At 71.3% G+C, this 115,343-nt stretch carries 91 protein-coding genes, 2 tRNA genes and 7 pseudogenes; 56 read left to right on the top strand and 44 right to left on the bottom strand.

The annotated features are described in order from the left end of the window. Positions 1 to 450: 450 nt before the first annotated feature. Positions 451 to 741, bottom strand: coding sequence for a hypothetical protein (locus ABZV31_RS18915; protein WP_355894927.1), 291 nt, complete (start codon positions 739 to 741; stop codon positions 451 to 453). 329 nt (positions 742 to 1,070) lie between these two features. Between ABZV31_RS18915 and ABZV31_RS18910 the strand changes: the two genes are divergently transcribed. Then, the gene (locus ABZV31_RS18910; RefSeq protein ID WP_355894924.1) at positions 1,071 to 1,676 is read left to right on the top strand and encodes a chorismate mutase; all 606 of its coding nucleotides are present in this window, start codon (positions 1,071 to 1,073) and stop codon (positions 1,674 to 1,676) included. 212 nt (positions 1,677 to 1,888) lie between these two features. On the opposite strand, the gene ABZV31_RS18905 is transcribed toward ABZV31_RS18910, so the two are convergent. After that, positions 1,889 to 2,761: an ABC transporter permease gene (locus tag ABZV31_RS18905; RefSeq protein ID WP_355894921.1), complete on the bottom strand. Its 873-nt coding sequence runs from the start codon at positions 2,759 to 2,761 to the stop codon at positions 1,889 to 1,891. Further along, on the bottom strand, positions 2,758 to 5,409 hold the full coding sequence (locus ABZV31_RS18900) for a CocE/NonD family hydrolase (RefSeq protein WP_355894918.1): 2,652 nt from the start codon (positions 5,407 to 5,409) through the stop codon (positions 2,758 to 2,760). Before ABZV31_RS18900 ends, ABZV31_RS18905 begins: the two co-directional genes overlap by 4 nt. 115 nt (positions 5,410 to 5,524) lie before the next feature. On the opposite strand from ABZV31_RS18900, the gene ABZV31_RS18895 reads away from it, so the two are divergent. After that, the gene (locus ABZV31_RS18895) at positions 5,525 to 5,941 is read left to right on the top strand and encodes a GNAT family N-acetyltransferase (protein ID WP_355894916.1); all 417 of its coding nucleotides are present in this window, start codon (positions 5,525 to 5,527) and stop codon (positions 5,939 to 5,941) included. Between the two features lie 48 nt (positions 5,942 to 5,989). Here the strand turns inward: ABZV31_RS18895 and ABZV31_RS18890 are convergent, their stop codons facing one another. From ABZV31_RS18890 to iolC, 6 genes and pseudogenes are all read right to left on the bottom strand, one after another. Further along, positions 5,990 to 7,396 carry an APC family permease gene (locus ABZV31_RS18890; RefSeq protein ID WP_355894913.1) on the bottom strand — a complete coding sequence of 469 codons (1,407 nt, stop codon included), beginning with the start codon at positions 7,394 to 7,396 and terminating at the stop codon, positions 5,990 to 5,992. A 378-nt stretch (positions 7,397 to 7,774) separates the two neighbouring features. Continuing rightward, a complete protein-coding gene (mmsA, locus tag ABZV31_RS18885) occupies positions 7,775 to 9,277 on the bottom strand; it encodes a CoA-acylating methylmalonate-semialdehyde dehydrogenase (protein ID WP_355894910.1) in 1,503 nt (500 codons plus the stop codon). 14 nt (positions 9,278 to 9,291) lie between these two features. Continuing rightward, positions 9,292 to 11,184 (bottom strand): 3D-(3,5/4)-trihydroxycyclohexane-1,2-dione acylhydrolase (decyclizing), encoded by a 1,893-nt coding sequence (gene iolD / locus ABZV31_RS18880; RefSeq protein WP_355894908.1) that lies wholly within the window; start codon positions 11,182 to 11,184, stop codon positions 9,292 to 9,294. Beyond that, positions 11,181 to 12,006 (bottom strand): annotated as a pseudogene (gene iolB, locus ABZV31_RS18875) (5-deoxy-glucuronate isomerase). Before iolB ends, iolD begins: the two are co-directional and overlap by 4 nt. A 20-nt stretch (positions 12,007 to 12,026) precedes the next feature. Further along, positions 12,027 to 12,259: pseudogene (locus ABZV31_RS18870) on the bottom strand (deoxyribose-phosphate aldolase); the annotation flags it as partial. 514 nt (positions 12,260 to 12,773) lie between these two features. Next, positions 12,774 to 13,748 (bottom strand): 5-dehydro-2-deoxygluconokinase, encoded by a 975-nt coding sequence (gene iolC / locus ABZV31_RS18865; protein WP_355894905.1) that lies wholly within the window; start codon positions 13,746 to 13,748, stop codon positions 12,774 to 12,776. Between the two features lie 230 nt (positions 13,749 to 13,978). Between iolC and ABZV31_RS18860 the strand changes: the two genes are divergently transcribed. Both ABZV31_RS18860 and ABZV31_RS18855 read left to right on the top strand, forming a co-directional pair. After that, on the top strand, positions 13,979 to 14,977 hold the full coding sequence (locus ABZV31_RS18860) for a helix-turn-helix domain-containing protein (protein ID WP_355894903.1): 999 nt from the start codon (positions 13,979 to 13,981) through the stop codon (positions 14,975 to 14,977). A gap of 354 nt (positions 14,978 to 15,331) precedes the next feature. Further along, entirely contained in the window at positions 15,332 to 15,532 is a 201-nt protein-coding gene (locus tag ABZV31_RS18855) for a MerR family transcriptional regulator (RefSeq protein ID WP_355894901.1), read from the top strand. 50 nt (positions 15,533 to 15,582) lie between these two features. On the opposite strand, the gene ABZV31_RS18850 is transcribed toward ABZV31_RS18855, so the two are convergent. Together ABZV31_RS18850 and ABZV31_RS18845 are read right to left on the bottom strand one after the other, a co-directional pair. Beyond that, on the bottom strand, positions 15,583 to 16,626 hold the full coding sequence (locus ABZV31_RS18850) for a zinc-dependent alcohol dehydrogenase family protein (RefSeq protein WP_355894898.1): 1,044 nt from the start codon (positions 16,624 to 16,626) through the stop codon (positions 15,583 to 15,585). A 181-nt stretch (positions 16,627 to 16,807) separates the two neighbouring features. Next, a complete protein-coding gene (locus tag ABZV31_RS18845) occupies positions 16,808 to 19,066 on the bottom strand; it encodes an MMPL family transporter (protein WP_355894896.1) in 2,259 nt (752 codons plus the stop codon). A gap of 413 nt (positions 19,067 to 19,479) precedes the next feature. On the opposite strand from ABZV31_RS18845, the gene ABZV31_RS18840 reads away from it, so the two are divergent. The 3 genes from ABZV31_RS18840 (at position 19,480) to ABZV31_RS18830 (ending at position 22,844) form a co-directional block, all read left to right on the top strand. After that, the gene (locus ABZV31_RS18840) at positions 19,480 to 20,169 is read left to right on the top strand and encodes a TetR/AcrR family transcriptional regulator (protein ID WP_355894893.1); all 690 of its coding nucleotides are present in this window, start codon (positions 19,480 to 19,482) and stop codon (positions 20,167 to 20,169) included. Between the two features lie 72 nt (positions 20,170 to 20,241). Beyond that, on the top strand, positions 20,242 to 20,481 hold the full coding sequence (locus ABZV31_RS18835) for a heavy-metal-associated domain-containing protein (protein ID WP_355894891.1): 240 nt from the start codon (positions 20,242 to 20,244) through the stop codon (positions 20,479 to 20,481). 32 nt (positions 20,482 to 20,513) lie between these two features. Beyond that, complete coding sequence (locus ABZV31_RS18830; protein WP_355894888.1) at positions 20,514 to 22,844, top strand: heavy metal translocating P-type ATPase; 2,331 nt, start codon at positions 20,514 to 20,516, stop codon at positions 22,842 to 22,844. 630 nt (positions 22,845 to 23,474) lie between these two features. Here ABZV31_RS18830 and ABZV31_RS18825 read toward each other — a convergent pair. Together ABZV31_RS18825 and ABZV31_RS18820 are read right to left on the bottom strand one after the other, a co-directional pair. Next, positions 23,475 to 24,764 (bottom strand): citrate synthase, encoded by a 1,290-nt coding sequence (locus tag ABZV31_RS18825; RefSeq protein ID WP_355894885.1) that lies wholly within the window; start codon positions 24,762 to 24,764, stop codon positions 23,475 to 23,477. A 231-nt stretch (positions 24,765 to 24,995) separates the two neighbouring features. After that, on the bottom strand, positions 24,996 to 27,260 hold the full coding sequence (locus ABZV31_RS18820) for an ATP-dependent RecD-like DNA helicase (protein ID WP_355894882.1): 2,265 nt from the start codon (positions 27,258 to 27,260) through the stop codon (positions 24,996 to 24,998). Positions 27,261 to 27,414: 154 nt separating this feature from the next. Between ABZV31_RS18820 and ABZV31_RS18815 the strand changes: the two genes are divergently transcribed. The 5 genes from ABZV31_RS18815 to rbsD all read left to right on the top strand — a co-directional run bounded on the left by ABZV31_RS18815 (position 27,415) and on the right by rbsD (position 33,370). Next, positions 27,415 to 28,461, top strand: coding sequence for a LacI family DNA-binding transcriptional regulator (locus tag ABZV31_RS18815; protein WP_355894881.1), 1,047 nt, complete (start codon positions 27,415 to 27,417; stop codon positions 28,459 to 28,461). Continuing rightward, a complete protein-coding gene (locus ABZV31_RS18810) occupies positions 28,458 to 29,966 on the top strand; it encodes a sugar ABC transporter ATP-binding protein (protein ID WP_355894879.1) in 1,509 nt (502 codons plus the stop codon). The genes ABZV31_RS18815 and ABZV31_RS18810 overlap by 4 nt, the downstream gene beginning before the upstream one ends. A 1-nt stretch (position 29,967) precedes the next feature. Beyond that, positions 29,968 to 31,917: a substrate-binding domain-containing protein gene (locus tag ABZV31_RS18805; protein ID WP_355894876.1), complete on the top strand. Its 1,950-nt coding sequence runs from the start codon at positions 29,968 to 29,970 to the stop codon at positions 31,915 to 31,917. Positions 31,918 to 31,994: 77 nt separating this feature from the next. Then, on the top strand, positions 31,995 to 32,984 hold the full coding sequence (locus ABZV31_RS18800) for a ribokinase (protein WP_355894874.1): 990 nt from the start codon (positions 31,995 to 31,997) through the stop codon (positions 32,982 to 32,984). Then, complete coding sequence (gene rbsD, locus ABZV31_RS18795; protein WP_355894872.1) at positions 32,981 to 33,370, top strand: D-ribose pyranase; 390 nt, start codon at positions 32,981 to 32,983, stop codon at positions 33,368 to 33,370. The genes ABZV31_RS18800 and rbsD overlap by 4 nt, the downstream gene beginning before the upstream one ends. A 190-nt stretch (positions 33,371 to 33,560) precedes the next feature. On the opposite strand, the gene ABZV31_RS18790 is transcribed toward rbsD, so the two are convergent. Genes ABZV31_RS18790 through ABZV31_RS18775 form a run of 4 tightly spaced genes read right to left on the bottom strand, consistent with a single transcriptional unit; the run spans position 33,561 to position 37,237 of the window. After that, positions 33,561 to 34,100, bottom strand: a complete 540-nt coding sequence (locus tag ABZV31_RS18790; protein ID WP_355894870.1) for a hypothetical protein — start codon at positions 34,098 to 34,100, stop codon at positions 33,561 to 33,563. A 4-nt stretch (positions 34,101 to 34,104) separates the two neighbouring features. Continuing rightward, a complete protein-coding gene (locus ABZV31_RS18785; protein ID WP_355894868.1) occupies positions 34,105 to 34,941 on the bottom strand; it encodes a sugar phosphate isomerase/epimerase family protein in 837 nt (278 codons plus the stop codon). Further along, the gene (locus ABZV31_RS18780) at positions 34,938 to 36,089 is read right to left on the bottom strand and encodes a dihydrodipicolinate synthase family protein (RefSeq protein ID WP_355894866.1); all 1,152 of its coding nucleotides are present in this window, start codon (positions 36,087 to 36,089) and stop codon (positions 34,938 to 34,940) included. Before ABZV31_RS18780 ends, ABZV31_RS18785 begins: the two co-directional genes overlap by 4 nt. Next, positions 36,086 to 37,237, bottom strand: a complete 1,152-nt coding sequence (locus tag ABZV31_RS18775) for a Gfo/Idh/MocA family oxidoreductase (RefSeq protein WP_355894863.1) — start codon at positions 37,235 to 37,237, stop codon at positions 36,086 to 36,088. Before ABZV31_RS18775 ends, ABZV31_RS18780 begins: the two co-directional genes overlap by 4 nt. 299 nt (positions 37,238 to 37,536) lie before the next feature. On the opposite strand from ABZV31_RS18775, the gene ABZV31_RS18770 reads away from it, so the two are divergent. From ABZV31_RS18770 to ABZV31_RS18760, 3 genes and pseudogenes are all read left to right on the top strand, one after another. Then, a complete protein-coding gene (locus tag ABZV31_RS18770) occupies positions 37,537 to 38,583 on the top strand; it encodes a LacI family DNA-binding transcriptional regulator (protein ID WP_355894860.1) in 1,047 nt (348 codons plus the stop codon). A gap of 137 nt (positions 38,584 to 38,720) precedes the next feature. Continuing rightward, positions 38,721 to 39,686: pseudogene (locus ABZV31_RS18765) on the top strand (helix-turn-helix domain-containing GNAT family N-acetyltransferase). A gap of 58 nt (positions 39,687 to 39,744) precedes the next feature. Next, positions 39,745 to 40,545 carry a sugar phosphate isomerase/epimerase family protein gene (locus tag ABZV31_RS18760; RefSeq protein WP_355894858.1) on the top strand — a complete coding sequence of 267 codons (801 nt, stop codon included), beginning with the start codon at positions 39,745 to 39,747 and terminating at the stop codon, positions 40,543 to 40,545. Positions 40,546 to 40,550: 5 nt separating this feature from the next. Here the strand turns inward: ABZV31_RS18760 and ABZV31_RS18755 are convergent, their stop codons facing one another. Together ABZV31_RS18755 and ABZV31_RS18750 are read right to left on the bottom strand one after the other, a co-directional pair. Next, positions 40,551 to 41,159: an alpha/beta hydrolase gene (locus ABZV31_RS18755; RefSeq protein WP_355894855.1), complete on the bottom strand. Its 609-nt coding sequence runs from the start codon at positions 41,157 to 41,159 to the stop codon at positions 40,551 to 40,553. 47 nt (positions 41,160 to 41,206) lie between these two features. Continuing rightward, the gene (locus ABZV31_RS18750) at positions 41,207 to 41,623 is read right to left on the bottom strand and encodes an ATP-binding protein (protein WP_355894853.1); all 417 of its coding nucleotides are present in this window, start codon (positions 41,621 to 41,623) and stop codon (positions 41,207 to 41,209) included. 123 nt (positions 41,624 to 41,746) lie between these two features. Here ABZV31_RS18750 and ABZV31_RS18745 point away from each other — a divergent pair, with 123 nt between their 5' ends. From ABZV31_RS18745 to ABZV31_RS18725, 5 genes and pseudogenes are all read left to right on the top strand, one after another. Continuing rightward, entirely contained in the window at positions 41,747 to 42,226 is a 480-nt protein-coding gene (locus tag ABZV31_RS18745; RefSeq protein ID WP_355894850.1) for a Scr1 family TA system antitoxin-like transcriptional regulator, read from the top strand. Beyond that, positions 42,175 to 42,477: pseudogene (locus ABZV31_RS18740) on the top strand (DUF5753 domain-containing protein); the annotation flags it as partial. The gene ABZV31_RS18745 and the pseudogene ABZV31_RS18740, both read left to right, overlap by 52 nt. Before the next feature lie 92 nt (positions 42,478 to 42,569). Continuing rightward, positions 42,570 to 42,785: pseudogene (locus ABZV31_RS18735) on the top strand (DUF397 domain-containing protein); the annotation flags it as partial. 510 nt (positions 42,786 to 43,295) lie between these two features. Beyond that, positions 43,296 to 45,128 carry a glycoside hydrolase family 3 protein gene (locus tag ABZV31_RS18730; RefSeq protein ID WP_355894848.1) on the top strand — a complete coding sequence of 611 codons (1,833 nt, stop codon included), beginning with the start codon at positions 43,296 to 43,298 and terminating at the stop codon, positions 45,126 to 45,128. Positions 45,129 to 45,267: 139 nt separating this feature from the next. Next, the gene (locus ABZV31_RS18725; protein WP_355895042.1) at positions 45,268 to 45,900 is read left to right on the top strand and encodes a hypothetical protein; all 633 of its coding nucleotides are present in this window, start codon (positions 45,268 to 45,270) and stop codon (positions 45,898 to 45,900) included. 22 nt (positions 45,901 to 45,922) lie between these two features. Here ABZV31_RS18725 and ABZV31_RS18720 read toward each other — a convergent pair. The 5 genes and pseudogenes from ABZV31_RS18720 to ABZV31_RS18700 all read right to left on the bottom strand — a co-directional run. Next, positions 45,923 to 46,170, bottom strand: a pseudogene (locus ABZV31_RS18720) (aminopeptidase); the annotation flags it as partial. 176 nt (positions 46,171 to 46,346) lie between these two features. Further along, entirely contained in the window at positions 46,347 to 46,733 is a 387-nt protein-coding gene (locus tag ABZV31_RS18715; protein WP_355894846.1) for a hypothetical protein, read from the bottom strand. Between the two features lie 82 nt (positions 46,734 to 46,815). After that, complete coding sequence (locus ABZV31_RS18710; RefSeq protein WP_355894843.1) at positions 46,816 to 50,556, bottom strand: ABC transporter ATP-binding protein; 3,741 nt, start codon at positions 50,554 to 50,556, stop codon at positions 46,816 to 46,818. 77 nt (positions 50,557 to 50,633) lie between these two features. Continuing rightward, a complete protein-coding gene (locus ABZV31_RS18705) occupies positions 50,634 to 51,668 on the bottom strand; it encodes an esterase-like activity of phytase family protein (RefSeq protein WP_355894841.1) in 1,035 nt (344 codons plus the stop codon). Between the two features lie 53 nt (positions 51,669 to 51,721). Then, on the bottom strand, positions 51,722 to 52,645 hold the full coding sequence (locus ABZV31_RS18700; protein ID WP_355894838.1) for a serine hydrolase: 924 nt from the start codon (positions 52,643 to 52,645) through the stop codon (positions 51,722 to 51,724). Positions 52,646 to 52,841: 196 nt separating this feature from the next. Here ABZV31_RS18700 and ABZV31_RS18695 point away from each other — a divergent pair, with 196 nt between their 5' ends. The 3 genes and pseudogenes from ABZV31_RS18695 (at position 52,842) to ABZV31_RS18685 (ending at position 53,782) form a co-directional block, all read left to right on the top strand. Further along, a complete protein-coding gene (locus tag ABZV31_RS18695; RefSeq protein WP_355894835.1) occupies positions 52,842 to 53,222 on the top strand; it encodes a hypothetical protein in 381 nt (126 codons plus the stop codon). A gap of 184 nt (positions 53,223 to 53,406) precedes the next feature. Further along, positions 53,407 to 53,568: pseudogene (locus ABZV31_RS18690) on the top strand (transcriptional regulator); the annotation flags it as partial. Further along, a complete protein-coding gene (locus tag ABZV31_RS18685; RefSeq protein ID WP_355894832.1) occupies positions 53,561 to 53,782 on the top strand; it encodes a DUF397 domain-containing protein in 222 nt (73 codons plus the stop codon). The pseudogene ABZV31_RS18690 and the gene ABZV31_RS18685, both read left to right, overlap by 8 nt. A 75-nt stretch (positions 53,783 to 53,857) precedes the next feature. Here the strand turns inward: ABZV31_RS18685 and ABZV31_RS18680 are convergent, their stop codons facing one another. From ABZV31_RS18680 to ABZV31_RS18670, 3 genes are read right to left on the bottom strand one after another with little or no spacing between them, the layout of a single operon-like run. After that, positions 53,858 to 55,543, bottom strand: coding sequence for a thiamine pyrophosphate-binding protein (locus ABZV31_RS18680; protein WP_355894829.1), 1,686 nt, complete (start codon positions 55,541 to 55,543; stop codon positions 53,858 to 53,860). A 36-nt stretch (positions 55,544 to 55,579) separates the two neighbouring features. Further along, complete coding sequence (gene speB, locus ABZV31_RS18675) at positions 55,580 to 56,548, bottom strand: agmatinase (RefSeq protein ID WP_355894827.1); 969 nt, start codon at positions 56,546 to 56,548, stop codon at positions 55,580 to 55,582. 56 nt (positions 56,549 to 56,604) lie between these two features. Beyond that, on the bottom strand, positions 56,605 to 58,065 hold the full coding sequence (locus ABZV31_RS18670) for a sodium:solute symporter (RefSeq protein WP_355894825.1): 1,461 nt from the start codon (positions 58,063 to 58,065) through the stop codon (positions 56,605 to 56,607). Between the two features lie 190 nt (positions 58,066 to 58,255). Here ABZV31_RS18670 and ABZV31_RS18665 point away from each other — a divergent pair, with 190 nt between their 5' ends. Then, entirely contained in the window at positions 58,256 to 60,046 is a 1,791-nt protein-coding gene (locus ABZV31_RS18665; protein ID WP_355894822.1) for a helix-turn-helix domain-containing protein, read from the top strand. A gap of 62 nt (positions 60,047 to 60,108) precedes the next feature. Then, on the top strand, positions 60,109 to 60,897 hold the full coding sequence (locus tag ABZV31_RS18660) for a phosphatase (protein WP_355894821.1): 789 nt from the start codon (positions 60,109 to 60,111) through the stop codon (positions 60,895 to 60,897). On the opposite strand, the gene ABZV31_RS18655 is transcribed toward ABZV31_RS18660, so the two are convergent. The 5 genes from ABZV31_RS18655 to ABZV31_RS18635 form a co-directional block, all read right to left on the bottom strand. Beyond that, a complete protein-coding gene (locus ABZV31_RS18655) occupies positions 60,849 to 61,505 on the bottom strand; it encodes a maleylpyruvate isomerase N-terminal domain-containing protein (protein WP_355895039.1) in 657 nt (218 codons plus the stop codon). The genes ABZV31_RS18660 and ABZV31_RS18655 overlap by 49 nt on opposite strands. Before the next feature lie 11 nt (positions 61,506 to 61,516). After that, the gene (locus ABZV31_RS18650; RefSeq protein ID WP_355895045.1) at positions 61,517 to 61,651 is read right to left on the bottom strand and encodes a hypothetical protein; all 135 of its coding nucleotides are present in this window, start codon (positions 61,649 to 61,651) and stop codon (positions 61,517 to 61,519) included. 60 nt (positions 61,652 to 61,711) lie between these two features. After that, positions 61,712 to 62,587 carry an acyl-CoA thioesterase II gene (locus ABZV31_RS18645; protein ID WP_355894818.1) on the bottom strand — a complete coding sequence of 292 codons (876 nt, stop codon included), beginning with the start codon at positions 62,585 to 62,587 and terminating at the stop codon, positions 61,712 to 61,714. Positions 62,588 to 62,621: 34 nt separating this feature from the next. Continuing rightward, on the bottom strand, positions 62,622 to 63,779 hold the full coding sequence (locus tag ABZV31_RS18640) for an acyl-CoA dehydrogenase family protein (RefSeq protein WP_355894815.1): 1,158 nt from the start codon (positions 63,777 to 63,779) through the stop codon (positions 62,622 to 62,624). 279 nt (positions 63,780 to 64,058) lie between these two features. Then, the gene (locus ABZV31_RS18635) at positions 64,059 to 64,655 is read right to left on the bottom strand and encodes a TetR/AcrR family transcriptional regulator (RefSeq protein WP_355894812.1); all 597 of its coding nucleotides are present in this window, start codon (positions 64,653 to 64,655) and stop codon (positions 64,059 to 64,061) included. A 115-nt stretch (positions 64,656 to 64,770) separates the two neighbouring features. Here ABZV31_RS18635 and ABZV31_RS18630 point away from each other — a divergent pair, with 115 nt between their 5' ends. The 10 genes from ABZV31_RS18630 (at position 64,771) to ABZV31_RS18585 (ending at position 77,711) form a co-directional block, all read left to right on the top strand. Continuing rightward, positions 64,771 to 66,387: a carboxyl transferase domain-containing protein gene (locus ABZV31_RS18630; RefSeq protein WP_355894809.1), complete on the top strand. Its 1,617-nt coding sequence runs from the start codon at positions 64,771 to 64,773 to the stop codon at positions 66,385 to 66,387. Positions 66,388 to 66,404: 17 nt separating this feature from the next. Next, positions 66,405 to 68,360, top strand: coding sequence for an acetyl/propionyl/methylcrotonyl-CoA carboxylase subunit alpha (locus tag ABZV31_RS18625; RefSeq protein ID WP_355894806.1), 1,956 nt, complete (start codon positions 66,405 to 66,407; stop codon positions 68,358 to 68,360). Then, positions 68,357 to 69,301: a hydroxymethylglutaryl-CoA lyase gene (locus ABZV31_RS18620; protein ID WP_355894804.1), complete on the top strand. Its 945-nt coding sequence runs from the start codon at positions 68,357 to 68,359 to the stop codon at positions 69,299 to 69,301. Before ABZV31_RS18625 ends, ABZV31_RS18620 begins: the two co-directional genes overlap by 4 nt. Positions 69,302 to 69,307: 6 nt before the next feature. Beyond that, positions 69,308 to 70,468, top strand: coding sequence for an acyl-CoA dehydrogenase family protein (locus ABZV31_RS18615; protein WP_355894801.1), 1,161 nt, complete (start codon positions 69,308 to 69,310; stop codon positions 70,466 to 70,468). Positions 70,469 to 70,603: 135 nt separating this feature from the next. Then, on the top strand, positions 70,604 to 71,653 hold the full coding sequence (locus ABZV31_RS18610; RefSeq protein ID WP_355894799.1) for an ABC transporter substrate-binding protein: 1,050 nt from the start codon (positions 70,604 to 70,606) through the stop codon (positions 71,651 to 71,653). Between the two features lie 56 nt (positions 71,654 to 71,709). Further along, positions 71,710 to 72,564, top strand: coding sequence for a siderophore-interacting protein (locus ABZV31_RS18605; RefSeq protein ID WP_355894797.1), 855 nt, complete (start codon positions 71,710 to 71,712; stop codon positions 72,562 to 72,564). Positions 72,565 to 72,678: 114 nt separating this feature from the next. Beyond that, complete coding sequence (gene desA / locus ABZV31_RS18600; protein WP_355894795.1) at positions 72,679 to 74,121, top strand: lysine decarboxylase DesA; 1,443 nt, start codon at positions 72,679 to 72,681, stop codon at positions 74,119 to 74,121. Then, positions 74,105 to 75,397: a lysine N(6)-hydroxylase/L-ornithine N(5)-oxygenase family protein gene (locus ABZV31_RS18595; protein ID WP_355894792.1), complete on the top strand. Its 1,293-nt coding sequence runs from the start codon at positions 74,105 to 74,107 to the stop codon at positions 75,395 to 75,397. Before desA ends, ABZV31_RS18595 begins: the two co-directional genes overlap by 17 nt. Continuing rightward, positions 75,394 to 75,942 carry a GNAT family N-acetyltransferase gene (locus ABZV31_RS18590; RefSeq protein ID WP_355894790.1) on the top strand — a complete coding sequence of 183 codons (549 nt, stop codon included), beginning with the start codon at positions 75,394 to 75,396 and terminating at the stop codon, positions 75,940 to 75,942. Before ABZV31_RS18595 ends, ABZV31_RS18590 begins: the two co-directional genes overlap by 4 nt. Next, positions 75,939 to 77,711: an IucA/IucC family siderophore biosynthesis protein gene (locus ABZV31_RS18585; RefSeq protein ID WP_355894788.1), complete on the top strand. Its 1,773-nt coding sequence runs from the start codon at positions 75,939 to 75,941 to the stop codon at positions 77,709 to 77,711. Before ABZV31_RS18590 ends, ABZV31_RS18585 begins: the two co-directional genes overlap by 4 nt. Positions 77,712 to 77,768: 57 nt before the next feature. Here the strand turns inward: ABZV31_RS18585 and ABZV31_RS18580 are convergent, their stop codons facing one another. Next, positions 77,769 to 79,340, bottom strand: coding sequence for a beta-N-acetylhexosaminidase (locus ABZV31_RS18580; RefSeq protein ID WP_355895036.1), 1,572 nt, complete (start codon positions 79,338 to 79,340; stop codon positions 77,769 to 77,771). Positions 79,341 to 79,522: 182 nt separating this feature from the next. Between ABZV31_RS18580 and ABZV31_RS18575 the strand changes: the two genes are divergently transcribed. Then, positions 79,523 to 80,425, top strand: coding sequence for a DUF4429 domain-containing protein (locus tag ABZV31_RS18575; RefSeq protein ID WP_355894785.1), 903 nt, complete (start codon positions 79,523 to 79,525; stop codon positions 80,423 to 80,425). Positions 80,426 to 80,473: 48 nt separating this feature from the next. Here ABZV31_RS18575 and ABZV31_RS18570 read toward each other — a convergent pair whose 3' ends face one another. Next, complete coding sequence (locus tag ABZV31_RS18570; RefSeq protein WP_355894783.1) at positions 80,474 to 82,042, bottom strand: metallophosphoesterase family protein; 1,569 nt, start codon at positions 82,040 to 82,042, stop codon at positions 80,474 to 80,476. Positions 82,043 to 82,207: 165 nt separating this feature from the next. Here ABZV31_RS18570 and ABZV31_RS18565 point away from each other — a divergent pair, with 165 nt between their 5' ends. Together ABZV31_RS18565 and glmS are read left to right on the top strand one after the other, a co-directional pair. Continuing rightward, positions 82,208 to 82,465: a hypothetical protein gene (locus ABZV31_RS18565; protein ID WP_355894781.1), complete on the top strand. Its 258-nt coding sequence runs from the start codon at positions 82,208 to 82,210 to the stop codon at positions 82,463 to 82,465. A 47-nt stretch (positions 82,466 to 82,512) separates the two neighbouring features. Then, the gene (gene glmS, locus ABZV31_RS18560) at positions 82,513 to 84,330 is read left to right on the top strand and encodes a glutamine--fructose-6-phosphate transaminase (isomerizing) (RefSeq protein ID WP_355894779.1); all 1,818 of its coding nucleotides are present in this window, start codon (positions 82,513 to 82,515) and stop codon (positions 84,328 to 84,330) included. A gap of 180 nt (positions 84,331 to 84,510) precedes the next feature. On the opposite strand, the gene ABZV31_RS18555 is transcribed toward glmS, so the two are convergent. After that, positions 84,511 to 85,074 (bottom strand): GPR1/FUN34/YaaH family transporter, encoded by a 564-nt coding sequence (locus ABZV31_RS18555; RefSeq protein ID WP_355894776.1) that lies wholly within the window; start codon positions 85,072 to 85,074, stop codon positions 84,511 to 84,513. 194 nt (positions 85,075 to 85,268) lie between these two features. Then, positions 85,269 to 85,796, bottom strand: coding sequence for a universal stress protein (locus ABZV31_RS18550; RefSeq protein WP_355894774.1), 528 nt, complete (start codon positions 85,794 to 85,796; stop codon positions 85,269 to 85,271). 393 nt (positions 85,797 to 86,189) lie between these two features. On the opposite strand from ABZV31_RS18550, the gene ABZV31_RS18545 reads away from it, so the two are divergent. The 4 genes from ABZV31_RS18545 to ABZV31_RS18530 all read left to right on the top strand — a co-directional run bounded on the left by ABZV31_RS18545 (position 86,190) and on the right by ABZV31_RS18530 (position 89,141). After that, positions 86,190 to 86,522, top strand: a complete 333-nt coding sequence (locus ABZV31_RS18545; RefSeq protein WP_355894772.1) for a hypothetical protein — start codon at positions 86,190 to 86,192, stop codon at positions 86,520 to 86,522. A gap of 378 nt (positions 86,523 to 86,900) precedes the next feature. Further along, complete coding sequence (locus ABZV31_RS18540; protein WP_355894769.1) at positions 86,901 to 88,211, top strand: helix-turn-helix domain-containing protein; 1,311 nt, start codon at positions 86,901 to 86,903, stop codon at positions 88,209 to 88,211. Positions 88,212 to 88,350: 139 nt separating this feature from the next. After that, positions 88,351 to 88,953, top strand: a complete 603-nt coding sequence (orn, locus tag ABZV31_RS18535) for an oligoribonuclease (protein WP_355894768.1) — start codon at positions 88,351 to 88,353, stop codon at positions 88,951 to 88,953. A 115-nt stretch (positions 88,954 to 89,068) separates the two neighbouring features. Further along, positions 89,069 to 89,141: transfer RNA gene (locus ABZV31_RS18530), tRNA-His, on the top strand. A gap of 330 nt (positions 89,142 to 89,471) precedes the next feature. Here ABZV31_RS18530 and ABZV31_RS18525 read toward each other — a convergent pair. Then, positions 89,472 to 90,527 carry a LacI family DNA-binding transcriptional regulator gene (locus ABZV31_RS18525; RefSeq protein ID WP_355894765.1) on the bottom strand — a complete coding sequence of 352 codons (1,056 nt, stop codon included), beginning with the start codon at positions 90,525 to 90,527 and terminating at the stop codon, positions 89,472 to 89,474. Positions 90,528 to 90,923: 396 nt separating this feature from the next. Between ABZV31_RS18525 and ABZV31_RS18520 the strand changes: the two genes are divergently transcribed. From ABZV31_RS18520 to ABZV31_RS18505, 4 genes are all read left to right on the top strand, one after another. Further along, on the top strand, positions 90,924 to 92,288 hold the full coding sequence (locus ABZV31_RS18520; protein ID WP_355894762.1) for an extracellular solute-binding protein: 1,365 nt from the start codon (positions 90,924 to 90,926) through the stop codon (positions 92,286 to 92,288). A 5-nt stretch (positions 92,289 to 92,293) separates the two neighbouring features. Beyond that, positions 92,294 to 93,310, top strand: coding sequence for a sugar ABC transporter permease (locus ABZV31_RS18515; protein ID WP_355895033.1), 1,017 nt, complete (start codon positions 92,294 to 92,296; stop codon positions 93,308 to 93,310). A 12-nt stretch (positions 93,311 to 93,322) separates the two neighbouring features. Continuing rightward, positions 93,323 to 94,225: a carbohydrate ABC transporter permease gene (locus ABZV31_RS18510; protein ID WP_355894760.1), complete on the top strand. Its 903-nt coding sequence runs from the start codon at positions 93,323 to 93,325 to the stop codon at positions 94,223 to 94,225. A 115-nt stretch (positions 94,226 to 94,340) separates the two neighbouring features. Then, positions 94,341 to 95,777: a GH1 family beta-glucosidase gene (locus ABZV31_RS18505; protein ID WP_355894757.1), complete on the top strand. Its 1,437-nt coding sequence runs from the start codon at positions 94,341 to 94,343 to the stop codon at positions 95,775 to 95,777. A gap of 340 nt (positions 95,778 to 96,117) precedes the next feature. Here the strand turns inward: ABZV31_RS18505 and ABZV31_RS18500 are convergent, their stop codons facing one another. The 3 genes from ABZV31_RS18500 to ABZV31_RS18490 all read right to left on the bottom strand — a co-directional run bounded on the left by ABZV31_RS18500 (position 96,118) and on the right by ABZV31_RS18490 (position 99,808). Continuing rightward, the gene (locus ABZV31_RS18500) at positions 96,118 to 97,596 is read right to left on the bottom strand and encodes a cellulose binding domain-containing protein (RefSeq protein WP_355894754.1); all 1,479 of its coding nucleotides are present in this window, start codon (positions 97,594 to 97,596) and stop codon (positions 96,118 to 96,120) included. 110 nt (positions 97,597 to 97,706) lie between these two features. Continuing rightward, positions 97,707 to 99,107, bottom strand: a complete 1,401-nt coding sequence (locus ABZV31_RS18495) for a HAMP domain-containing sensor histidine kinase (RefSeq protein WP_355894751.1) — start codon at positions 99,105 to 99,107, stop codon at positions 97,707 to 97,709. Further along, positions 99,104 to 99,808, bottom strand: a complete 705-nt coding sequence (locus ABZV31_RS18490) for a response regulator transcription factor (RefSeq protein WP_355894748.1) — start codon at positions 99,806 to 99,808, stop codon at positions 99,104 to 99,106. The genes ABZV31_RS18495 and ABZV31_RS18490 overlap by 4 nt, the downstream gene beginning before the upstream one ends. A 108-nt stretch (positions 99,809 to 99,916) precedes the next feature. Between ABZV31_RS18490 and ABZV31_RS18485 the strand changes: the two genes are divergently transcribed. Then, positions 99,917 to 100,438: a hypothetical protein gene (locus ABZV31_RS18485; protein WP_355894746.1), complete on the top strand. Its 522-nt coding sequence runs from the start codon at positions 99,917 to 99,919 to the stop codon at positions 100,436 to 100,438. A gap of 79 nt (positions 100,439 to 100,517) precedes the next feature. Here ABZV31_RS18485 and ABZV31_RS18480 read toward each other — a convergent pair whose 3' ends face one another. Together ABZV31_RS18480 and ABZV31_RS18475 are read right to left on the bottom strand one after the other, a co-directional pair. Beyond that, complete coding sequence (locus ABZV31_RS18480; RefSeq protein ID WP_355894743.1) at positions 100,518 to 101,387, bottom strand: fused MFS/spermidine synthase; 870 nt, start codon at positions 101,385 to 101,387, stop codon at positions 100,518 to 100,520. A gap of 119 nt (positions 101,388 to 101,506) precedes the next feature. Continuing rightward, positions 101,507 to 101,944: a hypothetical protein gene (locus tag ABZV31_RS18475; RefSeq protein WP_355895030.1), complete on the bottom strand. Its 438-nt coding sequence runs from the start codon at positions 101,942 to 101,944 to the stop codon at positions 101,507 to 101,509. Between the two features lie 288 nt (positions 101,945 to 102,232). On the opposite strand from ABZV31_RS18475, the gene ABZV31_RS18470 reads away from it, so the two are divergent. After that, positions 102,233 to 103,675, top strand: a complete 1,443-nt coding sequence (locus ABZV31_RS18470) for a hypothetical protein (protein WP_355894740.1) — start codon at positions 102,233 to 102,235, stop codon at positions 103,673 to 103,675. Positions 103,676 to 103,697: 22 nt separating this feature from the next. On the opposite strand, the gene ABZV31_RS18465 is transcribed toward ABZV31_RS18470, so the two are convergent. Continuing rightward, positions 103,698 to 104,294, bottom strand: a complete 597-nt coding sequence (locus tag ABZV31_RS18465) for a histidine phosphatase family protein (RefSeq protein ID WP_355894738.1) — start codon at positions 104,292 to 104,294, stop codon at positions 103,698 to 103,700. Positions 104,295 to 104,497: 203 nt separating this feature from the next. On the opposite strand from ABZV31_RS18465, the gene ABZV31_RS18460 reads away from it, so the two are divergent. The 7 genes from ABZV31_RS18460 to ABZV31_RS18430 all read left to right on the top strand — a co-directional run bounded on the left by ABZV31_RS18460 (position 104,498) and on the right by ABZV31_RS18430 (position 111,131). Next, positions 104,498 to 105,490 carry a phosphatase PAP2 family protein gene (locus ABZV31_RS18460; protein WP_355894735.1) on the top strand — a complete coding sequence of 331 codons (993 nt, stop codon included), beginning with the start codon at positions 104,498 to 104,500 and terminating at the stop codon, positions 105,488 to 105,490. A gap of 76 nt (positions 105,491 to 105,566) precedes the next feature. Beyond that, positions 105,567 to 106,646: a hypothetical protein gene (locus tag ABZV31_RS18455; protein ID WP_355894732.1), complete on the top strand. Its 1,080-nt coding sequence runs from the start codon at positions 105,567 to 105,569 to the stop codon at positions 106,644 to 106,646. Then, positions 106,637 to 108,295 (top strand): hypothetical protein, encoded by a 1,659-nt coding sequence (locus tag ABZV31_RS18450; protein WP_355894729.1) that lies wholly within the window; start codon positions 106,637 to 106,639, stop codon positions 108,293 to 108,295. Before ABZV31_RS18455 ends, ABZV31_RS18450 begins: the two co-directional genes overlap by 10 nt. Beyond that, on the top strand, positions 108,292 to 109,698 hold the full coding sequence (locus ABZV31_RS18445) for an AAA family ATPase (RefSeq protein ID WP_355894727.1): 1,407 nt from the start codon (positions 108,292 to 108,294) through the stop codon (positions 109,696 to 109,698). Before ABZV31_RS18450 ends, ABZV31_RS18445 begins: the two co-directional genes overlap by 4 nt. Positions 109,699 to 109,860: 162 nt before the next feature. Next, a complete protein-coding gene (locus ABZV31_RS18440) occupies positions 109,861 to 110,235 on the top strand; it encodes a hypothetical protein (RefSeq protein WP_355894725.1) in 375 nt (124 codons plus the stop codon). 199 nt (positions 110,236 to 110,434) lie between these two features. Then, positions 110,435 to 111,046, top strand: a complete 612-nt coding sequence (locus tag ABZV31_RS18435) for a bifunctional DNA primase/polymerase (protein WP_355894722.1) — start codon at positions 110,435 to 110,437, stop codon at positions 111,044 to 111,046. Between the two features lie 11 nt (positions 111,047 to 111,057). Next, positions 111,058 to 111,131 (top strand) — tRNA-Lys (locus ABZV31_RS18430). 204 nt (positions 111,132 to 111,335) lie between these two features. Here the strand turns inward: ABZV31_RS18430 and ABZV31_RS18425 are convergent. Beyond that, positions 111,336 to 112,658 carry a M6 family metalloprotease domain-containing protein gene (locus tag ABZV31_RS18425; RefSeq protein ID WP_355894720.1) on the bottom strand — a complete coding sequence of 441 codons (1,323 nt, stop codon included), beginning with the start codon at positions 112,656 to 112,658 and terminating at the stop codon, positions 111,336 to 111,338. A 506-nt stretch (positions 112,659 to 113,164) separates the two neighbouring features. On the opposite strand from ABZV31_RS18425, the gene ABZV31_RS18420 reads away from it, so the two are divergent. Continuing rightward, entirely contained in the window at positions 113,165 to 115,237 is a 2,073-nt protein-coding gene (locus ABZV31_RS18420; RefSeq protein ID WP_355894717.1) for an EAL domain-containing protein, read from the top strand. Positions 115,238 to 115,343 lie beyond the last annotated feature (106 nt).

Here is a 115,343-nt window from a genome sequence, read left to right as displayed (position 1 = left end):
ACCTGGTCGGCGATGAGGTGGGCTCCTCGGAATCGGTCTTGCCCTGGCCGCGGTAGCCGGCCGAGGCATGGTGGACGGCCATGCCGACGTTGTCCTACGAATGATTCGGTGCGAGCCCGCGCCGGGACGCCAGGGCAAGCTGAGTCTGAGGAACATGTCGTGCGGCACGTGGTCCCACCGGTGGCCATCGGTCGCCCGAAGACCCAAACCAGAGTGCCTCCGACAGGTACTGAACAAGGACCTCAAATGTCCTCATTCGCACCGGTCGGAGGCACTTTCTGTTCGCACCCCGGAGGTTCAACGCTCCCCCGGGGCACAGTCACCCTCAGGCTGCTCTGCCGCCCGCTGGGTCCGTCGGTTCCCCGTGATGGGGCGTCCGACACGGCAAGGACTGAGGAGCGGGTCTCGAAACTGGAGGTACGAGAGCCAACTCTCCACGGCGTCCTGGAATCAGTCGCCGATGGACCCGATCACCGTGCAGGAGTTGCCGATGTTCTGCTGGTTGTCGCCGATGACCACCCCGGTGATGGGCACGTAGGCGAAGCCGCCGTCGAACGACTGCTCGCACTCCACGGGCTGCAGGTTGTGAATGACGGCGTCATGCGGGAACGGGTCGTCGTGGTGGTGGCCTCCGTTGGCGCTGGCAACCCCGCCGCCGACAAGGCCAATGCCGCCGACCATGACTGCTACGGCCGCGGCCTTCTTGAGCTTGTGCATCGCGTCTCCGATTTCTTCACGCACACGACCCTCCTTACGGACCGTGCCCGACTCGTCACAGACGATAACACGCGCCTCTCTTAACCCCTCATTCCCGACACACCCGATTGAGTACCACTCATCCAGTTATCTACCTTTTAGGACAATCGGAGTCGGACCGCACTGCAGCAGTTGGCGACCGTTCCGGACAGGGCGGGGCCGGTCGCCGTGAGCAGACCAGCGCAGAAGAGGCCAGGCAGCGAGGACTCGAAACTGCCGCCGAAAGCTCCAGCAGTTCCATCCGGTCGATACGTTGCGGCACGGCGCGGGGCGACGGCCCGGCGCCGCTCGACCCCCACGGAAGGGAACCCCACGTGCGCCTCCCACGCCTCCGGTCCGCCCTCGTCGCCGTCTGCGCCACGGCGGCCGTCACCCTCGCCGGCGCCGCCCCGGCCACCGCGGTGCAGTCAACTCCCGTACGGGCGGCCACCCTCGCGCCCGGCCTCGCGCCGCTCACCGAACTGTTCGCCGAGCGGCTGCTGTTGGCCGACAAAATGGCCGCCGCCAAGTACGGCACCGACACGCCCATCGACGATCCGGTGCGCGAGCGGCAGATCCTGGACGACGTCGCCGCGCGGGCCGTCGGCCTCGGGCTCGACCCGGACGCCGTGACCGCGGTCTTCCGCGACCAGATCGAAGCCAACAAGTTGGTGCAGCGCGGCCTCTACGCCCGCTGGGACGCCCACCCGGAGAAGCGGCCGATCGAGCGCCCCGACCTCGTCAAGGAGGTGCGGCCTGCGCTCGACCGGATGACCACGGAGCTGCTGGCCGCGCTGCGGGACACGGAAGGGCTGCGGGCCGGGCCGTCGTGCGGGCCGCGCTTGGGGGTGGCCGCGGCACGGTCGGCGCACGGGCACCGGCTGGACGCGCTGCATGTGAAGGGACTGGTGTGGGCCTTGCCGTCGGTGTGCGGGGGCTGAGCCGGCAGCAGCTCCAAGGAGACCTGATGAGCGCGTGTGTCTCCGTCCGGTGCATCCGGGCCCCCTCGGTGGGTCACCTGCCGCCTGTGTGTGGGGCGGCGCCTGTGACCGTGACGTGGGAGGGGGCCGGGGATGCGCCACGGAGCGTTGCGGATGGAGCGAAGCGGCCACGGCCGGGGCCCGTCGAAACCGGTGGGTGATCCTCCGTTGGCCTAGGAGACCACGTCCTTCCGGGCGAAACCGCGGAAGGCCAGGGCGAAGAGGACGGGGGCGTAGGTGAGGGAGATCGCAGTGCCCTGGATCATGCCGGACCACTCGGGGTGCGGCTGCACGGCGTCGGCCCAGGCGAACTGCCAGTGCGCGGGCAGGAAGTCGCGCCAGTGGCCGAGGGCCGTGACGGCGTCCAGGACGTTGCCCACGATGGTCAGCCCGACCGCGCCGCCGACGGCGCCCAGGGGTGCGTCGGTCTTGGTGGACAGCCAGAACGCCAGGCCCGCGGTGACCAGTTGGGAGACGAAGACGTACGCCACGACCACCATCAGCCGCTGGGTCGCGGTGCCCGTGTCCAGCGCGCCGCCGGTGGGGATCTGCAGCGGGCCCCAGCCGTAGGCGGCCGTGCCGACGGCGAGCGCCACGACCGGCAGCAGCACCATCGCCGCCAGGCTCAGCCCGAGCCCGACGACCAGCTTGGACCACAGCAGGCGGGCCCGCGGCACGGGCGCGGCGAGGAGATAGCGCAGGGAGGACCAGCTCGCCTCCGAGGCGACCGTGTCGCCGCAGAACAGCGCCACGGGGATGACGAGCAGGAAGCCCGCCGACACGAACAGGTTGACCGCGGCGAAGTTGGCGCCGGACGCGGTGGCCGTGTCCATCAGCGTCACCCGGTCGTTGCGGCCGCCCGGGTCGCCGCCGATCGCGAAGGCTACGACCAGGACGAAGGGCAGCGCGGCCAGGATCCCGCCCATGACCAGGGTGCGGCGCCGCTTCAACTGCCGCACCAGCTCCACCCGCAGGGGCAGGGTGCGGCCCGCCCGGTAGCCGGGGGCGACCTCGACGGGCTCTTTGCGCTTGGCGAGCGTGCTCATGCGGAGCCTCCGATCAGGGTGAGGAAGGCGTCTTCCAGACGGCGGTGGGGGCCGACCGACGCGACGGGCACCTCGAGCCGCACCAGCTCCACGACCAGGCGCTCGGCCGTGCCGCCGGGGTCGAGCCGGACCAGGAGGCCGTCCTCGGTCCGTACCGCCGAGGCCACGCCCGGCAGGGCGGCCACCTTCTCCACCACGGGCGCGTCCACGGGCGCCGCGGTGCCGACGAGCAGGGTGTCCCCGGAGCCGACGATCTCGCCCACCGGGCCGGCCTGGACCAGACGGCCGCGGTCCATCACCACCAGGTGCGTGCAGGACTGCTCGACCTCCGCCAGCAGGTGGCTGGAGACGATCACCGTGCGGCCGCCGGCCGCGTACCGGATCATCACCTCGCGCATCTCGCGGATCTGGGGCGGGTCGAGGCCGTTGGTCGGCTCGTCGAGGATGAGCAGGTCGGGCAGGCCGAGCATGGCCTGGGCGATGGCGAGGCGCTGGCGCATGCCCTGGGAGTACGTGCGCACCGCGCGGGCCAGGGCGTCGCCGAGGCCCGCGATCTCCAGGGCCTCCTCCAGGTGCGCGTCCTCGGGCGGACGGCCGGTGGCCCGCCAGTACAGCTCCAGGTTCTCCCGGCCGGACAGGTGCGGCAGGAAGCCGGCGCCCTCGACGAAGGCACCGACCCTCGACAGCACCGGCGCACCGGGCCGGACGGCGTGGCCGAAGACGCGGATCTCGCCGCCGTCCGGGCGGATCAGGCCCATCAGCATGCGCAGGGTGGTCGTCTTGCCCGCGCCGTTCGGCCCCAGCAGGCCGAGCACCTGGCCCTTCTCCACGCGGAAGGACAGGTCCCGCACCGCGTACCGGTCCGCCGACTTCGCGTACCGCTTGCTCAGGTCGGTGATCTGGAGCGGAACTTCGGCCAGCTCCGGGTCGGGCGCGGGGGTCGCCGTGCGGCGGCGTGCCGTCAGCAGCAGCGCCAGCGCGATCACCGCGCCCGCGAGCGGCAGCCACCACACCCATGCCGGCAGCGGCGCCGCCGCGGTGGTCACGCCGGGTGCCGTCGGGACCTTCAGGTCGCTCTTCAGGGAGACGGTGTAGGTCGCCGGGGCCGCCGGGGAGGCGTAGCCGAGGTCCGTGGAGGCGAGGACCAGGCGGAGCCGGTGGCCCTTCTGCACCTCGTGGTCGATCGCCGGGAGCGTGAGCGTCACGTCCCTGCCCGCCTTGGCGCCCTCGACGCGGACCGGGGTCACCAGCTGTGAGGGCAGCACCGGCCGCGCGCTGCCCGGCCCGACGTCGTAGACCTTGGCGAAGAGCACCGCGTCGTCGCTCGTCGACGTCACATGGACGGTCGCCGTCGGCGATCCGGTGATCCGCAGGTCGCCGCTCACCGGTGCCGAGTCGAACCGCGCGTACTGCCCGGGGAAGTCCAGCGACACGCCGACGCCGAGCGACGACAGTTGGGCGAGGCCGCCGGAGCCGCCGAGGCCGGGCAGCGACGAGACGGCGGGCGGGCTGGCCCCCGCCGGGTTCTGGAAGCGCTGCTCGCCACCGGTCAGCGCCACCGACCGCTGTCCGCTCTCCAGCCCCGGATACGTCTGCCCGCTCGCGCCCCGCAGCAGGGCCGCCCCGTCGGTGGAGTCGATGCCTCCGGTGCGGGTGATGCGGAAGGCCGGGCCCGTGTCGGCGCCCTTGTCGCGCTTGAGGTACCGGTCGAACCAGGTCTTCACACGCGCCTGGATCCGGCTGGTCTCCAGGTCGCCGCCGTCGTGACCGCCCGCGATCCAGTCGACGTCGACCGGGGCGCCGCCGGCGCGGATCGCCTTCGCGGCCGCGTCGGCCTGGCCGAGCGGGAAGAGGGAGTCGGACTGGCCCTGCACCAGGAGCGTCGCAACCTTGATGCGGCCGGCGACGGCGGAGGGCGAGCGCTCCTCCAGGAGCTTGCGCCCCTCGGCGTCCGGCCTGCCCGACTCGGCGACGCGCTCGTACATCCGGCACAGCTCGGGCTCGAACTTCCCGCAGCCGCCGCCGGAGTTGATGAAGATGCCCGCCCAGAGCCTCTTGAAGACGCCGTTGGGAAACAGGGCGTCGGCGAGGTTCCAGTACGTGATCGCCGGGGCGATGGCGTCCACCCGGTGGTCGTACCCGGCGGCGAGCAGCGAGACCGCGCCGCCGTAGGAGGCGCCCGCCACGCCCACGCGCGGGTCGCCGGGCCTGTCGAGCTCGACCTCGGGCTGTCGCGCCAGCCAGTCGATCAGCTTCGAAACGTCGGCGACCTCGCCCTTGGGATCGTTCAGCCCGATCTTTCCCGTGGACGTGCCGAAGCCGCGCGCCGACCACGTCAGCACCGCGTACCCGTCTTTGGCGAGGTCCTCCGCCTGCTGCCGTACGTCGTCCTTGCTGCCGCCGAAGCCGTGCGCCAGCAGGACGGCCGGGCGGCGGCCGGCGGAGGGCGAGGTGAAGTACGAGGTGTCCAGGCGCACCCCGTCGACCGCCATGACCCGGTCGGTGCGGCGCACCGTGCGCGTGTCGTCGGAGGCGACGGCCGCCGTCCACGTCCCGGCACCGGCGAGCACGACGACGGCGGCCACGGCGGCGATCAGGCGTCGCGGCCTCCGCAGCAGCCCACGCGGTCCGGGCAGTCGAAGATCCATGCCTCCACGGTACGGGCCGCCGCCGACAACCGATGCAGCCGCCGGACCGAACTCCCGCCCCTCCTGTGGGAGTACGGCACTGACACGGCATACCGCAGCCGTGGTACGAAGACCCATGGAGATTCGCCGAGCCGCCACCGTCGCCGAAGTGGCCGCTGCCGAGCACCTGTTCGACAACCCGGTCCGCACCGAGTGGGCCGAGCGCTTCCTGACCGCCACCGGGCACCACCTCTTCCTCGCCCACGAGGACGACGCGGACGCGCCCGTCGGCTTCGTCAGCGGGATCGAGACCATCCATCCCGACAAGGGCACCGAGATGTTCCTGTACGAGCTCGCGGTCGCCGAGCCGTACCGGCGCCGGGGGATCGGCCGGGCGCTCGTCGAGCGCCTCGCCGCCCTCGGCCGCGAACTCGGCTGCTACGGGATGTGGGTGCTGGTCGACGCCGGAAACGACGTCGCCCTTGCCGCCTACCGCAGCACGGGGGGCAAGGACGACGGGACGTGCAATGTGGTGACCTGGGACTTCACCTGAGCCGGGCGGCCCGCCGGGACCTCACCCGAACCGGGCGGCCTGCCAGGACTACGCCTGCGCGTCCTCCGGGATCGACACCAGCCAGCGGGTGTCGCGGCGCGGGCGGAGGTAGAAGGCCCAGTACAGGGTGGCGACCGCGGTGATGCCGCCGGTCCACAGCAGGTAGCTCACCTCCTGCTGGCTGAGGATGTACGCCAGGACCGCGATCAGCAGGATCGGCATCGCGGGCCACAGCGGCATGCGCCAGGCGGGCGTGTGCTTGTGGGAGCCGCGGCGGGCGAGCAGGGCGGCGATCGCGACCAGCAGGTACATGCCGGTCACGGACACGCCCGTGACGCCGTACAGCGTGTCCAGGTTGACGAAGCACAGGACCGCGCCGGGGATGCCCACCGCGAGCGTGGCGACCCACGGGGAGCCGAAGCGGCCCAGCTTGGAGAAGACGTTGTTGACCGGCTCGGGCCAGGCCTTGTCGCGGGCGGAGGCGAACAGGACGCGGGAGTTCTGGATGACCATGACGATGCCCGCGTTGACGATGGCCAGGGCCACGCAGAGGCTGACGAAGGCGCCGACGGCGGAGTTGGACCAGGCGGTCACCATGCTGCTGAGGTCACCGCCGGTGAGCTCCTTGATGTCGGAGGCGCCCATGGTGATGGCGACGACCGGCACCAGGATGATCACGGAGGAGATGGCGAGGGTGGCGAGCACCGTGCGGGCGACGTTGCGGCGCGGGTGCTCCAGCTCCTCGGAGAGGTAGACGGCCGTCGAGAAGCCCTGGGTGACGAAGAGGGCGATGGCGAGGCCGGAGACGACCAGCATGGCCGTCACGGTGTCCGTGTGACCGTCCGTACCGGCCACCTGCATCGAGACCAGGCTGCCGACGCCGCGGTGGCTGTGCGCGAAGCCCAGCAGGGCCACGACCCCGGCCGCGACGACTTCGAGGACCAGGAAGATGCCGGTGATCCAGGCGTTGGCGCGCAGGTCCAGCAGACCGGCGAGGGTGGCCAGCAGCATCACGCCGGCGCCCGTCCAGGCCGGGTCGAGGTGCACGATCGGCGCCAGGTAGTCCGCCGTGCCCATCGCGATCACCGGCGGGACGACCATGACGACCAGCAGGGACAGCACGAAGACCAGCCAGCCCGCCAGCCGACCGGCCATCGTCGACACCATGGCGTACTCGCCGCCCGCGCTGGGGATGAGGGTGCCCAGCTCCGAGTAGCAGAACGCCACGGCGATACAGAGGAGGGAGCCGATGGCGATCGTCAGGGCCGTGGCGGTGCCGAGCGAGCCGAAGAGGTCCGGGACGACCACGAACAGCGTGGAGGCGGGCGTCACGCACGAGAGCGTGAGGAGCGTGCCGCCGACCACCCCGATGGAGCGCTTGAGCTTCTGCGGGCTCTGGGGGCTGTCCGGCGCCTCCATGACGGCGTTCTCGACAGGGCGGAGCGTGTCGGTCATACGGCGGTTCCGATCGACTCGTGCGACAGATGATGGGGCTCGGGAGCGATATCGCCTCCGGCGGCTTCGTCGTAGGTGCTGTCGTCCGCTCCCGGCGCTGCATGGAACCCCGACGAAAACCGCCGCGTCAATGGGTGTTTACCTTCGGAATCCGCAGCCGCAAAGTGAGGCAGGAGACATCAGTTTCCCAGGCTCTGAAGCCCCACTGAAGCATTCACCAACCCCCATCATCTGGTGACCTTGTTTTCAAAGGTCAACCAGTCATTCGACCTGCGCCACCCGTTTCATCCCCTGCGCACGACATTCGCAGTGCGCGCGGCAACAAAAATGTCAGGCCGTCCGATATTCGGACGGCCTGACGGGGAGGCGGAGCCACTCTCAGTGGTTGCGCGGGAACCCGAGGTCCACGCCCGCCGGGGCCTCGGACGGGTCCGGCCAGCGGGAGGTGATCACCTTGCCGCGGGTGTAGAAGTGGGTGCCGTCGTTGCCGTAGATGTGGTGGTCGCCGAAGAGGGAGTCCTTCCAGCCGCCGAAGGAGTGGTAGCCCACCGGGACCGGGATCGGCACGTTCACGCCGACCATGCCGGCCTCGACCTCCAGCTGGAAGCGGCGGGCCGCGCCGCCGTCCCGGGTGAAGATCGCGGTGCCGTTGCCGAACGGCGAGTTGTTGATGAGGGCCACGCCCTCCTCGTAGGTGTCGACGCGCAGCACGCACAGCACCGGGCCGAAGATCTCGTCCTGGTAGGCCTTCGCGCTGGTCGGCACCTTGTCGAGGAGCGAGATGCCGATCCAGTGGCCCTCCTCGTAGCCCTCGACCGTGTAGCCGGTGCCGTCGAGGACGACCTCGGCGCCCTCCGCGGCCGCGTTCTCCACGTAGGAGGCCACCTTGTCGCGGTGCGCCTTGGTGATGAGCGGGCCCATCTCGGAGGCCGGGTCGTTGCCGGGGCCGATCTTGATCTTCTCGGCGCGCTCGCGGATCTTCTCCACCAGCGTGTCGCCGATCGCGCCGACGGCGACGACGGCGGAGATGGCCATGCAGCGCTCGCCCGCGGACCCGTAGGCCGCGGAGACCGCCGCGTCGGCGGCCGCGTCCAGGTCGGCGTCCGGCAGGACCAGCATGTGGTTCTTGGCGCCGCCCAGGGCCTGGACGCGCTTGCCGTTGGCGGAGGCCGTGGTGTGGATGTAGCGGGCGATCGGGGTGGAACCGACGAAGGAGACCGCCTTGACGTCCGGGTGCTCCAGGAGCCGGTCGACGGCCACCTTGTCGCCGTGCACGACGTTGAAGACGCCGTCCGGCAGCCCGGCCTCCGCCAGCAGCTCCGCGAGACGGACCGACGCCGACGGGTCCTTCTCGCTCGGCTTCAGCACGAAGGTGTTGCCGCACGCGATGGCGATCGGGAACATCCACATCGGGACCATCGCCGGGAAGTTGAACGGCGTGATGCCCGCGACCACGCCCAGCGGCTGCCGGATCGCGGCCACGTCGACGCGGCTGGCGACCTGCGTGGACAGCTCGCCCTTCAACTGCACGTTGATGCCGCACGCCAGGTCGACGATCTCCAGGCCGCGGGCCACCTCGCCGAGGGCGTCGGAGTGCACCTTGCCGTGCTCGGCGGTGATCAGCTCGGCGATCTCGTCGCGGTGCGCGTCGAGCAGCGCGCGGAACCTGAACAGGATCGAGGTCCGCTGGGCCAGCGAGGACTGGCCCCAGGTCGCGAAGGCGTCCTTGGCGGCGGCGACCGCGGCGTCCACCTCGTCGACCGTCGCGAAGGCGACCTTCGTGGTGACCGCGCCGGTCGCCGGGTCCGTCACCGGCCCATACGTACCCGAGGCGCCCTCGACGGTCTTCCCGCCGATCCAGTGGTTGACGATCTTCGTCATGACCGAGTACTCCTTCACAGATGGCGGCGTCGGGTCGAGACGTGCCGTTCGTAGAGCTCACGTGCCTTGACCGCCGACGGTCGGGTCGCGGTCTCGGCCACGGGTACATCCCACCAGGCCTGCGCCGGAGGCGCGCCCGACACTGTGTCTGCGGTTTCGGTCTCCACGTAGACACATGTGGGAGTGTCCGCCGCCCGCGCCTCGGCGAGGGCCTCGCGCAGGTCGTGCACGGTCTTCGCGCGCAGCACCCGCATGCCGAGGCTGGCCGCGTTGGCGGCGAGGTCGACGGGGAGCGGGGCGCCGGTGTACGTGCCGTCGCGGGACGGGAAGCGGTACGCCGTGCCGAACCGCTCGCCGCCCACCGACTCGGACAGTCCGCCGATCGAGGCGTATCCGTGGTTCTGCAGGATCACGACCTTGATCGCGATCCCCTCCTGTACCGCGGTCACGATCTCCGTCGGCATCATCAGGTACGTCCCGTCGCCGACCAGCGCCCACACGGGCCGGTCGGGCGCCGCCAGCTTCACGCCGATCGCGGCCGGGATCTCGTAGCCCATGCACGAGTAGCCGTACTCCAGGTGGTATTGGTCCCGCGACCGCGCCCGCCACAGCTTGTGCAGATCGCCGGGGAGGGAGCCAGCCGCGTTGACGAGGATGTCCGTCTCGTCGGCCAGGGCGTCCAGGGCGCCCAGCACCTGCGGCTGCGTCGGCCGTACGTCCGGCTCGTCGGCCTCGTAGCAGGCGTCGACGCGCTGCTCCCAGCGCTCCTTGTCCTCGGTGTACTCGGTGACGTACGAGGCCGCGACCCGGTGGTCGTGCATCTGGAGCGCCTCGGTCAGCTCCTGCAGGCCGCTGCGCGCGTCCGCGATCAGCGGCAGACCGGCGAGCTTGTGGCCGTCGTAGGGGGCGATGTTGAGGTTGAGGAAGCGCACGTCCGGGTTCGCGAACAAGGTGCCGGAGGCGGTGGTGAAGTCGGTGTACCTCGTCCCCACTCCGATCACCAGGTCGGCGGTGCGGGCGAGTTCGTCCGCCGTGGCCGTGCCCGTGTGACCGACGCCGCCGACGTCCTGCGGATGGTCGAAGCGCAGGGAGCCCTTGCCGGCCTGGGTGGAGGCGACCGGGATGCGCGTGGTCTCGGCGAACTCGGCGAGGGCGTCCTCGGCGCGGCTGTGGCGGACACCGCCGCCCGCGATCACGAGGGGCCGACGGGCGGCGCGGACGGCCTGCACGGCCTCGGCGAGTTCGGTGGGGTCGGCACCCGGACGCCGTACGACCCAGGTGCGCTCGGCGAAGAACTGCTCGGGCCAGTCGTACGCCTCCGCCTGGACGTCCTGCGGGAGGGCCAGGGTGACGGCACCCGTCTCGACGGGGTCGGTGAGGACCCGCATCGCGTTCAGAGCGGAGGGGATCAGCGCCTCGGGCCGCGTGATCCGGTCGAAGTACTTCGACACCGGCCGCAGGCAGTCGTTGACCGACACGTCGCCCGCGTACGGGACTTCGAGCTGCTGCAGGACCGGGTCGGCGGGGCGGGAGGCGAAGACGTCGCCGGGCAGGAGCAGAACCGGGAGGTGGTTGATGGTCGCCAGGGCGGCGCCGGTGACCAGGTTGGTCGCGCCCGGACCGATGGACGTGGTGACCGCGTGCGTGGACAGGCGGTTCGACTGGCGGGCGTAGCCGACCGCCGCGTGCACCATGGCCTGCTCGTTGCGGCCCTGGTGGTACGGCATCACGCCGGCGTACTCGACGAGCGCCTGCCCGATCCCGGCGACGTTGCCGTGGCCGAAGATGCCCCAGGTGGCGCCGATCAGCCGCTGCCGTACGCCGTCCCGCTCCGTGTACTGGGCGGCCAGGAACCGCACCAGCGCCTGCGCGACCGTCAGCCTCGTCGTTGAGGGGGTCGAGGTCATCGGTAACCCTCCGTGTGGTCCGGATGGAAGCAGATCCGCCACTGACGCGTCTCGCCCGGACCGGCCATGACGTTCAGGTAGTACATGTCGTGGCCGGGCTGCGCGACGGACGGGCCGTGCCAGCCGTCGACCAGGACCACGTCGCCGGAGCGGACCTCCGCGAGGACGTCGGATCCGCCCTCACGCGACGGGAATACGCGCTGATAGCCGAAACCGTTCGGGCCGTCGATCTCGAAGTAGTAGATCTCCTCCAGCTCCGATTCCTCGCCCGGCCGGTGCTCGTCGTGCTTGTGCGGCGGGTACGACGACCAGTGGCCGCCGGGCGTGATCACCTCCACCGCGATCAGCCGGTCGCACTCGAAGGCGTCCGCCGAGGCGAAGTTGCGCACCTGGCGGGCGCAGATGCCGCTGCCGCGGTCTTCCACGGGGACCTCCGGCGCGGGGCCGTAGCGGGCGGGGAGTCGACGCTCGCACTTCGCTCCTGCCAGGGCGAAGCGGGCCTCCCGCACCGGAGGCGATCTGTACCCGGGCGTCACGGGGCGCGTAGACGAAGTCGGTGACTCCGCCGTACACGCCCCCGCGGCCCCGAATCTGGAACTCTTCGTCCTCTATGCCGTCTTGTACCTGCACCGTACAACCGCCGCTCAGCGGAAGCACGATCCACTCGCTGTCCCCGGTGGTGAAGGTGTGCGTGCCGCCCGGCGCCAGCTGCACGACCCGCAGGCTGCAGTGGGTCCAGCCGGCCCGCTTGGGGTCGATGTCGACAACGTACTGGGCGTTCGCGGTGGCGCCCCTGGGGATGTACAGCTCGTTGGTGGTCATGCGGCCCTCACAGCAGTCTGGATGTCGGCGGTGGCGAGGACGCCGTCGACACCGGGCCGGGACAGCGCAGGCAGAGCCGCTCCAGCAGGTCGGCCCGGTTGGCCATGGCGAGCCGGCGGTCGCCGACACCGAGGGCGCCCCGGGCCGGGTGGTCGGCGGCGACGATCATAAGCCGGCCGTTCTCGCCCAGCAGGGGCCTGCGGGCACGGCGGGCGGCGGCCTCGGCGATCGCCTCGGGGTGGTGGGTGCGGATTCGGACGAGTTCGCGGACGTCGACCTTCGGGGGGACGGCCGGTGCTTGCGCGGCGGGCGGGTGTGCGGTCGCTGTGTCTGGCGTGTCGGCTGTGTCTGGCGTGTCGGCCGTGTCTGGCGTGTCGGCTGTGTGGGCTGTGTCGGCCGCGTCCGCCGTGTCGGCCGTGCCGGCAGTGTCGGCAGTGTCGGCAGTGTCGCCAGTGTCGGCCGCGTCCGCCGTATCCGCCGTATCCGCCGTATCCGCCGTGTCCGCCCTGTCGGCCGTGCGCGAGGGTTCGCCTTGCGGATGCGCGACCTGGCCGGGGGCTCGGCCTGCGCGGCGGCCTGCGATGGGGCGGCATGCGAGGCGGCGGCATGCGATGGGGCGGCTTGCGATGGGGCGGCTTGCGATGGGGCGGCTTGCGAGGCGGAGTCGTGCGGGTACTCGGCACCGCGCGGGGTCTCGGGAGGCGCGCCCGTGTCCTGGGCCGCGCCGCCGCCGGCCTCGTGCAAGGCGCCTTTGACCCGCCCCGCTCTCACAGCACCGCTCCGGCTGCGAGGGCGGCTTCCACCTCGTCCGGCGTGGGCATCGCGGACGAGCACTCCAGGCGGGAGGCCACGATGGCGCCGGCGGCGTTGGCGTGCCGCATGATCCGCTCCAGGTCCCAGCCCGCGAGCAGGCCGTGGCACAGGGAGCCGCCGAAGGCGTCGCCGGCGCCGAGGCCGTTGAGGACGTTGACCGGAAGCGGCGGGACCTCGGCCGACTCGCCCTTGCTGTTGACGGCCAGCACACCCTTGGGGCCCTGCTTCACGACGGCGAGTTCGACGCCGGCGTCGAGGAGCGCGCGGGCGGCGGCGTGCGGCTCGCGCACTCCGGTGGCGACCTCCACCTCGTCCAGGTTGCCGACCGCGACGGTGGTGTGGCGCAGGGCCTCGGCGTACAAGGGGCGGGCGTTGTCCGGCCCGGGGCGGGAGCCGCTGATGTCACTGCGCCAGAACATGGGGCGCCAGTCGAGGTCGAAGACGGTCGTACCGGCCCTGGCCCGGTGGGCGAGGGCCGCGAGCGTCGCCGTACGGCTGGGCTCCTCGCTCAGACCGGTGCCGGTGACCCAGAAGACACGGGCGTCGCGGATGGCGTCCAGGTCCAGGTCGTGGACGTCGATCTCCAGGTCGGGGGCCTTGGGCTGCCGGTAGAAGTAGAGCGGGAAGTCGTCCGGCGGGAACACCTCGCAGAAGGTGACCGGGGTGGGCAGCCCGGGAACCGGCGTGACCCAGCGGTCGTCGACGCCGAAGCCGCGCAGCGCCTCGTGGAGGTAGGCGCCGAAGGGATCGTCGCCGGTGCGCGTGATCACCGCCGTACGGCGGCCGAGGCGGGCCGCGGCGACCGCGACGTTCGTCGCCGAGCCGCCCAGGAACTTCCCGAAGGTCGACACCTGGGCCAGCGGCACGCCCGTCTGCAGCGGATAGAGGTCCACTCCGATCCGCCCCATGGTGATCAGGTCGTACGCCATGGGCTCCCCTTCGCTCCTGCTCCTCCCGGTTGTAGTGCCGGGCACGGAACCCTGTCAATGTTTTGTCCGGACATTCGGACCAGACCGTGACCCGTGGGGAGTCCGCTTCCTCGAGGGCTCGCGGCAGGCCCGGTGGAAGCGCTTCCCGTTCTCTTTCTTCCACCTCTCCTCCGTTGCGTAGCACCATGGGGGCTTCCGTGAACGCGTCCGGCCGTGAACAGGGAGGGTGCATGGCCACTTCGGTGCTCACCCGGGCGGGACACGGGCCCGGCGGCTCCTGGGAGGCCGCCGTCGCGCTGCCCCATCCGCGGCTGCGGCCCGGTGTGATCAGCTACCGCTGGATCCGGCTCGCGATGAACCGGCCCCGGCGGCGGCTGGAGACGCCGATCGGCGCGGCGACGCTGTTGCTGGGCTTCGAGGAACCAGTGCGCATCGCCGGCCGGGGGCGCCCGCCGACGACCCTGGTGTCGGTGTACAACGGCCTGTCCACCACTCCAGTCGTCGGCGAGCACGGCGGACGGCTGTCGGGCATCGAGGTGCTGCTCATGCCATGGGCGGCGTTCACCCTGTTCGGCACGGCGCAGTACGAACTCGCCGACCGCACCGTCGACCCCGACGACCTTCCGGATGTCCTCGGCACCCGCCGGGCGGCCGGCGGCCGGCACAGCATCGGCGAACTGTCCGCCGCGCTGGCCGCGTTGCCGACGTGGGCGGACCGGTTCGGGCTGCTCGACGACGTGTTCGCCCGCTGGTCGGCGGCCGGGACGCCGAGTTCGGCGCGGGTGGTGCGGGCCTGGTCGGAGCTGGTGCGGACGGGCGGGGCGGTGCCGGTGCCGCGGCTGGCCGCCGAGGTCGGGTGGAGCGTGCGGCACCTGGAGAACCGTTTCCCGGAGCAGATCGGGCTGGGGCCGAAGGCGGCGGCGCGGGTGCTGCGGTTGCAGCGGGCTCGGCGGCTGCTGGCGGCGGGGCGGGGGCCGGCGGAGACGGCGGCGATCTGCGGGTTCTACGACCAGGCGCACCTCAGCGGGGAGTTCAAGGCGATGACAGGGTGTACGCCGAGGGAGTTCACGGTGGCGCGGGGGGCTCCGCCGGTGTCGGCGCCCCGGGTGCCGCTGGCGGACCGGATGACGGGCGAGGCGACGAGCCTCGTCCTCGCGGCCGGTGGCCATGCGGATTTTTCCAAGACCCGGCGCGTGCGCCGAGGGCAGGCTGATCGCCCAGCCGGTTGATCCGGGGGGATGGCGGGGAAGCCGGCGGGCCGGGCCCGGCGCAGCGGGTCCGGCCCGTCCTGCTCTTCGGCCCCGGCGGTTGGGCTGGTCCTGCGCGCCGGTAGGGGCCGGTGTAGGACCCCGAACGCGCTGCCGGGTCGTGTTTGCTTTGCCTCGCTTCTGTCACAAAGAACCCGCTCGTGTCACACATGTCACATGTTCGCGGGTCCTGGGTCACACTCCGCCGACAGGCACTTGCCCCTCCTTACTCCGTGTCGTTCACGGAGCACAGGCTTTGTGATCGCCAGCGCAGCGCCCGGCTCCCCCGACGGCCTCCCCGGCCGCCGCCGTGGCGCGCGCAGGGAGGTGCCACCCATGACCGACCGAAGGCTCTGGTCGTACAAGGAGATCGCGGCGCACATCCGGGTGCAGCCGGACACCGTGCGGTCCTATCGCAAGCACGGGCTGCTGCCCCCGCCCGACCACGTGGAGGGCGGCAAGCCCTACTGGTACGCCGACACCGTCCGCGCCTGGGTCGCCTCCAGGCCCAGCAACCGCAACCGCAGAGCCGACTGACTCCTCATCCCCTGACGGCGTGCCCCACCCGGGCGTGGGGCACCGTCATGTCAGCTCCACGGCTCGATGACCGTGACCCCGGCTCCCGGTGCCGTCCCCATCGCCGCCAACGCGTCCGGGACCGCCGTCAGGGGGATGGTCGACGTCACCAGCAGGTCGGGGCGCAGGACGCCGGCCTGTACCAGGCGCAGCATCTGCGGGTAGGCGTGCGCGGCCATGCCGTGGCTGCCGAGGAGTTCGAGCTCCAGGGCGATCGCGCGGGCCATGGGCACGGGCGTCGTGCCCGTCGGAGAGGGCAGCAGGCCGACCTGGACGTGGCGGCCCCGGCGGCGCAGACCGTTCACGGAGGCCGCGCAGGTGGCCGGCGAGCCCAGCGCGTCGAGGGAGAGATGGGCGCCGCCGCCGGTCACCTCACGCACCCGCTCCGCCGTGTCCCCCGTACCCGCCGCGTCCACGCACTCCGCCGCGCCGAACGTCCGTGCCAACTCAAGGGCCTGGGACGAGACGTCCACCGCCACGACCCTCGCCCCCGACGCGGCCGCGATCATCACGGCCGACAGGCCCACGCCCCCGCAGCCGTGCACGGCGACCCACTCGCCGGGCGCGACCCGGCCCTGCTGGACCACCGCCCGGAACGCCGTGGCGAACCGGCAGCCGAGCGAGGCCGCCGTCGCGAAGGACAGGCCCTCGGGTACGGCGACCAGGTTCACGTCGGCGTGGTCGAGCGCCACGTACTGGGCGAAGGAGCCCCAGTGCGTGAACCCGGGCTGCGTCTGCCGTTCGCACACCTGCTGGTCGCCCGCCGCGCAGGAGGGGCAGGTGCCGCAGGCACAGACGAAGGGCACGGTCACGCGGTCGCCGGGCCGCCAGCGGGTCACCCGGGGGCCCACCGCCTCGACCACACCGGCGAGTTCGTGACCGGGCACGTGCGGCAGCGTGATGTCGGGGTCGTGACCCTGCCAGCCGTGCCAGTCGCTGCGGCACAGGCCGGTCGCCTCGACCCGCACCACGACCCCGTGCTCCGCGGGCCTCGGATCCGCCACCTCCCGCACCTCGGCCGGCTCCCCGTACCGCTCGAACACCACAGCCCGCATCCGCCGCCCTCGCCTTCCGTCCAGGTCTGGGACCCCGGGGTGCCGGGAGTTCCCGAACCCCGGAGATCATCGCTTCCGGCGGAACGCTAGTGCCTGTCCGGCGCAGATTGCCGGGCAGCGCCCGCCTGATGTGCCGCTGGGCCTGCGGCGAGTGCCTGCCGAAGGGCTGAGCAGCGTGCACCTAGCCGTGCGCCGCAGCCTTGTCCGACTCCCGGTCCCCTTCGGTCTGCTCTCCCTGCTCTCCCTGCCCTCCCTGCTCTTGCTGTTCTCCCCGCTCGGCGTGCGCCGTCTCGCCGGACGCAGACGACTCCCCCTCGCTCAGCCCGAACCGTGCGTGGAAGCGGCGCAGCGGGGACGGGGCCCACCAGGTCGCGCGGCCGGTGAGCCGCATGACCGCGGGGACCAGGAGGCTACGGACGATCATCGCGTCCATCAGGACTGCCAGGGCGATGCCCAGGCCGAGCATCTTGGTGCTGGTCACCCGGGACGTACCGATCGCGACCATCACCACCGCGAGGATGACCGCGGCCGCGGTGATCAGTCCGCCCGTGCGCTGGAGCCCGTACCGCACCGCCCGGCTGTGGTCGCCGTCCCCCACTGCCTTGCCGGGGTGGGAGGTCCCCCCACGGTCGTACTCCTCCTTGATACGGGAGAGCAGGAACACGCCGTAGTCCATGGAGAGGCCGAAGGCCACGCAGAACATCAGGACCGGCAGGGTCGTCTCGATGGAACCGGTGCTGGTGAAGCCGAGCAGGCCGGACAGGTGGCCGTCCTGGAAGACCCAGACGACCGCGCCGAACATGGCCGTCAGGCTGAGCGCGTTGAGCAGGACCGCCTGCACCGGTATCAGCACGCTGCCGGTGAGCAGGAAGACCAGGAGCAGGGTGACGACCGCGATGAATACCACCGCCCAGGGCAGTCGCTCGCCGATCGCGTGCTTGGAGTCGACCAGGACGGCAGCCGTGCCGGTCACCTTGGTGTCGAACGGAGCTCCCGTCGACCGCAGTTCGCCGACCAGATGCTGGGCTGCGTCGTCGACGGCCTCGCCCCTGGGCAGCACCGTGAAGTACGCCGAGTCGCCCTTCACCAGCGGGCCGTCGACTCGCAGCACCTCCGGCAAAGCGGCGACACGCTCCTTGTAGGCGGCGTACTGCGCCTGGGTCGCCCGGCCCTCGGCGAACACCTCCAGGCCGCCGCCGGGGCTGCCCGGGAAGCCCTCGCGGATGTGCTGCTGCACCATGTGGGACTCGGCCGTGGACGGTAGCTGGCGGTCGTCGGCCGTGCCGAACTTCACGCCCAGGAAAGGCAGTCCGAGCAGGACCAGGACGGCCGTGGTGGCCAGCGCGAAAAACGGGGCGCGGCGCATCACCAGCGTCGCCGTGCGCGCCCAGGCCGTGCCCTCCGCACCGGGGTTTCCCGGCGACCGGCGGCGGAACAGGCGCCGCAGGTCCAGGGAGTTCACCCGGTGGCCGAGCAGCACCAGGGCCGCCGGGAGCAGGATGAGGGCCGCGCCCGCCGCCAGCAGCACCACCGCGATGCCCGCGTAGGCGAAGGACCGCAGGAAGTACTGCGGGAAGACCATCATCGCCGCCAGCGACACGGCGACCGTGAGGGCGGAGAAGAGCACGGTGCGACCGGCGGTGCGCAGGGTCGTGCCGACGGCGGTCAACGGCTCGGCACCCGTGGACAGTTCCTCGCGGAAGCGGCGCACGATGAACAGCGCGTAGTCGATGGCGAGGCCGAGGCCCAGGGCCGTGGTGAGGTTCATCGCGAAGACGGAGACGTCGGTGAACTCCGTCAGTCCGCGCAGCACCGCGTTCGTGCCGAGGATCGCGACGATGCCGATGCCGAGCGGCAGCAGGGCGGCGACGGCGCTGCCGAAGACCATCACCAGCAGCACGAGCGTCACCGGCAGGGCGATCAGCTCGGCCCGGGTCAGGTCCTCGCGGATGATGGTCTGCATCTCGTGCCGCACGGCGACCGGGCCGCCGACCGTCACCCTCACCGGTCCGTGCGTCCCCCGGTAGGAGGGCGCGATGCGGTCCAGGGTCTTCCCCATCGCGTTGTCGTCACCCGTGATGCGGGCGGCGATCAGCGCTTCGTGCCCGTCCCTGGCGCGCAGGGCCGGTGCGCCGGACTGCCAGTAGGAGCCGACGCCGGTGACCCCCTTCTCGGTGGCCAGGCGCGCGGCGAGCCGCCTGGCCTTCGCGGCGACCGCCGGGTCGTCCACCGAGGAGCGGCGCGAGTCGACCAGGAGCAGCAGGTTGGGCTGGGAGTCGGGGAACTCGCGCTCCAGCGCCTTCGTCGCGTACGTCGACTCGGCGGTCGGATCCTCCCAGCCCCCGCTGCCCAGCCGGTCGGCGACCCCGCTGCCCGCCAGTATGGCGAGCACGGTGAGCACGAGGGCCGCGAGCAGCGACAACCGGGGCCGCGCGGTCACGAACCGGGTCCAGCCCCCGACGCGTGACACCGCATCTCCGGAGCCCACCGGTGCGGCCCCGCTGCCCGCCGATCCGCCCTCGACGCGCCTGCTCCCCGTCTCCTTGCGCTCCCCGCTCTCCGCGCTCTCCCCGCGCTCTCCGCTTTCCTCGTTCTCCGTGCTCTCCCCGCTCTCTCCGCTTGGTGCCCCGCCTCCTCGGCTCGGCGCCCCGCGCCCGCTGTCTCCCGGCACATTGACCCCGGTCATCCTGCGGTGTCCCCTTCACCGTGACCCGTGCCGTTGCGCAGACAGGCAGGCAGCATGGGTCTGCCATTGCCAATAAACTGACAAACACGAGAGATCGCTCGCGTTTCTCCAGAATGCGAGCGTCCACTCGTGTTTGTCAATCGCGTGCGGAGAGCTGGGGATAACTCGTGCCCGACCAGACCGAGAAGCCCGGGAAGGACCAGGCGGCCGGCGACCGGCCCCGCCGCCGGCAGGCCCGCGGTGAGCGCCGGATCGCCCAACTGCTCGAGGCCGCCGCGTCCGTCTTCTGCACGACCGGCTACACCGCCGCCAGCACCAACGCGATCGCCCGCGAGGCGGGCGTCTCGCCGGGCACGCTGTACCAGTTCTTTCCGAACAAGGAGGCCATCGCGATCGAGCTGGGCGACCGGCTGGTGCACGAGATGCGCGAGACGTACGGCGAGGCGCTCGCGCCCGTCGCCCCGGAGACCCCGCTCGAGGAGGCCGTCGGCACCGCCGTCGACCGGTTCATCGACTTCAACTGCCGGCACCCGGTGTTCCTCACGCTGATGCACGGGCCCGACATCCCGGGCCGGATCACCGAGGAGCACGACGCCCTGCACGCGACGCTGCTCTCCCGGGTCGAGTCGCTGCTCTCCTCCTTCATGCCGGACGCCCCCGCGGCCGACATCACCCGGACGGCGCACGTGTGCCTGGGCGTGTACAAGGCGGGCCTGGACCTGGTCGTCGCCCACGAGGGCGCCGAGCGCGACGCCTACATCCAGGAGCTGAAGGACGTCCTGGTCCGCTATCTCCGCCCCCTGGTCGGCGACCGGACGGCCGGCGACACGGCCGCCTCTTTTGAAAATACCCCCTAGGGGTATAGTGTGGAGAGTGTGAGCCCCCCGTGGGCCACGTCGGCCCCACACGCCCCGACGAGGAGTAACGACATGATCACCCAGACCGACGCCCCAGGCACCGTCACCACCGTCTACAAGGTGAGCGGGATGAGCTGCGGACACTGCGAGGGGTCCGTCTCCGCGGAGATCTCCGCGCTCCCCGGCGTCAGCTCGGTGAAGGCCGTCGCCTCGACCGGCGAGGTCACCGTCGTCTCCGCCGCCCCGCTCGACGAAGAAGCGGTGCGCGCCGCCGTGGATGAGGCGGGCTTCGAACTCGTCGGCAAGGCCTGACCAGCGTCCGACCTGTCGCCTGGAGTCCGGACATGACCACCCGCACCACCGCGGAGACCCCCATAGCCGCCTCGCCGGACGTCTCCGAGGTCGAACTGCTCATCGGCGGGATGACCTGCGCCTCCTGCGCGGCCCGCGTCGAGAAGAAGCTCAACCGCATGGACGGTGTCACCGCGACGGTGAACTTCGCGACGGAGAAGGCCAAAGTGACCTACCCCGCGGGGATCGAGGTCGCGGATCTGATCGCCACCGTGGTGAAGACGGGCTACACCGCCGAGGAAGCCACGCCGCCGGAGCCGGAGCCGGAAGCCGAGCCCGCCGAGCGGCAGGCGGCCCAGGACCCCGAACTCGCCTCCCTCCGTCAGCGCCTGCTCGTCTCCGCGCTCCTCACCGCCCCCGTCGTCCTGCTGGCGATGGTCCCGGCCCTGCAGTTCGACAACTGGCAGTGGCTCTCGCTGACCCTCGCCGCGCCCGTGGTCGTCTGGGGCGGCCTGCCCTTCCACAGGGCGGCCCTGACCAACGCCCGGCACGGCGCCGCCACCATGGACACTCTCGTCTCGGTCGGCACGCTGGCCGCGTTCGGCTGGTCGCTGTGGGCGCTGTTCCTCGGCGACGCCGGCATGCCGGGCATGCACGACGAGTTCAGTTTCACCGTCTCCCGTATGGACGGAGCGTCGACGATCTACCTCGAGGTCGCCGCCGGAGTCGTCGCCTTCGTCCTCCTCGGCCGCTACCTGGAGGCCCGCTCCAAACGGCGGGCGGGCGCCGCTCTGCGGGCGCTGATGGAGCTGGGAGCCAAGGACGTCTCCGTCCTGCGATACGAGGAAGGCGAGCGCGAAGCGCTCTCGGTTGAAGGCGGTGGTGGACGACGGGTGGGCGGCCGGGAGGTCCGCATCCCCGTGACGGCGCTGGCCGTCGGCGACCGGTTCGTCGTACGGCCCGGCGAGAAGATCGCCACCGACGGCACGGTCGTCGAGGGCGCCTCCGCCGTCGACGCCTCGATGCTGACCGGCGAATCCGTGCCGGTGGACGTCGGTGTCGGCGACGCGGTCACCGGGGCCACCGTGAACGCCGGGGGCCGGCTCGTCGTCGAGGCCACCCGGGTCGGCGCGGACACGCAGCTCGCGCGGATGGCGAAGCTGGTCGAGGACGCGCAGAACGGCAAGGCGGAGGTGCAGCGGCTGGCCGACCGGATCTCGGCGGTCTTCGTGCCCGTCGTCCTCCTCATCACCCTCGGCACCCTGCTGACCTGGCTGTTCGTCACCGGGGACGCCACCGCGGCGTTCACCGCAGCCGTCGCGGTGCTGATCATCGCCTGCCCGTGCGCGCTGGGCCTGGCCACGCCCACCGCGCTGATGGTCGGCACGGGCCGGGGCGCCCAGCTCGGCATCCTCATCAAGGGTCCCGAGGTTCTGGAGTCCACCCGCCGCGTCGACACCGTCGTCCTGGACAAGACGGGAACGGTCACCACCGGCCGTATGACCCTTCAGGCGGTGTACGCGACCGAGGGAACCGACGAGAAGCAGGTGCTGCGGCTCGCGGGCGCCCTGGAGCACGCCTCCGAGCACCCGGTCGCCCGCGCGATCGCGGCCGGCGCCGAGGAGCAGCTCGGGCCGCTGCCGGCGGTCGAACACTTCGAGAACGTCCCCGGCCGGGGCGTACGCGGGCGCGTCGAGGGCCGGGAAGTGACCGTGGGACGTCTCGAGGAGCTCACCGCCGAGCTCCCGCAGGAGCTGGCCCGGGCCCGGCAGGAGGCCGAGAGAGACGGTCGTACGGCCGTCGTGGTCGGCTGGGACGGCGTGGCACGGGGTGTCCTGGCCGTGGCGGACACGGTCAAGGAGACCAGCGCGGAGGCGGTACGGCAGCTGCGGGCCCTGGGGCTGACGCCGGTGCTGCTGACCGGGGACAACCGGGCGGTCGCCGAGGCCGTGGCGCGGACCGTCGGGATCGACGCGGACGACGTGGTCGCCGAGGTGCTGCCGGAGGACAAGGCCGACGTCGTCCGGCGACTGCAGGCAGAGGGACGGACCGTGGCGATGGTCGGTGACGGGGTCAACGACGCGGCCGCGCTCGCCACCGCCGACCTGGGCCTGGCGATGGGGACCGGGGCGGACGCCGCGATCGAGGCGGGCGACCTGACGCTGGTGCGCGGGGACCTGCGGGTGGCTGCGGACGCCATCCGGCTGTCCCGGCGGACGCTGGCCACCATCAAGGGCAACCTCGTGTGGGCCTTCGGCTACAACGTGGCCGCGCTGCCGCTGGCCGCCGCCGGGCTGCTCAACCCGATGATCGCCGGCGCGGCGATGGCGTTCTCGTCGGTGTTCGTGGTGACGAACAGCCTCCGGCTCCGGACATTTCGCTGAGGCCGAAGTAAGAGACCCTCTAGAGTCCGACGCGCGCCTCACATAAGCTCTTCACAAGGCTCGCGCATCATCCTTACACTTGACCCCCGATCGCTACATCGGGGCTCTTGCGCATCTAACGGACATACGCAAGAGACGCAGATCACAGTGATGTGAACGTAACCATCGAAGGGGTTCGAAGGTCTAAGTTGGCGATGTCAGACAGCGTCTTGGGGGGCGCTGACTGGCATCTGAGGATGTCTTGGGGGACTTCCTCAGAGGTGCGTTGCCGGGGCAGGTACACCGGGAAGCTTTGAGCGGCCCTCCCGCGCGTGCGCTGTCCCGGCAGATCGCACAGTAGTACAGGAGTAGACGAGTTTCGCTCGTCAGTACAAGAGTGCGACGAGTTTTGCTCGTTCTGCTCACAGCGATTCAGGCGCTGTCCTCACAAGGCGCCCGGCCGGATCCCGTGGGGGAATCCGCACCGGGACATGGGAAGGCGCCCTGGTCGTCGGCCCGTGGGGGGACCGGCGTCTCAGGGCGCCTTCTGCTGTTCGTTTCCGCTTGTGTGTGCGTTTGCGGATGTGCCTACGCCGCCGCGTACGAGGCCCCGCACCCTCAATCGTGTACGGGGCCCGGTGACGCTACGGCTCAGCGCTCCTCGACCGGAACGAAGTCGCGCTGCACCACACCCGTGTAGATCTGGCGCGGGCGGCCGATGCGGGAGCCCGGCTCCTTGATCATCTCGTGCCACTGGGCGATCCAGCCCGGCAGGCGGCCGAGGGCGAACAGGACCGTGAACATCTCGGTCGGGAAGCCCATGGCGCGGTAGATGAGGCCGGTGTAGAAGTCGACGTTCGGGTAGAGCTTGCGCTCGACGAAGTAGTCGTCGGAGAGGGCGTGCTCCTCCAGCTTCAGGGCGATGTCGAGGAGCTCGTCCTCCTTGCCCAGGGCCGAGAGCACGTCGTGCGCGGCGGCCTTGATGATCTTGGCGCGCGGGTCGAAGTTCTTGTAGACCCGGTGGCCGAAGCCCATCAGACGGACGCCGTCCTCCTTGTTCTTCACCTTGCGGATGAAGGAGTCGACGTCGCCACCGGAGTCACGGATGCCCTCGAGCATCTCCAGGACGGACTGGTTGGCACCGCCGTGCAGCGGGCCCCACAGGGCGTTGATGCCGGCCGAGATGGAGGCGAACATGTTGGCCTGCGAGGAGCCGACGAGACGGACCGTGGAGGTCGAGCAGTTCTGCTCGTGGTCCGCGTGCAGGATCAGCAGCTTGTCCAACGCGGAGACGATGACCGGGTCCAGCTCGTACTCCTGCGCGGGGACCGAGAAGGTCATGCGCAGGAAGTTCTCGACGTAGCCGAGGTCGTTGCGCGGGTAGACGAACGGGTGACCGATCGACTTCTTGTACGCGTAGGCCGCGATCGTCGGGAGCTTGGCGAGCAGGCGGATGGTGGAGAGGTTGCGCTGCTTCTCGTCGAACGGGTTGTGGCTGTCCTGGTAGAAGGTCGACAGCGCCGAGACGACCGACGAGAGCATCGCCATCGGGTGGGCGTCGCGGGGGAAGCCCCTGTAGAAGTTCTTGACGTCCTCGTGCAGCAGGGTGTGCTGCGTGATGTCGTTCTTGAAGGAGGTGAGCTCGTCGATGGTCGGCAGCTCACCGTTGATCAGCAGGTAGGCCACCTCCAGGAAGGTGGAGCGCTCGGCCAGCTGCTCGATGGGGTAGCCGCGGTACCGGAGGATACCCGCCTCGCCGTCGAGGTAGGTGATGGCGGATTTATACGCGGCCGTGTTGCCGTACCCGCTGTCCAGAGTCACGAGACCGGTCTGGGCGCGGAGCTTGCCGATGTCGAAGCCCTTGTCGCCGACGGTGCTGTCGACCACCGGGTAGGTGTACTCGCTGCCGTCGTACCGCAGTACTACAGAGTTGTCGCTCACGTCTTCCCTCACCGACGTAGTGCCTCATCTTCGAGGTGCCCTGACTGTCTCTACCATCCCCCATTTGGCTCAGGAGAGTGCACTCGGGGTCGACCATTGGGCCTATTGGCGGCACTCAGTGCCGCCAACCTGCTCATCCTGCCCCCTCGATCCGGCCACGGGAAGTACTGTGTGACCTTTGCGACTCATTTGATCGATCATTTTTCCCGATGCCGGACCTGGACGGGGAGTTCAGGGGCCCTGGAGCCGGAAGTCGAGTGCCGTACAGCGCCGTCCCGCCGACACCGTGCGCACCGCCTGGCCGATCGCCTTGCGTGAACCGACGAGGACGACCAGCTTCTTGGCGCGCGTCACCGCCGTGTACAGCAGGTTCCGCTGGAGCATCATCCAGGCGCCGGTGGTGACCGGGATCACCACAGCCGGATACTCGCTGCCCTGCGAGCGGTGGATGGTCACCGCGTACGCGTGTGCCAGTTCGTCCAGTTCGTCGAATTCGTACGGAACCTCCTCGTCCTCGTCCGTCAGCACCGTCAGGCGCTGGTCGACCGGGTCGAGCGAGGTGACCACGCCCACAGTGCCATTGAAGACACCGTTCTTCCCCTTCTCGTAATTGTTGCGAATCTGGGTGACCTTGTCGCCGACACGGAAGACCCGGCCGCCGAACCGCTTCTCGGGCAGGTCGGGCCGGCCCGGGGTGATGGCCTGCTGGAGCAGGCCGTTCAGCGTGCCGGCGCCTGCTGGGCCGCGGTGCATGGGCGCGAGCACCTGGACGTCCCGGCGCGGGTCGAGCCCGAACCTGGCCGGAATCCGTCGGGCCGCCACGTCCACCGTGAGCCTGCCGGCCGCCTCGGTGTCCTCCTCGACGAAGAGGAAGAAGTCCTTCATGCCGTCGGTGACCGGATGCTGACCGGCGTTGATCCGGTGCGCGTTGGTCACCACACCCGACTGCTGGGCCTGGCGGAACACGCGCGTGAGACGGACGGCGGGGATCGGGCTGCCGTCGGACAGCAGGTCCCGCAGGACCTCGCCGGCGCCGACGCTGGGCAGCTGGTCCACGTCCCCGACGAAGAGCAGATGGGCGCCCGGAGGCACCGCCTTGACCAGCTTGTTGGCGAGCAGCAGATCCAGCATGGACGCCTCGTCCACGACCACCAGGTCGGCGTCCAGCGGGCGGTCCCTGTCATAGGCCGCGTCGCCGCCGGGTTTGAGCTCCAGCAGACGGTGGACGGTGGAGGCCTCGGCGCCGGTGAGCTCGGCGAGCCGCTTGGCGGCGCGGCCGGTGGGCGCAGCCAGCACGACCTTGGCCTTCTTGGCGCGGGCCAGCTCCACGATCGAGCGCACGGTGAAGGACTTGCCGCAGCCGGGACCACCGGTCAGGACGGCCACCTTCTCGGTGAGCGCCAGCTTCACGGCCGCCTCCTGCTCGGGAGCGAGGTCGGCCCCCGTGCGGCCCTTGAGCCAGGCCAGTGCCTTGTCCCAGGCCACCTGGCGGAAGGACGGCATCCGGTCCTTCTCCGTCCGCAGCAGGCGCAACAGCTGGGCGGACAGGGAGAGTTCGGCGCGGTGGAAGGGGACGAGGTAGACGGCGGTGACCGTCTCCCCGCCGTCCGGGCCGGGCACCTTCTCCCGTACGACACCGGGGTCCGCGCCGTCCTCCGGGGGCTCCGCGAGCTCGGCGAGGCACTCGATGACCAGCCCGGTGTCGACCTGGAGGAGCTTGACGGCGTCCGCGATCAGCCGTTCCTCGGGCAGGAAGCAGTGGCCCTGGTCGGTGGACTGCGACAGCGCGTACTGCAGGCCCGCCTTGACGCGCTCCGGGCTGTCGTGCGGGATGCCGACGGACTGCGCGATCCTGTCGGCGGTCAGGAAGCCGATGCCCCAGACGTCGGCCGCCAGCCGGTACGGCTGGTTCTTGACCACCGAGATCGACGCGTCGCCGTACTTCTTGTAGATGCGCACCGCGATCGACGTCGACACCTCGACGGTCTGGAGGAAGAGCATGACCTCCTTGATCGCCTTCTGCTCCTCCCAGGCGTCGGCGATCTTCTTGGTGCGCTTGGGGCCGAGGCCGGGGACCTCGATCAGCCGCTTCGGCTCCTCCTCGATGATCTTCAGGGTGTCCATGCCGAAGTGCTGGGTGATGCGGTCGGCGAAGACCGGGCCGATGCCCTTGACCAGGCCGGAGCCGAGGTAGCGGCGGATGCCCTGGACGGTGGCCGGCAGGACCGTCGTGTAGTTCTCCACCAGGAACTGCTTGCCGTACTGCGGGTGGGAGCCCCAGCGGCCCTCCATGCGCAGGGACTCGCCGACCTGGGCGCCGAGCAGCGCGCCGACCACCGTGAGCAGATCGCCGCTGCCTCTGCCGGTGTCGACCCGGGCGACCGTGTAGCCGTTCTCCTCGTTGGCGTATGTGATCCGCTCCAGGACGCCTTCGAGTACGGCCAGTCGTCGCTCACCGTTCCCCGCGCTAGGGGAACTCCCCGCCTGATTGGACATGATCCGACGCTACCGCCACGGTCCGACAGCGCCGGGACCCTGTGGACAACTGCATCACGATCCGGTCTCGGGGTCTTGCCCACTCCCCGTGGAATCGATTCCAATCCTCGGTAACACGTCGGTGTAATCGATTCCACAAGGAGGTGGAACGGCGATGGCGGGCATCAAGGACGTCGCCGCCGAGGCAGGCGTCTCCGTCGCCACGGTCTCGCGCGTCCTGAACGACCACCCGTCGGTCAGCGCCGACGCACGCACGCGCGTGCTGGCCGCCGTCGAGGCGCTGGGCTACCGCCCGAACGCCGTCGCCCGTTCCCTGCGCACCGACCAGACCCACACCCTCGGCCTGGTCATCAGCGACGTACTCAACCCGTACTTCACCGAACTGGCCCGCTCCGTCGAGGAGGAGGCCCGCGCCCTCGGCTACAGCGTGATCATCGGCAACGCCGACGAGCGGCCCGAACTGCAGGACCACCACGTCCGCACGCTGCTGGACCGGCGCATCGACGGGCTGCTGGTCTCCCCCACCGACGGCGGCTCCCCGCTGATGCTGGACGCCGCCCGCGCGGGGACGCCGATGGTGTTCGTCGACCGGTGGATCAAGGGCGTGGACGTGCCCGTGGTCCGGGCCGACGGGCGGGCGGCCGTACGGAACCTCGTCGCGCATCTGCACGGGGTGGGGCACCGGCGGCTCGCGATCATCGCGGGCCCCGCGGCCACCACCACCGGCCGCGAGCGCGTCGAGGCCTTCCGCGAGGCCCTGGCCGAGTGCGGCATCCCCCTCCCGGACGCCTATGTGGGCCAGGGCGACTTCCAGGCCGAGAGCGGCCGGCGGGTCACCGAGGGCTTCCTCGACCTGCCCGAGCCGCCGGAGGTCGTCTTCGCCGCCGACAACCTGATGGCGCTCGGCGCGCTGGACGCGATCCGCGCGCGCGGGCTGCGGGTGCCCGACGACATCGCGCTGGCCGCGTTCGACGACATCCCGTGGTTCCTGCACACCGACCCTCCGATCACCGCGATCGCCCAGCCCACGGGCGAGCTGGGACGCGCCGCCGTCCGCGCGCTGGTCGACCGCATCGAGGGACGGCCCCCCGCGTCCGTGACCCTCCCCGCCCGGCTCGTCGTACGCCGCTCGTGCGGCAAGCCGGCTGCTGCGCAGGCCCCCGCTGTGCAGCCCTCCCCCACGCAAAGGAGCAAGCCGTGAGCAACCCGGACGAGTTGCTGCGCATCGAAGGCATCCGCAAGACCTTCCCCGGCGTGGTCGCGCTGGACGGCGTCGACTTCGACCTGCGCCGCGGCGAGGTGCACGTGCTGCTCGGTGAGAACGGCGCGGGCAAGAGCACCCTCATCAAGATGCTCTCCGGCGCCTACACCCCCGACGCCGGGCGGATCATCGTCGGCGGCGAGGAGGTGCGCATCCATGGCGCACAGGACTCCGAGCGCCTCGGGATCGCCACCATCTACCAGGAGTTCAACCTGGTGCCCGACCTGACGGTCGCCGAGAACATCTTCCTGGGGCGCCAGCCGCGCCGCTTCGGGATGATCGACCGCAAGAGGATGGAGGCGGAGGCCGCCGAACTCCTCGACCGCGTCGGCGTGAACGTGTCCCCACGCGCGCGCGTGCGTGAACTCGGCATCGCGCGCCTGCAGATGGTCGAGATCGCCAAGGCCCTCAGCCTGAACGCGCGCGTGCTGATCATGGACGAGCCGACCGCCGTGCTCACCTCCGAAGAGGTCGACAAGCTGTTCGCCATCGTGCGTGCGCTGCGCGAGGACGGCGTCGGGATCGTGTTCATCACGCACCATCTGGAGGAGATTGCCGCCCTCGGCGACCGCGTCACGGTCCTCCGCGACGGCAGGAGCGTCGGCCAGGTGCCCGCCTCCACGCCCGAGGACGAGCTGGTACGGCTCATGGTGGGACGGTCGATCGCGCAGCAGTACCCGCGCGAACGGGCCAGGACGGGGCCGGTGCTGCTGACCGTCGAGGGGCTCACGCGGGACGGCATCTTCCACGACGTGAGCTTCCAGGTGCACGCCGGTGAGGTCGTCGGCATCGCGGGCCTCGTGGGAGCCGGTCGTACGGAGGTCGTCCGGGCCGTGTTCGGTGCCGATCCGTACGACAAGGGGGCCGTGAAGGTCGGCGGTTCGCCGTTGCGACGGCACGACGTCAACGCGGCCATGGCGGCCGGGATCGGCCTCGTGCCCGAGGACCGCAAGGGTCAGGGCCTGGTGCTGGACGCCTCCGTCGAGGAGAACCTCGGGCTCGTCACCCTGCGGGCGGCGACCCACGCGGGGCTCGTCGACCTCAAGGGGCAGCGCGAGGCGGCCGCCCGGATCGCCGGGCAGCTCGGGGTGCGGATGGCCGGACTCGGGCAGCAGGTGCGGACGCTGTCCGGCGGCAACCAGCAGAAGGTGGTGATCGGCAAGTGGCTGCTGGCCGACACCAAGGTGCTCATCCTCGACGAGCCGACGCGCGGCATCGACGTCGGCGCCAAGGTCGAGATCTACCAGCTCATCAACGAACTGACGGCCGCCGGCGCCGGCGTCCTGATGATCTCCAGCGACCTGCCCGAGGTGCTCGGCATGAGCGACCGGGTGCTGGTGATGGCCCAGGGCCGGATCGCGGGCGAACTCCCCGCCACCGAAGCGACCCAGGACGCCGTGATGGCGCTCGCCGTCAGCACTCCCACGACCGGAACGGAGGCCTGAAGTGGCCACTGACACGCTCAAGAGCACGACGGGCGCGCGTGGCGCCTCGGGCGGCCTGCGCCGCGTCCTGCTCGACAACGGCGCGCTCACCGCGCTCATCGTCCTCGTCTTCGCGCTGTCGGCGCTGTCCGGAGACTTCCTGACGACCGACAACCTGCTCAACATCGGCGTCCAGGCGGCCGTGACCGCGATCCTCGCCTTCGGCGTCACGTTCGTGATCGTCTCGGCCGGCATCGACCTGTCGGTCGGCTCGGTGGCGGCGCTGTCGGCCACCGTGCTCGCCTGGAGCGCCACGTCGGCCGGGATACCGGTGTTCCTGGCGGTCGTCCTTGCGATCGCCACCGGCATCGCGTGCGGCCTGGTCAACGGCTTCCTGATCGCGTACGGGAAGCTGCCGCCGTTCATCGCGACGCTGGCCATGCTGTCGGTGGGCCGCGGCCTGTCCCTGGTCATCTCGCAGGGCTCCCCGATCGCCTTCCCGAGCTCGGTCTCGCACCTCGGCGACACGCTCGGCGGCTGGCTGCCGGTGCCGGTGCTCGTCATGGTCGTCATGGGGCTGATCACGGCGTTCGTGCTGGGACGGACGTACATCGGCCGCTCCATGTACGCGATCGGCGGCAACGAGGAGGCCGCCCGCCTGTCGGGCCTCAGGGTGAAGAAGCAGAAGCTCGCGATCTACGCGCTGTCCGGGCTGTTCGCCGCGGCCGCGGGCATCGTGCTCGCCGCCCGGCTGTCGTCCGCGCAGCCGCAGGCCGCGCAGGGCTACGAGCTGGACGCGATCGCCGCGGTCGTCATCGGCGGCGCCTCCCTCGCGGGCGGCACCGGCAAGGCGTCGGGGACGCTGGTCGGCGCGCTGATCCTGGCGGTGCTGCGCAACGGGCTCAACCTCCTGTCGGTGTCCGCCTTCTGGCAGCAGGTCGTCATCGGCGTGGTGATCGCGCTGGCGGTGCTGCTGGACACCCTGCGGCGCAAGGCGGGGGTCACGCCGGTGGCTGCCGGTACCTCTCCCGGCGGGAAGGGCAAGCAGGCGGCGACGTACGCCCTCGCGGCGGTGGTCACCGTGGCCGTGGTGGCCGCGGCCTCCCTGCTGCACACCGGCTCCTCGTCCGCCGCGCCGAAGATGGGCCTGTCCCTGTCCACACTCAACAACCCCTTCTTCGTGCAGATCCGGGCGGGCGCGCAGGCCGAGGCGAAGAAGCTGGGCGTGGCCCTGACCGTCACCGATGCCCAGAACGACGCCTCCCAGCAGGCCAACCAGCTGCAGAACTTCACGAGCTCGGGCCTCGGCGCGATCATCGTCAACCCGGTGGACTCGGACGCGGCGGGCCCCGCCGTACGGGCCGCCGACAAGGCGAAGATCCCGGTGATCGCCGTCGACCGGGGCGTCAACAAGGCCACCACCGACACCCTGGTGGCGTCCGACAACGTCGCGGGCGGCGAGCTCGCCGCGAAGACGATCGCCGAGAAGCTCGGCGGCAAGGGCAAGATCGTGATCCTGCAGGGGCAGGCGGGCACCTCCGCCGCCCGGGAGCGCGCCGCGGGCTTCGCCAAGGGCCTCAAGGCCTACCCGGGCATCCAGGTCCTGGCCCAGCAGCCCGCCGACTTCGACCGCACCAAGGGCCTCGACGTGATGTCGAACCTGCTTCAGGCCCACCCCGACGTCCAGGGCGTCATCGCCGCCAACGACGAGATGGCGCTCGGCGCGATCAAGGCGCTGGGCTCGAAGGCCGGCACGTCGGTCCAGGTCGTCGGCTTCGACGGCACCCCCGACGGCCTGACGGCGGTCAAGGCGGGCACCCTGTACGCGTCCGTTGCGCAGCAGCCGACCCAGCTGGGCAGGATCGCCGTGGACAACGCGCTGCGGGCGGCCCAGGGCAAGAAGGTCGACCCGATGGTGAAGGTGCCGGTCAAGGTGGTCACGAAGGAGAACGTGGCCGGATTCAGCGGCTGACCTCGGCGAGCGGGCGGGCGGTCATGGCGACCGCCCGCCTCCAGTCATCTCTCAGGGGAGTCATGGGGAGTCATTCCATGTACGACTACGACCTCCTGGTCGTGGGGTCGGCCAACGCCGACCTGGTCATCGGCGTCGAGCGGCGGCCCGCGGCCGGCGAGACGGTGCTCGGCTCCGACCTGGCCGTCCACCCGGGCGGCAAGGGCGCCAACCAGGCGGTCGCGGCCGCCCGGCTCGGGGCCCGTACGGCCCTGCTGGCCCGGGTCGGCGACGACGCGCACGGCCGGCTGCTGCTCGACTCGCAGCGGGCGGCCGGCGTCGACACCGTGGGGGTGCTGGTCGGCGGCGCGCCGACCGGGGTCGCACTGATCACGGTGGACCCGTCCGGGGACAACAGCATCGTGGTCTCGCCGGGCGCCAACGGCCGGCTCACCCCCGAGGACGTGCGGGCGGCGACCGGCCTTCTCCAGGCCTCCCGGGTGGTCTCCACGCAGCTGGAGATCCCGCTGGAGACGGTCGTGGAGGTCGTACGGAACCTGGCGCCGGCCAGCCGCTTCGTGCTGAACCCGTCACCGCCGCGCCCGCTGCCGCGGGAGGTCCTCGAGGCCTGCGACCCGCTGATCGTGAACGAGCACGAGGCGAAGGTGATCCTGGGCGGCTCCGGCGTGAGCGACGGCCCCGAGGACTGGGCGCGGGCCCTGCTCGCGCACGGCCCGCGCTCGGTGGTCGTCACCCTGGGCGCCGAGGGCGCGCTGGTGGCGTCCGCCGAGCAGATCGCCAGGATCCCGTCCGTGAAGGTGGACGCCGTGGACACGACGGGCGCGGGCGACGCGTTCACCGCGGCGCTGGCCTGGCGGCTGGGGGCGGGCGCGTCCCTGGAGGAGGCGGCGGCGTACGCGGCCCGGGTCGGAGCGGCCGCCGTCACCCGGCGGGGAGCGCAGGAGTCCTTCCCGACGGCGGCGGAGGTCGCCGCGCTGTGCTGTGCCGTCCCGGGGGACAACCCTCGGGCACCCGGCCAGGGGTCGGGCAGCGCACCCGGCACTTCTGCGCGAGGCGGTTCCCAGTGAAGAAGGCGGGAATCCTCAACCGTCACCTCTCCGGCGCGCTGGCCGAGCTGGGCCACACGGACGGGGTGCTGGTCTGCGACGCCGGCATGCCGATCCCGGACGGCCCGCGGGTCGTGGACCTGGCGTTCCGGGCCGGGGTGCCGTCGTTCGCCGAGGTGCTGGACGGCCTGCTGGCCGAGCTGGTGGTGGAGGGCGCGACGGCGGCGGAGGAGGTCCGCGCGGCCAATCCGGCGGCGGCGGCGCTGCTGGACGGGCACTTCCCCGAACTGGCCCTCGTCCCGCACGAGCGGCTCAAGGAGCTGTCGACGGGCGCGCGCCTGGTCGTACGGACCGGGGAGGCACGGCCGTATGCGAACGTGCTGCTGCGGTGCGGGGTGTTCTTCTGACGACCCTAGAAGCTTCGAGGGGGCCGGTCCGTCGACCAGGCCCCCTCGGCTTTCCCCTCCAACATCAGAACCCCCCCCCGGATCCCCCTCCAGAAGTTCTGATGCCAGGTACGACCCAAGGGGTGCGGGAAGGGTTGCACGGCCCGGCGAAGATATTTCCGGCGGTTCTCCAGCGCTTTTCCAGCGCTTCTCAGGACCCGGCGGCCGATGCGACCTGCCGGGCCTGCGTCACCGCTTCGCGCAGGCGGCCGAACGTCCAGGGCGTCAGCGGTGTCAGGTGTCCGACCGCGCGTCCCAGCCACTCCGCGTCGCCGAGCCGCTGTGCCTCGCCCGCGGCGACGGTCTGCGTCAGAAGTTCCTCCAGCAACAAGAGCTCGGCGCCCCGGTACCGGCGGGTGTGGCGGTCGAAGTACACCGCCTGGTCCTCGTAGGGGTGGCGCAGGGTCATGTGCAGGTAACCGCCACCGCGTCCCCTGAGACCCAGCAGACCGGCGAGTAGGCCCACCAGCGTGTACATATCCTTCGAGGGATACCTGCCCCCGAGGGTCAGGCGCATCCCCAGCATGGTCCTGGACCAGGGGATCAACTCCCCCTCGGCCTCCCGCGCACACCGGCACAGCCCCTCCGCACGGAACTCCACCCAGGAGCCGCCCGGCCGCCGGGAGTCCCCCACCGCCCAGCGGCCGTCGGCCAGTTCCAGCGGTCCAAGAGGCGTATTCGTGTCCGTCACCTGCTCATTGGATCACGCGTTCGATGAACCGCGCCGCCGTTTCCGCCAGCACCTCCCGCCCGTCCCGCGCCCACAACTCCTCGTTGAACAGTTCGACTTCGATGGGCCCTGCGTACCCGGCCGCCTCCACGTACCCCTTCCACTCCCGCATCTCGATCGCACCGTCCCCGATCTGGCCCCGGCCGTTGAGGGCTCCCTCGGGCAGCGGCGTCGTCCAGTCGGCGAGCTGGAAGGTGTGAATGCGGCCCGAGGCGCCCGCGCGGGCGATCTGCTGCGGGGCCGTGTCGTCCCACCAGATGTGGTACGTGTCGACCGCCACGCCCACCTGGCGGGCGGGGAAGCGTTCCGCGAGGTCGAGGGCCTGGGCGAGGGTGGAGACCACGCAGCGGTCGGAGGCGTACATGGGGTGCAGGGCCTCGATCGCCAGGCGGACGCCCCGCTCCTCGGCGTAGGGACCGAGCTCCGCCAGTGCGTCGGCGATGCGCTCGCGCGCGCCGTGCAGGTCCTTCGAACCCGGCGGCAGCCCGCCGGAGACCAGGACGAGGGTGTCCGTGCCCAGCGTCGCCGCCTCGTCGACGGCCCGGCGGTTGTCGTCGAGGGCCCGGGCCCGCTCGTCCGGTTCGATCGCCGTGAAGAAGCCGCCCCGGCACAGGGTCGTCACTGTCAGGCCCGCGTCGCGGACCAGTTTCGCCGTCGCCTCGACACCGTACGACTGGACGGGTTCGCGCCACAGGCCGACGTTGCGGACCCCCAGCTCCGCGCAGGCGTCGGCCAGTTCGGGCAGCGACAGCTGCTTCACCGTCATCTGGTTGATGCTGAAGCGCTCGAGATCCGTGCTCATGGGGTCACCCCGTACAACGACAGCAGGTTCTTCATCCGCTCCTCCGCCAGCTTCGGATCGGGGAACAGGCCGAGGCCGTCGGCGAGTTCGTAGGCGCGGGCGAAGTGCGGCAGGGAGCGGGCCGACTGGTGGCCGCCGACCATCGTGAAGTGCGACTGGTGGCCGGCCAGCCAGGCCAGGAAGACCACACCCGTCTTGTAGAAGCGGGTGGGCGCCTGGAAGAGGTGGCGGGACAGCTCGACCGTCGGGTCGAGGAGGTCGCGGAAGCCCCGCACGTCGCCCGTGTCGAGGACGCGTACCGCCTCGGCCGCCAGCGGGCCCAGCGGGTCGAAGATGCCGAGCAGCGCGTGGCTGAAGCCCTGCTCGTCGCCCGCGATCAGTTCGGGGTAATTGAAGTCGTCGCCCGTGTAACAGCGCACGCCCTGCGGCAGACGGCGGCGCAGGGCGATCTCGCGCCGGGCGTCCAGCAGGGAGATCTTGACGCCGTCGACCTTGTCGGGGTGGGCGGCGACGACCTCCAGGAGGGTGCCGGTGGCCGTGTCCAGGTCGGCCGAGCCCCAGTAGCCCTCCAGCGCCGGGTCGAACATCGGGCCGAGCCAGTGCAGGATCACCGGGTCGGCGGCCTGGCGGAGCAGGTGGCCGTAGACGTCGAGGTAGTCCTCGGGGCCGCGGGCGGTGGCCGCGAGCGCGCGGGAGGCCATCAGGATCGCCTGGGCGCCCGCCTCCTCGACCACGGCGAGCTGCTCCTCGTAGGCCGCGCGGATCTCCGCCAGGGACCCGCCGGTGATCTGGTCGGTGCCGACGCCGCAGGCGATGCGGCCGCCCACTGCCTTCGCCTCGGCGGCGCTGCGGCGGATCAGCTCGGCCGCGCCCGCCCAGTCCAGGCCCATGCCGCGCTGGGCGGTGTCCATGGCCTCGGCGACACCCAGCCCGTGGGACCACAGGTGGCGGCGGAAGGCGAGGGTGGCGTCCCAGTCGACGGCGGCCGGGGAGTCGGGGTCGGTGTCGGCGAACGGGTCGGCGACGACGTGGGCCGCCGAGAAGACCGTACGGGAGGTGAAGGGGGCGCCCGGGGTGAGGGCGAGAGGCTCGGTGCGCGGCTCGTAGGTGCGCAGCCGGCCGCGCGCGTCCGGCAGGTGGATGGTCACAGGGAGATCTCCGGTACGTCGATACGGCGGCCCTCCGCCGAGGACTTCAGGCCCAGTTCGGCGAGCTGGACGCCGCGGGCGCCGGCGAGCAGGTCCCAGTGGTAGGGGGCGTCGGCGTGGACGTGCTTGAGGAACAGCTCCCACTGGGCCTTGAAGCCGTTGTCGAACTCGGCGTTGTCGGGGACCTCCTGCCACTGGTCGCGGAAGGCCTCGGTGGCGGGGATGTCGGGGTTCCAGACGGGCTTGGGGGTGGCGGAGCGGTGCTGGACGCGGCACTTGCGCAGCCCTGCGACGGCCGACCCTTCCGTCCCGTCCACCTGGAACTCGACCAGCTCGTCGCGGTTGACGCGCACGGCCCAGGAGGAGTTGATCTGGGCGATCGCGCCGCCTTCGATTTCGAAGATGCCGTAGGCGGCGTCGTCGGCCGTGGCGTCGTACGGCTTGCCGTTCTCGTCCCAGCGCTGCGGGATGTGGGTGGTGGCCAGGGCCTGGACGGACTTCACGCGGCCGAACAGCTCGTGGAGCACATATTCCCAGTGCGGGAACATGTCGACAACGATGCCACCGCCGTCCTCGGCGCGGTAGTTCCAGGAGGGGCGCTGGGCGGGCTGCCAGTCGCCTTCGAAGACCCAGTAGCCGAACTCGCCGCGGATGGAGAGGATCCGGCCGAAGAAGCCGCCGTCGATGAGGCGCTTCAGCTTGAGGAGCCCCGGCAGGAAGATTTTGTCCTGGACGACGCCGTGCTTGATGCCGGCCCCGGCGGCCAGCCGGGCGAGTTCCAGGGCGCCGTCGAGGCCGGTGGCCGTGGGCTTCTCGGTGTAGATGTGCTTGCCGGCGGCGATCGCCTTCTTGATGGCCTCCTCACGGGCCGAGGTGACCTGCGCGTCGAAGTAGATGTCGACGGTCGGGTCGGCGAGGACCGCGTCCACGTCCGTCGACCAGTGCTCCAGGCCGTGCCGCTCGGCGAGCGCCCTGAGCGCGTGCTCGCGGCGGCCGACCAGGACCGGTTCCGGCCACAGCACGGTGCCGTCGCCGAGGTCGAGTCCGCCCTGCTCGCGCAGGGCGAGGATCGACCGGACAAGGTGCTGGCGGTAGCCCATGCGCCCGGTCACACCGTTCATGGCGATCCGCACCGTCTTGCGCGTCACGTCAGTCCCTTCGTACGCGATCCACGCGCCGCGTACGCCCCGACGGTGTCACGAGCGCCCAGCGGTGTCCCTGGTGAGCGCGGTGTCACTGGTGAGCGATGCAGCAAGCGCTTTCTATTCAGAGTGAAGCTAGCCTCTCAGCAGCGGTCTGGACAAGACCGCGTCGAGGACGTGTTGTTCGAGGGGGCGAACAACGGGGGCGGGTGGCCGTAAGGTCTGCACGACACACGGCCGACGGTAGGTGGCTGCAGGCCGGGTGCGAGGACGGACGACGAGATGCGCGACCGGAGGACGACGAGATGACGGTGACCCTGGCGGACGTGGCGGCCCGTGCACAGGTCTCGCCCGCGACGGTGTCGCGCGTGCTGAACGGCAACTACCCGGTGGCCGCCTCCACCAGGGAGCGGGTGCTCAAAGCGGTCGACGAGCTGGACTACGTGCTCAACGGGCCCGCGAGCGCGCTCGCCGCCGCGACCTCCGACCTGGTCGGCATCCTGGTGAACGACATCGCCGACCCCTTCTTCGGGATCATGGCAAGCGCGATCCAGTCCGAGATCGGCGGCCCGGGCGGGCGCGCGGGCGGGGAGCGACTGGCGGTCGTCTGCAACACGGGGGGTTCACCGGAGCGCGAGCTGACGTACCTGACTTTGTTGCAACAGCAGCGGGCGGCGGCGGTGGTGCTGACCGGCGGGGCCGTGGAGGACGAGCCGCACGCGGCGGCGATGACGGCGAAACTGCGCAAGCTGACGGACGCCGGGACGCGGGTGGTGCTGTGCGGGCGACCGCCGGCGCCGGACACGCAGGCGATCGCGCTGGCCTTCGACAACCGCGGAGGCGCACGGCAACTGACGGAGCACCTGATCGGGCTGGGCCACCGGCGGCTCGGCTACATCGCCGGGCCGGAGGAGCGCACGACGACGCGGCACCGGCTGGAAGGGCACCGGGCGGCACTGGCGGCGGCGGGCATCGAGGAGGATCCGCGCTGGACGGTCCACGGCCGCTACGACCGCCGGTCCGGCTACGAGGCGACACTGGAACTCCTGCGCCGCGATCCGTCGTTGACGGCTGTCGTCGCCGCGAACGACTCCGTCGCGCTCGGAGCGTGCGCGGCGCTGCGCGAGTCCGGGCTGCGGATTCCGCAGGACGTGTCGGTGGCGGGCTTCGACGACCTCCCCTTCAGCATCGACGCGGTGCCTTCCCTTACGACGGTACGGCTGCCGTTGGCCGAGGCGGGGGCGCGGGCCGGACGCATCGCGATGGGGCGGGAAGAGCCGCCGCCCGGGGGGATCGCGACAGTGCGGGGGGAGCTGATGGTGCGGGCGTCTTCGGGGGTGCCGCGGGGTTAGGGGCGGGGCCGGGACGTGGACGGGCGGCGGCTGTCGGCCTACCCTCGAAGCAGGGGTATCTCTGACTGAGTCAACCATGAGTCCACCGTCGGAGCCGACCCGATCAGCCACCGCCGACCGTCGCCCGGGGGCCGACCATGACCGTCCAGGACGTCCGCGCCTTCAACCGCTTCTACACGAACGTCATCGGCGCCCTCGACTACGGCCGTCACCTCTACGCCCCCTACACCCTCACCGAGTCCCGCGTTCTGTACGAGCTCGCGCACTCCCCGCGTACGGACGCGGCCGACCTCCGAGCCGAACTCTCCCTGGACGCCGGATACCTGAGCCGCATCCTGAACAAGTTCGAGCGGGAGGGGCTCGTCGAGCGCAAGCCGTCCGACAAAGATCCGCGCCGGCGCCGTATCGCCCTCACCCAGCGCGGGAGGGACGCCGCCGACCTGCTCGAGGAGCGGGCGCGGGACCGTCGGTTCGCTGCTCGCCTCCGTGCCTGCCGCCGACCGGCCCCGCCTCACGGAGGCGATGCGGACCGTCCGCGAGATCCTGTCGGGCGGACGGGCGCCCCGGCGTGAGGACGTCGTGCTGCGCGATCCCCGACCGGGTGACCTGGGGTGGATCGTGCAGCGCAACGCCGCGGTGTACGCCGCCGAGTACGGCTGGAACACCGACTACGAGGGGCTGGTGGCGGGATCGTCGCGGACTTCGCCGAGGACCACGACCCGCACCTGGAGCGGGTGTGGATCGCCGAGCAGTGGGGGTCCCCCCGCTCGAGCGAAGCCGAGAGTGGGGGAGGGCGGCCGGTGGGGTGCGTGATGTGCGTACGGGACGAGGCCCCGGCCACCGCACGGCTGCGGCTGCTGCTCGTCGAGCCCGAGGCGCGCGGCCTCGGCATCGGCGACCGGCTGGTCGGGGCCGTCATCGACTTCGCGCGCGGTGTCGGCTACCGCGACCTCGTGCTGTGGACCAACTCCGTCCTCACCGCCGCCCGCCACATCTACCAGCGCCACGGCTTCGTCCTGGTCGCCGAAAAGCCCCACCGCTCCTTCGGCCAGGACCTCGTCGGCCAGGACTGGCGGCTGGACCTGCGCGCAACGCCCGAGTGACGAGGACGGGCGGGTGAGGACGGGCGGGACAGGCGTGCGACGAGTAGGGTCCCTGGGTATGAAGCTGGCGTTCTCCACCCTCGGCGTCCCCGGCCTGCCCGTAGCGGACGTGGTCCGGCTCGCGGCCGCGCACGGCTACCACGGTGTCGAGCTGCGCGCGCACCCGGAGGAGCCGGTGCATCCCGGCCTCGGCAGCGCCCAACGGAACGACGTGGCCGCCGAGTTCAAGGCTGGCGGCGTCGAAATCCTGGGCCTGGCGGGCTATGCGCGCGTGGCCGCGCCGGGCGATGACGCGGCCGTGCTGGCCGAGATCCGCGAACTCGTCGACCTGGCCCGCGACTTGGGCGCTCCCTTCGTCCGGGTCTTCCCCGGCGGCGGCCCGGACCAGCCGCGCGAGGAGGCCGACGCCACCGCTGCCCGGCGCCTGGCCACCGCCGCCGAGCACGCCGCCGACCTCGGGGTGCGCATCCTGCTGGAGACCCACGACTCGCACCGCACCGGCGCCGACGCGATCCGCGTCCTCGGCCTTGTCGGCCACCGCCAGGTCGGCGCCCTGTGGGACGTGATGCACACCTGGCTGGGCGGCGAGCAGCCGTCGGACACCTACGCGGCGCTCTCCCCGTACCTCGGATACGTCCAGGTCAAGGACATCGCCTCGGCCGACGACACGACCCCGCTGCCGCTGGGCTCCGGCGTCCTGCCCCTCGCCGAGTGCGTGGAGGTGCTCTCCCGCAACGGCTGGGACGGCTGGCTGTGCTGGGAGTACGAGAAGCGGTGGTACGAGCAGGCCGCGCCGCTGCCGGACCTGCTCGGCCCCGGACGGGACCACCTGGCCCGGCTGCTCAACGACTCGGCGTAACCCGGTCACTCTCCCCGGGCGGTAATCTTCGCGGAACCGTCGAGACACCACTCCAGCACGGCGGGCCAGGAGCCGTAGCCGGCGTCCAGGTCGAGGTGGGCCGCCCCGGGGATGATCTCGGTGGGAATGCCGAGGGGATCACCGAAGGCGGTCTTCGCGCCCTCCGGGCAGTACGGGTCGTCGTCGCCCGCGACCAGACGAGTGGGCGCGGGCAGCTTCAGGCCCTCGAGCGGCGGCGGGGCGAAGGCGGCCACCTCCGGATGCCGGACGAGGACGGAGGCGGACGGCGGGGCCACGAGCAGGACCCGGTCCACGTCCAGGCCCCGGGTTCCGCGCGCGACGGCATGCAGCCACAGCACGGTGGACAGGCTGTGGGCGACGACGACCCGCTCCGCGCCGTCCGGCAGCCCCTCCAGATGCCGGGCCAGCTCCCCCAGCCACACCTCGAGGTCCGGGTCGTCGGGATCGGGCAACTGCGGGTAGGTGACATGGTGGCCCAGCTCGGTCAGGCGGTCGGCCAGCCAGTGCTCCCAGTGGTCCTTGGGGCGGTGGTTCTGCCAGCCGTGGAGGATGAGGTAGGCGCGCGGGGCTTGCGGGGTGTCGTTGGTGCTCATGGCCCGATGGTTTCCGATCACCGGCCAAAGGTCCACCGACGAGGTGGTCAGACGAGGACCCGCGCCCACACCGTCTTCCCGACACCCCGGTCCCTGACCTCCCACGACTGCGCCGGCGCGGTGACCAGGAGGAGGCCGCGGCCCGACGTCGCCTCGGGGTCCGGGTCCGCCGGGAGCGGTCTGCGCGGGCAGGCGTCGGACACTTCGATGTCCACCGCCTTCTCGCCCTCGTACGTCATCGCGACCTCGAAGCAGCGGCCGGGTACGCGGCCGTGGCGGACCGCGTTCGTCACCAGCTCCGAGACGACCAGCTCGACGGCCTCGCGCGTCTCGGTCGGCACGCCCCAGGAGCGCAGTACGCAGCGGGCGCCGTGGCGGGCCTCGACGGCGTTGCGCGGGGTCGGCGTGTACCTCAGCCGCCAGGTGCGGAGCGGGAGGTTTGCGCGGTCACTTTCTGTGTTCACGGGAACACTGTCAGCCCTGGTCGCTACCGTCACCAGTGACCGAGCGTCGACGACTGCGTACGGCAACTGGTGTGGTGCGCGGGTTGATTGGCGTAGAGCCGTGTAGAGGGGGTGGGTACCGCGGTGGCGCAACCCAAGAAGAACTCGTCGTCTCCGGCCGCGCAGTACTTCGCGGAGGTCCTGCGGACGCTGCGCGTGAACGCCGGTTTGTCGCAGAACGAGCTGGGCGAGCGGATGGCGTACTCGGGGGCGGCGGTGAGCGCGGTGGAAACGTGCGCGAAGCCGGCGACGGACGAGTACATCGAGGCGGCGGAGAAGGCGTTGGGGGCCGGGGGGCTCATTGCGGCGGCGGCGAAGTATTTGCGGCTGGAGCGGTATCCCGAGCACTTCCAAGGGTTCGTGCAGCTGGAGCAGGAGGCGTTGAGTGTCTCCTCGTACTGCACCCAGCTCATCCATGGCCTGCTGCAGACGAAGGAGTACGCCGAAGCCGTGCTGAACTACGCCTTCCCGCCCTGGAAGAGGACGAAGTCGAGCAGCTGGTGTCGGCACGCATGGAGCGCAAGGCGCTGTTGGACCGCAGGCCGAGGTGTGTCGTCAACGTGATCGTTGAAGAGGCGGCTCTCAAGCGCCACGTTTGTGGCCCTGAGGCCATGCGCGCTCAGTACGACTACTTGCTTGCGTGCGCCGAGCGGCCGAACGTCGTTCTCCAGGTCATGCCGGAGAGCAGGCCGGGGCACGCAGGCCTGCAAGGTGCCCTGACCGTGCTCGACACCCCGGAGAACACCACCTTGGTGTACATGGAGGGCAACGGGCACAGCACTCTCGTCTCCAGGCCGGATCAGGTCGGTGACCTGGCGCGCCGTTATGCGATGATCACAAGCCAGGCCCTCCACCCGGAGGAATCCGTCGCCCTGACCGGGCAGTTGGCAGGTGAGCTAGGACCGACCTGGCGTGGTTCAAGAGCAGCTACAGCGATTCTGGCGGCGGTGATTGCGTCGAAGCCGCCTTCACCTGGTTCAAGAGCAGCCACAGCGATTCCAGCGGCGGCGAATGTGTCGAAGTCGCCACCACCACCGCCATACACATCCGCGACTCCAAGGCCCCGGAGCGCCCCTACCTCACCGTCTCCCCCGCCGCCTGGGCCGACTTCCTCACCCTCGCCTCCAGAAGTGAACGCCGTTCTGGCCACTCCTCCGTTGAGCACGGCTCGCAGGGGCCGTTGAGCACGGCCCATACGCCCCGTTCGGCTCGGCTCGCAGGGACCGTTGAACGCGGCCTCACAGGTCCCGTTCAGCACGGCCTGCAGGGGCCGTTGAGCACCGCCCACACGCCCCGTCGGGCACGGCAGTACACCGGCTCACCAACTTCCGGGAAACCGGGCCCGGCCGGGAACCCTGCCCCGCCCCCACTCGTCCAATCCCCAAGCTGCCGGATGAGTCTCCGCTGTGCGGTGTCGGCCCTCGCTGCTGGCTGCGATCGCTGACCACCCTCTCCGCCGTACCGCGGTCGGCAGCACGCCGTCATCGGCGCGCCCCCCTCCAACAGCGCCGATGGCGGCCCCTCACTGGTTACTGTGCATTCCCTTGACTGGCAGTAACTTCCCGGATATTGGTGACTCCTCGGAAGTTTCTTTCAGAGACACTCCAGCGGATCTCCTCCGGAAGGAGCGCACGTGCACGACACCAGCACGGGAAGCACGGGAAACACCGCACGCCCCTCCAGACGTACCGTCCTCGCCGCGACCGCGGGCATCACCGCCGCCATGGCGGTCGGCGGCACCGCACACGCCGCCGCCGACGACGACAACAGGCTCCGCACCCTCATCTCCCGGATGACGCTGGAAGAGAAGGTCGGCCAGCTCTTCGTGATGCGGGTGTACGGCCACTCGGCCACCTCCCCCGACCAGGCCGACATCGACGCCAACCTCAAGGAGATCGGCGTCCGCACGGCCGCCGAGCTGATCGCCAGGTACCGCGTCGGCGGCATCATCTACTTCACCTGGGCTCACAACACCCGGGATCCCCATCAGATCGCGGATCTGTCCAACGGGATCCAGAAGGCCTCCCTCCAGCAGCCGCGCGGCCTGCCCGTCCTCATCACCACCGACCAGGAGCACGGCATCGTCTGCCGTGTGGGCAAGCCCGCGACCCTCTTCCCCGGCGCGATGGCGATCGGCGCCGGCGGCTCGCGCGCCGACGCCCACACGCTCGGCCGCATCTCCGGCGCCGAGCTGCGCGCGATCGGCATCAACCAGGACTACTCCCCCGACGCCGACGTGAACGTCAACCCGGCCAACCCGGTCATCGGCGTACGGTCCTTCGGCGCCGACCCGGACGCCGTGGCCGGTCTGGTCGCGGCGGAGGTGAAGGGGTATCAGGCCTCCCGGGTCGCGGCGACCGCCAAGCACTTCCCCGGGCACGGCGACACGGCCGTCGACAGCCACTTCGGCTTCCCGGTCATCACGCACAGCCGCGAGCTGTGGGAGAAGCTGGACGCCGTGCCCTTCCGGGCGGCCATCAAGGCCGGCATCGACTCGATCATGACCGCGCACATCCAGTTCCCGGCGCTCGACGACTCCGGCGACCCGGCCACCCTGTCCCGCCCGATCCTCACCGGCATCCTGCGCGAGGAGCTCGGCTATGACGGAGTCGTGGTCACCGACTCCCTCGGCATGGAGGGCGTGCGCACGAAGTACGGCGACGACCGGGTGCCGGTGCTCGCGCTGAAGGCGGGCGTGGACCAGCTGCTCAACCCGCCGTCTCTGGACGTCGCCTGGAACGCGGTGGTGAAGGCCGTACGGGACGGCGAGCTCACCGAGGCCCGGCTGGACGAGTCGATCCTGCGCATCCTGCGGCTGAAGGCGAAGCTGGGACTGTTCGACGAGCCGTACGTGAGCGGGGCCGGCGTCGACCGGACGGTCGGCGCCCCGGCACACCTGGCGGCTGCCGACCGCATCGCCGAGGGCACAACCACGCTGCTGGTCAACGAGGGCCGCCTGCTGCCGCTGTCCCGCCGGACGCACAAGAAGCTCCTCGTCGTCGGCGCCGATCCGGCCTCCCCGTCGGGCACCACGGGACCGCCCACCGGCGTCCTCGCCGCCGCCCTCACCGAGCTGGGCTTCACGGCCACGGCCCTGTCGACCGGCATCACCCCGTCCGCGGCGACCATCGCCAAGGCGGTCGCGGCGGCACGGGAGGCGGACGCGGTGGTGGTCGGGACGTACAACGTCACGGCGGGCAGCTCGCAGAAGACGCTGGTGGAACAGCTCTTGGCGACCGGCCGTCCGGTGGTGGCGATCGCCATCAGGAACCCGTACGACGTGGCCCAACTGCTGTCCGTGCCCGCCTGCCTGGCGGCCTACTCCTGGACCGACGTCGAACTGCGCGCGGCCGCACGGGTCGTCGCCGGCCGGGTGAAGCCGCGCGGGAAGCTGCCGGTGCCGGTGCAGCGGGCGGACGATCCGGCGAAGGTGCTGTACCCCATCGGGTACGGCCTGTCGTACTAGCCGGGCTCTGCCATCGGACGTACGAGACGTACGCCGCGCACCCGGCGGATCACCCCCAACTGACCCAAAGCCCCCCACATGTCTGGCGTGGGCCCGCTGCGGCGGGCCACGCTGGACGGGGGTGGACCGGGGGATGGCGATGCGCAAGAGATGGTCCGTGGGATTGGGGTGCGCCCTGCCCGCGCTGCTCGGCGCGCTGCTGACGGGCTGCCAGCAAACGTCCGGCTCCGCGGCGCAGGACGACGGCCGGCTCGGCGGTACGGCGACACCGACGCAGCCCTCCGGCTACGGCGCGGTGTTCCTCGCGGTGGACGAGTGCAGCTCCTTCGGCACGACCAGCTTCACCGAGGTGCCGTGCACCGGCGAACGGGCGGCGGCACGGGTGATCGCCCGCTACGACGGCAAGCTGAGCGACGGTCCGCCGTGCCCGGCGACCACCGACTTCGTGCTGCACATCAGCGCCCAGCGGCCCTCCTCCGACGAGAACGGCGACGGCGCGATCCCGCAGGGCTACGCCTGCATGCGCAACCTCGAGCCGCCGCATCCCGGCGCCCCCGGCGGCGGGGGCGGCCCCCGCACCATCGTCGGCGACTGCGTCTACAGCGCGGGCCGCGGCGAGGTACGGGAGACGGCGTGCGACGGCACGGGCAGGAAGCAGCCGGAGTACAAGGTGACGCGGGCGGTCCGCACCCGCGCCCGGTGCCCGTCGTCGACGGCGTTATACGTCCAGCTGGGCGGCAAGGACCCGGTGGGCTGCGCCCGGAAGGTGTGACTCCGGGCGCAGCCCTCATGCGTCAGGGCCTGAGCGCCGGTTCACGCTCCACGTCGTGCTTGTCCAGCTTCACGTCGTACCGCGCCAGCGGTTTGGCCGCCGCCGGGTCCGCCTGGACCGCCGAGGAGGCCACGCCGGCCACTGAAGGATCCTGGCCGTGGCGAGCGCCTTCTCGTCGGGCACGAGGCCCGCGACCTTCGCGCCGTGGTTCAGGCCGGGCGCTGTGAAGACGTACGAGTCGCGCGCCCCGTGACCGAGCCGGAAAGGGTCGGTCGACACCGCTCCGGCCGTGCTCAGCGTGCCTATGAGCACCGTGAGCGCGAGCAGCCATCTGAGCGCCTTGCGCATGCACCCTCAACTGTGAGACAGATGTGCGCCGGAAGCTATCGGAGCAACGCAAGTGCACACCAGGGCAGTTGGGGAAAACCCTATGGCACGTCAGTGACTCAGCACAGGATCCAGCCGGTGCTCACCGACCCCGCCCCCACCGATCCGCTGATCCGCACGCATCGGTGGCCTGCGTGCACGGTGACCGGGCCCGCGTGGTAGGCGAAGCGCCCCTTGTCGGTGACCGGGCGGTTGCCGCGGGCCTGAACTGTGACCGACATCGACTGCCTCGGCCCGGGGTGCTTGGGGAAGGTCATGGCGCAGACGTAGCCGTCGCGCCGGTAGACGTGCACGGCGCCGGTGGAGAAGGAGAGCGTCTTGACCTGGCGGCCGGAGCAGCTGGACGCGGCCTGCGCGGTTCCGGGCACCGCGAGCGCGAGCATCCCGGACGCGGTCAGCACGGCCGCGACAAGCGCCACCCGCCGACGTATCGCACCACTGTCCACAGTCGTCCCTCCCCGTACAGCAGCACATCAGCGTACTGGTGTACGGACGCAGGACGTACGTCAGATGGTTGCGCCGCCCGCGTCAGCGGGACGCGCTGACCGGCTCCTCCGGCCCGGGCGCGCCGACGAAGGTCCGCCACAACTCCGCGTACCGCCCGCCGCGGGCCAGCAGCTCCTCGTGCGTGCCGTCCTCGACGACGCGGCCGTGGTCCATCACCACCACCCGGTCGGCGCGGGCGGCGGTGGTCAGGCGGTGGGCGACCACCAGGGTTGTGCGGCGGCCCGCGAGGCGGTCGGTGGCCTGGCTGACCTGAGCCTCCGACGCCAGGTCCAGGGCAGCCGTCGCCTCGTCGAGGAGCAGGATGTCGGGGTCGACGAGCTCGGCGCGGGCCAGGGCGATCAACTGGCGCTGGCCCGCCGACAGGTTGCGGCCGCGCTCGGCGACCTCGTGCAGATAGCCGCCCTCCAGCGTGGCGATCATCTCGTGCGCGCCGACCGCCCGCGCCGCCGCCTCCACCTCGGCGTCGGTGGCGTCCGGGCGGCCGTAGGCGATGGCGTCGCGGACGGTGCCCTGGAAGAGGTACGCCTCCTGCGGCACGACACCGAGACGGTGGCGGTACGACGTCAGGTCCAGCGCCCGCAGATCCGAGCCGTCGACGGTCACCCGGCCGCCGGTCGGGTCGTAGAAGCGGGCCACCAGCTTCACGAGGGTCGACTTGCCCGCGCCGGTCTCGCCGACGAAGGCGACGGTCTGGCCCGCGGGGATGCGCAGGTCGATCCCGCGCAACGCCGCGTCGGTCCCATCGGCGGCCCCGTAGGCGAAGTGCACGTCCTCGAAGGCGATTTCGCCGCGCAGGGAGAGCACATCGAGGGGCTCGTCGGCGGACTTGGTGGACGTCGGCTCCTGGAGCAGCTCCTGGATGCGGCCGAGGGAGACGGTCGCCTGCTGGTAGCCGTCGAAGACCTGGGAGAGCTGCTGGACCGGCGCGAAGAACAGGTCGATGTACAGCAGGTACGCCACCAGGGCACCCGTGGTGAGCGTGGCCTCCTCCACCCGGCCCGCGCCCGCGATGAGCACCGAGGCTGCCGCGACCGACGACAGGAACTGCACGAACGGGAAGTAGATCGAGATCAGCCACTGGCCCCGGATCCGGGCCCGGCGGTAGCTGTCGCTGCGCTCGGCGAACCGCCGCCCGCCGTCGCGCTCACGCCGGAAGGCCTGCACGATCCGCAGCCCGGACACCGACTCCTGGAGGTCGGCGTTGACCACCGACACGCGCTCGCGGGCCAGTTGGTAGGCCTTCACGCTCGCCCGGCGGAAGAAGAAGGTGGCGACGATCAGCGGCGGCAGGGTCGCGAAGACGACCAGCGCCAGCTGTACGTCGATGACCAGCAGGACGACCATGATGCCGAAGAAGGTGACCACCGAGACGAACGCCGTGACCAGGCCTGTCTGCAGGAACGTCGACAGCGCGTCGACGTCGGTCGTCATCCGCGTCATGATCCGGCCGGTCAGCTCCCGCTCGTAGTAGTCGAGTCCGAGCCGCTGGAGCTGGGCGAAGATCTTCAGGCGCAGGGAGTACAGGACGCGTTCGCCGGTGCGCCCGGTCATCCGGGTCTCGCCGATCTGCGCCGCCCACTGGAGGGCGACGGCGAGCAGGGCGAGCAGCGAGGCCGACCAGACGGCGCCGAGGGCCATCCGGGTGACGCCCTGGTCGATGCCGTGCCGGATCAGGATCGGCAGGAGCAGGCCCATGCCGGCGTCCACGGCGACGAGGAACAGGCTGACGAGGAGCGGGAGGCCGAAGCCGCGCAGGAGTCTGCGCAGGCCGTAGGACTCCTCGGGCTGGACCGCGCGTCCCTCGTCGATGTCCGGGGTGTCGGTCGCGGGCGGCAGGGCCTCGACCTGGGCGAGGAGTTCGGGGGTGGCGGGCATGCCGGCCATCGCCGTGTCCCTGGGCGCGCGCTCCCCCGCCCACAGCTTGGGTGTGATGCCGCGCTCGGCGTCGAACTCGGCGTCCAGCTCCTCGCGTACGGAGGTGTCCTCCTGGGGCGCGGCGGGCCGGGCCTGACCGGGTGAGACACCGCCCAGCTCGTCGGGGTCGGTGAGCAGGCGGCGGTAGAGGGCGCAGCGCTGCTGGAGTTCCTCGTGGGTGCCGACGTCGGCGAGGCGGCCGCCGTCGAGGACGGCGATGCGGTCGGCGAGGTTGAGGGTGGAGCGCCGGTGTGCGATGAGCAGGGTGGTCCGGCCCTCCATGACCTGCTTGAGCGCCTCGTGGATCTCGTGCTCGACCCGGGCGTCCACGGCGGAGGTGGCGTCGTCGAGGACGAGCAGCCGCGGGTCGGTGAGGATCGCGCGGGCCAGCGCGATGCGCTGGCGCTGGCCGCCGGAGAGGGTCAGGCCGTGCTCGCCGACCGCGGTGTCGTAGCCGTCGGGCAGCTCGGCGATGAAACGGTGCGCCTGGGCGGCGCGGGCGGCGGCCTCGATCTCCTCCTGGGTGGCGTCGGGACGGCCGTAGGCGATGTTGTTGCGCACGGTGTCGGAGAAGAGGAAGGAGTCCTCGGGCACCAGGCCGATCGCGGCCCGCAGCGAGTCGAGGGTCAGCTCGCGCACGTCGTGCCCGCCGACGAGGACGGCGCCGTGGGTGACGTCGTAGAAGCGCGGGAGGAGGAGGGAGACGGTGGACTTGCCGGAGCCTGAGGAGCCGACGACGGCGAGGGTCTCGCCGGGGCGGATCTCGAAGGAGAGGCCTTCCAGGACCGGGCGGCCGTCGGCGTAGCCGAAGGAGACGTCGTCGAACTCGACCGTCGCGGGCGCGTCGGCGGGGAGCTCCTTCGTGCCGTCGGTCAGCGTGGGCTCGGTGTCGATCAGCTCCAGGACCCGCTCGGTGCCCGCCCGGGCCTGCTGGCCGACGGTGAGCACCACGGCGAGCATGCGGACCGGGCCGACGAGCTGGGCGAGGTAGGTGGAGAAGGCGACGAACGTACCGAGCGTGATGTGCCCCCGTACGGCGAGCCAGCCGCCCAGGGCCAGCATGGCGACCTGGCCGAGGGCGGGCACGGCCTGGAGGGCGGGGGTGAACCTGGCGTTCAGCCGGATGGTCCGCATCCGCCCGGCGAACAGCCGCCGGCCGACCTCGCGGAGCTTGCCGGTCTCCTGCTCCTCCTGCCCGAAACCCTTCACCACGCGTACGCCGCTGACGGCACCGTCGACCACGCCGGCGACGGCGGCGGCCTGCGCCTGGGCGTACCAGGTGGCGGGGTGCAGCTTGGTGCGGCTGCGCCGGGCGATCCAGCCGAGGGCGGGCGCGACCGCGAGGGCGACCAGGGTCAGTGGCAGCGACAGCCAGGCCATGATCACCAGGGAGATCAGGAAGAGGAGCACGTTGCCGATGGTCATCGGCAGCATGAAGAGCAGGCCCTGGATCAGCTGGAGGTCGCTGGTGGCGCGGCCGACCACCTGGCCGGTGGACAGCTCGTCCTGGCGGCGGCCGTCGAGCCGGGTGATCGTCTCGTACATCTCCGTCCGCAGGTCGTGCTGGACGTCGAGGGCGAGGCGCCCGCCGTAGTAGCGGCGGATGAAGGTCAGGACGTAGACGAGGAGCGCGGCGCCGATCAGGGCGCCGGCCCAGGGGGCCATGGCCCGGCTGTGGCCGCCGATCACGTCATCGATGATCACCTTGGTGATCAGCGGGACCAGCGCCATGACGGCCATACCGGCGAGGGAGGAGCCAAGGGCGAGGACGACGTCCCTGGGGTAGCGCCATGCGTACGAGGCGAGCCTTCGCGCCCAACCCCGCGTTTCCCCCTGCTGCGCTGCCACGCCGGTGCCTTCCTGCAGATCTGAACCACCGCAAGGCACCAACGCGAACGGAACCGGATTTCATCCCTCCGCAATGTTCAGAGGCGTACCCGCAGGTAGTAGAACCGTGTCGTCTGCACCGCGTTCTGGTTGTCGTCGCTGACCAGGAGCACCTTCAGGCGGCCCTTCGCGTCGTGGCCCGTGATCGTCATGCCCTCGATGTTGTCGAGGAGCGGGTTCGGCTGGGGCTGCTTGGCGGTGGCGCCGAGGGACGGGCAGGCGGCGATGTCGGCGAGGAGCGTCTTCTTGATCAGCCGTACGCCGGCCTGGCCGGTGAGGTTCTCGATGCCGCCGGTGTCGGTGGCGTGCCGCGGGTCGGCCAGGTAGAGGCGGACCGTGTTGCCGACGCCGGAGGTGAAACCGCGCTCCAGGACGAGCAGGCGGCCGTCGGGGGTCGCCTGGACCTCGGGGACGCCCAGGCCGGAGTCGGTGCGGTAGGCGTACTGGTGGGAGAGCGTGAAGTGCCCGCCCTTCGTCCTCTCCCACGTCTGGAAGCGCACGATGCCGGTCGCGTCGCCGGCGATCGCGTACTCCATCGACGCCAGCAGGGTGTGCCCGCCGGGCAGCAGGGTCAGGCCCTCGAAGGTCTGGTTCGAGGTGGCGCGGCCGGCCGGGGCGGTCTTCAGGGCGTCCGGCACGGGCAGGCGGTCGAGAATGCGGCCGTCGCGGGAGTAGCGGCGCACGGACGGCTCGGTCTCGGAGGTGACCAGTCGGGTGCCGTCGCGGTCGACGACCAGGCCCTCGGAGTCGAGGGCGGCACCGTTTTCGTCGGCGAGCTGGACGACGCCGGTCGGCCGCAGCGTCCTCGCGTCCAGACCGAACAGCGACGAGCGGTCGGAGAGCGCGGCGAGGGAACCGTCCCGGTCCACCGCGAGCGCGGAGAAGTTGCCGACGAAGGATCCCTGGTACGTCGTCTTGTCGAGCGCGTCGGAGAGGCGGTCGAGGTAGACGGACGGCGAACAGGCGTGAGACGCCGGGGAGTTGTCGGGGTGGGCACTGGCCGGCCCGGCGGCGAGACAGGTGGCCGCCGCCAGGCCGGCGGTGACGGTCGCGAGTACGGTCCTCAGGCGCATGAGCGCCACCGTAGTGCGCTCGGGTGACCGAGGGGAGACCGTCCCGTGAAACATCAGCCGTTCGACGGCACCGCCGGGAACGCCTCCTTGGGCGTGCTCGTCGGGGTGTAGCGCAGCGCGCTCGTCGTCGTGGGGACGAGGTCCTTGTGGATGGCCTTGGCGATGTTCTGGATGGTGGTCACGCCGTAGTTCATGGTGCTGTTGTCCTGGGTGAGCACCGTGATCATGTAGTCGTGGCCGGCGCCGTTGAAGGTGCCGACGCTGTGCACCCGCCAGCCGTGCGTGGCGCGCTGCAGCCAGCCGTTCTTGACGTGCACGGAGACGCCGGAGGGCGCGCCGGCCGGGGTGCCCCAGCGCTGCGAGGAGATGACCTTACCCATCAGCTTGAGGATGTACGCCCGGGAGTTGTCGCTCAGCACGGAGTTCTTGGCGGTGACGAGCCCGAGCAGCTTCTGCTCGTCGCGCACGGTGATCTGGGTCAGGCCCCAGTAGCCGTTCGCGCCCGGCTTGGTCTGGGTCATGCCGGCGGCGGTGAGGAGGCCCTTGATCTTCGTCAGGCCCAACTGCTTCCACAGCGTGCTGGTCGCCGAGTTGTCCGACTTGGTGATCATGGCCGTGGCGAGGCTCGTCTCACGGCTGGTCAGATAGCGGTTGTGCTTCTTCGCGTCCCACAGCAGGGTGGCGAGCACGGTGACCTTGACCACGCTGGCGGAGTCGTAGGCGGTGGTGGCGCGCAGCGAGCAGGTGGTCTTGGTGGAGCGGTCGTAGAGGCCGACCGCGACGGTGCCCTTGCGGCCCGCGAGGGCGGCGGTGATGTCCTTCTGCAGCTTGGTGGCCAGGCCCGCCGTGCCGGACGTACAGCTGACCGTCGCTGTCGTGGCGGCAGCGGGCGCGGCGGCCGCCACGAACGGTATGAGCATCCCGGCGCCGAGTCCTGCCGCGAGCAGGCGGGCCCGCCGGGATAACCGATGAGTCATGGAGGTTCCCCATCCCTTGAGCGAACGGGAGCGCGCCCCGGCGCACCCACCTCTCTTGACTCGCTGGAACAACGGATAGTTGCACTTGCGTTCGCTTGCCGCACGAGTGCCCCACAGGCCAAACACGCATCCCAGAACGGGAGTTCGGGTGGCCTCGGTGTTCGTAGCGGCACCCGGAGACGGGCATGAAGAAACCATGCCGAACAGCACACACAACGCTCATTACCGTGCCGGGCAGCTGCTCGCCGTCCTGTGGACGCTGCATCTCCTCGCCAACGGCAAGGGGACGCCGCCGAGACGGGCCGCACTCCTCAAGAAGGCGCAGCCGTGGAATTTCCTGAGAGAGGAGGATCCGCACGTGACGGAGAACCTCGTGACGAAACTCATGACGGCACGGAAGCGGGGCGGCGAACACTGGAGGCGGGCCGTCGAGGTCTTCGAGCAGATACCGGAGTTCCTTGTCCCCGGGGAGATGCCCCAGCACACCATGGGCCAGGGCGAGTGGACTGCCTTCGCCGACGGCTACGCGGACCAGTTCGGCAAGTACAAGGACGAGTTCGGCACGCTGTTGCCGTGACCCGGCCTCCCCCTGTGCCGTCGGTCCCGCGGTCAGCGACGCGGCAACCGTGCGCCCCGGCTCTCCGCGATGCGGTGCACGTAGGTCAGGGACTCACGCATACGGGCCAGCAGAAAACGGAGTTGGGCGTGGGTCGCCCGGGGGTCCGCCAGTAGGTCGGCCGGGTGGCCGAGGAGATCGGCTCGCGTACTCCGAAGGCGTGCAGGTGGGCAAGGTGCACGATTCCCCCACCGTGGTCACACGGCTCCAGGGCGCCTACGATCTGGCGCTGAGCGACGCTTTGCCTTTGAAGGAGTCGCTCGCCATGTTGAAGGCGATAGCGAAGGACCACGGACGCCGTGACTGAACGCATCATCCACGACAGCGGTTCACTGCACGGCTGGCGCAAGTCTTCCCACAGCGGCCCTGAGGGCGGCAGCTGCCTCGAAGTCCTCGACGGACACCCCCACGGCGTCCCCGTCCGCGACTCCAAGAACCCCCACGGCCCCGCCCTGCTCTTCCCGGCGGCGGGCTGGGCCGCGTTCGTCGCGGCCGTCAAGGACGGCGAGCTGTCCGGCTGACGCCGACCGGGACCGGCACGCGCGGCGGCCCCCCGACCGTCCCGTACGGTCGGGGGGCCGCCGCGGCCGTACGTCTCAGCCGAGGTGCGTCGGCGCGAACATCCGCAGGACGGCGGGCAGGACGACCACCGAAGGACCGGGAGTCGCCAGGGCCTTGGACAGGTCGGTCTCCAGAGTTTCCGGTGTCGTCCGCACGCCCGGAACACCGAACGACTCCGCCAGGGCCACGTAGTCCGGGCGGGTGAGCTCCGTCGCCGTGGCCTGGCCGAAGGCGTCGGTCATGTACTCGCGGAGGATGCCGTAGCCGCCGTCGTCGACGATCAGCCAGGTGACGTTGAGGTCGTACTGGCGGGCCGTCGCCAGCTCGGCGATCGAGTACAGGGCACCCCCGTCGCCGGACACCGCCAGCACCGGGCGGGTCGGGTCGGCGGCCGCCGCGCCGAGGGCCGCGGGGAAGCCGTAGCCGAGGCCGCCGGCGCCCTGGGCCGAGTGCATGGTGTTGGGGCCGTGGGCGTCGAAGGCCGACCAGGCCCAGTAGGCCAGGATCGTCATGTCCCAGAAGGACGGGGAGTCGCCGGGCAGCGCCCGGCGTACCGACGCCAGCACGTCCTGCTCCAGGGTGAGGTCCTGGGAGGCGATGCGCTCCGCGACGCGGGACAGCAGCGTGCGGACGCGCTCGGGAGCCGTCTCGTCCTGCCGCGGCTCCACCGTCTCCAGCAGCGCCTGCAACGCAAGCCGCGCGTCCGCGTGGATGCCGAGCGCCGGGTGGTTGGACTCCAGCTTGCCGAGGTCCGCCTCGATCTGGACGACGCGGCCGCGCGGCTTGAACGTGTGGTAGTTGGAGGAGAGTTCACCGAGGCCCGAGCCGACGACCAGGAGGACGTCCGCGTCCTCCAGGAAGTCCGTCGTGTGCCGGTCCTCCAGCCAGGACTGGAGGGACAGGGGGTGCTCCCAGGGGAAGGCGCCCTTGCCGCCGAAGGTGGTCACCACGGGCGCCTGGAGCTTCTCCGCCAGCGCGAGAAGCTTCCCGGACGCGTCCGCCCGGACCACTCCCCCGCCCGCGATGATCGCCGGGCGCGACGCCTTCGACAGCAACTCGGCGGCCACCGCGGTCAGTTCGGGGCGTGGAGCCAGATCCTCCGGCGTCGCGTCCAACGCCGTCACCACCGGCAGGTGCGTCTCGGCCAGCAGCACGTCCTGCGGGATCTCCACCCACACCGGGCCGTGCGGGACCGTCAGCGCCGACTTCCAAGCCGCCGCGATCGCCGACGGGATCTGGGACTGGGTGCGTACGGTGTGGACCGACTTGACCACGCCCCGGAACGAGGCCGCCTGGTCGGGCAGTTCGTGCAGGTAGCCGTGGCGGCCGCCGCCGAGCCCCGCCGTCGGGATCTGGCTGCTGATCGCCAGCACGGGGGCGCTCGCCGCGGCCGCCTCCTGGAGCGCGGCCAGCGACGTCAGCGCCCCCGGGCCCGTCGAGAGGAGCAGCGGGGCCGCCTCACCCGTGATCCGGCCGTAGGCGTCCGCCGCGAAGCCCGCGTTGTTCTCCACCCGCAGGCCCACGTAGCGCAGGTCCGAGCGGCGCAGCGCGTCGAACATGCCGAGGGCGTGCTGGCCGGGCAGGCCGAAGACGGTCGTCGCACCGAGCCCGGCCAGGGTCTCCACGACCAGGTCTCCGCCGTTGCGGCCGGGGGGAGGATTCAGCGCGGTTTCGGTCTGCGCCGCCGTCGGACGGAGTACCAGGTCGTGGTCGTGGGTCACTTGGTCTCGGTCTCCTCGGGAATCAGGAGTCGGCAATCAGGAGGTGCGGGCCGCCGCGATCTGGCGGGTCATGATGGTGGTGAGCTCGTACGCCGTGTGGGACGCGGCCACCGACGTGATCTCGGCGTGGTCGTACGCGGGCGCGACCTCGACGACGTCCGCCGACACCAGGTTGCAGGACGCCAGGCCGCGCAGGATCTCGAGGAGTTCGCGGGAGGTCATGCCGCCGGCCTCCGGGGTGCCGGTGCCGGGCGCGTGCGCCGGGTCGAGGCAGTCGATGTCGATGGAGATGTACAGCGGGCGGTCCCCGATGCGCTGGCGCAGCTGGTCGGCGACCTCGTCGGCGCCGCGGCGGTAGACGTCCGCCGAGGTGACGATGCCGAAGCCCATCTTCTCGTCGTCGGTGAGGTCCTGCTTGCCGTACAGCGGGCCGCGGGTGCCGACGTGGGAGAGCGCCTCGGTGTCGAGGATGCCCTCCTCCACCGCGCGGCGGAACGGGGTGCCGTGCGTGTACTCGGCGCCGAAGTAGGTGTCCCAGGTGTCGAGGTGGGCGTCGAAGTGGAGCAGCGCGACCGGGCCGTGCTTCTTGGCCACCGCGCGCAGCAGCGGCAGCGCGATGGTGTGGTCGCCGCCGAGGGTCACCAACCGGGCGCCGGTGCCGAGCAGTTCGTCGGCGGCGGCCTCGATGGTCTCCACGGCCTCGTCCATGTTGAACGGGTTCACGGCGATGTCACCGCCGTCCGCGACCTGGGCGAGCGCGAACGGGGAGGCGTCCTGCGCCGGGTTGTAGGGACGCAGCAGCCGGGACGCCTCGCGGATGGCGTTGCCGCCGAAGCGGGCGCCCGGCCGGTACGAGACGCCCGAGTCGAACGGCACACCCACCACCGCGACGTCGGCGCGACCGACCTCGTCGAGGCGGGGCAGCCGGGCGAAGGTCGCGGGACCGGCGTACCGCGGGATGCGGGAGGAGTCGACGGGGCCGCGGGGCGTCTCGTTGCTGCTCATGATGAAATGCCTTCTTTCTTGCGCTTCGCCGCGCATGTACTGCTTTCCATACGACTCTACTGGTGAGCCGGGACCGGTTCGGAGACGGGTTCGGGGGTCCGCCCGGCGAGGCGCTCGCGCCAGGCGGCGAGGACGGCCGCGTCGGTCGGCTTGGTCACCAGGGAGACGGCGACGTAGGCGACCAGGGAGGACAGCAGGCCGTAGTAGACGGGCTCGTTGGCGAGGATGCCGTAGGTCGCCATCAGGCCGAGGACGGCGAGGCCGCCGACGATCACGGAGGCGAGGGCGCCCTGGACGGTGCCGCGCCTCCACAGCAGGCCGCCGAGGATCGGGACGAGCAACCCGCCGACCAGCAGGTTGTACGCCACGGTCAGCGCCTCGACGACGTTGTTGAGCGCGATCGCGGTGCCGATCACCGCGAGGCCCATGATCAGGATGAACGCGCGGTTGCCCTTGACCTCGTCGTGCTGCTCGCCGGAGGGCCGGACGATGCCCCGCAGCCGCGACCAGATGTCGTTGTTGGCGACGGTCGCGCAGGCGATCAGCGCGCCGGAGGACGTCGACATCACGGCGGCCAGGGCTGCGGCGAGCACCAATCCGCGCACACCGACGGGGAGTTCGTCCTTGACGATGGTCGCGAAGGCGTCGTCGGCGCTGCCCAGGTTGGGGTAGAGCACCTTGGCGGCCGTGCCGATGACGGCACCGGCGAGGGCGTAGGCCAGACAGTAGGTGCCGGCGACCGTGCCGCCCCACTTGGCGGTCTTGTCGCTGCGGGCGGTGAAGACGCGCTGCCAGATGTCCTGCCCGATGAGCATGCCGAAGGTGTAGATCAGGACGTAGGTGAAGATCGTCTCGCCGCCGATGCCCAGCGGGTCGAAGTACGAGGTGGGCAGCTTGGCCTTCATCTCGCTGAAGCCGCCCGCCTTGACGACGGCGATGGGCAGCAGGAGCAGCAGCACGCCGATGGTCTTCACCACGAACTGCACCATGTCGGTCAGCGTGATGGACCACATACCGCCGAGGGTCGAGTACGCCACCACGATCGAGCCGCCGAGGATGATCGCCACGGTGCGGTTCAGGTCGAAGAGGACGTCGAAGATCGTGGCGTAGGCGATGGTGGAGGTCACCGCGAGCATGAGGGTGTACGCCCACATGACGACGCCGGAGATGACTCCCGCCCGGCCGCCGTAGCGCAGGTCGAGCATCTCGGAGACGGTGTAAACCTTCAGGCGGGCGATGCGGGCCGAGAAGAAGACCGACAGGGCCAGCAGGCCGAGGCCGATGGTGAACACCATCCACGCGCCGGAGAGGCCGTACTTGTAGCCGAGGCCGACGCCGCCAATGGTGGACGCGCCGCCGAGGACGATGGCCGCCATGGTGCCGGAGTACATCGCGGGCCCGAGGCGGCGGCCCGCCACCAAGAACTCGCTCTTGGACTTGGCGCGGCGCATGCCCCACCAGCCCATGGCCAGCATGCCGGCCAGATAGACGACGATCACTGTGTAGTCGACGGCCATGTGGGGCCCTCCTTCGCGCACTCTCGGTGGCGTGTCGTGCAGATGCGGGGAGACGGACGGCAGCGGCTCGCGGGGACATCCGCCCGTACCCGCGGCTGCCGGTTACGGACTGACACTAGGTGGCCGGAAAGCGACTGCGAAGTGTACGTTTCATCCATTCGAACGGAACGGGATGGAGGAAACGCACACCATGGCGGACGCCCCCGCACCAGCGGTCCCTCCCACGCCACCGGTACCGCTCTCGGCGCTCCTGGCCCGCGAGGACCTCGCCCTGCGGCAGATCGCGGGGCCGTCCGACCCCGGCATCGTGATCCACTGGGCGCACACCTCGGAGATGGCGGACCCCTATCCGTACCTGCTCGGCGGCGAGCTGCTGCTGACGGCGGGCGTGCACATCCCGGAGGCGGCGGACTCGGATGAGGGTGCCCCCGGTCGAGCGAAGTCGAGACTGGGGGAGTACTTCGACGACTACGTCTCCCGGATCGTGGCGGCGGGCGGCGCGGCCCTCGGCTTCGGCCTCGCGCCGGTGCACGACACGGTGCCACGCGCGCTGGTGGCCGCCTGCGACAGGCACGACCTCCCCCTTCTGGAGGTTCCCCCGCAGACCACCTTCTCGGGCGTGGCCCGCGCGGTCTGGCAGCTGATGGCCCAGGCGCGCTTGGCCGAGCTGCGCCGCACCACGGAAGCCCAGCAGAGCCTGACGGTCGCCGCCTCCCGCCCGGACCCGGTCCCCTCGGTCCTGCGCCAGCTGGCCCAGCGGCTGGCGGGCTGGGCGGTGCTGTACGGCCCCGACGGGGCGGAGATCGCGTCGGCGGGGCGGCGGCCGGGGGAGGAGGCCCAGGGGGCGCTGGCGGGACTGGCGGGGGTGGTACGGCCGACGGGTATTGGCAGCGCGCCGGGGACGGGCACGGCACCCGGGACGGGCAGCGCGCCGGGGACGAGCACGGCACCCGGGACGGGCAGAGCGCCGGGGACGGGCACGGCACCCGGGACGGGCAGAGCGCCGGGGACGGGCAGGGCGCCGGGGACGAGCCGGGAGCCGGGGACGAGCCGGGAGCCGGAGGGATCCGGCGCGGCGGTCCCGCCCCCGCCCCCGTCCCCCGACCGTCCGGTCCCGAGCCGCCTCGCCCCGTCCCCCGACCGTCCGGTCCCGAGCCGCCTCGCCCCCTCCTCCGCCACCGACACCGTCGCCGGCGCCCACCTCGCCGCCTACGCCCTGGGCACCGGGCAGGGCTTCGTGCTCGGCGTCGCCTCCCCGCAGCGCGAACCCGGGGACCACACCATCGCGTCCGTGGCCGCGGTGCTGCTGTCGCTGCTCACCGGCGAGCACCAGAGCGGCGCGGGAGCGGCGCGCTCCTCGGCGCTCGTACGACTGCTGCTCGGTGCCCCGCCCGAGGACGTCGCGCCGCTGCTCGGGGCCGACCGGTGGGTCGTCGTGCACGCCCGGCCGGACGCGCAGGCCCCGGACGCCGTGGCCGCCTCCGCGCTCGGCGCCGCCCTCGGGTCCGCGCTGGTGGACCTGGCGGACGGCGTCGTACGGGTCCTCGTCCCCGCCGGGCGCGAACCGTCCCCGCAGCCCGGCTGGACCCTCGGCGTCAGTGCCGCCGTCGCCCCGGGCGACTGGCCGGCCGCCGACACCCAGGCGGCCCGCGCCCTGGCCCGCGCCCGCGCCACCCGCACCGCCCTGGTCCGCCACGGCAGCCGCCCCGGCCTCGCCGACCTGGTCCCGGACGGCGAGGCCGAGGCCCACGCCCGCGCGCTCCTCGCCCCGATCACAACGGTCCCCGCACTCACCGAGACCCTGCGCACCTGGCTGTCCCTGCACGGCAGTTGGGACCGCACCGCGGTCGCCCTGTCCGTGCACCGCAACACCGTCCGCCAGCGCATCGCCCGCTGCGCGGCCCTCCTCGACGCCGACCTGGACGACCCCGACGTACGCATGGAACTGTGGTTCGCCCTGCGGCGGATCAGAGGGGCGTGACCCACGTCCCAGCGTTCGGGACGTCGGGGACGCACGCAGGCCGCTGCTTCACAATGGGGGGCATGCCGATATCCGGGACACCCAGCCGCGCCGACCTCGTCGACCACCTCGTGAAGACCCGTATCGCGGGGGACGTCGCCACGCCCCGCGAGAACAACCTCTCCCACTACCGCAAGCTGGCGAACGGCGACCGCAACTTCTGGCTCGGCCTGGAACTCGGCGACCGCTGGACCGACGAGCAGGACGTGCTCGCGGTGATGGCGGAACGGGTCGGCGTCAACGACGACCCGGAACACCGGTACGGCCAGGACACCATCGACCCCGAGCTGACCGTCGACGCTCTGGAGCGGCTGGCGGGCCGGCTGCGCAAGGCCGCCGACGGCGGCCAGCGGGTGCTGTTCGCCACCGGCCACCCCGGCGGCCTGCTCGACGTGCACCGCGCCACGGCCGCCGCGCTGCGCGCCGCCGGCTGCGAGATCGTCGTCATCCCGGACGGGCTGCAGACGGACGAGGGGTACGTCATGCAGTTCGCGGACGTGGCGGTGCTGGAGCACGGCGCCACGCTCTGGCACACGCACTCCGGCCAGCCGATGCGCGCCATCCTCACCGGCCTGGAGCGCGAGGGCCGCCCGCTGCCCGACCTGGTGGTCGCCGACCACGGCTGGGCCGGGTACGCCGGTCAGCACGGCGTCGACTCCGTCGGTTACGCCGACTGCAACGACCCGGCCCTCTTCCTCGCCGAGGCCGAGGGGACCCTCCAGGTGACGGTGCCGCTCGACGACCACGTGGTCAGCCCGCGGTACTACGACCCGATGACGGCGTACCTGCTGGAGCAGGCGGGCCTGGCGTAGGACGCGGCCGTCTCCTTCCGGATTCCGGATTCCTGGATACCGGATTCCTGGATACCGGATTCCTGGATACCGGATTCCTGGATACCGGCGATGGATGCGGGGGCGCGCTCGGCGCGGGCGAGCCCCCGGACGACGCCGACCGTGCCGTGGCGGCGGACGGCGAGGCGGCCCAGCAGCTCGACGACCGGCGCGGTCACGTGCTCGGGGAACTCCGGTGTCGGCAGCCCCGTACTGCACGCCAGGTCGTCGGCGTGGACGACGAGTTCGAGCAGCCGGGTGAGCAGGAAGTCGTCGAGCTCGAGGGACCACTCGCCCCAGGAGGAGATGCGGAGGGGGCGGACGGCGGGAGCGTCCGGTATCCGGGTGCGCAGGCGTTCGACCGCCTCCCGCACGCGCGCGAGCAGTGCCTCGTGGCCCTCGGACGCGGTGGCCTGCCCGCCCTGCCGGATCCGGATGCCGACGGCGCCGTCGGCACCGGCGTCGAGCCAGGTGACCCGCGGGAGGTAGTTCTCCCGCAGGGACACCACGGGCTCGGCGGGCACGGGCTGCGCGAGCAGCCCCGGAAGGGCGAGTTCCTGCCAGAAGGTGTGCCCGGCGAGCCCGCGCAGACTGAAGTCCTTCAGCCGCTGGGCTGGTTCCAGGCGGCGGCGACGGCAGGCTCGGCGACCAGGTCGGCGACCGTCTGCACCGCTTCCAGGAAGGCGCCCCGGATCCGCCCGCCGCGCCAGTTCCACGGCTCCTCGGTGAGTGTCATGTACTCATCCCACCGTGAGCGCCGCGACGACCTCAACCGCCTTTCCGGGGCGGCCCGGCCTCACCTGGGGACGCGGACCACGCCCTCCTGGATCACCGAGATGGCCAGCCGGCCGTCCTGCGTGTAGATACGGGCCTGGCCGAGGCCGCGGCCGCCGTGCGCCGACGGGGACTCCTGGTCGTACAGCAGCCACTCGTCGGCCCGGAACGGCCGGTGGAACCACATCGCGTGGTCCAGCGAGGCCCCGACGACGTCACCGACGGCCCAGCCGCCACGGCCGTGCGCGAGCAGGACCGAGTCGAGGAGCGTCATGTCGGAGACATAGGTGGCGAGGACGACGTGCAGCAGGGGCTCGTCGATCGCGCCTTCGAGCTTGCCGTTGGTGCGGAACCACACCTGGGAGTGCGGCTCGCGCGGCTCACCGAACCGCCCGAACGGTGGCTCGTCGACGTAGCGCAGGTCGACCGCCTCGCGGGCCTCCAGGAGCTTCTCCACCACCACGGGGTCGAGGTGGTCGTAGCCGCGCAGCCGCTCCTGGGAGGTGGGCAGCGTGGCCGGGTCCGGGGCGGACGGCATCGGGGCCTGGTGCTCCAGGCCGTCCTCGTGCGTCTGGAACGACGCCGAGAGGTGGAAGATCGGCTGCCCGTGCTGGACCGCGACCACCCGGCGGGTGGTGAACGAGCGGCCGTCGCGGATGCGGTCCACGGTGTAGACGATCGGGGCGCCGGGGTCGCCGGGGCGCAGGAAGTACGCGTGGAGGGAGTGGGCGTGCCGGTCCTCGGGGACCGTGCGCCCGGCGGCGACCAGCGCCTGGGCCGCGACCTGCCCGCCGAAGACGCGGGGGACAACGGCGGAGCGGGACTGGCCGCGGAAGATGTCCTGCTCGATCCGCTCCAGGTCGAGCAGATCGAGCAGCGACTGAAGTGCCTGACTCATACGTCAGTTGTATCCTGCACTGTTTTCGTGGACCTTACAGGCCCATGTCCTTGGCGATGATCGTCTTCATGATCTCGCTGGTGCCGCCGTAGATGCGGTTGACGCGGTTGTCCGCGTACAGGCGGGCGATCGGGTACTCGTTCATGTAGCCGTAGCCGCCGTGCAGCTGGAGGCAGCGGTCGATGACGCGGTGGGCGACCTCGGTGCAGAACAGCTTGGCGCTGGCGGCCTCGGCGGGGGTCAGCTCGCCGGCGTCGAGGGCTTCGAGCGCACGGTCGGCGACGGCCTGCGCCGCGTCCACCTCGGCCTGGCAGGCGGCCAGTTCGAACTTGGTGTTCTGGAAGTGGGCGACCGGCTTGCCGAAGACGGTGCGCTCCTGGACGTACTGCTTGGCGAACCGGACGGCGGCCTTGGCCTGCGCGTAGGCGCCGAAGGCGATGCCCCAGCGCTCGGAGGGCAGGTTGGCACCCAGGTAGTAGAAGCCCTTGTTCTCCTCGCCGAGCAGGTCCTCGACCGGGACCTTGACGTCGACGAAGGCCAGCTCGGCGGTGTCGGAGACCTTCAGGCCGAGCTTGTCGAGCTTGCGGCCGACGGAGTAGCCCTCGGACTTGGTGTCCACGGCGAAGAGGGAGATGCCGTAGCGGCGGTCCTCGGCGGTGGGCGGGGCGGTGCGGGCGCAGACGATGACCTTGTCGGCGTGGACGCCACCCGTGATGAAGGTCTTGGCGCCGTTGAGGACGTAGTGCGTGCCGTCCTCGGAGAGCTTGGCGGTGGTCTTCATGCCCGCGAGGTCGGAGCCGGTACCCGGCTCGGTCATCGCGATGGCCCACATCTCCTCGCCGGAGACGAACTTCGGAAGGAAGCGCTTCTTCTGCTCGTCGGTCGCGAGCATCTTGATGTACGGCAGGGCGAGCAGGACGTGCACGCCGGAGCCGCCGAAGGTGACGCCGGCGCGGGCGGTCTCCTCGTACTGGATGGCCTCGAACTTGTGCGTCTCCAGGCCGGCACCGCCGAACTCCTCGGGGACGTTGATACCGAAGAGACCGAGCTCGGCGAGCTTGTAGTAGAACTCGCGCGGGGCCTGGCCGGCGGCGAACCACTCGTCGTACACCGGGACGACCTCGGCCTCGATGAAGGCGCGCAAGGTCTCCCGGAACGCCTCGTGATCCTCGTTGAACACCGTACGGCGCACGCCGCCACCTCCACGTACCTCAGCATGTCTAAGCGCTTGCTCATGCCAACGTACCGGCGAGTACGCAAGGGCGTCCAGAGGAGGGGCCGTAACGCTCGTCACCCTCCCGGCCCACCCACCCACCCGAGTCGACCGGTTGAAAGGCGGGGCTATTGCTCCCGGGCGGCTCTCAAGTGACCGTGGGGACCGCCTCCAACAGACGCCCACACCAGCCGACCCCCACCACCCCCCACGCCCCACGCCCCACGCCCACCCAACCAGCCCCCACTCCCCCTCGGCTCACTCCCCTCCGGCCGCCGCGAATGCCCCCTTCGCCATCCGGTGCAGCAACGCCGCCGTCGCGTCCCTCCCCGGCAGCGAGCCCCGTCGGCCCAGGTGCGGGGTGGAGTTCAGCAGCCCGAAGACCGAGTGGACCGCCGAGCGGGCGGCCGGCTCGGCCAGCTGTGGGTAGACCTTGCGCAGCACCTCCACCCACAGCTCGACGTACTGCCGCTGGAGCTGTCGTACGAGCTTGCGGTCGCTGTCCCGGAGGCGGTCCAGCTCACGGTCGTGCAAGGTGATCAGGGGGCGGTCGTCGAGCGCGAAGTCGATGTGCCCCTCGATGAGCGAGTCGAGGACCGCCTCGGGGGCCACCCCGTCGGCCTCCTTCAGGCGCTGCTTGGCGCCGGTCAGCAGCTGGCCGCTGATGCCCACCAGCAGCTCCGCGAGCATCGCGTCCTTGCCCGCGAAGTGCCGGTACAGACCCGGTCCGCTGATGCCGACCGCGGCGCCTATCTCGTCGACCCCGACGCCGTGGAAGCCGCGTTCGGCGAAGAGCCGGGCGGCTTCCTTGAGGATCTGTTCGCGGCGGGTGGGGGCGTCGGTTCGCATGGCCATGCAAGCAATTCTAGACAGGGAGGTTAGCGCTCGTTAACCTGAAGAAAATGCGTTAACGCTCATTAACAGTCGACCACATCGACCACATCGACCACTGGGTGAGGGGACCGCAAGGATGCACGAGGCACCGGAGCTGACGAGCGCGGCCGACCCCGCGTCGGAGGCCTGGCGAGCCAACGAAGAGGCACACCGGGCGCTCGTCGAAGAGCTGCGCGGCAAGCTCGCCGCGGCCCGGCTCGGCGGCGGCGAGAAGGCGCGCGCCCGGCACACCGCGCGCGGCAAGCTGCTGCCCCGCGACCGCGTCGACACGCTGCTCGACCCCGGCTCGCCCTTCCTCGAACTGGCGCCGCTCGCCGCCGACGGGATGTACGACGGGCAGGCCCCTGCCGCCGGGGTCATCGCCGGGATCGGGCGGGTCAGCGGCCGTGAGTGCGTGATCGTCGCCAATGACGCCACCGTCAAGGGCGGGACCTACTACCCGATGACAGTGAAGAAGCATCTGCGGGCCCAGGAGGTGGCCCTGGAGAATCGCCTCCCCTGTCTCTACCTCGTCGACTCCGGCGGGGCCTTCCTGCCCATGCAGGACGAGGTGTTCCCGGACCGGGACCACTTCGGGCGGATCTTCTACAACCAGGCCCGCATGTCCGGCGCCGGGATCCCGCAGATCGCCGCCGTGCTCGGGTCCTGCACGGCCGGCGGTGCCTATGTCCCGGCCATGAGCGACGAGGCGGTGATCGTGCGCAACCAGGGCACGATTTTCCTCGGCGGGCCCCCGCTCGTGAAGGCGGCCACGGGTGAGGTCGTGACCGCGGAGGAGCTCGGCGGGGGCGAGGTCCACGCGCGTGTGTCGGGCGTGACCGACCACCTCGCGGAGGACGACGCCCACGCCCTTCGGATCGTGCGGAACATCGTCTCCACCCTTCCCGCTCGCGGCCCCCTCCCCTGGGAGGTCCAGCCCGCCGTCGAGCCGAAGGTCGACCCCTACGGCCTCTACGGCGCCGTACCCGTCGATCCCCGCACCCCCTACGACGTCCGCGAGATCATCGCGCGCGTGGTCGACGGCTCCCGTTTCGCCGAGTTCAAGGCCGAGTTCGGGCAGACCCTCGTCACCGGCTTCGCCCGCATCCACGGCCACCCGGTCGGGATCGTCGCCAACAACGGCATCCTGTTCTCCGAGTCCGCCCAGAAGGGCGCGCACTTCATCGAGCTGTGCGACCAGCGCGGGATCCCGCTGGTGTTCCTGCAGAACATCTCCGGCTTCATGGTCGGCAGGGACTACGAGGCGGGCGGCATCGCCAAGCACGGCGCCAAGATGGTGACGGCCGTCGCCTGCACGCGCGTACCGAAGCTGACGGTCGTCGTCGGCGGGTCCTACGGCGCGGGGAACTACTCCATGTGCGGCCGGGCCTACTCCCCCCGCTTCCTGTGGATGTGGCCGGGCGCCAAGATCTCCGTCATGGGCGGCGAGCAGGCCGCCTCCGTCCTCGCCACCGTCAAGCGGGACCAGCTGGAGGCCCGGGGCGAGGACTGGCCGGTCGAGGAGGAGGAAGCCTTCAAGGCACCCATCCGCGCCCAGTACGAGCGCCAGGGCAACGCCTACTACGCCACCGCCCGCCTCTGGGACGACGGCGTGATCGACCCGCTGGAGACCCGTCAGGTGCTGGGCCTTGCCCTGACCGCGTGCGCCAACGCCCCGCTGGGTGAGCCCCAGTTCGGCGTGTTCCGGATGTGAGGGGGGACCTTGTGACGATGTTCGAGACAGTCCTTGTGGCCAACCGCGGCGAGATCGCCGTCCGCGTCATCCGTACGCTGCGCTCGCTGGGCGTGCGTTCGGTGGCCGTCTTCTCCAATGCCGACGCGAACGCCCGGCACGTCCGGGAGGCCGACACGGCGGTACGGATCGGACCGGCGCCGGCGGCCGAGAGCTATCTGTCGGTGGAGCGGTTGCTGGAGGCCGCCGCCCGCACCGGCGCCCAGGCCGTCCACCCCGGGTACGGGTTCCTCGCGGAAAACGCCGACTTCGCGCACGCGTGCGCCGAGGCGGGGCTGGTGTTCATCGGACCACCGGCTGAGGCCATCGCCCTGATGGGCGACAAGATCCGCGCCAAGGAGACCGTCCGGGCGGCCGGGGTCCCGGTGGTCCCCGGCTCGAGCGGCTCCGGGCTCACCGACGACCAACTCGCCGACGCCGCCCGGGAGATCGGCATGCCGGTGCTCCTGAAGCCCTCCGCGGGCGGGGGCGGCAAGGGCATGCGGCTGGTGCGGGACGCCGGCCGGCTGGCCGACGAGATCGCCGCCGCCCGCCGCGAGGCCCGCGCCTCCTTCGGCGACGACACGCTTCTCGTCGAGCGCTGGGTCGACCGGCCCCGGCACATCGAGATCCAGGTGCTGGCCGACGGCCACGGCAACGTCGTCCACCTCGGCGAGCGCGAGTGCTCCCTGCAGCGCCGGCACCAGAAGATCATCGAGGAGGCGCCGAGCGTGCTCCTCGACGAGGAGACCCGGGCCGCGATGGGCGAGGCCGCGGTCCAGGCGGCCCGCTCCTGCGGGTACCGGGGCGCGGGCACTGTGGAGTTCATCGTGCCCGGCGGCGACCCGTCGTCGTACTACTTCATGGAGATGAACACCCGCCTCCAGGTGGAGCACCCGGTCACCGAAATGATCACGGGGCTGGACCTGGTGGAGTGGCAGCTGCGGGTGGCGGCGGGCGAGCAACTGCCGTACTCCCAACACGACATCGAACTCACCGGCCACGCGATCGAGGCCCGCGTCTGCGCCGAGACCGTGTCCGTCAAGGAGGGCGCGCGCGGGTTCCTGCCCTCGGGCGGCACCGTGCTGAAACTGCGTGAGCCGCAGGGCGACGGCGTGCGCACCGACTCGGGGATCGACGAGGGCACCGAGGTCGGCAGCCTGTACGACCCGATGCTGTCGAAGGTGATCGCGTACGGGCCGGACCGCGCGACCGCGCTCCGCAAGCTGAGGGCGGCCCTCGCCGAGACGGTCACGCTGGGCGTGCAGACCAACGCCGGGTTCCTGCGGCGGCTGCTGGCCCATCCGGCGGTCGTCGCAGGCGACTTGGACACCGGGCTGGTCGAGCGCGTGGTGCACGAGCTCGTCCCCACGGACGTACCGGAGGAGGTGTACGAGGCCGCGGCCGCCGTACGCCTCGACTCCCTGCGACCCAGGGGCGGGGGCTGGACCGACCCCTTCTCCGTGCCGAGCGGCTGGCGGCTGGGCGGGGAGCCCAAGCCGGTGGCGTTCCACCTGAAGGTGACCGACCCCGTGGAGTACGCCCCGCGTGGCACCCACACCGTCTCCGACGACCAGGTGTCCGTCACCCTGGACGGCGTCCGCCACACCTTCCACCGCGCCGCCGACTGGCTCGGCCGCGACGGCGACGCCTGGCACGTGCGCGACCACGACCCGGTGGCCGCGTCCCTCATCCGCGGGGCCCATTCCGGCACCGACTCGCTCACGGCCCCCATGCCCGGCACGGTCACGGTCGTGAAGGTCGCCGTCGGCGACGAGGTGGCCGCGGGTCAGAGCCTGCTGGTAGTGGAGGCGATGAAGATGGAGCACGTCATCTCCGCCCCGCACGCCGGCACCGTCACCGAGTTGGACGTCACGCCGGGCACGACGGTCGCCATGGACCAGGTGCTGGCCGTGATCGCACCGCACGACGAGGAAGGGGCGGTGGAGGAATGACCGTCGAAGGCCTCCCCATGGTCGTCCCGGCCCAGGACCTGCCCGCGCGGGTGAGGATCCACGAGGTCGGCCCGCGCGACGGCCTGCAGAACGAGAAGGGCACCGTGCCGACCGAGGTCAAGGCGGAGTTCATCCGCCGCCTGGCCGACGCAGGCCTGACGACCGTCGAGTCCACCAGCTTCGTCCATCCGAAGTGGGTGCCCCAACTGGCCGACGCGGAGCAGCTGTTCCCGCTCGTGCGGGACCTCAAGGGCGTTCACCTTCCCGTCCTCGTACCGAACCAGCGCGGTCTCGACCGCGCGCTCGCCCTCGGCGCCTCCCGCGTCGCCGTCTTCGCCAGCGCCACCGAGTCCTTCGCGAAGGCCAACCTCAACCGCACGGTGGACGAGTCGCTGGCCGTCTTCGACCCTGTCGTGACGCACGCCAAGCGCGAGGGCGCCCATGTCCGCGGCTATGTCTCCATGTGCTTCGGCGACCCCTGGGAGGGCGCGGTCCCCCTCCACCAGGTCGTACGCGTCGGCAAGGCGCTCAGGGACATGGGCTGCGACGAGCTGAGCCTCGGGGACACCATCGGCGTCGCCACCCCGGGCCACGTGCTCGAGCTCCTCTGCGCACTCAACGAGGCGGGCGTGCCGACCGACGTCATCGGCGTGCACTTCCACGACACCTACGGCCAGGCCCTCGCCAACACCCTGGCCGCGCTCCAGCACGGCGTCACGACCGTCGACGCCTCCGCGGGCGGCCTCGGCGGCTGCCCGTACGCCAAGTCCGCCACCGGCAACCTCGCCACCGAAGACCTGGTGTGGATGCTTCAGGGCCTCGGCATCGACACCGGAGTCGACCTCGGCCGCCTCGTCGCCACGAGCGTGTGGATGGCCGACCGGCTGGGCCGGCCCAGCCCGTCCCGCACCGTCCGAGCCCTCTCCTACAAGGAGCAGTGATCAACGATGGACCACCGTCTCTCCCCCGAACTGGAGGAACTCCGCCGCACCGTCGAGGAGTTCGCGCACGAGGTCGTCGCGCCCAAGATCGGTGACTTCTACGAGCGGCACGAGTTCCCGTACGAGATCGTCCGCGAGATGGGCCGCATGGGCCTGTTCGGGCTGCCGTTCCCCGAGGAGTACGGCGGCATGGGCGGCGACTATCTGGCCCTCGGCATCGCGCTCGAGGAGCTCGCCCGCGTGGACTCCTCGGTCGCGATCACCCTGGAGGCGGGCGTCTCGCTGGGCGCCATGCCGATCCACCTCTTCGGTACCGAGGAGCAGAAGCGCCAGTGGCTTCCCCGTCTGTGCTCCGGGGAGATCCTGGGCGCCTTTGGCCTGACCGAACCGGACGGCGGCTCGGACGCGGGAGCAACGCGTACGACGGCCCGTCTGGACCCGGAGACGGACGAGTGGGTCATCAACGGCACCAAGTGCTTCATCACCAACTCGGGCACGGACATCACCGGTTTGGTGACGGTGACGGCGGTGACGGGCCGCAAGCCCGACGGCGGGCCGCAGATCTCCTCGATCATCGTCCCGTCCGGCACGCCCGGCTTCACGGTGGCGCCCCCGTACTCGAAGGTCGGCTGGAACGCCTCCGACACCCGTGAGCTGTCCTTCGACGACGTCCGCGTGCCGGCGGCGAACCTGCTGGGCGAGGAGGGCCGCGGCTACGCGCAGTTCCTGCGGATACTCGACGAGGGCCGCATCGCCATCGCGGCACTGGCGACGGGCCTGGCCCAGGGCTGCGTGGACGAGTCGGTGAAGTACGCGAAGGAACGCCACGCCTTCGGCCGCCCGATCGGCGCCAACCAGGCCATCCAGTTCAAGATCGCCGACATGGAGATGAAGGCCCACACCGCCCGCCTCGCCTGGCGCGACGCGGCCTCCCGCCTGGTGGCCGGCGAGCCCTTCAAGAAGGAGGCGGCCATGGCAAAGCTCTATTCCTCCACCATCGCCGTCGACAACGCCCGCGACGCCACCCAGATCCACGGCGGCTACGGCTTCATGAACGAGTACCCGGTCGCCCGTATGTGGCGCGACTCCAAGATCCTCGAAATCGGCGAGGGTACGAGCGAGGTCCAGCGCATGCTGATCGCGCGGGAGCTGGGGCTCGCGGGCTGACCCCCGGCGGCGCACAGGCTGCTCACGGACACGGGCGCGGAGCGACCCGCCCCCTGGACAAGAACTGAGGTTAGGCTAACCTAACTTCGAACTTGTCCGGCGGGCGCTTCGCCCCGTTCGAAAGCAGTCATACCCATGCCCAACGCCCCTGCCTTTCATGTCACCCGCCGCGACATCCTTGCCGCGGGCGGCGCCCTCGGCCTCGGTGCCGTGCTCGCAGCCTGCGGCGACGACGACGTGAAAAGCGGCGAGCCGGGCAACGGGACGGCGGCCGCGAAGTCCGGTCCCTGGTCCTTCAAGGACGACCGCGGGCAGACGGCCAAGGCGGACAGGGTCCCGGTCGACATCGTCGCGTTCGTCGGTGTCGCCGCCGCGCTGTACGACTACGGCATCCAGGCCAAGGGCGTCTTCGGCCCGACGAAGACCAAGGACGGCAAGGCCGACGTCCAGGCCGGGGACATGGACGTCAGCAAGGTGACGGTCCTCGGCAACGAGTGGGGCCAGTTCAACATCGAGAAGTACGTTTCCCTCGCCCCCGACGTCCTCATCTCCACGATGTTCGACAACGTCGGCACCCTCTGGTACGTCCCGGAGGAGTCGAAGAAGAAGATCCTCGCCGTCGGTGCCCCGACCGTCGGGATCTCCGTCTACGACCGCCAGGTGACCGAGCCGTTGCAGCGCATGCTCGCCCTCGCCGAGTCGCTCGGCGCCGACGTCACCGCCGACAAGGTCAAGCAGGCCAAGAAGCGCTTCGAGGACGCGGCCGCCCGGCTGCGCGCCGCCGCCAAGGCCAAGCCCGGCATCAAGGTGATGGCCGGCTCCGCCAGCCAGGACCTGTTCTACGTCTCGGGCACGAACCTCTCCATCGATCTGGAGTACTTCAAGGCCCTCGGCGTGAACTTCGTCGAGCCCCCGGAGCAGGCCAGGGTCAAGGGTGGCGGCTGGTACGAGTCCCTGAGCTGGGAGAACGTCGACAAGTATCCGGCGGACATCATCATGATGGACAACCGCTCCTCGGTCATCCAGCCGGCCGACATCACCGAGGGCACCTGGAAGAAGCTCCCCGCCGTCAAGGCCGGCCAGGTCATCGCCCGCAACCCCGAGCCGATCCTGTCGTACGACAAGTGCGCCCCGCTCCTCGAGGACCTCGCCGCGGCCATCGAGAAGGCGAAGAAGGTCAGCTGACCCGGCCCCGCAACACGCGGACGCCCCTGCCCCCTGACGAAAACTCAGGAGCACTCATGACGACGGCCGTAGCCGCCCCGTTCCGTTTCTTCTCCCTGCAGGTCGTATGGACGAGGCGGCTCGGCCCGTCTCTCGTCCGAATCACTTTCGCGGGCCCCGACCTGCACGCCTTCCACTCCGTCGGACGCGACCAGTCCTTGTCGCTGTTCCTGCCGCACCCGGGCCAGTCCGAGCCGGTCGTCCCGATCGAGCTCGGCGACCGCTGGTGGCAGGGCTGGCGCGAACTCCCGGACGATGTACGGGCGGTGATGCGTTCGTACACCCTACGGGCGCTGCGCCGCGACCCCGACGAGATCGACATCGACTTCGCCCTGCACGGCGTCGGACCGGGGGCCGCCGCTCCCGCCGGCCCCGCCTCCCACTGGGCCTCCCGCGCCACCGCCGGCGACCGCGTGCTGCTGCTCGGCCCGGCGGTCGCGGACAACCGGGCGATCCGCTTCCGCCCGCCCGAGGACACGGACCTGGTGGTGATGTGGGGCGACGAGACCGCCGTACCCGCGGCGACCGCCGTCCTGGAGTCCCTGTCGGCCGGGACCCGCGTCCGCGCCTGGCTCGAGGTGGGCCACGCCGGTGACATCCAGGACGTGCCGACCGAGGCCGACGCCGAGATCACCTGGCTCGTCCGGGACCAGAGCCGCGCCCAGGGGTCCCCCATGGCCCTGGGCGCCCTTCGCGATGCCCGGCTCCCGCCCGCGGAGCACCCGTATGTCTGGATCACGGGCGAGTCCGGGTGCGTCAAGGAGCTGCGCCGGCACTTCGTCGGCGAGCGCGGGATCGACCGACGGCGCGTCACCTTCGTCGGCTACTGGCGGCAGGGCCTGAGCGAGGAGCAGTTGCGCGCACACGAGTGACGCCGGTCACGGGAGGGGCTGATGGGAAATTAGGTTAGGCTAACCTAAGTTGATCTCGCGCGACTCCGCCCCGCATTCGTTCCGCACGGACTGTCCCCACCGGAGGACCCCCACATGCGCTCGCACCTGCTCAATGACCTGACCGCGGAGCACTACCGCCGCTCCGTGACCGAAGGAGTCGAGCGGGTGGCCGCCAAACTCGCCGCCACCGACCGTCCGTTCAGCGGCGTCACGGTCGACGCCCTCGCCCCGCGCATCGAGCAGATCGACCTCGACCGGCCGCTGCACGACACCGCGGCGGTCCTCGACGAACTGGAGGAGGTCTACCTCCGGGACGCGGTCTACTTCCACCACCCCCGCTACGTCGCCCACCTCAACTGCCCGGTGGTGATCCCGGCAGTGCTCGGCGAGGCGGTCCTCTCCGCCGTCAACTCCTCCCTCGACACCTGGGACCAGTCGGCGGGCGGCACCCTCATCGAACGCAAGCTCATCGACTGGACGGCCGCCCGCATCGGCCTCGGCCCGGCCGCCGACGGGGTGTTCACCTCCGGCGGCACCCAGTCCAACCTCCAGGCGCTGCTGCTGGCCCGCGAGGAGGCCAAGACCGACACCCTCGCCAAACTGCGCGTCTTCGCCTCCGAGGCCAGCCATTTCAGCGTGCGGACGTCGGCGAAACTGCTCGGCCTGAGCCCGGAGTCGGTGGTCTGCGTCCCCGTCGACCACGACCAGCGCATGCAGACGGTCGTGCTCGCCCGCGAGCTGGAGCGCTGCCGCCGGGACGGCCTGGTCCCCATGGCCGTGGTCGCCACCGCAGGCACCACCGACTTCGGCTCCATCGACCCGCTGCCCGAAATCGCCGAGCTGTGCGACCGGTTCGGGGTGTGGATGCACGTGGACGCGGCCTACGGCTGCGGGCTGCTGGTCTCGCGCACGCGGCGCGACCTCCTCACCGGCATCGAGCACGCCGACTCGGTCACCGTCGACTACCACAAGTCCTTCTTCCAGCCGGTGAGTTCCTCCGCCGTACTGGTCCGGGACGCCTCGACCCTGCGCCACGCCACCTACCACGCGGAGTACCTCAACCCGCGCCGCATGGTGACCGAGCGCATCCCCAACCAGGTCGACAAGTCCCTGCAGACCACTTGCCGCTTCGACGCCCTCAAGCTGTGGATGACGCTGCGCGTGATGGGCGCCGACGGCATCGGTGAGCTCTTCGACGAGGTGTGCGACCTGGCCCGGGAGGGCTGGAAGCTGCTCGCCGCCGACCCCCGCTTCGACGTCGTCGTCGAGCCCGCGCTGTCCACCCTCGTCTTCCGCCACATCCCGGCGGCCGTTACCGACCCGGCCGAGATCGACCGCGCCAACCTCTACGCCCGCAAGGCCCTGTTCGCCTCCGGCGACGCCGTCGTCGCGGGCACCGAGGTCGGCGGCCGCCACTACCTGAAGTTCACCCTGCTCAACCCCGAGACGACGGCGCACGACCTCGCCGCCGTCCTCGACCTGATCGCCGGCCACGCCGAGCAGTACCTGGGAGAGCCTTTTGACCGCGTATCCTGAATCCGCCGAAGTCACCGACACGCCCTACGACTTCGTGGGGATCGGCCTGGGCCCCTTCAACCTCGGCCTCGCCTGCCTCACCGAGCCGATCGCCGACCTCAGCGGCGTCTTCCTGGAGTCGAAGCCCGACTTCGAATGGCACTCCGGGATGTTCCTCGACGGCGCCCACCTCCAGACCCCGTTCATGTCGGACCTCGTCACCCTGGCCGACCCGACCTCCCCGTACTCCTTCCTCAACTACCTCAAGGAACAGGGCCGCCTGTACTCGTTCTACATCCGCGAGAACTTCTACCCGCTCCGGGTCGAGTACGACGACTACTGCCGCTGGGCCGCGGCCAAGCTGAGCAGCATCCGCTTCGGCACGACGGTGACCGAGGTGACGTACGACGAAGGGGCCGAGCTGTACGTCGTACGGACGCAGACCGGCGACATCTACCGCGCCCGCCACCTGGTCCTCGGCACCGGCACCCCGCCCTACGTCCCCGCGGCCTGCCAGGGCCTGGCCGGCGACTTCACCCACAACTCCCGCTACCTGGCGCACAAGGCGGAGCTCCAGCGCAAGAAGTCGATCACGCTGGTCGGCAGCGGACAGTCCGCCGCCGAGATCTACTACGACCTGCTCACCGAGATCGACGTCCACGGCTACCGGCTGAACTGGGTGACGCGCTCCCCGCGCTTCTTCCCCCTGGAGTACACCAAGCTCACGCTGGAGATGACCTCGCCGGAGTACATCGACTACTACCATTCCCTGCCGGAGCCGACCCGCTACCGCCTCGCCGCACAGCACAAGGGCCTGTTCAAGGGCATCGACGGCGACCTGATCAACGAGATCTTCGACCTGCTCTACCAGAAGAACCTCCGCGGCCCGGTCCCCACCCGTCTGCTCACCAACTCCTGCCTGAACAAGGCGACGTACGACAACGGCACGTACACCCTCATCTTCCGCCAGCAGGAACAGCAGAAAGACTTCGAGCTGCGCTCCGAGGGCCTGATCCTGGCCACCGGCTACCAGTACGCCGAACCGGAGTTCCTCAAGCCCGTCCGGGACCGCCTGCGTTACGACTCCCACGGCAACTTCGGCATCGCCCGCAACTACGCCATCGACGTCACGGGCCGGGGCGTCTTCCTCCAGAACGCCGGCGTCCACACCCACAGCATCACCAGCCCCGACCTGGGCATGGGCGCGTACCGCAACAGCTACATCATCCGCGAGCTGCTCGGCACGGAGTACTACCCGGTCGAGAAGAGCATCGCGTTCCAGGAGTTCGCAGCATGAGCACGACCACCGGTGCCATCGGCACCTTCACCTTCCGCCCCCTCGACCCGCTCGAGGACGCCGAGCTGCTCCACCGCTGGGTCACGCATCCCAAGGCGGCCTTCTGGATGATGCAGGACGCCCGGCTGGAGGACGTCGAGCGCGCCTACATGGACATCGCGGCCGACGAGCACCATCACGCGCTGCTCGGGCTGCACGACGGGCAGCCCGCGTTCCTGATGGAGAAGTACGACCCCGCCCACCGGGAGCTGGTCGGGCTGTACGAGCCCGCGCCGGGTGACGTCGGGATGCACTTCCTGGTCGCGCCGACCGACACGCCCGTGCACGGGTTCACGCGGGCCGTCATCACCGCCGTGATGCGGCACCTCTTCGACGACCCCGCCACCGCCCGCGTCGTTGTCGAGCCCGACGTACACAACACGGCGGTGCACGCCCTGAACAAGGCCGTCGGGTTCGTGCCCGTACGGGAGATCCAGAAGCCGGAGAAGAAGGCGTTGCTGAGCTTCTGCACGCGCGAGCAGTTCGAGAAGGCGGTGGCGGCATGACCCTCGCCGACGCCGTGGCCCACCTCTCCCCCGAGCGCTGGGAGAAGGCCAACCGCCTCCTCATACGCAAGGCGCTCGCCGAGTTCGCGCACGAGCGGCTGATCACCCCCGAACAGGACGATGACGGCCAGTACGTCGTCCGCAGCGACGACGGCCTCACCCGTTACCGCTTCACCGCGCGCCGCCGCGCCCTCGACCACTGGCAGGTCGACCCCGACTCGATCACCCGCCACCGCGACGGCACCGAACTCCCGCCGGCCGCCCTGGACTTCCTCATCGAGCTGAAGGGGTCGCTGGGGCTGAGCGACGAGATCCTGCCCGTCTACCTGGAGGAGATCTCCTCCACCCTCTCCGGCACCTGCTACAAACTCACCAAGCCGGAGATCACCTCCGCCGAGCTCTCCAAGAGCGGCTTCCAGGCGATCGAGACCGGCATGACCGAGGGCCACCCCTGCTTCGTCGCCAACAACGGCCGGCTCGGCTTCGGCGTCCACGAGTACCTGTCGTACGCCCCCGAGACCGCGAGCCCGGTCCGCCTGGTGTGGCTGGCCGCGCACCGCTCGCGGGCGGCGTTCACGGCGGGCGTCGGCATCGAGTACGAGTCGTTCATACGGCAGGAGCTGGGCGCCCGGACGGTCGAGCGCTTCCGCCGGCAGCTCACCGACCAGGGCCTCGACCCCGACGACTACCTGCTCATACCCGTCCACCCCTGGCAGTGGTGGAACAAGCTCACCGTCACCTTCGCCGCCGAGGTCGCCCGCCGGCACCTCGTCTGCCTGGGCGAGGGCGACGACGAGTACCTGGCCCAGCAGTCCATCCGGACCTTCTTCAACCGGTCCAACCCGCACAAGCACTACGTCAAGACGGCCCTGTCCGTCCTCAACATGGGCTTCATGCGCGGGCTGTCCGCCGCCTACATGGAGGCCACCCCGGCCATCAACGACTGGCTCGCCCAACTCATCGACAGCGACCCGCTGCTGAAGTCGACGGGCCTGTCGATCATCCGGGAGCGGGCGGCGGTCGGCTACCGCCACCTGGAGTACGAGGCGGCCACGGACCGCTACTCGCCGTACCGGAAGATGCTGGCCGCGCTGTGGCGGGAGAGCCCGGTGCCGTCGCTCCAGGAGGGCGAGTCCCTGGCCACCATGGCCTCCCTCCTCCACGTGGACCACCAGGGCGCGTCCTTCGCCGGCGCGCTGATCGAGCGCTCCGGGCTGCGGCCGGCGGAGTGGCTGCGCCGCTACCTGCGGGCCTACCTCACTCCTCTCCTGCACTGCTTCTACGCCTACGACCTGGTCTTCATGCCGCACGGCGAGAACGTCATCCTCGTCCTGCGGGACGGCGTCGTACAGCGCGCGATCCACAAGGACATCGCCGAGGAGATCGCGGTGATGGACCCGGACGCGGTGCTGCCGCCCGAAGTGCAGCGGATCCGGGTCGAGGTGCCGGAGGACAAGAAGCTCCTGTCGATCTTCACGGACGTCTTCGACTGCTTCTTCCGCTTCCTCGCCGCGAACCTCGCCGACGAGGGGATCCTGGAGGAGGACGCCTTCTGGCGGACGGTCGCCGAGGCCGTCCGCGCGTACCAGGAGGCGACGCCCGAACTTGCCGAGAAGTTCCGGCAGTACGACATGTTCGCCCCCGAGTTCGCGCTGTCCTGCCTCAACCGGCTCCAGCTGCGCAACAACCGGCAGATGGTGGACCTCGCGGACCCGTCCGGCGCGCTTCAGCTGGTCGGCACCCTCAGGAACCCGATCGCGGGGTTCTGACACCGGACGGGCGGGCACCCCGGAGTACGGTCCTCCAGGGTGCCCGTCACTGCTGCGTCAACTGCTCGGCCACGGCACCTGCGGCGACCGGTAGTACCCGATCCCCAGCGCGTCCCACCGCGGCCCCTGCGCCGCGAGCCGCACCTTGTAGGTGTCCCAGTCGTGCGTGGACGCGGGCGACCAGCCGAGCTCGGCCACGCCCGGCAGCCTCGGGAAGGCCATGTAGTCGATGTGCGCGGAGTTCACGATGGTCTCCGACCACAGCGGGGCCTCGACGCCCCGGACGGAGGAAGCAGGCGCTCCCGGGAGGTAGGCGCCGGGGTCCCAGTCGTACGCCCGCTGCACCTCGACGTAGCCCGCCCAGGACAGCCCCAGCGGGGTGTCCTTGGTGTACTTCATGTCGAGGTAGATCCGGTCGGCGGGCGAGAGGATCAGCCCGGTGCCGTTCTGCGCGGCCCTGGCGACCTGCGCCTTCTCGGCCGCGCTGGTGCCGTCCAGGCCCCAGTACTGGGCGAGCGCGCCCTTGGCCGGGCTCGCGCCGGTCAGCTGGTGCCAGCCGATCACCGTCTTGCCGTACTTGGCGACGATCGGCTGCACCCGGTCCATGAACTTCACGTAGTCGTCGTGGCTGGTGGAGTGCGCCTCGTCGCCGCCGATGTGGAGATAGCGGCCCGGCGTGATCGCGGCCAGCTCACGGATGACGTCGTCCAGGAAGGAGTAGGTGACCTCCTTGGGCACGCACAGGGAGCTGAAGCCGACGTTGGTGCCGGTGTACAGCGGGGGCGCGACGCCGTTGCAGTTCAGCTCGGCGTAGGAGGCGAGGGCCGCGTTGGTGTGGCCGGGCATGTCGATCTCGGGGACCACCTCCAGGTAGCGGGAGGCGGCGTAGCGGACGATCTCCTGGTAGTCGGCCTTGGTGTAGTAGCCGCCCGTGCCGCCGCCGACCTGGGTGGAGCCGCCGTAGGTCGCCAGGCGTGGCCAGGAGTTGATGGCGATGCGCCAGCCCTGGTCGTCGCTGAGGTGCAGATGCAGCTTGTTGATCTTGTACAGGGCCAGCTCGTCGATGTAGCGCTTGACCTGCGTGACGGTGAAGAAGTGCCGGGAGACGTCGAGCATCGCACCGCGGTAGGCGTAGCGCGGGCTGTCCTGGACGGTGCCGCCCGCCACCAGCCACGGGCCGGGCTGCACGGTGTCCTTCTCGACGGCGGCGGGCAGTAGTTGGCGCAGGGTCTGCACGCCGTGGAAGAGGCCGGCTGGCTCGCGCGCGGTGATCGTCACTCTTTTGCTGCCGCTGTCGAGGCGGTAGCCCTCGGTGCCGAACGGACCCTTGCCCAGGCGCAGTTGGATGCCGCCGTGGCCGTGCGTGGTCAGGGGCAGGCGGTAGCCGGTCGAGGGGCGGAGGATGTCCGCGAGGTACGCGCCGATCCGGCGGGCCTCGCGGGAGTCGTCGACGCGGATGCGGGTGTCGCGGGTGATGCGGTACGGGGATGTGCCGGCCTCGACCGAGGCGGGGGCGGGGACCACCTGGCCCAGCGGTGTCGCGGCGCGCGCCTGCCCGGCGGGTGCCGCGCCCACGGAGAAGGCCCCGGCCGCCGCAACGAGGAGCAGCGAACCCAGGGCGCGGGTCATGCGGGTGGTCATGCGGGTGGTCGTACGGATGGTCGTACGGGGGGCCGTACGGGGGGTACGGGTCATGCGGGGAGTCGTTCTGTGGTGCCGTCTCACATGCGCTCCCTTCACTCGACTCGGGGCTCGGCGAGCCCCGACGGGTATAGACCACTCTCTCGCAGAAGCGATGAAACAATCCCCCCATGGCGGAAATCATCCAGAAGGACGGCACGTGGGCGTTCGACGGCGACGCCCTGCGACTGACCCCTGGACGGGACAAGAACGTCAGTCTGCTCCGCAAGACACTGGGTGAACTCGTCGTCCCGCTGGGGGCGTTGGCAGGGATCTCGTTCGAGCAGGGGAAGAAGGCGGGCCGGCTCAGGCTGCGGCTGCGCGACGGCGCCGACCCGCTGCTGCACGCGACCGGCGGCCGGCTGATTGAGCCCAACGACCCCTACCAGCTGATCGTCGAGTCCGACCGCTACGGCGTCGCCGAGTACTTCGTGGACGAGGTCCGCAACGCCCGGCTGCTGGACGAGGTTCCGTCCGATCCGGTGACGGAGTATCTGCTGCCGGGCCCGTCCGTGCCGCTGTCGGTGTCCGCCGGGGACGGCACGGCGAGCTTCGACGGCGAGCACGTCCGCCTGGAGTGGAACTGGAAGACGGAGGACGCCAAGACCGCCGCCGGCCCCCGCACCCTCGCCCTGTCCGACATCGACGCCGTGGAGTGGCTGCCGGCGGCCGGGCTGGAGAACGGCTACCTCCGCTTCACTGTGAAGAACGCGCCCACCAAGGCCCCGCCGAAGTACGACCCCAACGCCGTGGACCTGTGGGGCTTCAAGAAGGACCCGCTGATGGCGCTGGTCGCGGCGGCGGTGCAGGCGCGGCTGCCGCACCCGTCCACGCCCGCCGACGAGGCCGTACGGACCGACGAGGCCGCACCGGCCGGGGAGCCCAGGGTCCCGAGGCAGCTCGTGCCCGCCGCCGAGGACGACCACGACGCGCTGCTGCGGCGGCTGCGCGAGCTCGGCGAGCTGCACCGCACCGGGGTGCTGACGGACGAGGAGTTCACCCTGGCCAAGCAGGCGGTCCTCAAGCGCAGGTGAGGACCGCCTGCCTCAGTCGTGCACCCCCCTTCGGGCACACGCGGGCTGCTACTTCGCCCGGCGCGCCACCGTGAAGTGGTCGACCTGCTCACCGGTCTCGGCGATGCCGCGCACCTTCAGCGTGGCGTAGCGGCCCTTGGCGGCCGGGGTGACGTCCACGCGCAGGAACGAGTAGTCGAGGTAGCGCACCCGCGACCAGGCGACGGTCTCGTTCTGCCGGGCGCCGTCCTTGAGGCAGACGAAGGAGGAGACCGACTCGATGTCCTTCTCGTGGCCCTCGTAGGACTGGTCGGCGCTGAACGCGTACAGACTGCGGCCGGCCGCGCCCGCCGTGACGTACACCACACCGTCGGTCTCCGGGTACGCGGTGCCGCCGATCGGCAGCTTCTTGGCGACCTGGTTGCCCTTGAGGACGTCGGTGCGCTCGTAGACGTGGTTGTGGCCGTTGATGACCAGGTCCACGGTGTACTTCTCGAACAGCGGCACCCACTCCTGGCGCACGCCCCCCTCCGAGGCGTGCGCGGTGGAGGTGCAGTAGGCGCAGTGGTGGAAGAAGACGACGATGAAGTCGACGTCCTTGGAGGCGCGGAACTTCTTCAGCTGCGTCTCGAGCCACTTGGTCTGGGTGCCGCCGGAGATGCCGAGGTTGGCCGGGATCTCGAAGGAGATGTCGTTGGCATCCAGGGAGATGACCGCGGTGTTGCCGTAGACGAAGGAGTAGACGCCCGGCAGGTTCTTCTTGTCGGGGCCGTTGTCCGGGAGGCTCCAGCGGGCCTCCTCGCCGCCGTAGCCGTTGGGCGAGTACCAGGCCTCCATGTCGTGGTTGCCGTACGAGACCATCCACGGGACCTGCTTGGCGACGGACTCGGTCTGGTACAGGAACTGGTCCCACACGCGGGCGTCGAAGCCGGTGTCGGAGGTCTTGCCCGCACCGGACGGGTCGGCGTAGGCGATGTCGCCGGCGTGCAGGTGGAAGGCAGGGTTCTGGCCGAGCAGCAGGCTGTCGTTGGCGAGGCCGTGGTAGCTGACGCCCTGGTCGCCGAAGGCGGTGAAGGTGAACGGCTCCTTGTGCGCGGGAGCGGTGGTGAAGGTGCCGAGAGTGCCGAGCAGGTGCCGCTCGGCCGGGTCGAAGCCCGCGTGGCCGACGCCGTAGTAGTACGTCCTGCCGGGACGCAGGTTCGTCAGCTTGGCGTGCAGGTAGTACTGCGTGTGGTCGCCGCCGGCGCCGACGCCGGCGGGGGTGTGGAGGGCGCGGACCTCGGCGGGGATCTTGCGGGACAGGTCCCAGGGGTGGGCGCCGACGCGGATGAACGGCTTCTTCACGGCGACCGGGACCTGCCAGGAGACGGTGATCTCGGTGCGCGGGTCGTTGCCGTAGGCGAGGTGGCGGCCGAAGGGTGCGACGAGGGCGCCGTCGACCGTCTCGGCCGAGGAGGCGGTGCGCTGCGTGGGGACAGCGGCCTGGGCGACGTCACCCGGCACGAATGCGCCACCCGCGACGGCGCCCAGGGTGACCGCGCCGCCTCGGATCATCGTGCGCCGCGAGAATCTCGCCCGCAGGTACTCGTGCTGCTCGGCCATGCTCATGCGCTCGGCGAGCTTCTCCGGTACTCCCATGCGTGGAATGTCCATGGCGTCTGAAAGTGGTCCACATCTGCAACGAGACGCAGGACACAGGATGTACAGCCTGCGAACAGAGGTTCATAAAAGTTCGAACAGACACTTGCCCGAAATCGGGCAGGATTCTTGCGAAAGAGTCGCACGTACCTCAGGATCTACCGGGTGCACGACGAACTTGTTGATCATCTGACGCGATCCACGCCCCTGGCCCGGGGCGAGGCGCTGCGCGTGATCCAGGACGTGCTCGCCTATTTCGACGAGACGACCGAGCAGTACGTCCGTCGCCGCCACCGCGAGCTTCAGGCCCAGGGCCTGGTGAACGCGACGATCTTCGAACGGATCGAGGCGGACCTGAAATACCGCGCGGTGGCGCCGCCGGAGCTCTCCCTCCGGCAGCTACGACGCATCGTCTACGGCTGAGAGCCGCCGGAACAGCCGACAGAACCTCGGGGACAAAAGGGACTTATATGTGCGGAATCGTCGGATACATCGGGAAGCGTGACGTCGCCCCGCTGCTCCTCGAGGGCCTGCAGCGCCTCGAGTACCGCGGCTACGACTCCGCCGGCATCGTCGTCACCTCGCCCAAGACGGCCGGCCTGAAGATGGTCAAGGCCAAGGGCCGGGTCCGCGACCTGGAGGCGAAGGTCCCGGCGCGCTTCAAGGGCACCACCGGCATCGCCCACACCCGCTGGGCCACCCACGGCGCCCCGTCCGACGTGAACGCCCACCCGCACCTGGACGCCGAGGGCAAGGTCGCCGTCGTCCACAACGGCATCATCGACAACGCCGGTGACCTGCGCCGCAAACTGGAGGCGGACGGCGTCGAGTTCCTCTCCGAGACCGACACCGAGGTCCTCACCCACCTCATCGCCCGCTCCCAGGCCGAGACGCTGGAGGAGAAGGTCCGCGCCGCCCTCCGCCTGGTCGAGGGCACCTACGGCATCGCCGTCCTGCACGCCGACTTCCCCGACCGCATCGTGGTGGCCCGCAACGGCTCCCCGGTCGTCCTCGGCATCGGCGAGAAGGAGATGTTCGTCGCCTCCGACGTGGCCGCACTGGTCACGCACACCCGGCAGATAGTCACGCTCGACGACGGCGAGATGGCCACCCTCAAGGCCGACGACTTCCGCACGTACACCACCGAGGGCACCCGCACGACCGCCGAGCCGACCACCGTCGAGTGGGAGGCGGAGTCCTACGACATGGGCGGCCACGACACCTACATGCACAAGGAGATCCACGAGCAGGCCGACGCCGTGGACCGTGTACTGCGCGGCCGCATCGACGACCGGTTCGCCACCGTCCACCTCGGCGGCATCAACCTCGACGCCCGCGAGGCGCGTGCCGTGCGCCGCGTGAAGATCCTCGGCTGCGGCACCTCGTACCACGCGGGCATGATCGGCGCCCAGATGATCGAGGAGCTGGCCCGCATCCCCGCGGACGCCGAGCCGGCCTCCGAATTCCGGTACCGCAACGCGGTGGTGGACCCCGACACCCTGTACATCGCGGTCTCGCAGTCCGGTGAGACGTACGACGTGCTCGCGGCCGTCCAGGAGCTCAAGCGCAAGGGCGCGCGGGTGCTGGGCGTCGTCAACGTCGTGGGTTCGGCGATCGCCCGGGAGGCGGACGGCGGCATCTACGTCCACGCCGGCCCCGAGGTCTGCGTGGTGTCGACCAAGTGCTTCACGAACACGACGGTCGCCTTCGCGCTGCTCGCGCTGCACCTCGGCCGCATCCGCGACCTGTCGGTCCGCGACGGAAAGCGGATCATCGAGGGCCTGCGCAAGCTGCCGGAGCAGATCTCCGAGATCATGAAGCAGGAGGAGGAGATCAAGAAGCTGGCCCAGAGTTACGCCGAGGCCCGCTCGATGCTCTTCATCGGCCGCGTCCGGGGCTACCCGGTGGCCCGCGAGGCCTCCCTGAAGCTCAAGGAGGTCTCCTACATCCACGCCGAGGCCTACCCGGCCTCCGAGCTCAAGCACGGCCCGCTGGCGCTGATCGAGCCGGCCCTGCCGACGGTCGCGATCGTGCCGGACGACGACCTGCTGGAGAAGAACCGCGCGGCGATGGAGGAGATCAAGGCCCGCAGTGGCAGGATCCTCGCGGTGGCGCACCAGGAGCAGGAGAAGGCCGACCAGACGATCGTGGTGCCGAAGAACGAGGACGAGCTGGACCCGATCCTCATGGGCATCCCGCTACAACTCCTCGCCTACCACACGGCGTTGGCGCTGGGCCGCGACATCGACAAGCCGCGGAACCTGGCGAAGTCGGTAACCGTGGAGTAGGAAATCCACCACACGACTGCCGAAGCGATCATTGAGCAACCCCCACGGCGAGCAACCACGTCCGCGGGAGCGGCGCCGGCTTAGGCGCAAAAAGGTGTGAACGACCCCCTGTGCGCCACCAGCACAGGGGGTCGCTCCTTCAGGAACCGGGGCGGCCCAATGCCCCGGCCCACGGCTGCCTCAGCCGGTGGCCGTCACCCCCCGGCCGGCAGCGCGCCGCGGAAGGGCCGTGGGCCAGTGGGCGAGGGCCGCGGTCGCCGCGTACCAGGCCACCGCTCCCGCCGCCACGGCGAACCATCCGCCCACCTTGGCCAGGCTGCCGCTGTCGGCGAAGCGCGCGATGGCGAGGAGCAGCAGGGAGACGAAGAACAGCCCGTAGGTGCCCTGGCCGAGCACGTCGCCGCCCGCGAGGGTCAACGTGAGGGCCACGAGGGCGAACAGGAGGAGGAAGAGCCCGGCGGCGTTGTCGGAGATCGGGTTGCCGGCCGAGACCGCCCAGGTGAACCACAGGGCGCCGAGCGCCGAGAAGGCCGTACCCGTGGCCGTGTCCCGGTCGCGGAAGGCCAGCAGGCCGGCGACGAACAGCGCGACGCCGCCTACGTAGTGGGCCAGTGATACGGCGTCAGCCGCCGTCACGCCGTCGATCACGTCGGTGGACCCGAGGCCGAAGGCCAGCAGGGTGACACCGAGGGCGAGTCGGCCGACGACCGTGGTGGTGCTTCCCGCAGAGACGTCGTTGTCCACGGCGGGCTCCCTTCGTGCATGTGGAGTTGTGTACGGCGACCGGTATATGCCCTTCACAAGGGCACAAACACCTCTACGCGTCAGTAGTTTTACGCGTTGCAGCACAGGGAGCGGACCGTACCCAGGGCTCATCTCAGCTGGGACAACGGCGAGTTACGGAATGACAACGCCGGAGGCGGCAAGGCGCCGGCGGCTCACGGAATGACGACCACGGGGCGCCGCGCGCGCTTGGCCAGCCGGCCGGCGACGGAGCCGAAGATGCGTCCGACGATGCCGTGCGTGGAGCCGACGACGATCGCGTCCGCCTCGTACTCCTTGCCCACCTCTTCGAGCTCGTGGCAGATGTCGCCGCCGCGCTCGACCAGGATCCAGGGCACCTCGGCGAGGTAGTCCGCGCAGGCGAGCTCGAGGCCGAGCACCTCGGTGCGGTGGTCCGGCACGTCCACGAAGACCGGGGGCTCGCAGCCCGCCCACACCGTGGTGGGCAGCCGGTTGGCGACGTGCACGATGATCAGGCCCGACCCGGAGCGCTGCGCCATGCCGATCGCGTACGCGAGGGCGCGCTCACTGGATGTCGATCCGTCGAAGCCGACGACGACGCCGTGCTTGAACGCGGGATCGCACGAAGGACGTAGATCTTCCGCCGCCAGGGGATCGGTCGCCGCAGGGTCGGCGACCGGCCGCTTGCGGTCCGCGGGTTCGAAGAATTCGTGACCGGCCATGGCTGTCTCGGCGATGTGATCCTTTATCGGGGACGACAGTGTGCGGCGGAGCTGTGTCCGGGAATCCTCTTCCCGTCCCCGTACCCCCAAGGGTACGGCGGCACGCCTCCTTAGCCCAGATCCCGCGCACTCCCCCAAGTTCTCGACTTCGCTCGAACAGGGGGACCCCCACCGTGGCGGTTCCCCGGAGCATGCACGAGCGGCGCCCGTAACGCAATGGTTGCTGCTCCGTACAGGCGGTTTGCACACGATTCACTTGCCACGGCCGCGGACGATCGCCCGCCCCCGTCCGGCGCCGCCCGGGGGCCGCAGGCGGCCGTACCGGTACCGCACAGTGACCGACTGATCGAACACGCGTTGAACCCGGTGAACCGCCGCCGTAGGGAGCACGCCGTGTCCGGACCCCATCCCGCCCCCGAGCGACGCCCGTCGCCACCTCCTGCGACCGACACCGCGAGCGACGTGGTCCGCTGGGCGGCCTTCAGCTGCGTCCTCGTCCCCGTGGTCCTGCTCTGGTACGGCACCTCGCTCGCCGGCGCGGTCGGCACGGCCCTCGGGCTCGCGGCCGTCACCGGTGTCTGCCGCATCCTCCTGCGCCAGTCGGAACGGGGGGCGGCCCGCCTGCTCGCCGAGGAGCGCGTCCCGCACCGCGGCCGCCACCACAGGACGGGCACGGGGGCCCACAGGGGCGGCCGGCACTCGGGAGCGACGACACCGGTCGACTGACCGGTTTCCGTGCACGCGCCCGTATCTTTTCAGCCAACTTCTCGCACCTGTGCATTCCCCAGCCGGCGTACCCCCCAACCCCCGTTCGACCTGCACCGAAAGAGTCCCGAGGGCCCCGCGCACCCTATGGGGATTGGCCACTGCGACAAGGCGCACTTCCCTGCACGCTCCACGAGTGCAACGCTTCGTGATCGAATGCTTCACGCCAAGTTGCCATGTCGACAATGCGCCGGGTGGCGAACTGGTCACCGCGGCACAGCGGGACACAGTAGATTCGATCTTGACTGTCTTACGGCGGGGGACTCGTGCAGGACCAAGGGGAAACGTGCAGGAGCGACACAACCGAGGAGCCGCGACCACCGAGGGGGGCTTAGCAGTATGAGCCACGACTCCACTGCCGCGCCGGAAGCCGCAGCCCGGAAGCTTTCCGGGCGACGCCGCAAGGAGATCGTCGCGGTGCTGCTGTTCAGCGGCGGCCCCATCTTCGAGAGTTCCATACCGCTTTCGGTGTTCGGGATTGACCGCCAAGACGCCGGAGTGCCGCGCTACCGACTGCTGGTGTGCGCCGGCGAGGACGGCCCGCTGCGGACCACGGGGGGCCTGGAACTCACCGCACCGCATGGCCTGGAGGCGATCGCGCGCGCGGGCACCGTCGTCGTGCCCGCCTGGCGCTCGATCACCTCGCCGCCACCGGAGGAGGCGCTCGACGCACTGCGCCGGGCGCACGAGGAGGGCGCCCGCATCGTCGGGCTGTGCACGGGCGCGTTCGTGCTCGCGGCGGCGGGCCTGCTGGACGGCCGCCCGGCGACCACGCACTGGATGTACGCACCGACGTTGGCCAAGCGCTATCCGTCGGTGCACGTGGATCCGAGAGAGCTGTTCGTCGACGACGGCGACGTCCTGACATCGGCGGGTACGGCGGCCGGAATCGACCTGTGCCTGCACATCGTGCGGACGGACCACGGCAACGAGGCGGCCGGCGCGCTGGCCCGGCGCCTCGTCGTCCCCCCGCGCCGGAGCGGCGGCCAGGAGCGCTACCTCGATCGGTCTTTACCGGAGGAGATCGGCGCCGACCCGCTCGCGGAGGTCGTCGCCTGGGCGCTGGAGCACCTTCACGAGCAGTTCGACGTGGAGACGCTGGCGGCGCGGGCGTACATGAGCCGGCGTACGTTCGACCGCCGCTTCCGCTCGCTCACCGGGAGCGCGCCGCTGCAGTGGCTGATCACGCAGCGGGTGCTGCAGGCGCAGCGTCTGCTGGAGACGTCGGACTACTCGGTGGACGAGGTCGCGGGCCGCTGCGGCTTCCGCTCGCCGGTGGCACTGCGCGGCCACTTCCGCCGCCAGCTGGGCTCGTCGCCGGCCGCGTACCGGGCGGCGTACCGGGCGCGCAGGCCGCAGGGCGAGAGGCCGGGAGACGGCGACGGCTCGACGGGACCGGGTCCGGGGAACGCCGTGAGCACGACCGGTGCCGGCGGCTCCGCCGGCGCGGCCGGCTCCACGGGACCGGTGGGCGTCCCGGGCCCTGCGGGCCCTTCGAGCCCCGGGCCGTCCCTCCACCCCGAGGGCCCGCTCCCGCACCAGACCCGGCGTACGGCGGCGGCCTCGTTGTCCGCGGCATCGGAGAACGGCCGTGAAGCGTACGCCGTCCCCGGCCGGGCGAATCTGCCGGGCCAGCGCAGCGGAAGCTGACGGTTGGGGTGGGCGGGGCATTTGTCCGCCCACCCCAACCCCCAGCCCGACAACCCCGCCTGCGACAACCCCCGCCCCCGGTAACAAGGTCACCGCACGATCGGCTCGGCCCGCGGCGGCGCGCCGTAAGGTTAGACACATGAACGATCGCATGGTGTGGATCGACTGCGAGATGACCGGCCTCTCGCTGTCCGACGACGCCCTCATCGAAGTGGCCGCCCTCGTCACCGACTCCGAGCTGAACGTACTCGGCGAGGGAGTGGACATCGTCATCCGCCCGCCGGAGCAGGCGCTGCAGACGATGCCGGAGGTGGTGCGTCAGATGCACACCGCGTCCGGCCTGCTGGACGAACTGGCAGGCGGCACGACGCTGAAGGACGCGGAGGAGCAGGTGCTGACGTACGTGCGGGAGTACGTCAAGGAACCCGGCAAGGCCCCCCTGTGCGGCAACTCGGTCGGTACGGACCGCGGCTTCCTGCTGCGCGACATGCCGACGCTGGAGCAGTACCTCCACTACCGGATCGTCGACGTGTCCTCGATCAAGGAGCTGGCCCGGCGCTGGTACCCGCGGACATACTTCAACAGCCCGGAGAAGAACGGCAACCACCGCGCCCTCGCCGACATCCGCGAGTCCATCGCGGAGCTGCGTTACTACCGCGAGGCCATCTTCGTCCCGCAGCCCGGCCCCGACTCCGACACCGCGAAGACGATCGCCGCGAAGCACGTCCTGCCTGCTCAGTAGGCGTCTTGGGGGCGCACGGAGGGGCGCCGCGAAAGCCTGGCGCGAGCACCCCTTCGGACCCTGTACACTTTTTCTCGGCCGGTCGGGGAAACCACACAGCGAACCACCGGTCATGGTGGGTGTAGCTCAGCTGGTAGAGCACCTGGTTGTGGTCCAGGATGTCGCGGGTTCGAGTCCCGTCACTCACCCTGAGTAGTCAGCCGGTGACTTTGCAGGACAAAGTCACCGGCTGCTTCTTTTCCTGCCGCTCTGCACCCTCAACCCTGCCGGGCCATGACTCAATAAGCGTAACGAATCAACTTTTTTCATGTGGATGCGGCACGATCACGCCCTGGCCGAGGCCATCGCCGCCGAACTCGGCGCCCCCGCCGACGACCCGGCCTGCGCGGCCCTGGCCCACTTCGCCCTCGAGGCCGGCACCCTCAGCAGCACCTCCCCCGACCCGCGCGCGGCGGTCGACGCCGATCGACCTGCTGGAACGGGGCTGGGACGCCGTACGCCCCAAGGACTGACGGCCGCTACGACGACGCCCGCGCCACCAGCTCCGTCGGCAGCACCACGTGCCGCCGCTCCAGACCCCGGGACACCGCCGGGCGGCGGTCGGCGATCTCCGCCAGGAGCAGGTCGATCATCGCGCGGCCCATCTCCTCGATGGGCTGGCGGACGCTGGTGAGGGGCGGGTCCATGTGGCGGGCGATGGCCGAGTCGTCGTAGCCGACCAGGGCCACGTCGTCGGGTGTGCGCCGGCCCGCCTCGCGCAGCACCTGGCGGGCGCCGGCCGCCGTCACGTCCGAGGCCGCGAAGACCGCGTCCAGGTCGGGGCGGCGCTCGAGCAGCCGCGCCATCGCCCGGCGGCCGCCCTCCTCGGTGAAGTCACCCGGCTCGATGAGGAGTTCGTCCGCCTCCTGGCCCGCGTCACGCAGCGCGTCCCGGTAGCCGTCGACGCGGCGCTGGGCACCGTAGACGTCGAGGCGGCCGGTGATGTGGGCGATCGTGCGGCGGCCGCGCGCGAGGAGGTGCTCCACAGCCGAGCGGGCGCCGCCGTAGTTGTCCGAGTCCACCGAGGTCAGGGTCTCCCCCGCCGACCGCGGGCCGCTGATCACCGCCGGGATCTCCAGCTGGGCCAGCATGTCGGGGAGCGGGTCGTCCGCGTGGACCGAGACCAGCAGGACGCCGTCGACCCGGTGCGCGGCCAGGTACTGGGCCAGCCGCTGCCGTTCCCGGTCGCTGCCCGCGAAGATCAGCAGCAGCTGCATCTCCGTGTCCGACATCTCGGCGCCAACGCCGCGCAGCATGTCCGAGAAGTACGGCTCCGCGAAGAAGCGGGTCTCCGGCTCGGGGACGACGAGAGCGATCGCGTCGGCGCGGTTGGCGGCGAGGGCGCGGGCCGCCGTGTTGGGGACGTAGCCGAGTTCGGCGACCGCCGCCTCCACCGCGGCGCGGGTCGCCTCGCTGACCCGGGGCGAGCCGTTGATCACCCGTGAGACGGTGCCGCGACCGACACCGGCCCGTGCGGCGACCTCTTCGAGGGTCGGCCGACCGCCGCTCCGGCTCCGCGCTCCGTGGCTTGCCATTGGCTCCGCCCTTCCGCCGTCGAACCCACCTTGGCCTGGAATCTAACAGTCCCGTCCGTCACAGTGACCGTTGCTGGGGGCTGCACCCCAGCCCCCCTTCGGCCTGAACGGCCGCGTCCTCGAAGTCCCCCAAGCTCTTCGAGCAGGGGGTGCCCCCAGACGGGCTCAGCTGGGTCCAGCTAACAGCCCGATAACTGAACGCATCTGTCCGTGCCGACTCCCTTGACACCCCCGCCCGGACCGACGACCCTTCAACACATCATCGGTGGGAGCGCTCCCACAGTACCTGGCACATACACAACCCGCACGTTCCCCGCCCGAGCCGCAGCGAGAACATACGGGCCCAACCATGCAGTTGGCCGGGGGGTCGGCACGTCAGGGCGACAGGAGGACGCAATGCGAGCACGTACCCTCCCCCACTTTCGGCTTCACTCGAGCGGGGGGACCCCCATCGCCCGCAAGGCGGTGGTCCTGGCGGCCGTCGCGACGCTGGGCGCCGGGCTGCTGGCCGGCTGTGCCGACGACGGCGGAGACAAGTCCGGCTCGTCGGACGGCGGCGGCAGCGGAAGCGGCAAGACCACGATCACGCTGGGACTTTTCGGCACCCAGGGCTTCAAGGAGGCCGGCCTCTACGCCGAGTACGAGAAGCTGCACCCCGACATCAAGATCCAGGAGAACGTCACCGAGCGGAACGAGAACTACTACCCGGCGCTCGTCAACCACCTCACCACCAACAGCGGCCTGCAGGACATCCAGGCCGTCGAGGTCGGCAACATCGCCGAGGTGGTGAACACCCAGGCGGACAAGCTCGAGGACCTCTCCAAGGTTTCGGGCGTGAACAAGAGCAACTGGCTGGACTGGAAGTGGCAGCAGGCCACCACCAAGGACGGCCGGACGATCGGGCTCGGCACCGACATCGGCCCGATGGCGATCTGCTACCGCAAGGACCTCTTCCAGCAGGCCGGTCTGCCCACCGACCGCGAGGCGGTCGGCAAGCTGTGGGCGGGCGACTGGAGCAAGCTCGTCGACGCCGGCGAGAAGTACAAGAAGAAGGCGCCCACCGGCACCTACTTCATGGACTCCCCGGGCGGTCTGCTCAACGCGATCCTCAGCAGTGAGCAGGAGAAGTTCTACGACTCCTCCGGCAAGGTCATCTACAAGACGAACCCCGCCGTGAAGGCCGGCTTCGACCTGGCCGCCAAGGCCGCCCAGGAGGGGCTGGTCGGCGCGCAGACGCAGTTCCAGCCGGCCTGGGACCAGACGATCGCCAACAGCAAGTTCGCCGCGGTCGCCTGCCCGCCGTGGATGCTCGGCTACCTCAAGGGCAAGTCGAAGCCGGAGGCCGCCGGCAAGTGGGACGTGGCCGCCGCGCCGAAGTCCGGCAACTGGGGCGGCACCTTCCTGGCCGTGCCCAAGAGCGGCAAGCACGTGAAGGAGGCGGAGACCCTCGCCGCCTGGTTGACCGCCCCCGCCCAGCAGGCGAAGCTGTTCGGCGTCCAGGGCAGCTTCCCGAGCGCGCCGGGCGCCTACAGCCTCCCCGCGGTCAGCGGCGCGAAGAACGCGATGACCGGTGACACGCCCATCGGCAAGATCTTCGCCGAGGCCGCCAAGGCCATCCCGGTCCAGGTGATCGGCCCGAAGGACCAGATCATCATCCAGGGTCTGACGGACAACGGCGTCATCCTCGTGACGAAGGGCAAGTCGCCCGCCGAGGCGTGGAAGACGGCCACGAAGACCATCGACAACAACCTGGAGCAGTGACCGGTATGGCCACCCGGCACGACACCGCCGCGCCCCCCGCGAAGGAGGGGGGCGCGGCCCCGGCCCGCCCGCCCGCCGGCGCCGTGACCGCCGAGGCGGAACAACGGCGCCGGGCCCGGCTGTCCCGTCGCTGGCAGCGGGACGTGCGCTGGAGCCCGTACGCCTTCGTCTCCCCCTTCTTCCTGCTGTTCGTCGCGTTCGGCCTGTTCCCGCTGATCTACACCGCCTGGGCCTCGCTGCACACGGTGGAGCTGACGGCGCCGACCGACATGCACTGGGCGGGGCTGCGCAACTACACCCGGATCTTCGACGACGACTTCTTCTGGAACGCGGCGAAGAACACCCTGACCATCGGCATCATCTCCACCGTTCCGCAGCTGCTGATGGCGATGGGCCTCGCTCACATCCTCCACTACAAGCTGCGGGCGTCGACCTTCTACCGGGTCGTGATGCTCGCGCCGTACGCCACGTCGATCGCCGCCGCCTCGCTGGTCTTCGTGCTGCTCTTCGGCCGCGACTACGGCATGATCAACTGGGCGCTGCACTTCGTCGGCATCGACAGCATCGACTGGCAGAACGACAAGTGGCCCTCGCAGATCGCCGTGTCGTCGATCATCATCTGGCGCTGGACCGGCTACAACGCGCTGATCTACCTGGCCGCGATGCAGGCCATCCCGCAGGACCTGTACGAGTCGGCGGCGCTGGACGGGGCCAACCGCTGGCAGCAGTTCTTCCATGTCACGCTGCCCTCGCTGCGGCCGACGATCCTGTTCACCTGTGTGGTGTCGACCATCGGCGCCAGCCAGGTCTTCGGCGAGCCGCTGCTGTTCGACGCCAACAAGGGCGCCTCGGGCGGTGCCGCGCACCAGTTCCAGACGCTGGGGCTGTACCTGTACGAGCAGGGCTGGGTGAACCAGCACCTCGGGCGGGCCTCGGCGATCGCCTGGACGATGTTCCTGATCCTGATCGTGATCGGCATCGTCAACTACGTCATCTCGCGCCGGCTGCGCGCCAGTGGTTAAGGAGTACCGGCCGTGACGACGACCCTGACGAAACCCGAGGCAACGCCTGCCGAGCCGCGACGGGTGCGCCCGTCCAAGGCCGCCCGCGCCGGCGGGCAGCTGCACGGCGGCCCGATCGCGTACATCATCCTGGCCCTGTTCACCCTCGGGTCACTGTTCCCGCTGGTGTGGTCGGCGATCGCCGCCTCCCGCGACAACAACCGCCTGGCGCAGACCCCGCCGCCCTTCTGGTTCGGCTCGAACCTGATGCACAACCTGAAGGTCGCCTGGTCGGACGCCAACCTGGGCAAGGCGTTCCTCAACACCACGATCGTGGCGGGTGTTTCGGCGGCGACGATCGTCTTCCTGTCGACGATCGCCGGGTTCGCCTTCGCCAAGCTGCGCTTCAAGGGCCGGGGCGCCCTGATGCTGATGGTGATCGGCACGATGATGGTGCCGCCGCAGCTCAGTGTGATCCCGCTGTACATGATGGTCGCCAAGCTGGACTGGACCGACCAGTTGCAGGCGGTGATCCTGCCGTCGCTGGTGAGCGCGTTCGGTGTGTTCTTCATGCGGCAGTACCTGATCCAGGCGCTGCCGGACGAGATCATCGAGGCGGCCCGGGTGGACGGCGCGAGCAGCTGGCGCGTGGTGTGGCACGTGGTGTTCCCGGCGGCCCGGCCCGCGATGGCTGTCCTCGGCATGCTGATGTTCGTGCAGACCTGGAACGACTTCCTGTGGCCGTTCCTGGTGCTGACCCAGACCGGCAACCCGACCGTGCAGGTCGCCATCGCGGGCCTGGGCCGCGGCTACACCCCCGACCAGTCACTGATCATGGCGGGTGCGCTGCTCGGCACGCTGCCGCTACTGCTGGTCTTCGCGATCTTCGGCAAGCAGATCGTGGGCGGAATCATGCAGGGCGCGGTCAAGGGCTGACGCCCGCCATACGCCTCACGGGGCCGGGTCACCGCCGCCTCGGCCCCGCCTCTCCTTCCCTCCCCTCCTCCCCTCCTAACCGTCGGTCTTCTCGACCTCCCATGGGAGCGCTTCCATGCCTGAGTCCGCACAGCCGGTGACCCCGGTGACCTTTCCTCCCGCCTTCCTCTGGGGCGCCGCGACCTCCGCGTACCAGATCGAGGGGGCGGTGCGGGAGGACGGCCGCACGCCGTCGATCTGGGACACCTTCAGCCGTACGCCGGGAAAGACGGCCGGCGGCGAGACCGGTGACATCGCTGTCGACCACTACCACCGCTACCGCGAGGACGTGGCCCTGATGGCGGAGCTGGGGCTGAACGCCTACCGCTTCTCCGTCTCCTGGCCGCGCGTGCAGCCGACGGGCCGCGGCCCTGCCGTGCAGGTGGGCCTGGACTTCTACCGCCGCCTGGTCGACGAGCTGCTGGCGCACGGCATCAAGCCGGCGGTCACGCTCTACCACTGGGACCTGCCCCAGGAGCTGGAGGACGCGGGCGGCTGGCCGGAGCGCGACACGGCGTTCCGTTTCGCCGAGTACGCGCAGCTCGTGGGCGAGGCACTCGGCGACCGGGTGGAGCAGTGGATCACGCTCAACGAGCCGTGGTGCAGCGCCTTCCTCGGCTACGGCTCCGGGGTGCACGCTCCCGGCCGTACGGACCCGTTGGCGTCGCTGCGCGCGGCCCATCATCTGAACCTGGCACACGGGCTGGGCACCTCGGCGCTGCGGTCGGTGATGCCGGCCCGCAACTCGGTCGCCGTCAGCCTCAACTCCTCGGTGGTCCGGACGGTGTCGCAGGACCCGGCGGACCTGGCGGCAGCCCGGAAGATCGACGACCTGGCCAACGGCGTCTTCCACGGCCCGATGCTGCACGGGGCGTACCCGGAGACGCTGCTGGAGGCCACCTCGACGATCTCGGACTGGTCGTACGTCCTCGACGGTGATCTGCAGACGATCAACCAGCCGCTGGACGCCCTCGGCCTCAACTACTACACGCCCGCGCTGGTGTCGGCGGCGGACGCGACACAGGAAGGCCCGCGCGCGGACGGCCACGGCGCGAGCGCGTACTCGCCCTGGCCGGGCGCCGACGACGTGGCGTTCCACCAGACGCCGGGCGAGCGCACGGAGATGGGCTGGTCGATCGACCCGACGGGCCTGCACGAGCTGATCATGCGGTACACGCGGGAGGCTCCGGGGCTGCCGCTGTACATCACCGAGAACGGCGCGGCCTATGACGACAAGGTGGACGCGGACGGCCGCGTGCACGACCCGGAGCGCATCGCCTACCTGCACGGCCACCTGTCGGCGGTCCGCCGGGCCATCGCGGACGGGGCGGACGTCCGCGGGTACTACCTGTGGTCCCTGATGGACAACTTCGAGTGGGCGTACGGCTACGGCAAGCGGTTCGGCGCGGTGTACGTCGACTACGCGACGCTCGCCCGGACGCCGAAATCCAGCGCCCACTGGTACGGGCAGGCGGCCCGGACCGGTGAACTCCCCCCGGTGGACGGCGTCTGACGGGGGTGCGTGCGGGGCGCGGCACGCGGGGCGGAGGGGAGTGCCGCGCCCCTCGGGGTCAGGAGCCGTGGACCTCGGTCATCCCGGTGAGCTTGCCGTCGCTGATGACCGTGATCGGGGTGTGGTCGGAGGCGACGGTGTACGTCCCCTCCTTCCCGGTCGGCTGGTAGGAGGCGCCGTTGCCCGACGTGGGATCGCGCGGACGGCCCGGGCGAACGGCACGAGAAACAGGCCCGTGCGTCCTTGTGACTCCCGACGGCAGGCCCAGGCCGAAGATCGGCCCGGGCCCGGCTATATAGGCACGGGCATGGCGGCCGGTGCCGCCGTGCCCGCGCGCCGGTCAGTTGAAGGTGCCGAACGCCTTCGAGAAGGCGAACTTGTCCTGGACCACGGAGCTGCAGGTCGCGTCGGCCGTGGGCTTGGCGCCGCCGTCGCACTGCTTGTCGCGGGTGGCGGACCACATGGAGAGCCAGCCGAGGCCCTTGGACTTGGCGAAGTTCACCAGCTGGGTGGCGTCGTCGACCTTGAAGACCTCGGCGGAGACGTCGTTGACGCCGATCATCGGGGTGACGGCAACCGTCTTCCAGGCGGCACTGTCGGACAGGCCGAGGACGCCCTTGACCTGGGCCTGGGTGGCGGTGGCGGCCTGCTCGGCGTAGGTGCCCATGTCGCCGTTGTACGAGGCGCCGTAGTCCATCGCCATGATGTTGACCGCGGAGATCTTCACGCCGTTGGACTTGGCGTTCGACAGCAGGTTCACACCGTCCTGGGTCAGGCCCTCGGGCATGACGGGGAGGGTGAAGGAGACGTCCAGGTTCGGGTGCTGCTGCTGGAGCTTGGCGATGGCCTGCGCGCGGCGCGTGTTCGCGGCCGTGTTGGGCAGCGCGCCGCCCTCGACGTCGAAGTCGACCTTCGTGAGCTTGAACTGGTCCACGGCCTTGCCGTATGCCGCCGCCAGCGCGTCCGCCGAGGAACAGGTGGTCGCCAGCTCGGAGCCGGACGCGCCGCCGAAGGAGACCCGCACGTCGCCGCCCTTGGCGCGCAGCGCGCCGATCTGGGCCGCCACCCCGTCGCTCGCGAGGTCGGTCACACCGCCCCACTTCGGGGTGCAGCCACCGCCGTCGGTGATGAAGGCGAGGTTGTAGTTCTTCACGCCGGTCGCGTCGGCGCTCGCCACCAGGTCGAAGGCCGGGTAGAGGGAGGTGTCGACGTAGGGCGCGAATCCGGCGTCGGCGGTCGTGCCGGTGCCGGTGCTCTGGGAGGGGGACGCGGTGGGCGTCGGGGTGGAGGACTTCGTGGGAGTGGGAGTGGGCGTGGGAGTGGGGGTGGGGGTGGGGGTGGGGGTGGGCGTCGCGGACTGGGTCGGGCGGCCGCTCGGCTCCGGGGTCGCGCTGTCGTCCGCGGAACACTGGGCGTTGTCGATGCGACAACCAGTCGGGTCCCCGGTGCCGTTGACCACGAAGCCGACGGTGACCGACTTGCCGGGTGCCAGGCCGTCGGTGTCCCACTTCGCCGGCTTCACGGTGACGTGCTGCCCGCTGACGTTCGACTCGGCGTTCCACAGCGAGCTGAGCTTCGCCCCCGAGGGCAGGTCGAACTCCAGGGTCCAGTCCTTCTCCGTCTGGCCGCTGTTGTTCGTCACGACGTACTGCGCGGTGTAACCCGTCGACCAGTCGCTCGTCTTCGTGTACGCGGCGCCGACGCCGGCCGCCTGCGCGATACCGGTGAACATGATCGCGCCACCACCGGCCACGGCCGCGGCCACCAGACCGCCTATCGCCTTGTTCCTGCCACTGACCTTGCGCCGGTGCGTGCTCATCGCGTGCCTGCCTTCGCTGTTCACGGGTGGTGGGGTGCGGCAGCACGCTAGCGGCCCGGAATCGGGCAAACGGCTTGATCCGGGCGGTCGTTGGGGATCTTAGGGTGCGCTTAAGGAAGGGATCGGGGACGGTTAAAGGTCGAGACCAATTTGCCCGATCGGCGCCGCCGCACGGCCCCCCGGTGCCCGCGCCGCACGGGCGCCCGCCCGTCCAGCTGGATCCAGATCCGCACCTCCGTGCCGCCGAGCACCGACGAGCCGATCCGGACGTCCCCGCCCGTCGACTCCGCGAGGCGGCGCACGATGTCCAGGCCGAGCCCCGTGGAGCCGTCGGTGCCGGAGCCGCGGCCGCGCGCCATCGCCGCCTCGGGGTCCGGTATGCCCGGGCCCGCGTCGGAGACCAGCACGATCACCGCGTCCTCGCCGTTGTGCACGTCGACCGCGAAGGCCGTGCCCTCGGGGGTGTGCCGGAAGACGTTGCCGAGCAGGGCGTCCAGCGCTGCGGCCAGGTCGGCGCGGGCCACGGGTATGCGCACCGGCCGCTCCACCCCGGCCACCCTCCACTTGCGGCCCTCGTCCTCGGCGAGCGCCGACCAGAACTCCATCCGCTCCCGGACGACTTCGGCCGCGTCGCACCCGGCACCCGGACCGGCGGCCGCTGTCTGTGGCTTGGCCTCCCGGGCCGTGCGGATGATCGTGTCGACCTCGCGCTCCAGCTGGGCGACCGCCGTCCGGGTCTGCTCGGCGGCCGGCCCGTCGCCGAGCGAGGCCGCGTTCAGCCGCAGTACGGTCAGGGGCGTGCGCAGCCGGTGGGACAGGTCGGCCGCCAACTCCCTTTCGTTCGCGAGCAGCTGGACGACCTGGTCGGCCATGGAGTTGAACGCGGCCGCCGCGAGCCGCAGTTCGGTCGGCCCCTCCTCGGGCACCCGCGCGCCCAGCTTCCCCTCCCCCAGTTCGTGAGCACCCTCGACGAGCCGCTGAGCGGGCTGCACCATCCGTACGCCCAGCCGGTCGGCGACGGCGACCGAGCCGACGATGAGCGCCACGCCGACCGCGGCGAGCACCGCCCAGGCCGTGCCGACGCCGTTGCTGACCTCGGCCTCGGGGACGTACACCTCGACGACCGCGATCGCGCCGGAGCTCAGCGCGACCGGCTGAAGCAGGGTGGAGCCGCCGGGCACCTCGGTGGTGGAGGCGCGGCCCAGCTTCCGCACGGTCGCGATGTCCTTGCCCGCGGCGCGGCTGCGCCCGATGTCGACGGCCTTGCCGTCGGCGGCCGGTATGTGCACGGCCATCCCCGCCCCCGGGCCCGCCGAGGCGACTACCCGCTCCAACTGGTCGCGGTCGGTGGTGATGGACAGCGCCGGGGCGACCGCCGCGGCCTGGCGCTCGGCGTTGGAGAAGGCGCGGTCCCGGGCCATCTCCTTGATGACCAGACCCAGCGGGACCGCGAAGGCGACCACGACCATGGTGGTGACCGCCAGGCAGACCTTGACCAGTGCCCATCTCATCGCGGCGGCTCCGCCCCGGGCGGCGCCAGCTTCACACCGACGCCCCGCAGGGTGTGCAGATAGCGGGGCCGGGCGGCGGTCTCGCCCAACTTCCGCCGCAGCCACGACAGATGGACGTCGATGGTCTGGTCGTCGCCGTACGACTGCTGCCACACCTCCGCCAGCAGCTCCTTGCGCGGGACGACGACGCCGGGCCGGCCGGCCAGGAAGGCGAGCAGGTCGAACTCACGGCGCGTGAGGTCCAGCCGTACGCCGTCCAACTCGGCCTCGCGGCGCAGCGGGTCCACGGTCAGGCCGCCGACGCGGATGACGGTGGACGGCGGGGCGTCCCCGGCGCCGGAGCGGGCCCGGCGCAGTACGGCGGCGATGCGCGCGGACAGGTGCTCGACCGAGAACGGCTTGGTCAGGTAGTCGTCCGCCCCGTCGTTGAGCAGCCGGACGATCTCCGCCTCGTCGTCCCGCGCGGTGGCGATGATCACCGGGACGTCCGTGATGCCGCGCAGCATCTTCAGGGCCTCGGAGCCGTCCAGGTCGGGCAGTCCGAGGTCCAGGATGACCACGTCGAAATGGAGATGGGCGACCTCGCGCAGCGCCTCCAGTGCCGTACCGACGCTGCGCACGGTGTGCGAGGCGTCGGTCAGATGCCGGATGAGCGCCGAGCGTACGAACTGGTCGTCCTCGACCACGAGCACACGTGCCATGCGCCGCACCGTACGCCATGCGGGCGGGCCGGGTCCGGGCCTGTGGACAACTTCCCCGGGACTCGGTTGGGGCGACACCAGTGGGACTGGTAGGGCAATATGGCCGCGATGCGCAGAGGACTCGTACACGTACTGGCCTGGTCGCTCGCCACGGGCGCGGCGGTCACGCTGTCGTGGTGGGGCGTCCACACGGTGATGGCGGGCACGGCCTACGACCCGCCCCGCGCCCTGCCCATCACGGCGGCCGGTGCGACCGCGCAGGAGTCGGAACCGCTGGCCTCCTCCACCCACCGGCCGGCCCCGTCGAAGAGCCCGTCGGCGAAACCGAGCGGGACGCCCCGCAAGCCGGCCCCCACCCCGTCGAAGCCGGCGCCGACCGCGAGCCCCAGCCCGTCCCCCACCACTTCCGGCCAGGTCAAGAGCTACGACACGGCCGGTGGCCGGGTCGTCTTCGACCTCCGCCGGACCTCCGCGTCCCTCGTCTCGGCGACGCCGGGCACGGGCTGGTCGATGCAGGTGTGGAAGACGGAGACCTGGATCCGCGTGGAGTTCACCTCGGGCGCGAACCGGGTGTCGGTGATCTGCACCTGGCACGACGGACCGCCTCACGTGGAGGTGGGCAACTACTAGGGCGTGTCTGATATTTGCGTCGGATCAGCCGCGGGCCCGGCGGGAATTGTCAGACAGGTCCCAGGGCCGGAAGTCCCGGTCAGCGGAACACGGAAGGCGGCGGGGCCGGTGACGCGACGGCGGCGGCGTCCGTCACGGGTGCGGCGCCGCCGGTGAAGTCGGTGAGTGCCCGGCCGTGCTCGACGCGGCCCGGATGCGGGTCGGAGGCGGCCCGGCGGGTCAGTTCGGCGACCGGCAGCGGAAGGTCGGAGGCGACGAGCACCGCGTTGCCGAAGCGCTTGCCGCGCAGCACGGCCGGGTCGGCGACCAGCGCGAGCTCGGGGAACCGGGCGGCGGCGGTGGCGATCTGGCCGCGCAGATGGGCGAGCGGCGGCCCGTCGGCGAGGTTGGCGGCGAAGACACCGCCCGGTTTCAGGGCCCCGCGCACCTCGTCGAGGAACTCCGTCGACGTGAGGTGGGCGGGCGTACGGGCTTTGCTGAACACATCCGCGATGACGAGGTCGGCCCACCCGTCCGGCACCTTGGCCAGTCCCTCCCGGGCGTCCACCGACCGCACCCGGATCCGGGCGTTCGGATCCAACGGCAGCTCCCGGCGCACCAGTTGCACGAGGCTCGCGTCCCACTCGACGACCTGCTGGGTGGACCGGGGTCGCGTGGCGGCGACGTACCGCGCGAGTGTGAGCGCCCCACCGCCGAGGTGCACGGCGTGGATCGGCTTCCCGAAGGGGGCGGCGAGATCGATGACGTGCCCGAGCCGCCGCTGGTACTCGAAGGAGAGATACGCCGGGTCGTCGAGATCGACGTGCGACTGCGGAGCCCCGTCGATCAACAGCGTCCAGCCCCGCGCCCGCTCCCGATCGGGTACGAGCTGAGCCAGCCCCCCGTCGACCTGCTCGACGACGGCCTCGCCGGCTCCACGCCCACGCCGGGGGTTCCTGGACTTTCCCATTCGGCCATTATGCGGAGGTGCGGTCGGCCCCGCCCTCGCGGGCCGTGACGGCAACCCCGGCACCGGACGCCGGGAGGCCGTGACGGCAACCCCGGCACCGGACGCCGGGACGGCCGAGGTCAGCAGCAGCTGTCCGCGGCCTCGATCGTCCGTGCCGCCTCCCCCAACGCCCGCCGCAGCACCACCGGGTCCGTCGCGGGGTCGGCCTCCCCGGGCGGCACCAGCCAGTCCGACCCCTCCACCGGCGGCTCCGGAGCCAGCCGGAGCCCCCGCCCGTCGGTCTCCGTGCACGTACTCCCGGGCACGTCCCACTCCGCAGCCGTCCCAGCCGGCACCACGAACCCCAGCGTGTCCCCGCCGTCGTCGTGCAGCACGGGCCCCACCGCGTCCCCCGTCCCCCGGCGCAGAATGTCGAACGCCTCCAGCCCATGCCGCGCCGGTACCGTCACCAGGTCGCACGCGGCCTCCGCTCGCGGCGGCTCGCTGCACTCCGGGGCCGGCGCGTGCCCCGCCGTCACCGGCGGCGTACAACGATCGATGCTCTGGCTGGTCTCCATCCCGGCCTCCACCACGGAACCCTCCTCGTGAGCGAGCGGGTCGGGAGTCGGGTGGCTCCCGGTCCACAGGGTTCAACGCCCCGGGCGCGTCAACGGCTACGGCGGAATTCCGCCGCAAAGGATGGCAGTTCATGGCAGATCCTGGGTGAGATATCCGGTTTGTAGCCGAACACTGCGTGGCGGACCGGACACAGCAGGTACGTTCTTGCTCGCCGGAAACAGGGCGCCACTCGGACAACCCACCCTGAACCCGGCACGGTTCGACGGTTCGCACGAGAGGGCCCGGCCATGGCGTCGTCAACGGTGACCTCGTCTCAGTCCCCCCAGCCACCGCGGCCGAATCCCGCCTTCCGGCGACTGCGCGGTCAGCGCTCGCCGGCGGAGTTCGCCGCGGCGGTGCGGCGGGCCGCCCGCGAGATCGGTGAGCGGGTCAGCTGTGACGCGCGCTACATCGGCCGGGTCGAGGCGGGCGAGATCCGCTGCCCCAACTACGCCTACGAACGGGTGTTCCTGCACATGTTCCCCGGCCGGACGCTCGCCGACCTGGGGTTCGCACCCCGCTCGTCCGTCCGCGGACGCGGGGCGCGCTCCCCCGAGGACGCGCCCCCCTCGTGCACCACAAGCCCGGCATATGCCCCGCATGAAACAGGGGGAGCTCACCACCCATATGACCCGCAGGACCCGTACCACCCGCACGAAGACCACGAGGAGAGCGACGTGCTGCGTCGCGCATTCATGACCCGCGGGGGCGCCACGATGGCCGCCGCCTCGCTGGGCCCCCTGGGGCTCGCCTTCGACGCGTCGGCCGCGGACCGTCCCGTCCGCCGCCCCGGGGCGAGCGAGGCGGGCGCCCTCGAAGAGGCCGTCCGCAGGATCCGGTTGCTCGACGACCGGCACGGCGCGGACGGTCTCTACCGGCGCGCGGCGACTCCGCTGCGCGCCGCGTACGCGCTGCTCGATGCCGGCGCGACCCGGCAGACGACCGCCGACCGGCTGCACGCGGGCGCCGGTGAACTGGCCATCTCCGTCGGCTGGCTGGCACACGACTCGGGGCGCTTCGACGACGCCCGCTCGCACTACGCGGAGGCGCTGGCGACCGCGCGGATGACCGGGGACGCGGCCCTTGAGGCGCACGCGTTCTGCAACTCGGCGTTCCTCGCGCGGGATGCGGGGCGGCCGCGGGAGGCGTTGCGGGCGGCGCAGGCCGCGCAGCGCGTCGGGCGCGGACTGAGCTCCGCGCGCCTGATGTCGCTGCTCGCGCTGCGGGAGGCGGGCGGCTGGGCGGGACTCGCCGACCGCACCGGCTGCGCACAGGCGCTCGCCCGTGCGCACGCGCTCTTCGAGAGGGGGCCCTCGGACGCCGACCCCGAGTGGATGAGCTTCTACGGCGAGGCCGAGCTGGAGGGGCTGGAGGCGCAGTGCTGGTCGACGCTGGGCGACTGGACGCGGGCCGCCCGGCACGCGCGGCGGGCCGCGCACCTCCAGGACCCGCACTTCACGCGGAACATCGCGCTGTACCAGGCCGAGTTGGCCGACGACCTCGCGCGCGGGGGGCGTCCCGACGAGGCCGCGGCGGCCGGTATGCGGGTGCTGGACCTGTTGGACCAGGTCCAGTCGTCCCGCGTCCAGACGATGCTGGCGGGGACGGCGCGGGTACTGCTGCCGCACCGGCGGGCGTCGGGGGTGTCGGCGTTCCTGGAGAGGCACGCTTCGGTGCCGCGTACGGCGTGAGGCAGCACCGGGCGCCCGTCGGCTAACCGGCCAGATGCCCCATGTCGTTCCAGCTCTCGATCGCCGGTTCGCCGTACGCCCAGCCCAGGATGGACAAGGACGTCGGATTGAGGCGTATCCGCGCCGCGAAGTCGATCGGCAGGCCCAGCCAGCGCGCGCCGATCGACCGCAGGATGTGCCCGTGGGCGAAGACCAGCACGTCGCGGTCCTCCGCGCGCGCCCAGGCCACCACCTCGTCCGCCCGCGCGGTCACCTCGGCGAGGGTCTCGCCCTCGGGAACGCCGTCCCGCCAGATGAGCCACCCCGGCCGCACGGCCCGGATCTCCTCCGGCGTCCGGCCCTCGTACGCGCCGTAGTTCCACTCCATGAGCGTGTCCCAGACCGTCGCACGGTCGCCGAAGCCGGCGAGCTCGCACGTCTCACGCGCGCGTGCCAGCGGGCTGGTGCGGACCTCGACCCCGGGCAGGCCGTCGAACGGCGCCCGGTGCAGCCGCTCGCCGAGCAGCTTCGCGCCGCGCCGGCCCTCCTCCAGGAGAGGAACGTCGGTCCTGCCGGTGTGCCTTCCGGACAGCGACCACTCCGTCTGTCCGTGCCGGGCCAGCAGGATGCGCGGTGCCATGAGGAGCCTTTCCGGGAGAAAGAGAAATCGGGGGCCGGAACTCCTCCATCATCGCGCACGCTGTGCATGGGCAACCCGGTGGGCGATCTCTGCGTCTTTGAGGGCCGAGGGCGCTCCACGAGGGTTGGGCATACACCGTAAAGTGACACGACCGACCGGACACCACCAGGCGCCGCAACGACAAGAAGGGGGAGGGGCATCGGATGCCGCAGACCGAGGCACCGCGCATCGAGGCGGCCCCACGGACCCGGCTGCGCTGGTGGACCGAGCTGCCGCTGATCCTGCTGGTGTACGCCTGCTACTCGGCGGGCCGGCTCCTCGCCCGCGGTGACGTCTCCAGAGCCGTCGACCACGGCCTGGCGATCCTGCGCGTCGAGAAGCTGCTGCACCTCAATGCCGAACACCCCCTCAACCGCCTCTTCACGCGTGAGGCCTGGCTCGGCGTCCCGGCCGACTTCTGGTACGCGTCGCTGCACTACCTGGTGACGCCCGCGATCCTGGTCTGGCTGTTCAGAGCGCGCACCGCGCACTACCGCGCGGCCCGCACCTGGCTGATGACGTCCACCTTCATCGGCCTGATCGGCTTCACCCTGCTGCCGACCTGCCCGCCCCGCCTGCTCACGGCGGGCCACGGCTTCGTGGACACGATGGCCCAGTACAGCTCGTACGGCTGGTGGGGCGGCCAGGCCAGCGCCCCGCGGGGCCTGGGCGGCATGACGAACCAGTACGCGGCCATGCCGAGCCTGCACGTGGGCTGGGCGCTGTGGTGCGGAGTGATGCTGTGGCGCTACGGCGGCACGCGCACGGCGAAGGCCACGGGCGTCGCCTATCCGCTGCTGACCGCGCTCGTGGTGATGGGCACCGCGAACCACTACTTCCTGGACGCGGTGGCGGGCGTTGCCGTGATGGGGGGCGGGCTGCTGCTCGCGCCGTTCGTGATGCGCCGCGCGGACCGGATCGGGGCGGCGCTGGCGGACCGGGTCCCGGCGGTCACGGGGCTCTCTCGTGGCGCAGGTTCACCCGTTGTCAGTGGTGGATGCCAGACTTCGGCGGGTGAGCGAATTCCACGGCAGCGGAAAGCACGGTTCGGTCCCGGAGCCGAGCCGGGTGCCTCTCCCGCGGACGCGGGGGACGGCGCTCCGGGTTGGGGTCTCCCCTCCTCGAGCGAAGCCGAGAGCTTGGGGAAGGCTCGCTGAGCTGCGCGGACCCGGCGTACCGGCCAGGGCGCTGGACGCCCGCGCCCTCGCGGCGCTGGCCGCGAACCCCGGCTGCATGCGGCGCGCGATCCTGGACGGCGCGGGGGTGGACAAGGCGACGCTGGCGAGCGCGCTGGGTGCGCCGTCCGCCTTCGGGCAGTCGCAGTTCGCCTTCATGCGGGGCAACGCGTTCGAGGCGCGGGTCAAGGCGGACGGCGGCGCGGAGCTGCTGCGACTGGTGCACCAGAAGCTGGACCCCGGCGCCGAGCCGCCGCAGGAGGCCCACGTCCCCGACCTGACCGCCGTCGGCCCCGAGGGGCGCGCGGCGCGTACGGCGCTGGCGCTGCGCGAGGCCACAGGGGCGGGCACCTGGACGCTGCTCGACCACCCGATGCTGGCGCTGGACGTGGCGGGCTCCCCCGCCTTCCTGGAGCCGGACGCGGTGGTGGTGCACCCGGACGGCAGCTGGACGGTCGTGGAGATCAAGTCCTTCCCGATGCTGGACGGTTCCGCGGACCCGTCGAAGGTGGGCGCGGCCGCGCGACAGGCGGCGGTCTACGTGCTGGCCCTGGAGGACGTCGCCGTGCACATGGACCCCGCCCCGCGCGTGCGGCACCGGGTCCTGCTCGTGTGCCCCAAGGACTTCTCCAACCTCCCCACCGCCGCCGCCGTCGACGTTCGCAAGCAGCGCGCGGTGACGGCCCGCCAGCTGACACGCCTGACGCGCATCGAGGACATCGCCGACGCCCTTCCCGAGGGCGTCTGCTTCTCCCCCGAGCTGCCCGCCGAGGAGCTGACGGCCGCGGTCGAGGCGGTCCCGGCGACGTACGCGCCCGAGTGCCTGACCGCGTGCGAGCTGGCCTTCCACTGCCGCGAGCGGTCCCGCGCGGCCGGCGCGGTGACCTCCCTCGGCCGCTCCGTCCGCGCCGAACTGGGCGGCCTGACCACGGTCGAGGACGTCCTGGCGGCGGCCCACGGTGAGGTGGGCGACCCGGACGATCCGGCGGTGGCGGCCCTGCGGCGGGCGGCCGCACTGCGGGCGGAGGCGCTGGCATCCGCCGGACGGGGAACGCCGGGCGACACCGGCCCGGAGGCACCGAGCTCGGTTCACCAGGGCGCCCTTCGGGCCGGTCAGGAGGTGACCCCTTGTCGCTGATCGACACCCTCGGCCGTATGGAGGCCGTGCGGGCCGGGCGTGCCCAGCCCGCCGCGACCGTCCGGCACCGGCATCTGTCCGAGCGGCCCCTGGTCTTCGTGCCGCTCACCACCGCCGGTGAGGCGGGCGCCCCGCTCGGCGCGCTCGTCGGCACGGAGCGGGACGCGCCCCGGCTGCTCGTCGTACCGCAGCCGCGCGACCGGGACCTCAGGTTCGCGTTCCTCGCCGAACTGGCCGACGTCGTCCTGCCGTACATCGACGGATACGCGGACGTCGTCGAGGCCGCCGAGCGCACCGAGACCGATCCGGAGACCGGCAAGCGGGTCAAGGTCGAGGTCGAACTGTGTGCGGACGCGCCCCAGTTGATCGTGCCGAGCCGCGCGGGCATCGACTTCGTACGGCTGCTCGGGCGCTCCATGCGCTTCCGGCGCACCGCCGAACAGGACCCGGAGGACCCGCACCCGGCCCCGCCCCGGGTGCCGTTGCTCGGGCGGTGGCTGACCCACTTCGGGGAGCGGGCCCGGGTTCCCGGCTCCTCGCTGCTGCTGGCCCTGACCGACCTCCTGGCCCGGCACTGGACCACGGGACAGTCCAGCTTGGAGGATCAGCACCTCGGGGCGCTGCTGGCGTGGATCGACCCGCCGGAGGGCGTCTCCGGCGCCGAGGCCGCGCTGCGGGCCGAGCTCGCGCGGGACGCGGACGGCCAGTTGGTGTGCCCGCCCGCGGGCCCGGCCACCGACCCGGCGTTCGACAACAAGCTGCTCCCCCCCGCCGTCGAGCGCTACGACCGCGCGCGCACCGCCCTCGCCGCCGCCGAGGACGGCCTGGAGGCGGACGACCGGCTCGGCGCCCTCACCGCGGCCGAACAGGAGATCCGTGCCCTCGTCGAGAGCCGCACCCGCCCGACGTGGAACAAGGTGTGGGACGGCCTCGACCTGCTGCGGGCTCTGCCCGAGGGCGCGCACGTCGAGGAACGGTGGACGCGCGACCGCTGGTCGTTCACGGGCCACCGCGACCGCGTACTCGCCGGCGAGCCGCCGCAGCCGCGCCGCGACGACGCGGTCACCGCGGCGAACAAGCTGGCCACGCGCGAGCGTGAGCAGGCCCGGCTGGAGGCCCAGGAGGCCCTGGACGACCCGCTGGTCATGGCGGGGCGGCGGCTCGCCGGAGAGGCGTTCGCGGGCGAGGTCACGGACGTCGTCATGGCGTACAGCGAGGGCAAGCGGCCCAGCCCGCGCCCGCTGGTCACCGTGCGCACGGACGACCGGCCGCACCTGGACGAGCGGGCCAGGGTGTACCGGTCGCTGGGCGGGAAGCCGCAGGCCGCCGAGTTCGTGGGGTACGAGGAGTTCGTGGGGTACGAGGAGTTCGTGGGGTACGAGGAGTTCGTGGGGTACGAGGAGGACGACGGCGAGGGTGTCCTCATCGTGCTGCGCGTCCTCGACAAGATGGGCCGCGGCAAGGAACCCGAGGCCGGGTCCGTGCCCGAGAAGGGCGACCGCGTCTGCTTCACGCTCTTCGAGCACGAGCAGCGCGGCGGAGCGAAGCTGCCCGAGCCGGAGGAGACGCCGTGGACGCACGGCGGCCCGCCGGGCGAGGCGACCGCGCCGGAGGCCGCCGACCCCGTGACCGAGGAGGACGTCCTGTGACCATCCGGGCCACGACCGAGGAGGGCGCCGCGGAGCACGGCTTCGATCCCAGTGCCGCGGCCGCCCGTGCCACCGACGCGATCCTGCGCGACACCCTGCACGGCCCGCACCGCGGTGTCGTCGTCGACTCCCCGCCCGGCGCCGGCAAGTCGACGCTCGTCGTCCGCGCGGCGCTCGAGCTGGCCGCCGCCGGGCGTCCGCTGATGGTGGTGGCGCAGACCAACGCCCAGGTCGACGACCTGGTCCTGCGGCTCGCCGAGAAGAACCCCGAGCTGCCCGTCGGCCGGCTGCACAGCAGCGATGCCGACCCGTACGACAAGGCGCTCGACGACCTGCCGAACGTACGGAAGTCGGCGAAGGCCGCCGACCTCGCCGGGCTCGACGTCGTGCTGTCGACCGCCGCCAAGTGGGCGCACGTGAAGGTCGACGAGCCCTGGCGGCACGCGATCGTCGACGAGGCGTACCAGATGCGCTCCGACGCGCTGCTCGCCGTGGCCGGGCTGTTCGAGCGGGCGCTGTTCGTCGGCGATCCGGGGCAGCTGGACCCGTTCGCGCTCGTCGGCAGCGAGCAGTGGGCGGGCCTGTCGTACGACCCGTCGGCCTCCGCCGTGACGACCCTGCTCGCGCACAACCCCGAGCTGCCGCAGCACCGGCTGCCGGTGTCCTGGCGGCTCCCGGCGTCCGCCGCACCGCTGGTCTCGGCCGCCTTCTACCCCTACACCCCCTTCCGCAGCGGCACCGGCCACGGCGACCGCCGGCTCGCCTTCGCCGTGCCGTCCGACGGCTCCGGCCCCGACCGGGTGATCGACGAGGCCGCCGAGTCCGGCTGGGGCCTGCTGGAGCTACCCGCGCGGCACACTCCGCGGACTGACCCGGAGGCGGTCCGGGCGGTGGCGACGGTCGTGCGACGGCTGCTGGAGCGCGGTGGAGCGGCCACCTCGGAGCTCCCCCAAGCTCTCGGCTCCGCTCGAGCAGGGGGGACCCCCATGCCGGATCCCGCTCCCCTGACCGCGGACCGGATCGCCGTCGGCACCGCGCACCGGGACCAGGCGGCGACCGTGCGGGTGGCGCTGGCGGAGCTGGGCGTCACGGACGTGACCGTGGACACCGCCAACCGGCTGCAGGGCCGGGAGTTCGACGTCACGGTGGTCCTGCACCCGCTCTCCGGCCGCCCCGACGCCACCGCCTTCCACCTGGAGACCGGCCGCCTGTGCGTGCTCGCCTCCCGGCACCGGCACGCCTGCATCGTGGTGTGCCGGGCGGGGGTGACCGAACTGCTGGACGACCACCCGTCGACCGAGCCGGTGCAGCTGGGGGTGACCGTGAAGTTCCCGGACGGCTGGGAGGCGAACCACGCGGTGCTGGCACATCTCGCGGAACACCGCGTGACCTGGCGACCGTGACCGGCACGCGGGCCGGCGCGCGGCGCCGGGAACATCGGGTGGTCCGGGATCCTTGAGAGCTCCCGGGTGCGCTCGGCCCGCCCCCCTTGCGCCTCCGCGAGACAATGGACGGTGGCCCTTCCACAAGGCGGCGCCATCCGAACCGTACGAGGAGGAGAAGACATGGCGGAGCCCACGCCGCGTCGCAACGAACCGCGGCTACGCCCCGCGCCCCTGCTCTTCGAGCCCGCCGAGGCGGCCGCCGACCCCGAGCACTTCTTCGACCTGGAGTCGATCGAGGACCCGCGGGCGCTGCTCGCGCGGGCGACGGAGCTGACGCACGCGTTCCGGGCGGCAACCGACCGCGCGGTGGAGTTCCAGGCGATCGCGGCGGCGCAGCTCGCCGACCCGCGGCGGTTCGACCGGCTGACCCCGGCGGACATCGCCGAGCGGGCGGACTGGACCGAGGACTACGCCAAGAAGATGGTGGAGTTCGGGCGGGACCTGCTGCGGGGCGTCGAGGGCAGCGGACACGGCAACCCCGCCGATCCCATGTGACATCCCATGTGACGCCGACCCCATGTGACGCGGGCGGCCCCATGTGACAAGGCGGGCCCCGTGCGCGAGGCCGGCCCGTGTGACAAGGCCACGTGCTGGCATATGCCGGCCGGGCAAGATACCCCCTCCCGCCCGTCCCTGTCCGGATTTCCCGCAACCCTGTGGAAGCGCACGCTCACGGCCGGTAGATCTATCCGTCATGAGCCGCACAGGAAACGAACCGTTCTTCGGCGACCACGTCGGTGACCGCCGGTCCGACGCCTCGGGTGTCACCTCGGACGGTGCCGCCTGGCTCGCCTCGGCGGGAACGCATCCCCGCAGCACGCTCGTCCTCTGGCGTGAGCGGCCGGACGCGCCGGTCGTCCTGCCCTGCGGCTCCCCCTTCGACGTCGTCAATGCGCCCGCGATCTTCGGTCGCCGGATGCTGGACCAGCTGTGGGACAAGGGCCCGGGCTCGGGCCCGGTGGCCGTCCACCGGGGGCGGATGCTGCTGTTCGCCGCGCCGGGCACCGCCCAGCGGCTGCCCTCGCTGCTGGAGTGGGAGGCGTGGGGCGCCCAGGGCAGGGAGGACGGCCGTACGGGCGACATCCCGCCGCTGCTGTGCCACGGCCACGGCGACGCGGTGACCCTTCCGGCGCTGGTCGGCGACACCTCCCCCGGCCGGTTCGCCTCCCGCTGGCTGGTCGCCCCGGACACCCGCCACCCCTGGCTGCCCGGGCCGGAGATCCTGCTGTGGGCGGCCGTGCGGGCGGCCCGGGACGCCGTGCGGATATCGATTTTTCCTCCCGCCGACCAGGATGCTAATGTCTAGGACGTCAGCAGGCGCCGCTAGCTCAGTTGGTTAGAGCAGCTGACTCTTAATCAGCGGGTCCGGGGTTCGAGTCCCTGGCGGCGCACGATGGCGATGGCGAGGTGTGTTCGCGGACAGCGCGAACCTCCTCGCCATCTCTGTTGTCGCGCGGCTTCGCCGCGCGTGGTGGAGGCTTCGCCACCCGCACCCCCTTCAGGTCGGGGGTGCGGTCGTGGGTTGAGAGGTTCCCCACGAGGTCAGCCCCCTCAGGTCCCCGTTGTGGGCGTGGGTCGAGAGGTGTCCGTGGGGGTCACCCGGGGGTGATCTTGACCGTGTACGCACCCGATGCCGTGAGGCCCTCCACCTCCACGCGGACATCGTCGTCCGGCACGGTGAAGGTCTCACCCACGGCGATCGGCGCGTCGGCGAGGGGTGGGTAGACCGAGTTCTCCCAGCAGGCCTGGGTGTGCGGATGGGCGTCGATCACCTCGATCGGGCCGCCGCCCGACTCCGCCCCGCTGCGCACCCGGTACACCAGCACCCCCTGCCGGCACCCGGCCACGTCGTTCCCGAGCGGCGCCCGCGCCTCGATGGCCAGCACGCTGTCGCTCCCGGTCCGCACCACCGCCAGCTTCGTCCCGTTCCCCATCCCGAACGCCGGCGCCCCCGCGGCGGCCACCGCCACCGCGCCCGCGCCCGTCGGCCCCGCCTCCACCGGCTCCAGCGTCAGGCGCGTGGTCCCGACCCCGCGCACGCATGTCACCTGCCGCGGCTCCAGCCACCCCAGCTTCCACTTGTGCCACGCGAGCAGATCCGGGGACAGTGCGAACTGGCTCCCCATCAGGTCCCAGTCCCCGACGTAGGTGTCCCAGTCACCCTTCCCGTCCACGGGCCGGTGGTACAGGTCCGGCAGGTCGAAGGCGTGCCCCGTCTCGTGCGCGAGCACCAGCCGGTCCGGCGGATGCCGCTCGAACACCGTCACCACCCGGTGGATGTCCGTACCGTCGGCCTGCAGCGGGGTGTCCAGGTTGACGACCTTCGTCGCGTCCGAGTCGACGCCGGGCGCGTCCGGGTCGGCCACGAAGTACACGACGTCGTACCGCGAGAAGTCGACCTCCGGGTCGGCCGCGGCGAGCGCGTCGCGCAGGTAGGCGGCCCGGTTCGCGGCGTTCCAGTCCCGGTGCATGGCGTACGCCGTGGACGGCCGCGGCATCCGGACCCAGTGCCGCAGCGGGTGCGGGCGCAGCGCGAACCTGCCGTAGGAGGCCTGTTCGAAGAACCGGCTGGTGGCCGGGAAGTGGTCGTCGGCGAGCTCGGCCGGTGTGGTGAGCGGGACCGAGTCCGGGAAGGACAGGAACACCATCACGGCGTCCAGCGACCGGGTCGGCCGCGCATAGGCGGCGTTCCAGGTGTCCAGTCCCTCCGAGTGGTGCGCGTCCGTCCGCTGCAGGGCGCAGGGCGCGGTCGAGAACGGTTCGGCGACCGACGGCCCGGTCAGGATCGAGGTCGCGGCGAGGGCCGACAGGGTGGTGAACACGGCCGCGGTGCTGCGCAGTCGGGGCCGTGCCCCTGCCCGGCCGAGCCCCTTGAGGGCCTCACGGCTGAGCACCTTCAGGGGGAGCTGACGCGGCACGGAGACCTCCGGGTGCGGTTCGCGGGGACACCGCACCCAGACTGTGCGAGTTTGTTGGGGTACGCCCTGTTTGTCTGCACCGGAAGGGTGAGAGGCCCGAGTTCACCGGGCAGGGAGCCGACACGGGTCCGGGGACCCGACACCCCCGGACCACTCACGGAACGTCACAAGTGGTCGGCCACCTGAAGAACCCGTCCAGGTGCGGGCAGAAACGATCTGCCACAGGGGCCGGTCGTTCCGGGAGACCGGTAAGTGGCTGGAAGGGTCCGGAGCCAGCATCTATGATCGGCACACTTTCCTGGCACTTTCCTGCGCGGACACGGGCCGGGCGGCCGCCCATCACCCGGCCGACCATCCCGACGAGACCGATACGAAGACCGAGTGCACTGCGGGAGCGAGCGGTGAGCGGAACGTCCGAAGGGCCGGCGCCCGCGGCAGACCCCGTTGGGCCGAACATCACAGAGAGTGACATTGCTGCGCCTCCGGGTACCGAGCCGGTCGCGTCCATGACCGGTGAGCGTGTCTCCGGCGCCGCCGCGTCGTCCGCGCCCGCGCCTGCGTCCGCGCCGACGGCACCGTCCCTCGCCCTCACCGAGTTGGCCGAGACCGCACCCGGACCCACACCTGTGGAGCACAGCACCCCTGCGGAGGGCATCACCCCTCCGGAGGCCCCCGCCCCACCGGACGCCACCACCCCTCCGGAGGCCCCCGCCCCACCGGACGCCACCACCCCTCCGGAGGCCCCCGCCCCACCGGACGCCACCACCCCTCCGGAGGCCCCCGCCCCACCGGACGCCATCACCCCTGCGGAGCACATCGCCCCCGCCGATCCGGACCGCCCTCTCCCCCCGCCCTTCCGGTCCGCCTTCTCCGCGGCGCCGCTCGCGATGGCCGTCGTCGACCGCGAGGGCCTGGTCGTCACCGCCAACGACACCCTCGGCGCGCTGCTCGGCTCCGGCCCGGACGCACTCGCCGGGCAGGTCGCCGCCGATCTGCTGGACCTGACGTGCGACACCCGCACCTGGCACGCCTACCGTGAGGTCCTCCGCGGCCGCCAGGCCAGACTGCGCTGCACCCGCCGCCTCAAACACCCCGACGGCCACTCCCTGTGGGTCCAGGTCACGGTCACGCCCCTGCCCCCCGAGTCCCAAGGGCTGCTGCTCTCCATCGCCGACATCAGCGCCCGGCGCGAACTCCTGGCCCGGCTGCGGCACTTGCAGATGCACGATCCGGTGACCCGGCTGCCCAACCGCACACTGTTCTTCGAGCGCCTGTCGGCCGCGCTGGAGGCGGAGTCGTGCGAACAGAGCGGGACCGGCCGGGTCGGCCTGTGCTATCTGGACCTCGACGGCTTCAAGGCGGTCAACGACACCCTCGGCCACCGCATCGGCGACCGGCTGCTCGCCGCCGTGGCCGAACGGCTGACCCGTTGCGCGGACGAGGCGGGCTACGGCCGGGCCAGCGCCCTGCTTGTGGCCAGGCTGGGCGGCGACGAGTTCGCGCTGCTGGTGGAGGACTCGACCGGTACCGAGCAACTGGCCGATCTCGCCGAGTCGGTACTGGAGGCCCTCCAGGCGCCGTTCGACATCTCCGGGCAGCGCCTGTCGGTGTCGGCGTCGATCGGCGTGGTCGAACGGCACGCGGCCGGGACGACGGCGACCGCGCTGATGCAGGCGGCCAACACGACCCTGTACTGGGCGAAGGCCGACGGCAAGGCCCGCTGGACCCTGTTCGACCCGGAACGCAACGCCCACCGCATGACCCGCCAGGCCCTCGCCTCCACGCTCCGACCCGCCATCGAACGCGGCGAGTTCACCCTGGAGTACCAGCCGCTGGTCGGCATGGAGGACGGGCGGCTGAGCGGGGTGGAGGCCCTCATCCGTTGGCGGCACCCGCAGTTCGGCATGCTGACGCCGAATCGGTTCATCGGATTGGCGGAGGAGGACGGCTCGATCGTGCCGCTCGGCCGCTGGGTGCTGACCACCGCCTGCCGCCAGGCCCGCCGCTGGCAGCTGGACCATCCGGACGAGCCGCCGCTCTTCGTGAGCGTCAACGTGGCGGTCCGTCAGGTGTGGGACTCCGACCTCGTCGCGGACGTCGCGCAGACCCTCGCGGAGACGGGCCTCGCACCCCATCTCCTGCAACTGGAGCTGACGGAGTCGGCGGTGATGGGCTCGGCGGGCCGCCCGCTCCGGGCATTGCAGGCGCTCAGCGACATGGGCGTGCGCATCGCCATCGACGACTTCGGCACGGGCTACTCGAACCTCGCCTACCTCAGCCGCCTTCCGGTGTCGGTGCTGAAGCTGGACGGCTCCTTCGTACGGGGCTTCCAATACGAGGAGCGGGACGGTACGGCGGTGCCCCCGAGCCCCGCCGACGAGGTCATCGTCGAGGCGATGATCCAGCTCGCCCATCGGCTCGGGCTGACCGTCACCGCCGAGTGCGTCGAGACGTCCCACCAGGCCAGCCGGCTGCGCCGGATCGGCTGCGACACCGGGCAGGGCTGGCTGTACTCGCGCCCGGTGCCGGCGGATCGCATCTCCGAGCTGCTGGACTCACCGAGCTGCCGTCGGCCCTGACCTGCCGGACCACCGAGCTGCCGTCGGCCCTGACCTGCCGGACCACCGAGCTGCCGTCGGCCCTGACCTGCCGGACCACCGAGCTGCCGTCGGCCCTGACCTGCCG

It is taken from the genome of Streptomyces sp. NPDC005202 (assembly GCF_040608235.1).
In the GTDB taxonomy this organism is placed as follows: Bacteria; Actinomycetota; Actinomycetes; order Streptomycetales; family Streptomycetaceae; genus Streptomyces.
Note: the sequence above shows the minus strand (reverse complement) of the source record. Positions and strands in the feature narration are given on the sequence as shown.

Coding starts and splice junctions, on each gene's coding strand:
- ABZV31_RS18670 (WP_355894825.1), bottom strand. CDS start 58,065: ATGGCCGTCGACTACACAGTGATCGTCGTCTATCTGGCCGGCATGCTG.
- ABZV31_RS18905 (WP_355894921.1), bottom strand. CDS start 2,761: ATGAGCACGCTCGCCAAGCGCAAAGAGCCCGTCGAGGTCGCCCCCGGC.
- ABZV31_RS18420 (WP_355894717.1), top strand. CDS start 113,165: ATGACCGGTGAGCGTGTCTCCGGCGCCGCCGCGTCGTCCGCGCCCGCG.
- ABZV31_RS18620 (WP_355894804.1), top strand. CDS start 68,357: ATGACCGTCGAAGGCCTCCCCATGGTCGTCCCGGCCCAGGACCTGCCC.
- ABZV31_RS18515 (WP_355895033.1), top strand. CDS start 92,294: ATGGCCACCCGGCACGACACCGCCGCGCCCCCCGCGAAGGAGGGGGGC.
- ABZV31_RS18760 (WP_355894858.1), top strand. CDS start 39,745: ATGAAGCTGGCGTTCTCCACCCTCGGCGTCCCCGGCCTGCCCGTAGCG.
- ABZV31_RS18540 (WP_355894769.1), top strand. CDS start 86,901: ATGAGCCACGACTCCACTGCCGCGCCGGAAGCCGCAGCCCGGAAGCTT.
- ABZV31_RS18770 (WP_355894860.1), top strand. CDS start 37,537: ATGACGGTGACCCTGGCGGACGTGGCGGCCCGTGCACAGGTCTCGCCC.
- ABZV31_RS18895 (WP_355894916.1), top strand. CDS start 5,525: ATGGAGATTCGCCGAGCCGCCACCGTCGCCGAAGTGGCCGCTGCCGAG.
- ABZV31_RS18800 (WP_355894874.1), top strand. CDS start 31,995: ATGTACGACTACGACCTCCTGGTCGTGGGGTCGGCCAACGCCGACCTG.
- ABZV31_RS18440 (WP_355894725.1), top strand. CDS start 109,861: ATGGCGGAGCCCACGCCGCGTCGCAACGAACCGCGGCTACGCCCCGCG.
- ABZV31_RS18475 (WP_355895030.1), bottom strand. CDS start 101,944: ATGGAGACCAGCCAGAGCATCGATCGTTGTACGCCGCCGGTGACGGCG.
- ABZV31_RS18585 (WP_355894788.1), top strand. CDS start 75,939: ATGACCCTCGCCGACGCCGTGGCCCACCTCTCCCCCGAGCGCTGGGAG.
- ABZV31_RS18705 (WP_355894841.1), bottom strand. CDS start 51,668: ATGCGCCTGAGGACCGTACTCGCGACCGTCACCGCCGGCCTGGCGGCG.
- ABZV31_RS18505 (WP_355894757.1), top strand. CDS start 94,341: ATGCCTGAGTCCGCACAGCCGGTGACCCCGGTGACCTTTCCTCCCGCC.
- glmS (WP_355894779.1), top strand. CDS start 82,513: ATGTGCGGAATCGTCGGATACATCGGGAAGCGTGACGTCGCCCCGCTG.
- ABZV31_RS18830 (WP_355894888.1), top strand. CDS start 20,514: ATGACCACCCGCACCACCGCGGAGACCCCCATAGCCGCCTCGCCGGAC.
- ABZV31_RS18755 (WP_355894855.1), bottom strand. CDS start 41,159: ATGAGCACCAACGACACCCCGCAAGCCCCGCGCGCCTACCTCATCCTC.
- desA (WP_355894795.1), top strand. CDS start 72,679: ATGCGCTCGCACCTGCTCAATGACCTGACCGCGGAGCACTACCGCCGC.
- ABZV31_RS18615 (WP_355894801.1), top strand. CDS start 69,308: ATGGACCACCGTCTCTCCCCCGAACTGGAGGAACTCCGCCGCACCGTC.
- iolD (WP_355894908.1), bottom strand. CDS start 11,184: ATGACCTCGACCCCCTCAACGACGAGGCTGACGGTCGCGCAGGCGCTG.
- ABZV31_RS18485 (WP_355894746.1), top strand. CDS start 99,917: ATGCGCAGAGGACTCGTACACGTACTGGCCTGGTCGCTCGCCACGGGC.
- ABZV31_RS18625 (WP_355894806.1), top strand. CDS start 66,405: ATGTTCGAGACAGTCCTTGTGGCCAACCGCGGCGAGATCGCCGTCCGC.
- ABZV31_RS18570 (WP_355894783.1), bottom strand. CDS start 82,042: ATGGGAGTACCGGAGAAGCTCGCCGAGCGCATGAGCATGGCCGAGCAG.
- mmsA (WP_355894910.1), bottom strand. CDS start 9,277: ATGACGAAGATCGTCAACCACTGGATCGGCGGGAAGACCGTCGAGGGC.
- ABZV31_RS18525 (WP_355894765.1), bottom strand. CDS start 90,527: ATGGCAAGCCACGGAGCGCGGAGCCGGAGCGGCGGTCGGCCGACCCTC.
- orn (WP_355894768.1), top strand. CDS start 88,351: ATGAACGATCGCATGGTGTGGATCGACTGCGAGATGACCGGCCTCTCG.
- ABZV31_RS18575 (WP_355894785.1), top strand. CDS start 79,523: ATGGCGGAAATCATCCAGAAGGACGGCACGTGGGCGTTCGACGGCGAC.
- ABZV31_RS18470 (WP_355894740.1), top strand. CDS start 102,233: ATGGCGTCGTCAACGGTGACCTCGTCTCAGTCCCCCCAGCCACCGCGG.
- ABZV31_RS18820 (WP_355894882.1), bottom strand. CDS start 27,260: ATGTCCAATCAGGCGGGGAGTTCCCCTAGCGCGGGGAACGGTGAGCGA.
- ABZV31_RS18520 (WP_355894762.1), top strand. CDS start 90,924: ATGCGAGCACGTACCCTCCCCCACTTTCGGCTTCACTCGAGCGGGGGG.
- ABZV31_RS18490 (WP_355894748.1), bottom strand. CDS start 99,808: ATGGCACGTGTGCTCGTGGTCGAGGACGACCAGTTCGTACGCTCGGCG.
- ABZV31_RS18855 (WP_355894901.1), top strand. CDS start 15,332: ATGACCGACCGAAGGCTCTGGTCGTACAAGGAGATCGCGGCGCACATC.
- ABZV31_RS18645 (WP_355894818.1), bottom strand. CDS start 62,587: ATGAGTCAGGCACTTCAGTCGCTGCTCGATCTGCTCGACCTGGAGCGG.
- speB (WP_355894827.1), bottom strand. CDS start 56,548: ATGAGCAGCAACGAGACGCCCCGCGGCCCCGTCGACTCCTCCCGCATC.
- ABZV31_RS18890 (WP_355894913.1), bottom strand. CDS start 7,396: ATGACCGACACGCTCCGCCCTGTCGAGAACGCCGTCATGGAGGCGCCG.
- ABZV31_RS18650 (WP_355895045.1), bottom strand. CDS start 61,651: ATGACACTCACCGAGGAGCCGTGGAACTGGCGCGGCGGGCGGATCCGG.
- ABZV31_RS18815 (WP_355894881.1), top strand. CDS start 27,415: ATGGCGGGCATCAAGGACGTCGCCGCCGAGGCAGGCGTCTCCGTCGCC.
- iolC (WP_355894905.1), bottom strand. CDS start 13,748: ATGGCGTACGACCTGATCACCATGGGGCGGATCGGAGTGGACCTCTAT.
- ABZV31_RS18605 (WP_355894797.1), top strand. CDS start 71,710: ATGACGACGGCCGTAGCCGCCCCGTTCCGTTTCTTCTCCCTGCAGGTC.
- ABZV31_RS18550 (WP_355894774.1), bottom strand. CDS start 85,796: ATGGCCGGTCACGAATTCTTCGAACCCGCGGACCGCAAGCGGCCGGTC.
- ABZV31_RS18465 (WP_355894738.1), bottom strand. CDS start 104,294: ATGGCACCGCGCATCCTGCTGGCCCGGCACGGACAGACGGAGTGGTCG.
- ABZV31_RS18495 (WP_355894751.1), bottom strand. CDS start 99,107: ATGAGATGGGCACTGGTCAAGGTCTGCCTGGCGGTCACCACCATGGTC.
- ABZV31_RS18695 (WP_355894835.1), top strand. CDS start 52,842: ATGCCGAACAGCACACACAACGCTCATTACCGTGCCGGGCAGCTGCTC.
- ABZV31_RS18660 (WP_355894821.1), top strand. CDS start 60,109: ATGCCGATATCCGGGACACCCAGCCGCGCCGACCTCGTCGACCACCTC.
- ABZV31_RS18580 (WP_355895036.1), bottom strand. CDS start 79,340: ATGACCCGCGCCCTGGGTTCGCTGCTCCTCGTTGCGGCGGCCGGGGCC.
- ABZV31_RS18610 (WP_355894799.1), top strand. CDS start 70,604: ATGCCCAACGCCCCTGCCTTTCATGTCACCCGCCGCGACATCCTTGCC.
- ABZV31_RS18900 (WP_355894918.1), bottom strand. CDS start 5,409: ATGGATCTTCGACTGCCCGGACCGCGTGGGCTGCTGCGGAGGCCGCGA.
- ABZV31_RS18700 (WP_355894838.1), bottom strand. CDS start 52,645: ATGACTCATCGGTTATCCCGGCGGGCCCGCCTGCTCGCGGCAGGACTC.
- ABZV31_RS18725 (WP_355895042.1), top strand. CDS start 45,268: ATGCGCAAGAGATGGTCCGTGGGATTGGGGTGCGCCCTGCCCGCGCTG.
- ABZV31_RS18630 (WP_355894809.1), top strand. CDS start 64,771: ATGCACGAGGCACCGGAGCTGACGAGCGCGGCCGACCCCGCGTCGGAG.
- ABZV31_RS18850 (WP_355894898.1), bottom strand. CDS start 16,626: ATGCGGGCTGTGGTGTTCGAGCGGTACGGGGAGCCGGCCGAGGTGCGG.
- ABZV31_RS18635 (WP_355894812.1), bottom strand. CDS start 64,655: ATGGCCATGCGAACCGACGCCCCCACCCGCCGCGAACAGATCCTCAAG.
- ABZV31_RS18455 (WP_355894732.1), top strand. CDS start 105,567: ATGCGGCGCGCGATCCTGGACGGCGCGGGGGTGGACAAGGCGACGCTG.
- ABZV31_RS18665 (WP_355894822.1), top strand. CDS start 58,256: ATGGCGGACGCCCCCGCACCAGCGGTCCCTCCCACGCCACCGGTACCG.
- ABZV31_RS18835 (WP_355894891.1), top strand. CDS start 20,242: ATGATCACCCAGACCGACGCCCCAGGCACCGTCACCACCGTCTACAAG.
- ABZV31_RS18435 (WP_355894722.1), top strand. CDS start 110,435: ATGAGCCGCACAGGAAACGAACCGTTCTTCGGCGACCACGTCGGTGAC.
- ABZV31_RS18480 (WP_355894743.1), bottom strand. CDS start 101,387: ATGGGAAAGTCCAGGAACCCCCGGCGTGGGCGTGGAGCCGGCGAGGCC.
- ABZV31_RS18500 (WP_355894754.1), bottom strand. CDS start 97,596: ATGAGCACGCACCGGCGCAAGGTCAGTGGCAGGAACAAGGCGATAGGC.
- ABZV31_RS18590 (WP_355894790.1), top strand. CDS start 75,394: ATGAGCACGACCACCGGTGCCATCGGCACCTTCACCTTCCGCCCCCTC.
- ABZV31_RS18460 (WP_355894735.1), top strand. CDS start 104,498: ATGCCGCAGACCGAGGCACCGCGCATCGAGGCGGCCCCACGGACCCGG.
- ABZV31_RS18785 (WP_355894868.1), bottom strand. CDS start 34,941: ATGAGCACGGATCTCGAGCGCTTCAGCATCAACCAGATGACGGTGAAG.
- ABZV31_RS18860 (WP_355894903.1), top strand. CDS start 13,979: ATGGCCACTTCGGTGCTCACCCGGGCGGGACACGGGCCCGGCGGCTCC.